The sequence below is a fragment of the Williamsia sp. D3 genome, assembly GCF_000506245.1.
GTDB classification, from domain to species: domain Bacteria; phylum Actinomycetota; class Actinomycetes; order Mycobacteriales; family Mycobacteriaceae; genus Williamsia; species Williamsia muralis.
In genome coordinates this window covers 115117-230459 of record NZ_AYTE01000047.1, presented here as the reverse complement: position 1 = coordinate 230459, position 115343 = coordinate 115117, and the positions used below count along the sequence as shown (strand labels likewise).

Annotated in this window: 103 protein-coding genes, 1 tRNA gene and 5 pseudogenes (2 of these 109 only partly in view); 41 read left to right on the top strand and 68 right to left on the bottom strand. The window is 65.2% G+C overall.

The features are described from left to right. On the bottom strand, window positions 1–1079 hold the 5' portion of the coding sequence (locus tag W823_RS54335) for an MFS transporter (protein ID WP_023962865.1). The gene continues 133 nt to the left of window position 1, outside the view; the window shows 1079 of its 1212 coding nt (coding positions 1–1079); its start codon is at window positions 1077–1079; the stop codon falls past the left edge of the window. Window positions 1080–1228: 149 nt separating this feature from the next. On the opposite strand from W823_RS54335, the gene W823_RS54330 reads away from it, so the two are divergent. Next, window positions 1229–2062, top strand: coding sequence for an oxygenase MpaB family protein (locus W823_RS54330; RefSeq protein WP_031333538.1), 834 nt, complete (start codon window positions 1229–1231; stop codon window positions 2060–2062). A 55-nt stretch (window positions 2063–2117) separates the two neighbouring features. Next, on the top strand, window positions 2118–4265 hold the full coding sequence (locus tag W823_RS54325; RefSeq protein WP_023962861.1) for a molybdopterin-dependent oxidoreductase: 2148 nt from the start codon (window positions 2118–2120) through the stop codon (window positions 4263–4265). A 13-nt stretch (window positions 4266–4278) separates the two neighbouring features. Here W823_RS54325 and W823_RS54320 read toward each other — a convergent pair whose 3' ends face one another. Beyond that, window positions 4279–5790, bottom strand: a complete 1512-nt coding sequence (locus tag W823_RS54320) for an MFS transporter (protein WP_031333537.1) — start codon at window positions 5788–5790, stop codon at window positions 4279–4281. Between the two features lie 68 nt (window positions 5791–5858). Between W823_RS54320 and W823_RS54315 the strand changes: the two genes are divergently transcribed. After that, entirely contained in the window at window positions 5859–6443 is a 585-nt protein-coding gene (locus W823_RS54315) for a TetR family transcriptional regulator (protein ID WP_023962857.1), read from the top strand. On the opposite strand, the gene W823_RS54310 is transcribed toward W823_RS54315, so the two are convergent. Together W823_RS54310 and soxR are read right to left on the bottom strand one after the other, a co-directional pair. Continuing rightward, complete coding sequence (locus W823_RS54310; protein WP_081729953.1) at window positions 6444–7448, bottom strand: TauD/TfdA family dioxygenase; 1005 nt, start codon at window positions 7446–7448, stop codon at window positions 6444–6446. A gap of 134 nt (window positions 7449–7582) precedes the next feature. After that, entirely contained in the window at window positions 7583–8059 is a 477-nt protein-coding gene (gene soxR, locus W823_RS54305; protein ID WP_031333534.1) for a redox-sensitive transcriptional activator SoxR, read from the bottom strand. 53 nt (window positions 8060–8112) lie between these two features. On the opposite strand from soxR, the gene W823_RS54300 reads away from it, so the two are divergent. Both W823_RS54300 and W823_RS54295 read left to right on the top strand, forming a co-directional pair. Beyond that, window positions 8113–8643, top strand: a complete 531-nt coding sequence (locus tag W823_RS54300) for an NADPH-dependent FMN reductase (protein ID WP_023962851.1) — start codon at window positions 8113–8115, stop codon at window positions 8641–8643. 2 nt (window positions 8644–8645) lie between these two features. Then, a pseudogene (locus tag W823_RS54295) lies at window positions 8646–10133 on the top strand (DHA2 family efflux MFS transporter permease subunit). Between the two features lie 6 nt (window positions 10134–10139). Here W823_RS54295 and W823_RS54290 read toward each other — a convergent pair. Continuing rightward, complete coding sequence (locus tag W823_RS54290) at window positions 10140–10592, bottom strand: hypothetical protein (RefSeq protein WP_200866416.1); 453 nt, start codon at window positions 10590–10592, stop codon at window positions 10140–10142. A gap of 181 nt (window positions 10593–10773) precedes the next feature. Further along, the gene (locus tag W823_RS54285; protein WP_031333533.1) at window positions 10774–11649 is read right to left on the bottom strand and encodes a universal stress protein; all 876 of its coding nucleotides are present in this window, start codon (window positions 11647–11649) and stop codon (window positions 10774–10776) included. Between the two features lie 501 nt (window positions 11650–12150). Here W823_RS54285 and W823_RS58280 point away from each other — a divergent pair. Together W823_RS58280 and W823_RS0130955 are read left to right on the top strand one after the other, a co-directional pair. Then, window positions 12151–12318 (top strand): hypothetical protein, encoded by a 168-nt coding sequence (locus W823_RS58280; protein WP_023962846.1) that lies wholly within the window; start codon window positions 12151–12153, stop codon window positions 12316–12318. A gap of 2 nt (window positions 12319–12320) precedes the next feature. Continuing rightward, entirely contained in the window at window positions 12321–12821 is a 501-nt protein-coding gene (locus W823_RS0130955; RefSeq protein WP_051721550.1) for a DUF5994 family protein, read from the top strand. A 17-nt stretch (window positions 12822–12838) separates the two neighbouring features. Here W823_RS0130955 and W823_RS54280 read toward each other — a convergent pair whose 3' ends face one another. Beyond that, complete coding sequence (locus tag W823_RS54280) at window positions 12839–14467, bottom strand: AMP-binding protein (RefSeq protein ID WP_023962844.1); 1629 nt, start codon at window positions 14465–14467, stop codon at window positions 12839–12841. 91 nt (window positions 14468–14558) lie between these two features. Here W823_RS54280 and W823_RS54275 point away from each other — a divergent pair, with 91 nt between their 5' ends. Then, window positions 14559–15416, top strand: a complete 858-nt coding sequence (locus tag W823_RS54275; RefSeq protein WP_023962842.1) for a LuxR C-terminal-related transcriptional regulator — start codon at window positions 14559–14561, stop codon at window positions 15414–15416. A gap of 3 nt (window positions 15417–15419) precedes the next feature. Here the strand turns inward: W823_RS54275 and W823_RS54270 are convergent, their stop codons facing one another. Beyond that, window positions 15420–17660, bottom strand: a complete 2241-nt coding sequence (locus tag W823_RS54270) for a bifunctional SulP family inorganic anion transporter/carbonic anhydrase (RefSeq protein WP_023962840.1) — start codon at window positions 17658–17660, stop codon at window positions 15420–15422. A 102-nt stretch (window positions 17661–17762) separates the two neighbouring features. Continuing rightward, window positions 17763–19574 carry an ABC transporter ATP-binding protein gene (locus W823_RS54265; protein WP_081729952.1) on the bottom strand — a complete coding sequence of 604 codons (1812 nt, stop codon included), beginning with the start codon at window positions 19572–19574 and terminating at the stop codon, window positions 17763–17765. A 98-nt stretch (window positions 19575–19672) separates the two neighbouring features. On the opposite strand from W823_RS54265, the gene W823_RS54260 reads away from it, so the two are divergent. Both W823_RS54260 and W823_RS54255 read left to right on the top strand, forming a co-directional pair. Beyond that, complete coding sequence (locus tag W823_RS54260) at window positions 19673–20248, top strand: TetR/AcrR family transcriptional regulator (RefSeq protein WP_023962836.1); 576 nt, start codon at window positions 19673–19675, stop codon at window positions 20246–20248. Between the two features lie 29 nt (window positions 20249–20277). Next, window positions 20278–21480: a PLP-dependent aspartate aminotransferase family protein gene (locus tag W823_RS54255; protein WP_023962834.1), complete on the top strand. Its 1203-nt coding sequence runs from the start codon at window positions 20278–20280 to the stop codon at window positions 21478–21480. A 6-nt stretch (window positions 21481–21486) separates the two neighbouring features. On the opposite strand, the gene W823_RS54250 is transcribed toward W823_RS54255, so the two are convergent. The 6 genes and pseudogenes from W823_RS54250 to W823_RS54225 form a co-directional block, all read right to left on the bottom strand. Next, window positions 21487–22716, bottom strand: a complete 1230-nt coding sequence (locus W823_RS54250) for an MFS transporter (protein WP_081729951.1) — start codon at window positions 22714–22716, stop codon at window positions 21487–21489. Window positions 22717–22821: 105 nt separating this feature from the next. Continuing rightward, a complete protein-coding gene (locus W823_RS54245) occupies window positions 22822–24072 on the bottom strand; it encodes an amidohydrolase family protein (RefSeq protein WP_023962830.1) in 1251 nt (416 codons plus the stop codon). A gap of 52 nt (window positions 24073–24124) precedes the next feature. Further along, window positions 24125–24768, bottom strand: a pseudogene (locus W823_RS54240) (GntR family transcriptional regulator). 14 nt (window positions 24769–24782) lie between these two features. After that, entirely contained in the window at window positions 24783–25838 is a 1056-nt protein-coding gene (locus W823_RS54235) for an isopenicillin N synthase family oxygenase (protein WP_031333525.1), read from the bottom strand. A gap of 53 nt (window positions 25839–25891) precedes the next feature. Continuing rightward, window positions 25892–26776, bottom strand: coding sequence for an ABC transporter permease (locus W823_RS54230; protein ID WP_023962826.1), 885 nt, complete (start codon window positions 26774–26776; stop codon window positions 25892–25894). Then, window positions 26773–27555, bottom strand: coding sequence for an ABC transporter ATP-binding protein (locus W823_RS54225; RefSeq protein WP_031333524.1), 783 nt, complete (start codon window positions 27553–27555; stop codon window positions 26773–26775). Before W823_RS54225 ends, W823_RS54230 begins: the two co-directional genes overlap by 4 nt. Window positions 27556–27874: 319 nt before the next feature. Here W823_RS54225 and W823_RS54220 point away from each other — a divergent pair, with 319 nt between their 5' ends. After that, window positions 27875–29041 (top strand): hypothetical protein, encoded by a 1167-nt coding sequence (locus W823_RS54220; RefSeq protein WP_023962820.1) that lies wholly within the window; start codon window positions 27875–27877, stop codon window positions 29039–29041. Between the two features lie 67 nt (window positions 29042–29108). Continuing rightward, window positions 29109–30077, top strand: coding sequence for an isopenicillin N synthase family oxygenase (locus W823_RS54215; RefSeq protein ID WP_023962818.1), 969 nt, complete (start codon window positions 29109–29111; stop codon window positions 30075–30077). Window positions 30078–30180: 103 nt separating this feature from the next. Here W823_RS54215 and W823_RS54210 read toward each other — a convergent pair whose 3' ends face one another. From W823_RS54210 to W823_RS54190, 5 genes are read right to left on the bottom strand one after another with little or no spacing between them, the layout of a single operon-like run. Continuing rightward, entirely contained in the window at window positions 30181–30507 is a 327-nt protein-coding gene (locus W823_RS54210; RefSeq protein WP_023962816.1) for a multidrug efflux SMR transporter, read from the bottom strand. Further along, window positions 30504–30884: a multidrug efflux SMR transporter gene (locus tag W823_RS54205; RefSeq protein WP_023962814.1), complete on the bottom strand. Its 381-nt coding sequence runs from the start codon at window positions 30882–30884 to the stop codon at window positions 30504–30506. Before W823_RS54205 ends, W823_RS54210 begins: the two co-directional genes overlap by 4 nt. Next, window positions 30881–32071, bottom strand: coding sequence for a lipase family protein (locus W823_RS54200; protein WP_023962812.1), 1191 nt, complete (start codon window positions 32069–32071; stop codon window positions 30881–30883). The genes W823_RS54205 and W823_RS54200 overlap by 4 nt, the downstream gene beginning before the upstream one ends. Before the next feature lie 56 nt (window positions 32072–32127). Next, on the bottom strand, window positions 32128–33663 hold the full coding sequence (locus W823_RS54195) for a bifunctional 3-(3-hydroxy-phenyl)propionate/3-hydroxycinnamic acid hydroxylase (protein WP_023962810.1): 1536 nt from the start codon (window positions 33661–33663) through the stop codon (window positions 32128–32130). Beyond that, on the bottom strand, window positions 33660–34952 hold the full coding sequence (locus W823_RS54190) for a glycosyltransferase (protein ID WP_038254618.1): 1293 nt from the start codon (window positions 34950–34952) through the stop codon (window positions 33660–33662). The genes W823_RS54195 and W823_RS54190 overlap by 4 nt, the downstream gene beginning before the upstream one ends. A gap of 267 nt (window positions 34953–35219) precedes the next feature. On the opposite strand from W823_RS54190, the gene W823_RS54185 reads away from it, so the two are divergent. After that, window positions 35220–36269, top strand: a complete 1050-nt coding sequence (locus W823_RS54185) for a type III polyketide synthase (protein ID WP_023962806.1) — start codon at window positions 35220–35222, stop codon at window positions 36267–36269. A 9-nt stretch (window positions 36270–36278) separates the two neighbouring features. On the opposite strand, the gene W823_RS54180 is transcribed toward W823_RS54185, so the two are convergent. Next, the gene (locus W823_RS54180) at window positions 36279–36824 is read right to left on the bottom strand and encodes a CGNR zinc finger domain-containing protein (protein WP_023962804.1); all 546 of its coding nucleotides are present in this window, start codon (window positions 36822–36824) and stop codon (window positions 36279–36281) included. Window positions 36825–36901: 77 nt separating this feature from the next. Between W823_RS54180 and W823_RS54175 the strand changes: the two genes are divergently transcribed. The 6 genes and pseudogenes from W823_RS54175 to W823_RS54150 all read left to right on the top strand — a co-directional run bounded on the left by W823_RS54175 (window position 36902) and on the right by W823_RS54150 (window position 42777). Then, window positions 36902–37876: a DMT family transporter gene (locus tag W823_RS54175; RefSeq protein WP_023962802.1), complete on the top strand. Its 975-nt coding sequence runs from the start codon at window positions 36902–36904 to the stop codon at window positions 37874–37876. Between the two features lie 78 nt (window positions 37877–37954). Beyond that, a complete protein-coding gene (locus W823_RS54170) occupies window positions 37955–38650 on the top strand; it encodes a type 1 glutamine amidotransferase domain-containing protein (protein WP_031333516.1) in 696 nt (231 codons plus the stop codon). 143 nt (window positions 38651–38793) lie between these two features. Beyond that, on the top strand, window positions 38794–39813 hold the full coding sequence (locus tag W823_RS54165) for an LLM class flavin-dependent oxidoreductase (protein WP_023962799.1): 1020 nt from the start codon (window positions 38794–38796) through the stop codon (window positions 39811–39813). A gap of 32 nt (window positions 39814–39845) precedes the next feature. After that, the gene (locus W823_RS54160; RefSeq protein ID WP_023962797.1) at window positions 39846–40319 is read left to right on the top strand and encodes a phosphoribosyltransferase; all 474 of its coding nucleotides are present in this window, start codon (window positions 39846–39848) and stop codon (window positions 40317–40319) included. 37 nt (window positions 40320–40356) lie between these two features. Further along, the gene (locus tag W823_RS54155) at window positions 40357–41256 is read left to right on the top strand and encodes a YihY/virulence factor BrkB family protein (RefSeq protein ID WP_023962796.1); all 900 of its coding nucleotides are present in this window, start codon (window positions 40357–40359) and stop codon (window positions 41254–41256) included. Next, window positions 41253–42777 (top strand): annotated as a pseudogene (locus tag W823_RS54150) (phytoene desaturase family protein). The gene W823_RS54155 and the pseudogene W823_RS54150 overlap by 4 nt, the downstream one beginning before the upstream one ends. Here W823_RS54150 and W823_RS54145 read toward each other — a convergent pair. Further along, window positions 42756–43457: a CDP-alcohol phosphatidyltransferase family protein gene (locus tag W823_RS54145; protein ID WP_023962795.1), complete on the bottom strand. Its 702-nt coding sequence runs from the start codon at window positions 43455–43457 to the stop codon at window positions 42756–42758. The pseudogene W823_RS54150 and the gene W823_RS54145 overlap by 22 nt on opposite strands. A 134-nt stretch (window positions 43458–43591) precedes the next feature. Between W823_RS54145 and W823_RS54140 the strand changes: the two genes are divergently transcribed. The 3 genes from W823_RS54140 to W823_RS54130 all read left to right on the top strand — a co-directional run bounded on the left by W823_RS54140 (window position 43592) and on the right by W823_RS54130 (window position 46339). Next, on the top strand, window positions 43592–44299 hold the full coding sequence (locus W823_RS54140) for an alpha/beta hydrolase (protein ID WP_023962794.1): 708 nt from the start codon (window positions 43592–43594) through the stop codon (window positions 44297–44299). Beyond that, window positions 44296–45081 (top strand): class I SAM-dependent methyltransferase, encoded by a 786-nt coding sequence (locus W823_RS54135; protein ID WP_023962793.1) that lies wholly within the window; start codon window positions 44296–44298, stop codon window positions 45079–45081. The genes W823_RS54140 and W823_RS54135 overlap by 4 nt, the downstream gene beginning before the upstream one ends. Window positions 45082–45223: 142 nt before the next feature. Beyond that, window positions 45224–46339, top strand: a complete 1116-nt coding sequence (locus W823_RS54130) for a polyprenyl synthetase family protein (RefSeq protein WP_023962792.1) — start codon at window positions 45224–45226, stop codon at window positions 46337–46339. 20 nt (window positions 46340–46359) lie between these two features. Here the strand turns inward: W823_RS54130 and crtI are convergent, their stop codons facing one another. From crtI to W823_RS54090, 8 genes are all read right to left on the bottom strand, one after another. After that, window positions 46360–47955, bottom strand: coding sequence for a phytoene desaturase family protein (gene crtI / locus W823_RS54125; RefSeq protein ID WP_023962791.1), 1596 nt, complete (start codon window positions 47953–47955; stop codon window positions 46360–46362). Continuing rightward, window positions 47952–48869, bottom strand: a complete 918-nt coding sequence (locus W823_RS54120) for a squalene/phytoene synthase family protein (RefSeq protein WP_031333508.1) — start codon at window positions 48867–48869, stop codon at window positions 47952–47954. The genes crtI and W823_RS54120 overlap by 4 nt, the downstream gene beginning before the upstream one ends. Before the next feature lie 38 nt (window positions 48870–48907). Further along, window positions 48908–49483, bottom strand: a complete 576-nt coding sequence (gene idi / locus W823_RS54115; protein WP_023962789.1) for an isopentenyl-diphosphate Delta-isomerase — start codon at window positions 49481–49483, stop codon at window positions 48908–48910. 284 nt (window positions 49484–49767) lie between these two features. Next, window positions 49768–49840 (bottom strand) — tRNA-Ala (locus tag W823_RS54110). A gap of 40 nt (window positions 49841–49880) precedes the next feature. Then, on the bottom strand, window positions 49881–51098 hold the full coding sequence (gene glpR / locus W823_RS54105) for a gephyrin-like molybdotransferase receptor GlpR (RefSeq protein WP_023962788.1): 1218 nt from the start codon (window positions 51096–51098) through the stop codon (window positions 49881–49883). Between the two features lie 222 nt (window positions 51099–51320). After that, window positions 51321–51974, bottom strand: coding sequence for a GNAT family N-acetyltransferase (locus W823_RS54100; RefSeq protein ID WP_023962787.1), 654 nt, complete (start codon window positions 51972–51974; stop codon window positions 51321–51323). Window positions 51975–51983: 9 nt separating this feature from the next. After that, the gene (glp, locus tag W823_RS54095; protein ID WP_023962786.1) at window positions 51984–53249 is read right to left on the bottom strand and encodes a gephyrin-like molybdotransferase Glp; all 1266 of its coding nucleotides are present in this window, start codon (window positions 53247–53249) and stop codon (window positions 51984–51986) included. A 186-nt stretch (window positions 53250–53435) separates the two neighbouring features. Continuing rightward, complete coding sequence (locus W823_RS54090) at window positions 53436–54386, bottom strand: UTP--glucose-1-phosphate uridylyltransferase (protein WP_023962785.1); 951 nt, start codon at window positions 54384–54386, stop codon at window positions 53436–53438. Window positions 54387–54555: 169 nt separating this feature from the next. Here W823_RS54090 and W823_RS54085 point away from each other — a divergent pair, with 169 nt between their 5' ends. The 4 genes from W823_RS54085 (at window position 54556) to mscL (ending at window position 57445) form a co-directional block, all read left to right on the top strand. Next, window positions 54556–55059, top strand: coding sequence for a 5-formyltetrahydrofolate cyclo-ligase (locus W823_RS54085; protein WP_023962784.1), 504 nt, complete (start codon window positions 54556–54558; stop codon window positions 55057–55059). 81 nt (window positions 55060–55140) lie between these two features. After that, complete coding sequence (locus W823_RS57560; protein ID WP_081729937.1) at window positions 55141–55458, top strand: FmdB family zinc ribbon protein; 318 nt, start codon at window positions 55141–55143, stop codon at window positions 55456–55458. A 93-nt stretch (window positions 55459–55551) separates the two neighbouring features. Further along, entirely contained in the window at window positions 55552–56223 is a 672-nt protein-coding gene (locus W823_RS54080; protein ID WP_023962778.1) for an RcpC/CpaB family pilus assembly protein, read from the top strand. A 91-nt stretch (window positions 56224–56314) separates the two neighbouring features. Beyond that, window positions 56315–57445, top strand: coding sequence for a large-conductance mechanosensitive channel protein MscL (mscL, locus tag W823_RS56955; protein WP_023962776.1), 1131 nt, complete (start codon window positions 56315–56317; stop codon window positions 57443–57445). Here the strand turns inward: mscL and W823_RS57555 are convergent. From W823_RS57555 to W823_RS59785, 14 genes are all read right to left on the bottom strand, one after another. Further along, entirely contained in the window at window positions 57359–57922 is a 564-nt protein-coding gene (locus W823_RS57555) for an HNH endonuclease signature motif containing protein (protein ID WP_023962774.1), read from the bottom strand. The two genes, mscL and W823_RS57555, sit on opposite strands and share 87 nt — an antisense overlap. An 8-nt stretch (window positions 57923–57930) precedes the next feature. Next, a complete protein-coding gene (locus W823_RS0130930; protein ID WP_023962772.1) occupies window positions 57931–59229 on the bottom strand; it encodes a DUF222 domain-containing protein in 1299 nt (432 codons plus the stop codon). A 445-nt stretch (window positions 59230–59674) separates the two neighbouring features. Continuing rightward, window positions 59675–59815, bottom strand: a complete 141-nt coding sequence (locus tag W823_RS59165; RefSeq protein ID WP_023962770.1) for a hypothetical protein — start codon at window positions 59813–59815, stop codon at window positions 59675–59677. Window positions 59816–60263: 448 nt separating this feature from the next. Further along, a complete protein-coding gene (locus W823_RS54065) occupies window positions 60264–60905 on the bottom strand; it encodes an MspA family porin (RefSeq protein WP_023962768.1) in 642 nt (213 codons plus the stop codon). A 72-nt stretch (window positions 60906–60977) separates the two neighbouring features. Further along, on the bottom strand, window positions 60978–61580 hold the full coding sequence (locus W823_RS54060) for an MspA family porin (RefSeq protein ID WP_023962766.1): 603 nt from the start codon (window positions 61578–61580) through the stop codon (window positions 60978–60980). Window positions 61581–62158: 578 nt separating this feature from the next. Then, complete coding sequence (locus tag W823_RS54055; RefSeq protein ID WP_023962762.1) at window positions 62159–62848, bottom strand: molybdenum cofactor biosynthesis protein B; 690 nt, start codon at window positions 62846–62848, stop codon at window positions 62159–62161. 3 nt (window positions 62849–62851) lie between these two features. Further along, window positions 62852–64459 (bottom strand): S1C family serine protease, encoded by a 1608-nt coding sequence (locus tag W823_RS54050; RefSeq protein WP_023962760.1) that lies wholly within the window; start codon window positions 64457–64459, stop codon window positions 62852–62854. A gap of 230 nt (window positions 64460–64689) precedes the next feature. Then, window positions 64690–66123: a HAMP domain-containing sensor histidine kinase gene (locus W823_RS54045; RefSeq protein ID WP_031333498.1), complete on the bottom strand. Its 1434-nt coding sequence runs from the start codon at window positions 66121–66123 to the stop codon at window positions 64690–64692. 84 nt (window positions 66124–66207) lie between these two features. After that, on the bottom strand, window positions 66208–66894 hold the full coding sequence (locus W823_RS54040; RefSeq protein ID WP_023962756.1) for a response regulator transcription factor: 687 nt from the start codon (window positions 66892–66894) through the stop codon (window positions 66208–66210). A 108-nt stretch (window positions 66895–67002) separates the two neighbouring features. Next, a complete protein-coding gene (locus W823_RS54035) occupies window positions 67003–67623 on the bottom strand; it encodes a trimeric intracellular cation channel family protein (protein WP_023962754.1) in 621 nt (206 codons plus the stop codon). Window positions 67624–67749: 126 nt separating this feature from the next. Next, window positions 67750–67923, bottom strand: coding sequence for a 50S ribosomal protein L32 (rpmF, locus tag W823_RS54030; RefSeq protein ID WP_023962752.1), 174 nt, complete (start codon window positions 67921–67923; stop codon window positions 67750–67752). Window positions 67924–67946: 23 nt separating this feature from the next. Beyond that, window positions 67947–68213: a type B 50S ribosomal protein L31 gene (locus tag W823_RS54025; RefSeq protein WP_023962750.1), complete on the bottom strand. Its 267-nt coding sequence runs from the start codon at window positions 68211–68213 to the stop codon at window positions 67947–67949. Beyond that, on the bottom strand, window positions 68210–68995 hold the full coding sequence (locus W823_RS59790; protein ID WP_369792678.1) for a GTP-binding protein: 786 nt from the start codon (window positions 68993–68995) through the stop codon (window positions 68210–68212). The genes W823_RS54025 and W823_RS59790 overlap by 4 nt, the downstream gene beginning before the upstream one ends. Beyond that, window positions 68976–69560: a GTP-binding protein gene (locus W823_RS59785; RefSeq protein WP_369792677.1), complete on the bottom strand. Its 585-nt coding sequence runs from the start codon at window positions 69558–69560 to the stop codon at window positions 68976–68978. The genes W823_RS59790 and W823_RS59785 overlap by 20 nt, the downstream gene beginning before the upstream one ends. Window positions 69561–69664: 104 nt before the next feature. On the opposite strand from W823_RS59785, the gene rpmB reads away from it, so the two are divergent. From rpmB to W823_RS53980, 8 genes are all read left to right on the top strand, one after another. Then, window positions 69665–69901, top strand: coding sequence for a 50S ribosomal protein L28 (gene rpmB / locus W823_RS54015; protein WP_023962748.1), 237 nt, complete (start codon window positions 69665–69667; stop codon window positions 69899–69901). Continuing rightward, the gene (gene rpmG / locus W823_RS54010; RefSeq protein ID WP_023962746.1) at window positions 69902–70066 is read left to right on the top strand and encodes a 50S ribosomal protein L33; all 165 of its coding nucleotides are present in this window, start codon (window positions 69902–69904) and stop codon (window positions 70064–70066) included. It begins immediately after the preceding gene. Beyond that, on the top strand, window positions 70066–70371 hold the full coding sequence (rpsN, locus tag W823_RS54005) for a 30S ribosomal protein S14 (RefSeq protein WP_023962744.1): 306 nt from the start codon (window positions 70066–70068) through the stop codon (window positions 70369–70371). The genes rpmG and rpsN overlap by 1 nt, the downstream gene beginning before the upstream one ends. A 29-nt stretch (window positions 70372–70400) precedes the next feature. Then, window positions 70401–70646 carry a 30S ribosomal protein S18 gene (rpsR, locus tag W823_RS54000; RefSeq protein WP_023962742.1) on the top strand — a complete coding sequence of 82 codons (246 nt, stop codon included), beginning with the start codon at window positions 70401–70403 and terminating at the stop codon, window positions 70644–70646. A 56-nt stretch (window positions 70647–70702) separates the two neighbouring features. After that, window positions 70703–71167, top strand: a complete 465-nt coding sequence (locus W823_RS53995) for a hypothetical protein (protein WP_023962740.1) — start codon at window positions 70703–70705, stop codon at window positions 71165–71167. Between the two features lie 13 nt (window positions 71168–71180). Beyond that, a complete protein-coding gene (locus W823_RS53990; RefSeq protein ID WP_023962738.1) occupies window positions 71181–71468 on the top strand; it encodes a transcriptional regulator in 288 nt (95 codons plus the stop codon). Window positions 71469–71544: 76 nt separating this feature from the next. Beyond that, the gene (locus tag W823_RS53985) at window positions 71545–72495 is read left to right on the top strand and encodes an AEC family transporter (RefSeq protein WP_023962734.1); all 951 of its coding nucleotides are present in this window, start codon (window positions 71545–71547) and stop codon (window positions 72493–72495) included. A gap of 96 nt (window positions 72496–72591) precedes the next feature. Then, window positions 72592–73224, top strand: coding sequence for a DUF1707 domain-containing protein (locus W823_RS53980; RefSeq protein WP_023962732.1), 633 nt, complete (start codon window positions 72592–72594; stop codon window positions 73222–73224). A gap of 87 nt (window positions 73225–73311) precedes the next feature. Here W823_RS53980 and W823_RS53975 read toward each other — a convergent pair. Beyond that, window positions 73312–75314, bottom strand: a pseudogene (locus W823_RS53975) (VWA domain-containing protein). A gap of 76 nt (window positions 75315–75390) precedes the next feature. Further along, a complete protein-coding gene (locus tag W823_RS53970) occupies window positions 75391–76806 on the bottom strand; it encodes a sigma 54-interacting transcriptional regulator (RefSeq protein ID WP_369792676.1) in 1416 nt (471 codons plus the stop codon). 120 nt (window positions 76807–76926) lie between these two features. Between W823_RS53970 and W823_RS53965 the strand changes: the two genes are divergently transcribed. After that, complete coding sequence (locus tag W823_RS53965) at window positions 76927–78192, top strand: CaiB/BaiF CoA-transferase family protein (protein ID WP_023962728.1); 1266 nt, start codon at window positions 76927–76929, stop codon at window positions 78190–78192. A 31-nt stretch (window positions 78193–78223) separates the two neighbouring features. On the opposite strand, the gene W823_RS53960 is transcribed toward W823_RS53965, so the two are convergent. Further along, window positions 78224–78952, bottom strand: coding sequence for a sulfite exporter TauE/SafE family protein (locus W823_RS53960; RefSeq protein ID WP_023962726.1), 729 nt, complete (start codon window positions 78950–78952; stop codon window positions 78224–78226). Between the two features lie 203 nt (window positions 78953–79155). Here W823_RS53960 and W823_RS53955 point away from each other — a divergent pair. From W823_RS53955 to W823_RS53945, 3 genes and pseudogenes are all read left to right on the top strand, one after another. Continuing rightward, a pseudogene (locus tag W823_RS53955) lies at window positions 79156–80159 on the top strand (methionine ABC transporter ATP-binding protein). Next, a complete protein-coding gene (locus W823_RS53950; RefSeq protein ID WP_023962724.1) occupies window positions 80156–80872 on the top strand; it encodes a methionine ABC transporter permease in 717 nt (238 codons plus the stop codon). Before W823_RS53955 ends, W823_RS53950 begins: the two are co-directional and overlap by 4 nt. Window positions 80873–81005: 133 nt before the next feature. Continuing rightward, window positions 81006–81917, top strand: a complete 912-nt coding sequence (locus W823_RS53945) for a MetQ/NlpA family ABC transporter substrate-binding protein (protein ID WP_081729950.1) — start codon at window positions 81006–81008, stop codon at window positions 81915–81917. 70 nt (window positions 81918–81987) lie between these two features. On the opposite strand, the gene purH is transcribed toward W823_RS53945, so the two are convergent. The 11 genes from purH to W823_RS53890 form a co-directional block, all read right to left on the bottom strand. Then, entirely contained in the window at window positions 81988–83553 is a 1566-nt protein-coding gene (purH, locus tag W823_RS53940) for a bifunctional phosphoribosylaminoimidazolecarboxamide formyltransferase/IMP cyclohydrolase (protein WP_023962720.1), read from the bottom strand. Next, entirely contained in the window at window positions 83550–84158 is a 609-nt protein-coding gene (gene purN / locus W823_RS53935) for a phosphoribosylglycinamide formyltransferase (protein ID WP_023962718.1), read from the bottom strand. The genes purH and purN overlap by 4 nt, the downstream gene beginning before the upstream one ends. A 114-nt stretch (window positions 84159–84272) precedes the next feature. Next, complete coding sequence (locus W823_RS53930; protein ID WP_023962716.1) at window positions 84273–85799, bottom strand: DUF6350 family protein; 1527 nt, start codon at window positions 85797–85799, stop codon at window positions 84273–84275. Window positions 85800–85974: 175 nt separating this feature from the next. Further along, a complete protein-coding gene (locus W823_RS53925; RefSeq protein WP_152538192.1) occupies window positions 85975–87267 on the bottom strand; it encodes a DUF5336 domain-containing protein in 1293 nt (430 codons plus the stop codon). Window positions 87268–87395: 128 nt separating this feature from the next. Next, a complete protein-coding gene (locus tag W823_RS53920; RefSeq protein WP_023962712.1) occupies window positions 87396–89345 on the bottom strand; it encodes an acetoacetate--CoA ligase in 1950 nt (649 codons plus the stop codon). 5 nt (window positions 89346–89350) lie between these two features. Beyond that, window positions 89351–90982 carry an AMP-binding protein gene (locus tag W823_RS53915; protein WP_023962710.1) on the bottom strand — a complete coding sequence of 544 codons (1632 nt, stop codon included), beginning with the start codon at window positions 90980–90982 and terminating at the stop codon, window positions 89351–89353. 10 nt (window positions 90983–90992) lie between these two features. Next, window positions 90993–91823 (bottom strand): CoA ester lyase, encoded by an 831-nt coding sequence (locus W823_RS53910; protein ID WP_023962708.1) that lies wholly within the window; start codon window positions 91821–91823, stop codon window positions 90993–90995. A gap of 41 nt (window positions 91824–91864) precedes the next feature. Continuing rightward, window positions 91865–92386 (bottom strand): MaoC family dehydratase, encoded by a 522-nt coding sequence (locus W823_RS53905; RefSeq protein ID WP_023962706.1) that lies wholly within the window; start codon window positions 92384–92386, stop codon window positions 91865–91867. Beyond that, the gene (locus W823_RS53900) at window positions 92383–93555 is read right to left on the bottom strand and encodes an acyl-CoA dehydrogenase family protein (protein WP_023962704.1); all 1173 of its coding nucleotides are present in this window, start codon (window positions 93553–93555) and stop codon (window positions 92383–92385) included. The genes W823_RS53905 and W823_RS53900 overlap by 4 nt, the downstream gene beginning before the upstream one ends. Beyond that, on the bottom strand, window positions 93552–95552 hold the full coding sequence (locus tag W823_RS53895; protein WP_023962702.1) for an acetyl/propionyl/methylcrotonyl-CoA carboxylase subunit alpha: 2001 nt from the start codon (window positions 95550–95552) through the stop codon (window positions 93552–93554). Before W823_RS53895 ends, W823_RS53900 begins: the two co-directional genes overlap by 4 nt. A gap of 7 nt (window positions 95553–95559) precedes the next feature. Further along, entirely contained in the window at window positions 95560–97143 is a 1584-nt protein-coding gene (locus W823_RS53890; protein ID WP_023962700.1) for a carboxyl transferase domain-containing protein, read from the bottom strand. 268 nt (window positions 97144–97411) lie between these two features. On the opposite strand from W823_RS53890, the gene W823_RS53885 reads away from it, so the two are divergent. Continuing rightward, a complete protein-coding gene (locus W823_RS53885) occupies window positions 97412–100978 on the top strand; it encodes an indolepyruvate ferredoxin oxidoreductase family protein (protein WP_023962697.1) in 3567 nt (1188 codons plus the stop codon). Window positions 100979–101042: 64 nt separating this feature from the next. Here the strand turns inward: W823_RS53885 and W823_RS53880 are convergent, their stop codons facing one another. The 8 genes from W823_RS53880 to sucC form a co-directional block, all read right to left on the bottom strand. Then, window positions 101043–101747 carry a TetR/AcrR family transcriptional regulator gene (locus W823_RS53880; protein WP_023962695.1) on the bottom strand — a complete coding sequence of 235 codons (705 nt, stop codon included), beginning with the start codon at window positions 101745–101747 and terminating at the stop codon, window positions 101043–101045. Window positions 101748–101814: 67 nt separating this feature from the next. Further along, complete coding sequence (locus W823_RS53875; protein ID WP_023962693.1) at window positions 101815–102486, bottom strand: methionine ABC transporter permease; 672 nt, start codon at window positions 102484–102486, stop codon at window positions 101815–101817. Between the two features lie 3 nt (window positions 102487–102489). Continuing rightward, a complete protein-coding gene (locus W823_RS53870; protein ID WP_023962691.1) occupies window positions 102490–103536 on the bottom strand; it encodes a methionine ABC transporter ATP-binding protein in 1047 nt (348 codons plus the stop codon). Next, complete coding sequence (locus W823_RS53865; protein WP_023962689.1) at window positions 103529–104398, bottom strand: MetQ/NlpA family ABC transporter substrate-binding protein; 870 nt, start codon at window positions 104396–104398, stop codon at window positions 103529–103531. Before W823_RS53865 ends, W823_RS53870 begins: the two co-directional genes overlap by 8 nt. 209 nt (window positions 104399–104607) lie before the next feature. Then, complete coding sequence (locus tag W823_RS53860; protein ID WP_023962687.1) at window positions 104608–105081, bottom strand: RDD family protein; 474 nt, start codon at window positions 105079–105081, stop codon at window positions 104608–104610. After that, window positions 105078–105863, bottom strand: a complete 786-nt coding sequence (locus W823_RS0130890; RefSeq protein WP_023962685.1) for a hypothetical protein — start codon at window positions 105861–105863, stop codon at window positions 105078–105080. The genes W823_RS53860 and W823_RS0130890 overlap by 4 nt, the downstream gene beginning before the upstream one ends. A gap of 186 nt (window positions 105864–106049) precedes the next feature. Then, window positions 106050–106940, bottom strand: coding sequence for a succinate--CoA ligase subunit alpha (sucD, locus tag W823_RS53855; RefSeq protein WP_023962683.1), 891 nt, complete (start codon window positions 106938–106940; stop codon window positions 106050–106052). A 13-nt stretch (window positions 106941–106953) separates the two neighbouring features. Further along, window positions 106954–108117: an ADP-forming succinate--CoA ligase subunit beta gene (gene sucC / locus W823_RS53850; RefSeq protein WP_023962681.1), complete on the bottom strand. Its 1164-nt coding sequence runs from the start codon at window positions 108115–108117 to the stop codon at window positions 106954–106956. A 366-nt stretch (window positions 108118–108483) separates the two neighbouring features. On the opposite strand from sucC, the gene W823_RS53845 reads away from it, so the two are divergent. Then, the gene (locus W823_RS53845; protein WP_038254589.1) at window positions 108484–109611 is read left to right on the top strand and encodes a M23 family metallopeptidase; all 1128 of its coding nucleotides are present in this window, start codon (window positions 108484–108486) and stop codon (window positions 109609–109611) included. Between the two features lie 326 nt (window positions 109612–109937). Here the strand turns inward: W823_RS53845 and W823_RS53840 are convergent, their stop codons facing one another. Next, window positions 109938–112460 (bottom strand): UvrD-helicase domain-containing protein, encoded by a 2523-nt coding sequence (locus W823_RS53840; protein ID WP_023962677.1) that lies wholly within the window; start codon window positions 112458–112460, stop codon window positions 109938–109940. A gap of 149 nt (window positions 112461–112609) precedes the next feature. Between W823_RS53840 and W823_RS53835 the strand changes: the two genes are divergently transcribed. Next, a complete protein-coding gene (locus tag W823_RS53835; RefSeq protein ID WP_152538191.1) occupies window positions 112610–114145 on the top strand; it encodes a hypothetical protein in 1536 nt (511 codons plus the stop codon). Window positions 114146–114177: 32 nt separating this feature from the next. Here W823_RS53835 and W823_RS53830 read toward each other — a convergent pair whose 3' ends face one another. Then, window positions 114178–115343 carry the 3' portion of a hypothetical protein gene (locus W823_RS53830; RefSeq protein WP_023962672.1) on the bottom strand. Its footprint extends 667 nt past the window's final position, so the window shows 1166 of its 1833 coding nt (coding positions 668–1833); the start codon falls outside the window, past its right edge; it ends in the stop codon at window positions 114178–114180.

The following is a 115343-nucleotide window of genomic DNA, read 5'->3' as shown; positions in this document are numbered from 1 at the left end:
CAGGTTTGGGCGATGGCCCCGGCGATGACCGGCCCACTGATGGATCCCAGATCGGTGGTCATCTGGAAGGTCGCCAACGCAGGCCCGCCCTGGCCCCTGCCTGCCAGCACGTCCGCGAGCGCGGCCTGATGGGTGGGCGCGAAGAGGCCGGAGCCGACGCCCGCGACAAAAGTGAGTCCGCCCACGATCCAGATGTTCCCGCTGTAGCCGAGCACCACGGTGGCCCCGCCCATCAGAGCCAGGCCCGGCAACATGATCGGCCGGCGACCCCATGAATCCGACAGCCTCCCGGCCACCATGATCGCGAGTACGTTGCCCGCCGAGTAGATGGCCAGCACCACACCGGACATCGCCGCCGATTCACCCAGCTCGTCGACGATGAGCAGGGGCACCAACGCCACCCGCACACCCATCGACGCCCACCCCTGCGTGAAACTGGACGCGAGAATCGCCCGGTAGGCCGAGTCGCGCAACGCTTCTCGCAACGGCATCGCCGCCTGGGCGGCCGCACCCGGCTGCGGTCGGCCGCCGACGCCGCGCAGCTGGGTGGCCACCACTGCAGAGGCGACGAGCAGCGCGATGGCGTAGACGACAAACGGCATCCGCAGCCCGAAGCCGATCAGCGCGCTCCCCACGAGAGGGCCGGTGATGTTGCCGACGAGGAATCCGGCACTGAAGTAGCCGGACACACGTCCGCGGATGTCGGGTGGCGCCAGCCGGATCATCAGTGCGGTCGCCGACACCGAGAACATGGTCGAGCCGATACCGCCGAGACCGCGGAAGACGAGTAGTTGCCAGTAGGTCTGCGCGAATGCACACGCGAGGGTGGACGCTGCGACGATCAGCAGGCCCGCCAGGTAGATCCGCCGCTCCCCCAGCACCCGCACCAACCGGCCGCTCACCGGGGCGAAGGCCAGACGCATGAATGCGAACGCCGAGATGATGATCGACGCAGCGGTGATGCCAACGTTGAAGCTGCGGGCGAATGTCGGCAGCGCCGGCGCGATGAGTCCGAAACCCAGAGCGATGACGAAGTTCGAGCTGAGCAGTACCCAGATCTCGCGGGGTATCTGCTTCACACCGCCCAAGTTACCGCCGACGCCTGACCGGACCCCAACCGCGCCCCGGCGAACGAGCCGGGCCCCGTTCTGCGCCGGCAGTCGGCCGAAAGGTCTACGATCTGATCACACGCGTAACCACAATGCCACAGCCCTGGAGCCACACCACGATGCACAAGAACCCAACCCGCACGGCCGATCTCATGACCACACTCGGCTCCACCATGGGCGTGGCGAACGTCATCATGCAGCTGTCGTTGCCAGGGGTCGGCTACGGGGTGCTCGAGAGCCGGGTGGACAGCGGCAGCACCTTCAAGCACCCGTTCAAACGAGCGCGCACGACCGGGCAGTACCTCGCGGTGGCCATCCAGGGCACCGACGACGATGCCGACTACGTCCGCACGGCGATCCAGGCGATCCATTCTCAGGTCACCTCCACACCGCAGAGCCCGGTCGGCTACAGCGCGAACAACCCCAACCTGCAGCTGTGGGTGGCCGCCTGCCTCTTCCGCTACTTCGTCGACCAGTACGAGTTCATGTACGGCAGGCTCAGCGACGAATCCGCCGACGCGATCTACGCCGATGCCGCCAGGCTCGGCACCACACTCAACGTGCGACCCGACATGTGGCCCGCCGACCGAGCCGCCTTCGAGGCCTACTGGGCCGAACAGATGCAGAAGATCTCCATCGACCCGCCGGTGCGGGAGATGCTTGCGTCACTGGCCGACCTCAGCTTTCTGCCGGGGCCCCTCGGACGGGCCGGAGTGGTGATGCAGCGGGCCCTCGGTCAACGCACCTTGTTCATGACCAAGGGCGCCCTGCCGCCCGAGTTCCGCGATGCGATGGGCTTCACCTGGACAGCGGACGACGACCGCCGCTACCGCAACGCCATCGCCATGCACCGCCGCTTCGACCGGGTCAATCCCGGCATGCTCAAGGGTTACAACCAACTGATGCTGGCGGGACTGCGCACGCGCCGGAAACTGGGCATCCGTGTCTTCTGACCGGTTGTCCCGAACGGAGCCGCGAGCCGGTGGTCGGGGGCTAGGCTCGGCACGCATGCTGCCCCTCACCACGCACGGCGTGTGCAACCTCTGCGAAGCCATCTGCGGCCTGCAGGTCACCGTCGAGGACAACCGTGTCACCGACATCCGCGGCGACCGTGACGATCCACTGTCGCGCGGGCACATCTGCCCCAAGGCGACAGCACTGACCGATCTGCACGCCGATCCCGACAGGCTCCGCACCCCGGTCCGCAAGACCGCCGACGGCGGGTGGGAGCCGATCAGCTGGAAAGAAGCGACAACGCTGGTGGCCGAACGCATCTCGGCAACACAACGTGACCACGGCCGCGATGCGGTGGGCCTCTACCTCGGCAATCCGAGTGTGCACAGCCTGGGATTCGCGACCCACGGCCTGTCTTTCCTCGGTGCCTTGGGTTCGAAGAACATGTTCTCTGCGACATCGGCCGACCAGCTGCCCATCCAGCTGGTGGCGCACCTGATGTACGGACATCAGCTCCAGATCCCCATTCCCGACCTCGACAACACCGATCATTTCTTGGTCTTCGGCGCAAACCCGGTGGTGTCCAACGGCTCGATGATGACCGCGCCCGACTTCCGGAACCGCATGCGCGACCTGCGCCGTCGCGGCGGTCGGCTGGTGGTGATCGACCCTCGCCGCACCGAGACCGCCGCGATCGCCGACGAGCACCACTTCGTCCGGCCCGGCACCGATGCGGCGCTGCTGCTGGCGATCCTGCATGTGCTGGTGCATGAGCGGGGCGTGGACAACGCACGCGTCGAACATCTCCCGCTGTCGGGCATGGATGGCGTGCGCGATGCGTGCGCCACCACCACACCGGAGTGGGCCGGACCGATCACCGGGATCGATCCTGGCGAGATCCGTCGCATCGCCGGTGATTTTGCCGAGGCAGATCGTGCCGTGGCGTACGGCCGGATGGGTGTGTCGACCCAGCAGTTCGGCACCGTGTGCCAGTGGGCGATCCAGGCGATCAACGCTGTCACCGGCAACCTCGACCGCGTGGGCGGGTCTCTTTTGACCGATCCCGAGATCGACCTCGTGGCCCGGAAGCTGAGCGGTCGTGGGCATTTCGACAAGTGGCGCAGCCGCGTCCGAGACCTGCCCGAGTTCGGCGGCGAACTGCCGGTGGCCACCCTCGCCGACGAGATACTCACCCCTGGCACCGGGCAGATCAAGACGCTCATCACCCTCGCCGGCAATCCGGTGTCATCCACCCCCGGCGGAAGCCGCCTCGACCACGCCCTCGAGAACCTCGACTTCATGGTCTCGCTGGACTTCTACGTCAACGAGACCACGCGGCATGCCGACATCATCCTGCCGCCGACGATGATCCTCGAACGAGACCACTACGACCTGGTGTTCCATCAGCTCGCGGTCCGCAACACCGCCCGATTCTCACCCGCGGTGGTCAAGAAGACTGCTGGCGCCAAGCATGATTGGGAGATCTTCCGTGACCTGACCCTGGCGCTCGGGCGGGCACGCACCACCAAGCGAAGCCTGCGTGAGCGGCTTCGTGCCGTCCCCGCCTCGGCCACATCGTCGGCTCGAATCCATGCGACCCCGAAGATGTTGATCGCGTTGCTGCTGCGAACCGGGCCCGGTGATCTCACGATGCGCGATCTCCTGAAGTCGCCGTCGGGTCGTGACCTCGGGCCGTTGCGTCCCGGCCTCCGACGCAAACTGGTGGCGAAGTCCAAAACGGTGAACGTCGCTCCTTCGCTGATCGTGGACGATCTCGAGCGGGTCCACAGCCACCTCGTGGGTACACACGACGGCGAGCTCCTGTTGATCGGACGGCGGCATCTCCGATCGAACAACTCCTGGATGCACAATTCCGAGAGACTGTCCAAAGGCCAAGAGCGTCATCATCTTCTGATGCACCCCAAAGACCTGGCGCACAGCGGACTGTGTGCCGGCGACAAGGCTGTGCTGCGCTCACGCGCCGGCAGCACCACGGTCACGGTCGCCGAGACCGAGGACATCATGCCGGGTGTGGTCAGCCTGCCCCACGGCTTCGGTCAGAACCGCAGCGGCGTCCAACTGGCGGTGGCCGGTCTCATCGACGCACCGAGCGCCAACGACGTGACCGACCCGCAGTTGCTGGATGCGGTCTCGGGCAACGCCGTACTCAATGGCGTGCCCGTGACCGTATCCGCCGTCTGACGCGGCCCGGGCGTCAGCCCATGTGGACCGCGCCCTGCGCAGGCAGGTCGTGCTTCTTGACCCGGGCCAGGATCAGCACCACCGGTGTCACCAGGACCAGCAGACCCGCTGCCCACGCGAACGCGGACGTGTAACCCGACACCTCGGCGGCGAGGAACGCTGTCGCGTCGGATGTGGCCGGATTCGACGGCAGTGCATCTGTTTTGGCCGAGGTGTACACCGTGGTCAGAAGGGCGGTACCCAGTGCCGCGCCGACCTGCAGACCCGCGCTCGAGAGTGCACTGGCGGCGCCGGCGTCATGATCACGTACACCGATCAGGGCCACGTTCTGCACCGGTACCATCAGCAATCCCATACCGAATCCGAAGACGGCCAGGGCCGGAAATACACCGGTCCAGTACGAACTGTCCACGTCGACCTGGGCGAGCAACAGCAGACCCGCGGCGGCGACCACCGGGCCGATGGCCATCGGGACCTTGGGCCCCACCGCCACAGCCAGTTTCGCGGCGATGCCCGACGCGAGCACGATGAACGCCGTGATCGGCAGACAGGCGACACCGGCGATCATCGGGCTGAAACCCAGAACCGCTTGCAGGTAGATGGCCAGATACAGCGTGCTCCCGACGAGCGCGACGCCGGCGAGTGCGATACCGATGAGTGCCGAACCACGGTTGCGGTGCCACGGAACCGACAGGGGCAGCAGCGGATTGGCCGACCGGTGTTCCACCACCGCGAACAACGCGAGCACAACGAGTCCGCCGACGATGAACCCGATGGCGTCGGGTTCCAGCCAACCATGCTCGGCGCGGGTGAAACCGTAGACGAGGGAACCCAGTCCCACGGCGACCAGGATCGCCCCGGGCAGGTCATAACTGGTGTCGCCGTGCGCCTTGGTCTCCTTGACCACCGGAACGGCGGCGGCAATCGCGACCACCGCGATCGGTATGTTCACCAGCAGGCACCAGCGCCAGTCGACATACTGGGTCAGAGCGCCACCCAGGAGCAGTCCGATTGCCGCACCACCTCCGGAGATCGCACCGTAGACAGCAAATGCCTTGGCGCGCTCTTCATCCCGGGTGAATGTGGTGGTGAGGATCGCAAGCGCGGCCGGTGCGACCAGCGCCGCGAACACACCTTGACCGGCGCGGGCGATGAACAGTTCGATGCCGTTCTGTGCGATGCCACCGACGCCGGACATCACCGCGAAGCCGACCATGCCCACGACAAACGAGCGCTTGCGCCCCCAGTAGTCGGCGATGCGACCGCCGAGTAGGAGCAACGCTCCGAAAGCCAGCGCGTACGAGGTGACCACCCACGCGCGGTCGCCGTCGGTGATGCCCAGATCGGCCTGGGCGTCCGGCAAGGCGATCGAGACGATCGTGCTGTCGAGGACCACCATGAGCTGGGCCAGGGCCACGATCGCCAGCACCAGCCAGCGGCGTTGGTGATTGGGATTGGCGGGTCCGGGGTCGATCGCGGCGGAACCGGATTCGGGCACGTTTGTGCCCACAGGGGATGTGGTCATGAGAAGCGACGGTAATCCTGTTTCTCCCCAAAATCAAACGAACTAGTTCGACTGACTATGCTTGATCGATGGCCCCCACCGATGTGACGGCGACAAAGCAGCGAATTCTCGACGCCGCGCGAGACGAGTTCGCGGTCCACGGACTGGCCGGCGCCAGAATCGATCGCATCGCCTCGAATGCCAGCGCCAGCAAAGAGCGTCTCTACGCGTACTTCGGCGACAAAGTGGCCTTGTTCCACGCGATCCTCGACGCCGATTTCGATCGCTTCCTCGAAGCGGTCCCGTTCGACGCCGAGGATGTGCCCGCCTATGTGGTGGCCCTTTTCGACGACCTCGTCGCCAGACCCCAGACCCAGCGATTGCTGTTGTGGGGCCAACTAGAGGGCCGCGCTCCGCGACTGCGTGAGCTCGCGACATCCGATCCGCGATGGCGCATCCGGATCGACGCCATCCGTGCCGCGCAACAAGCGGGGCAGATCGAGCCGCACTGGGATCCGGAAGAGGTGCTGACGATCATCTTCGGCCTCGTGTCGAGCTGGGTCACCACCCCGGGGTCAGACGGCCATGCCGATGTCTCCCCCGCTGTCGTCGATCACCGCAGATCGATCGTTCGCGAGTCCGCGCGCCGGATCTTCAGTCCGGCGCCGAGCTGATCAGCAACCCTCGATCTCGATGATCGGCGATCCCTCACGCCGAGCGAAGCGAGATGTCGCCAGGTTGCACAGCCCCTGAGTCCTGCACAGCCATCGATCGCCGCCGTCCCACTGTGCGGTGAATGCGCTGCGGCCGTGGATTGCTCGACTGTTGTCGAGGATGAAGAGTTCACCCGGATGCAGCACCACCTCACTGCGGTGGGCCATCCACACGTCCCGGACGGCCGCCAGCGCATTCCGATGTTCCGCACTGGCCGTCGACATCAGGTCCTCGTCGTACGTGAGCACCGGGTCGTCCCACGAACCACTCAGCACCGGGATGGGACCACGCACCTCGTCAGGGACGCCACCATCGATGAACGAGCTGTCGACGCGCGTGAGATAGACCGGATCGCGCAGTAGTCGCGAGGTCTCCGCGGGCAGTCTGCGCTGCAACTCTCGCGCGGAGAGCAGGTACGTCGAGGCGTTGGGGTCGCCGCGCAGGCAGCCCAACGCGATGAAGTCCGGGCGGGTGCGCAGGTTGTGACACTGCTCGGTGTGGCTCTCGAGGTCCACGGCACTCCCGGTGGACGTCTGCCGGCGCAGATGGCGACGCACCGGGACAAGCGTCTGGACCAGTTCTCCGCGACATTCCGGCCGGTAACCCACGAGATGCACGATGCTCGACAGCAGCAGGGCCGACTGCCTGGCCATCAGCGTGTGGCGTGTGTTCGCACCCACCGCGTTGTCGGGAGTCGGCGGAATCGGGCCGACCTCGAGCCCGCTGAGCAACAGCCCCCCGTCGCCGTCGACGAGGAAGTCGAACAGCAACTCCCTCAGTTCGGCCGGCAGCAGCGCCGTCGCGAGACGGCTCTGGCGTGCGAACGCGTGGGGGTCCTCCAGGGAGTCGGCGGTGATGTTCTGGGCAATCAACTCGACGACCTCGCGACTTCCGGCGACCGACTTGCGCCGGACGGTCGGCCACGGGATTCGAGGTGTCCAATCGGCGTGCGTTTGTGCACTCATCATGAGTCCGCCCTCCGGTCCATGCTCGTTGCGGTAACAACAGCGTAGTGCGCAACACCGCTGCGCACACCGCAACAAGGGACTGCGAGCCGTCCGAGCCGAACGCGCCCGGCGACGCCGGGGGCCGGCAGCCGTTAGTCGGTCGCCTCGAGTTTGCGTTCGCAGGAGTCGGTGATCAGCCGGTTGTTGCCCAACCCCTGTTGCGCATAGGCGTCTCCGGGATTGAGCAACATGCACGCCTTCATCGACAAGCAGCCGCACCCCACGCACGAGTCCATCAGGTCTCTCATACGTTGCAGCAGAGCAATTCGCTCGTCGAGGTCGTCGACCCATCGTTGTGACGCGCGGTGCCACATCGACTTGGTCGGCGACTCGTGCTCCCCGAGAGCTTCGAGTACCGAGCCGATGGTGGCGAGCGGAATGCCTGCCGCCTGCGATGCGCGGATGAACGCGACCCTGCGCAACATCGCCCGGTGGTAGCGGCGCTGATTACCTGTCGTGCGCCTGCTGAATATCAATCCGCGATCCTCGTAGTATCGAACCGCCGATGGCGCGACCCCTGCTCGGATGGCCAGCTCCCCGACCGTCATCTCCAATTTCTTCGGTGGCATGACCACATCGTAGCTTGACTTCAAGTTCACTTGAACTTGAATAGTCGTTTTCCATGACGCACACACAGCCAAAGTTCGTTCTCATCATCGGATCGGTACGCACGGGCCGGATCGGCCTCAAGGTCGCGGAGTGGTTCCTACAGCACATGCGTTCTCGTGACGCCGATTTCGAGGTGGTGGACCTCGCCCACCCCAGCGACACCCGGACGAGCGCCGTCTTGGCATCCGCCGACGGCTTCGTCGTGGTCACCCCCGAGTACAACCACTCCTACCCCGGCGAGCTCAAGATCCTCATCGATGCCCACCGCGAGGAGTGGAAGAAGAAGCCCGTCACTTTCGTGTCCTACGGCGGGATGTCGGGCGGTCTTCGTGCCGTGGAACATCTTCGCGCCGTGTTCGCCGAACTCTATTCGGTCGGCACCCGCAACGGCGTGGTGATCCATGCGCCGTGGGACCACCTGGTCGACGGAACGCTCGAACTCGACGATGCCGCCGTCACCTCCGCCGGGGCGGCGATGGACGAATTGACCTGGTGGGCCGAGTTGTTGAAATCGGCACGCGTGGCGGATCAAGGGGCGGCGTGATCATGGATGCTCGAGCAAAGAAGGTGGCAGCGATTCTCGCGCTGGGCACCCTGATGGTGATGCTGGACGTCACGGTGACCGTTGTCGCGATCCCCGGGCTCGCCGAATCCTTCGACACAAATCTCGCGACCGTGCAATGGGTGACCACCGCCTACGCTCTCGCACTTGTCGCCGTTATGCCGACAGCGGCATGGATGATCGGACGATTCGGTGCCGCACGCATGTACATCTGTGCACTGACCATCTTCGTGGCAGGATCGGCCCTGGCAGGTCTGGCCTAAAATGTGGAGAGCCTCATCGCCTTTCGGGCGGTTCAGGGATTCGGCGGAGGTTTCCTGCAACCGGTCGGCATGACGATAGCTCTTCAGCTCGTCGATGAACGGCACCGAGGGAAGATGATGGGCTGGCTCGGCCTCCCGTTGCTCATCGGGCCGGTCCTCGGCCCCACTGCGGGTGGGTTCCTCGTCGACAGCGTGGGCTGGCGATCGCTGTTCCTGATCAACGTTCCGATCGGGATCGCGGCAATCATCCTGGCCATCAAGGTGTTCCCGCGAACAAAGGGAACAGAGATACGCCCCCTCGACTGGGCGGGCCTGCTGATGCTGGCACCCGGTGGCGCACTGCTCGTGTTCGGCCTGGCCAAGGCCGGCGACCACGGGGACCCTCTCACGCTCGCTGTCATCGCCCCTGCCGGGGCCGGGGCACTGCTGCTGGCGCTTTTCGCGCGGAGAACACTGAACACCGAACGTCCCTTGCTCGACCTCCGGTTGCTTCGCGAGCGGTCGTTGTCGACGGGCGCGCTGACCATGCTGCTGGTGGCCGGGGCGTATTTCGGTTCGATGATGATTCTGCCCATCTACGTCCAGGCAGTTCGGGGAGACACCGCGACCACTGCCGGCCTACTGATGATCGGCCAGGCACTCACCACGGGCGTGGTGGTGCAGATCGCCACCCGTCTGGTCGATCGTGTGGACCCGCGAATGGTGGTGTGGTTCGGGATCTCGGCCACGGTGGTCGCAATGTCGTTGATGACAACGATCCTCGACGACAACACCTCGTACGTCGTGGTCGCCCTGATCGGCGTAGTGATGGGTATCGGCATCGGCTCCACGTTGATGCCCGTGATGACTGCCGCCCTACGTGGCGTCTCGGCCGAGCACATGCCCTCAGGTACAACGATATTGACGACCGGCAACCATTTCGCCGCAGCGATCGGCGCGGCGGCGGCCGCGACAGTGCTCACGGCTCACCTCAACAACCGGGTGCCCCTGCTCGACGACGGCGGTATGGCCGCGGCGCTCGGGCTCTCGGGAGCCGAACGATCGGACACAGGGCCGGCACTCGCCGACGCCGTAGCCGACACCTACCTGCTGACATTGGGCCTGCTCGTCGCGGCACTTGTGACGTCGTTCCTTCTCCCGCGGACAGCAGTCCCGCTCAGAACGGCCGAGCCCGCCGAACGAACCGAACTCGCCGCGGAAACGGGCTGAACACCGCTAGGCGACGACACGCCTCACACGACCGCGCTCGGGCCACGGCCAATCGAACTGCAGTTCGCCGCCGACGCCGAGCTGCCGCCAGCGGCGGGCCAGGCCATCAGCTTCGGTGAGGCAGTCATCGATTTGGCGCGCGGTGGCGCCGGCGATTTCGATCCGATCATCCAGCCGCGGTGGCACCAGATGTCCGTCATGACGCTGGTGCCACCGCACATGAATGACAAAAGCCAGCGACTCCGAACGCTGAACACCGTGTCCTGCGGTCACGTTCCTTTTCGAACTTCGCTTCGCCCATCGTTTGTCACGCTGGGCATCGAGGGGCACGAAGGTGTGCGCGTCGCCGCCTGCTGCCAATTGTCCGAAGATGCCGTCCTGGATCCGCCAATGACGTTCCACCAGAAGGTGGATGAGGTCATGGGGCAGATGGTCGTCGTAGCCGGGGGCCGGCTTCATCACTACATCGTCGGCGTGTTGACGACGCGCTTCCACGGCGTATTGCCGCTGACCTGTTCTACGGAAGATGACCTGCACAGCTGCATACGTTAGGCCCAGATCACCACATCTGCCACGGGTTTTCGCCACCGCGCGGCAAAGGGACGATGAACCTCGGAGTCCGGCTGTCCGGGTGAGAGGACTACTTTGTTCGCGCCGGCTTGACCACGAGCACCGGGCACGTGGCCTTGTGCAACACGGCCTGACTGGTCGAACCGAGCAGCAGCCCGCGGAACCCGCCTCGGCCGCGGCTACCCACCACGAGCAACTGAGCGTCGGTGGCATGTTCGATCAGTTGGTTGGCCGGGCCGTCCGGCACCACGACGCGTTCGATCTCGACGTCCGGGTAATCGCTGCCGAATCCGGCGATGCGCTCGGCGACGACTTCGTGGGCTTCGTCCGCGAGCCGCTGCAGCTGGTCCGCATCGAGTCCGTACCCGTTCAGTGCGTCCGATGCCAGGTCTGTCCAGGTGTGCACCACCTTGAGCTTCGTCCCGAGCTGAGATGCCTGCTCGAAGGCGGACGACAGCGCGGCTTCGCTCAACTCCGAACCGTCGATTCCGACAACCACCGGGCCGGCGCCACCAGGGCCCGCGTAGACCACAACCGGGCTCGCCGCGTGAGCTGCGACGTCGACGCCGACCGATCCGAGGAACAGGCCACGAACGCCGCCGAGTCCGCGGCTGCCCACGACCACCAGAGCCGCGTCATGCGAGGCATCGATCAACACAGGGCTGGGCCGGCCTTCGACGACCTTTCCGGTCACGTCGACGGACGGCGCCGTCTCTCGCGCCTTCGCTGCTGCCGTGTGTACGTTTTCTTCGGCTTCTTTGCGAATGATGTCGATGACGTCCTGCGGGATCACCAATGCCGGCGCGTAGGCCGCGGCCTGTGTCTCGTAGGCGGCCAGGATCGTCAACGACTTTCCCTGCCGCTCGGCAGCTTGTGCCGCCCACACCGCTGCCTCGAGGGCAGACTCCGATCCATCGATTCCGACAACAACTGTCGAGCTCACCATTGAACCTCCTTTTTCGCGTTCCCCGACCATCCTTCTCTCCTTTTGTTCATCGTCAACGCGCGGCGCGCGTCTACTGCGACACATGCAGGTGAACTGCGCGGGCCGACAGGCGGGCCCCACAACCGCGATTGTGGCCGGGGTACCCGTACACTAGAGACGTCGGACACATTACGAACGCTGTTCGTGCTCGAACATCCACCGGCCGCCGTCTCTCCCACCTGGCCTGAGAAGGCATCGGAATGGGCCATGAGCCCAGGTGAGCGGCATGAAATGGCTAGCGGCTACGAAAGGCCGATCCATACCGCTGCGGTGTCGGGTAGCAGACCTGAAACCGATACACCGCTCGTTCACTCCCTAGACCGCAGCCGGATGCCCGGCTCGTCTCGCAGATCGTGTTCATGCTTCACCGCCGACGGCGACCGCTGGATCCACTCCCCTCGCCGCGGCCCCACAAAACTCGAGCGCCACACAATCGGCACTCACACCAGAAAGAAGACAAACATGCAGGATCGAGACCTTTTCTCGCACCGCGAACTGAGCCATTCTGATGAGTCGCACAAAGCAGCCCCGTCGGGTGACATCCCTCAACCGGTGTTCTCCGACCTCGTGATCGACCCGAAGGCCAAACGCCAAGAAGCGCAATCCACATTCGTATCGGACCGTGGCTGACCATGAGTAAACCGATGTCGGCGCCGATCCGCTTCACGCTCGCCCGCGAGCGCGGCGCCAACATCGATGGAGCCTGGTGGCCCGAGACCGCCCGCGTCGGCAACGAACTGCCGTTGTTGGTCAGTGCCCTCAATCCGCTGCTCGGAGTGGTTCGGGATGTGTCGGTGAACTGGTCGCGTTCCGACTCGTTCCCGGATCTCGATGCCGTCGACTACGACGGCATCAGGAACTCGCTGATCCCGGTCGCCCAACGAATCATCTGCCTGACCGGTCTCAAACGCACCGCGACGTTGTTGGTCATCCCTTACCGGACATCGTCCGCATTGGCCGTGGCAATTCTCGGCGAGTCCGCAGGCATCGCCTCTGCGGGCAACGCATCGGCCAAGGCGCGGGTTTCGGCCAGACGGATCGTCCGCGAGGCGACCAAGCAGATTCACGGCGCCCTGCCGATCGCCAAGACACCCGCGGCCAAACCGCGCGGAGGAGCGCGCTCAGAGGCCTGATCGGCTCCGACTGTGTCTCACCGCTTCCGCAGCACGAATCGCTGGACCTTTCCGCTCGGAGTCTTGGGCAGAGCATCGATGAAATGAACCTTGCGCGGATAGGCGTGGGCCGCGAACTTCCTCTTCACCAGTTGCTGCAGGTCTGCCTCGAGCTCCGGCGAGGGTTCGGCCGAATCATGCAGCACCACATACGCTTCGAGTACCTCGCCGCGCAATTCGTCGGACTTGCCGACCACTGCCGCCTCCATGACCGCGTCATGCATGACAAGCACACTCTCCACATCGAACGGCCCGATCCGGTAACCGGCCATGATGATCACGTCGTCGTCGCGCGAGGAGAAGAAGTAGAAGCCGTCACCGTCCACCGCCCCCGAGTCCCCGGTCAGGTACCACCGGCCGTCGCCGGTGTAGCGGCTCGCCGTCTTCTCCGGCGCGTTCACATAGCCGTTGAACCAGAGCAACTGACTGGATGAGGTGTCGATCGACACCCGCCCGAGCGTTCCGGCGGGGGCCACGTCATCCGAATCCTCTTGCAGCACCGCACATGACCAGCCCGGCAGTGCCCGTCCCATCGAGCCGGCCGGTACATCGGTGCGCAGCGAATCGTGCCAGGCATTGACGATGAACATGCCATGCTCGGTCTGCCCGTAGTGATCTCGCACCGCCACACCCAGAGCATCGCTGGACCAACCGACGACGTCCGGGGTCAGCGGCTCACCGGCCGACGACGCCCGGCGCAGCGTGATCTTCTCCGGCGGCGCATCCCCCGCTCGCAGTGCGCGGTAGACGGTCGGCGCCGCGGCGAAGTTGGTCACCTCGAACTCTCGGAGCACCTGCCACGTCAAGGCAGGCGAGAATCCCGCGTGCAGCAGCAGGCTTCGGGTGCCCGAGGCCATCGGCCCGAGAAGTGCGTAGTACAGCCCGTAGGCCCAGCCCGGGTCGGCGGCGTTCCAGAACACGTCCTCCGGCCGCACGTCCAGGCCGAACTCCTGGTAGGCGTGGAACGACGCCAGTGCACGCACCGGAACCGGGACGCCCTTCGGTGTGCCGGTGGTGCCGCTGGTGAACAGTTCGACCAGCAGGCCGTCGCCGCCGACCGTCACCGCGGCCGCACCCGGTTCGTCAGACGTGTGCGCGTCGATCAGTGCAGACAGTTTCAGTCGGTCGTCGGAGGTGTTACCGGCGGCGATCACCTGCCACGGCGCGTCGGCCGGTATGTCCTCGCCGGGCGCGAGCTTGGTCAGTTGGTCGAGGTCGGAGATGACGATCTTGGCACCGCTGGACTGCAGTCGGTACGCGATGGCGGGGGGAGCAAAGGCCGTGAACAGCGGGACGTACACCGCTCCGCGACGCCAGATGCCCAGTGCCGCAACGATGAGATCGGCGGATTTCCCCATGAGCGTCGCGACCCGGTCCCCCGGCTCCACCCCGAGGTCGGCAAGAGCCGCCGCGAATCTCGAGGACTGTTCCCGAAGGTGGCCATAGGTGAGGTCCACCGACGTCACGTTTCCGGCGCCTGCGGAGTCGATGACGGTGAACGCGATCGCATCACCCGGGTGCCGATCACACAGCAGGTCGGCAGCACACGCCTGCGGATTGTCGTACTGGGCCAGCAACTCGGCCACTCGGTCATCGATGGCATTCATCTGCGGAGTCCTCTTCTCGCTTGCTCGTTCCACACACGAGTAGGATCCAGGTCACACTTGTCCGCCCGCTACCCCCGAAAAGGGGTGACACATGACCCACTCGTCCCCCGTACTCCGCCCACGCGACACCGACGCTCTACGCAGCGAGATGCGTCAGGTGGCGACGCGGTCGGAGACGCCGGTGCTGTTCGGCGGTGAGGTCCACGCGGGCACCCTGATCCTCAGCGAGTTCGTCGGCACCCGAACCAACGGGCTGCGGGGTCTGGCCGTGAGTTCGCCGTCGGGGCTGGGTGGCCGTGTGGTCGACCGACTGCGTCCGGCGTCGGTCTCGGACTACCGCAACGCCTCCGCCATCACCCACCACTACGACGGGCCCGTTCTGGGCGAAGGTCTGCGATCGGTGCTGGCCGTGCCCGTGGTGGTGGACAACCGTCCACGCGCCGTCCTGTACGCAGCTCGGCGTGACGCCGCACCCATTGGGGGGCGCACCGCGGACGCGGTGGTCGAGGCCTGTCGACGACTTGCGGCAGAGATCGCAATCCGCGACGAGGTGGACCGACGTGTGGCGATGATGACCGCGGTCGCCGCCATCCCGCAACACACCGATCCTGTTGCCACAGAGGAACTCCGGAGCATCCATGCCGAGTTGCGCCAGTTGGGCGCAACGCTCGACAACCGCGCGGGCACCCGGCTGCGAGACATGTCCGAACGCCTCGCCCGAATCATCAACTCTGACATGGACACCCCGGGCGATGTGGCACTCGCCCCCCGCGAGATCGACGTCCTCACCGCGATATCGCTCGGCGGTTCCAACATCGATGTGGCCAAGCGACTCTCGATACGCCCCGAGACGGTGAAGAGCTACCTGCGTAGTGCCATGCGCAAACTGGATGCCCACACCCGGCACGAAGCGGTGGTCGCGGCGCGACGGTTGAACCTACTTCCCTGAGCATCAGCTCGGGGTCGGAGTCTGCACCTGGGGAATCTCGACACCGGTGGTGGTGACCGTGACCACCCGCGCCGTGGCGATGTCGAAGAAGAGACCCGCAACCCGCAGCCGCCCCTCGGCGACCGCGCGCCCGACGAGTAGATGACGTTGAAGCGTCTGCACCTGCAACGCCACATTGACGATGGCCAATTGGTCGACGTCTCCGAAACCCGCTGCAGCCGCGCTCAACCCGGCCGGGTGCCCTGCCCTCCAAGCAGCAAGGCTCGGCTCAGCGTTCTTCAGCCACTCACCCACCGGGCCGCCCTCGCTTGCGCCGTCTGTCGAAAGCAGCGCCTTCATCGCACCGCATGACGAGTGCCCGCACACCACCGCCGAACTGACTCGCAGCTCGTCGATGGCGAACGCTATCGCCGCTTCTGCGGACACGTCCGCCTTGGGCGGAGCGGGGATCAGGTTGCCCACGTTACGAACGGTGAACAGGTCACCGGGACCGCTGGAGGTGATGACGTTGGGAACCACGCGCGAGTCGGCGCACGTGATGAAGAGCGTGTCCGGATCCTGCACGTCGGTGAGATCGACGAGGTATTCGAGGAGTTCGTCCGCACCGGTGCGGTGATACTCGTCGACGCCCTCCTTGATCGGTTGCAGCGCCCGGGGCGAGCCGGCGTCCGTCGTGGTGGTCGACTGCCACGACTTCCAAGGCACCAGACCCAGGCCGCGCCCCGAAGCAGTCTTCCGCCGAGGCGGTGCCGTGGGGGCGTCTTCCATCGTTGCCTTCCCGGTCTGCTGGATGTGCACTGATCCACCGTTCGCCTCGTGCGCGCGTTTCCAGTCCTCGATCATCTCGGCGGCAGCATGGTCGAGATAGTCGGTGTCGAGCTCCACACTCACGTGCGCATCCGCCGGCACCGATCCCAGTGTCTTGTTCAATCGCGGGAGCGCCAGGAAGCTGAGCGAACCGCGGATACTCACCCGCCACTGCCGGGCTCCTTCGGCCCCGAACGGCTCGGCAACCATCTCGGCGCGGATCACCCGCCAGATCAGGACAGCGATCGCCACGGCCAACCCGATTCCGACGCCTTCGAGCAGATTGAGGAACACGACAGAGGACATCGTGATGAGGTACACCCACAGATCACCGGTACGCCACGCCAACTTCATGTGGGCGAGCTTCACCAATTGGATTCCGATCACCACCAACAAACCGGCAAGAGCTGCCTGCGGAATCTGCTGGACCAGCGAGGTGAGCATCACCGAGAACACGAGGAGCCAGAAGCCGTGGAGAATGGTCGATGTCCGGGTCCGGGCGCCGGTCGTCACGTTGGTGGTGCTCCGCACGATCACACCCGTGATCGGAAGTCCACCGAGCCCACCCGACACGATGTTCGCGCTGCCCTGCCCCAACAACTCTCGATTGAAGTCGGTACGTGGCCCCGTGTGCATCTTGTCCACCGCGACCGCCGACAGCAACGACTCCACACTGGCGATCAGGGCGACCGTAAGGACTCCGAGCACAACACCACTCCAGTTGCCCGACGGCAACTCGGGGAGGGATATCGCATCAAAGAAGTTGCCGCCGAGATCGATCCGGTCGACGTCGATGGGCGCCAACGCGGCGACGAGGGTTGCCGCAACGATGGCAACCAAGGGGCCGGGAATCTTTCGAAGCCTTGCCGGGAGCATCGGCCAGCTCAGCATGATCACCACAACCAAGCCACCCACCAGCACCTCGGCGTGCTGCAGATCCAGAACCTGTCCCGGTAGAGCGGTCAGGTTCTCCCAGGCGTCGCTCTTGGATGAACCACCGAGCAAGACGTGAATCTGTTGCAGCGCAATGGTGATGCCGATTCCGGCCAGCATCGCGTGCACCACCACAGGAGCAATGGCCAACGCGGATTGTGCAACACGGCTCAGGCCGAACACGATCTGCAGTACACCGGCCGCCACGGTGATCGCACAGGTGACCCGCCAGCCGAAGGTGTTGACCAGTTCCGCGACCACCACGGTGAGGCCCGCGGCAGGCCCGCTGACCTGCAGGGGTGAGCCGCCGAGGAAACCGACCACGATGCCGCCGACCACACCGGCGATCAGCCCCGCCATCACGGGAGCACCGGACGCTATGGCGATACCAAGCGAAAGCGGCAGCGCCACAAGGAAAACCACAAGGGAGGCCGGTAGATCATATCGAATGTTGGCCTTGAAGTCGGTCCCCCGGAAATACGATGTTGAGATTTCTCTGAGCATTCGCATGCCCCACAAAGTAAAGAGAAAGTATTAACGGGGCCTTAGAGCGGTGTTACCTCCGGTGGTTTTGTGACCTATCCGACCCGTCATCGCGGACTCGGATCACGTCACTGCGGGACGGATCGGTTGCACGTCGTGCCTGAGTTCGAATCCCCCGGCTCGCACCATTCGCCCATACAGATCATCGGTTTTCATCAACACGTCGTGACTGCCCACCGCGCTCACCCGCCCCTCGTCCATGACGATGATCGTGTCGGCATGTCGCACCGTCGACAAGCGATGGGCGATGGTGATCACGGCGCCCGTGTGGGCGCGTCGTCTGATCGAGTCCACGATCACCGCCTCGGTGAGCGTGTCGACCTGTGATGTCGCCTCGTCGAGCAACAAGATGGGCGAGGGACGAATCATCGCGCGCGCCATCGCTATCCGCTGGCGTTGTCCGCCCGACAGGTCCGTGTCACGGATCGGCGTGTCCACACCCGCCGGCAGAGCGGCAATGGTCGAGTCGAGTTTGAGCAAGGTGAGCACCTCTGCGAGTTCGCTGTCATCGGCTTCGGGGTGGATGAACCTCAGGTTGTCACCCACCGTGCCCGGTACGAGCGGCGATTCCTGTTCGACGTAGGCGATCTGCTCTCGCACCTCTGCCACCGTCATCTCCGGATACCCGAAGCCCCCGAGTCGCAGAACGCCGCTGTCGGGTTCGATGAAGCGGAGGATCGCCGAGAAGAGCGAGGTCTTGCCTGCACCTGACGGTCCGACGATGGCAGTGTGCCCGATGGCGGGGATCTCGACCGACACCCGGTCGAGCGCGGGCAGCAGGTCGTCGCCGTACCGGAATGTCACGTCGTCGAACACGATTCCCCCGCTGCCTGCACCACCATGCTGGGGCAGTGCGACTTTCACGCCCGGAGCCGAGACCTCCGACTCCAGGCTCTCCATCTCCCGGATGCGTATTGCTGCGGCGATCCCGGACTGCAGCGCGGTGATGTTCTGCGTCAACTCCGACACGGGCCCCATCAAGGTGAAGGCGTACAACAGAAAAGCGATCAGTGTCGACACCTCCATCGAGCCGGCTTCCACGCGCCACGCCCCCAGTGCGAGGATTGCGATGATCGCGCCCTGTACACCGGTCCACCCGGCCGTCATGGCGCCGGCAGAGACACGCACCGCGGCCACCGCATGCGCGCGGGCACGAGCGGCGTTGTCGCCGATGACCGCGCCCACCCGGTCTTCCGCTCCGGCCGCCTTCACTGTTCGCACCGAGCGCAGACTGCCTTCCAGGACACCGCCGAGATGTCCGAGTGCTTCCTGAGTGCGCGCTTCCGCCTTGGCGATTCGTGGCATCAGCACCGTGAACACCGCCGCGACACAGACGATCGCGACCATGGTGACCCCGAGCAACACCAGGTCCAGCACACCCATCAGCACAATGGTCCCGACGGCGACGCAGGTCGCGTTGATGACCCCGACCACCGCGCTCGACGCCGCCTCGCGCAGTAACACCGTGTCGGAGGTGACGCGAGTGACCAACTCGCCCACCGGCCGGGCCTGGACCGACGGAACGGTGGATCCGAGCAACCGGCGTACCAGTGACGAACGAGCGTCGTAGACGATCGACTCCGCAGCGGTTCCCAGCACGATCCACTGCGCGCAGCCGAGTACCGCCCCGACCACCAGGAAGATCACGAGCACCAGGACCGGCGTGACGATCGACGAACCGTTCCCCAGCGAATCCAAAATCCACTTGGTCACCATCGGCGTCGCGAGGACGGTGACCGAACCGCTGAGCGCCAGCACGAGGCCCAGGACGATGGATCTGAGATGAGGACGCGCGAACCCGGCGAGAACCTTGATGTTCTTCAGGTCACCGGATGCCGCCGCGGGAGGGGTGTTCTCTGCGATCGAAGTGTCCATGCCCAAGTGGAACACACATGTTCCATTTTGGAAACCCACTTGTTCGTCGCGGTACGGCGACATTCCGTCGTTGAAGACAGCGCGACTATGCTCACGTCATGGTCGCGACCTCAACCGCCGAGGAGTCCGGAGCACGTGAGCGTACTCGCCGGGCAATTCTCGACGCGGCGGTGGCCGCACTCGCCAAGTCCCCCACTGCGCCGCTCGCGGAAATCGCAGATCGCGCGAGAGTCGGCCGCACCACGTTGCACCGCTATTATCCGGAACGTTCCGATCTGCTCGGTGCGGTTGCTCGGTTCGCCGAGCAGTCCGTCGCGGACGCCGGCGAGCGCGCCGACCTCGCACGGGGCACGGGTCTGGAAGCGATCTTGCGATTATGCGAGGAGTACTTCGAACTCACCGATGTGCTCGCCGTCTTGTTCTTCGCTTCCGGGGTGAATGATCAGGACATCGCCTTCACGGACGGCACAGTCATAGAAGCCGTCGAACGCGGACGATCCGACGGCTCGATCGATGCCGAACTCGAAACGGAATGGATCGTGAACATGATGTGGGCACTGCTCTACGCCAGCGTTGACCACGTCAATCGTGCATCCGGCACCCGCATGAAGGTTCAGACGATGACACTGCGGAGCCTACGCAAAGCCATTGCCGCGACATCGGTGCCCGCGTGACATCGGTGCCCGCGTCGTAATGTGAGCTGATGAGCCGCCCCGACAACGACGACCCGTCCACCCTGTCCTTCGACAGCCGCGCGGTGCACGCGGGCAACTCGGTGGACAAGGGCTCCGGCGCCGTACGCACGCCGATCGTGATGGCGAACTCATACGCCCTGCCCGACGACCCGTCCAACGTCAGCTGGTCCGGAACCGACATCCCGCTGTACACCCGCAACTCGGGCGCCAATCAGATTGCGCTGCAGAAGAAGTTGGCGGCGCTCGAAGAGGCGGAAGACGCAGTCGCCCTGGCCTCGGGGGTTGCCGCGCTGCACGCGGTCTTCTTCACGTATCTGAACACCGGCGACCATGTGGTGGTCGCCGACGTCACCTACGAGGCCACGTGGAAACTGTTCACCGAACTGCTCCCCGTCAAATACGGCATCGAGGCGACCTTCGTCGACGCATCCGATCCGCGAGCGGTCGAAGAGGCCATGCTCCCGACCACTCGTCTGGTGCATGTCGAGGCCATCGCGAACCCGACCACCAAGGTCACCGACATCGCCGCGGTCGCCGCCATCGCGCACGACGGCGGAGCGTTGCTCGTCGTCGACTCCACATTCACCCCGCCCCCGCTGTATCGGCCCCTCGCCGACGGGGCCGACCTGGTGGTGCATTCACTGACGAAGTACTACAACGGGCACGGGGACGCGATGGGCGGTGCCGTGGTGGGCGCACGCAGTCTGATCGATCCCATCAAATCTCATGCCATGGTCGATGTCGGAGGAGTGATCTCGCCGTTCAATGCGTGGTTGATCAGCCGCGGTTCGATCACGCTGCCGCTGAGGCTGTCCCGACATCTCACCTCGGCCGAGCAGGTGGCGCAGTTCCTCGAGGCCGACGATCGGGTGGCCTACGTCGCCTATCCGGGACTGGCCTCACATCCCCAGCACGAGTTGGCCTCTCGCCAATTCGGCGGTCGAGGTCACGGAGCGATGATGGCGTTTGCCGTCCGTGGGGACTCCGACACCCAGAACCGGTTTGTTGCGAACCTGAGGATGATCACCTCGGCGGTCTCGCTCGGACACGACGAATCACTCATCGTGCACGTCGGCACCGAAGGCGCGCGAGTCGCGAACTACCCGAGCGAGTTCCGCGAGTGGGGTCACCTGCGTTTCTCCATCGGGCTCGAGGATCCCGCCGACATCATCGCCGACCTGTCCGCGGCTCTGGACGACACGTTCAGCTGACGCCCGTCAGATCGCGTCACGCGGACGCATCAGCAGGGCGATCAGTCCGCCCACAGCCATCACGGTGATGACCGAGGCGAACACCACGCCGGCGGTGGTCAGCGTCCACGCCTGCGCGGCGAAGCCATCCGCGATGATCGGTACCGAGATGGCAAGGTAGGCAACAACAAAGTAGGCGGATGTGGCATCGGCCTTGCGCTCGGGCTCCACCCGGGCGGCGATGGCGGCGATCCCCTTGCTGAACAACAGGCCTTGACTCGCCCCGGAGATCACGGCGCCGACGATCAATCCCGCCAGCGACGCAGCCTCCAGACTGACGATCAACACGGCCATACCCACGGTGAGTGAGATGTATCCGGCGACAAGTGATGGGCGAACCGGTGCATTCGACAAGACGATCTGTGTGGCAGCCGAGGACGCGAAGAGGACAAAGACCACCAGTCCGGTGATCGTGGGCGACGAGATGTCCAGGACCTTGGTCATGAAGTTGGGGGCGACCGCGGTGAACAGACCACACACCGCAAACCCGGCTACCGCTCCGATCACCGCCTGCGGGAAGATCCCGCGCACCGAGGGCGGCACACTGATCCGCTGCAATGTCGGCCGAGCCCCTTTGCGCACCTTCACCGTCTCGGGAACGGTGAGGAGGCCGGCACCAGCGATCACGAGCAGGAGGGCATGCACAACAAAAACCGTCCGCGTCGGATACGGCGCGAACTCGGTGACCACGCCGGCGACCAGAGGACCCAGGCCCAAGCCGCCGATGTTGGCGGCGGTGGCGATCGCCGGTGCCATCCGGCGTCGAGCCGCAGGCGCAGCCTCGATGACCGCGACAGTTGCCGTGCTGGTGAAGATGCCCGCGGAGAATCCCGAGACCAGGCGCCCGACGAACAAGATCTCGACACTGCCACCGATCAGGAACAAGACCGCGCTGGCCAGTGACAAGGCCACGCCTGCGAAGAGCATCGGGCGGCGGCCGATCGTGTCCGAGAACTGTCCCACCCCGATGAGCGCGGCAATGACCCCGACCGCATACGTCGCGAAGATGACGGTGGTCATCAGGCTGCCGAAGCCGAACTCCCGCTGGTATTCGGGGTAGAGCGGGGTCGGCAACGTGGTGCCCATCATCACCACCGCGAACGCGTACACCGCCGCGGGGAAGGCGATCAGCCGTAGTCCTCGGCCTGGCGCCGGATGTCCGGTGTGGGTGTCGACTCCGGCACCGGCAGCAGTCATGGCAGAGCCTTTCGGTCGGTGAGTCTCGCTGGTGCGCACGGGCACCTCAACGTCAGCGACGCTCACGATCTTCCGCCGGGGCCGGATGAGCCCGGAATGTCCGAGTCAGTGTGCGGAAACTGCCATCTGGGTTCGGGTCTCACTCACCGACACCAGCTTGCCGTCGTGGATCACCACCCGATCGGCGGGGGCGTTGGCGATGACGTCGAGAACACTCGTTCCTCGGACCGCCAGGAACTCTGCGCGTGCCCCCACGCGTGGGCCTGCCTCGGGCAGCCCCATCACTGCCCGCGCGTCTTCGGTGACCATCGCCATGGCGATGTCCGGGTGTACGTGCGCTGCCGTGATGGCCAGCATCGCGGTCTCGAGTGCGTCGCTGCGCCCAACCGGGTTGAACGCGTCCCGCACGTTGTCGGCACCGGCCGCCACCCGGATGCCCGCTTCTCGGAGCGGTTCGATGGCGGTGATTCCCCGCGGAGTCGAGACCGGGTGACCTCTGCCCTGCAGATAGAGGTTGGTGATCGGGTTGGCCACCACCCCGATGCCGCTCGAGGCGATGACCGGCAACAGTCCTGCGAGTTCTGTTCTGCTCATCGTGCCGAGCCGGGTGCAGTGTCCGGCGGTGCGGATCCAGCCTGCCGGCCATGTCGCCACGCGTTCGGCGAATGCCCCGATGGTGTGGTGATCGCCCTCCAGGAACTCGTCGGTGTGCAGGTCCACGCCCACTCCCCTGGCCTCGGCGATCGCCAGCAGGCGATCCAGGTCGCCCAGCGGGTCCGGCGCACTGTGCGGTGAGCCGCCCACGAGGTCGGCGCCTGCGTCGAGTGCCTGATGCACCAGTTCGTCGGTGGCGTACACCTTGCTCAGCGCTACGATCTCGATGTCCATCACCCCCTCGAGTTCCCTTCGAACCCGGTCGATGGCCCGGATACCCCGGAGCGGGTCGGGGCCGAGCAGGATGTCGACATGCGACCGGACGGCGGTGGTGCCGTTGCGCAGCAAGGCCAGGGCGGCCGTTCGCGCGCGTGTCCGGAATGACTCCTCGTCGAGACCGGCGCTGCCTTCCTTCCAGTTCGCGATCGCATCGTGCAGGTCGCCGAGGGGCGGCCGCAACACATCCCAAGACAGTGCCTTGTCCAGATGCGCATGAGGCTCGGCAGGTGCGGTGAGCAGAACGTACCCACGCAGGTCGAGTACGTCGGCTCGGTCCGGAGCAACCGCGCGTTCGTCTGAGGGCCGCACGGCTTTCACAGCGGCGTGACCATCGACCCTCGAGATGTCGACGTCGACCACGGTTCCGTCGGCGAGCACGGCGCCGCGTAGCTGCGAGAGCGATTGCGGCAAAGAGAGATTCATTGTTCAACCTTCTGATCTGCACATGGGGCGAGAAGTGATGCGGGGGCGCCTGTCACACCCGCTGGGTACGCACGAACACCCCGGCCACATGGACGCACGCGGCGGTGCGGGCCCCCTCGGCGTCTCCTGCTTCGATCGCGGCGACGATCCGTTCGTGCTCGATCACCGCGAGACGGCGATTGAGGTCGGCGGTCCACACGTCGGACCGAAACAGGTGCGACTGGCCATCGAGCCGCGAAAGCGCTTCGCCCAGTGGACGATTGTTCGCCGTCTCACGGATGAGGGTATGGAACTGGAGGTCGAGGGTGGCGTCCCGCCGGGAGTCGGCCGGATCCTCGAGCAATTCACGCTGCACCTCGACCATCTTGCGCAGGTGGGCCACTGTCTCATGCGTGGCGGTGAGAGTGGCGTTGTACGCCGCCAGCCCGTCCAGAACCTCCCGGACCTCGAACACGGACCTGAGCGTCTGGGCATCGAGTGAGGCCACCCGGCGCCGGCGTTGCGCGTATGGGACGCAAGACCTTCGTAGATGAGCTGCTGCACCGCTTCTCGGACCGGAGTCCGACTCACCTTCAGCCGAGCGGCCAATGCGGGCACACTCAACGGGCTCCCCGACTCCAGTTCGCCGGAGAAGATCATCTCCTGCAGCGCGTCGTGCACCGAGTCGGTGAGCAGGGCACGCTCAGATGCCGTCACCTCTGCTCCCCTCCCTACTTCTCGGCCGCGGCAACGCGCGCGGCCTCGCGAAGTTGCGTCGCAGGTGCCACACCGGTGCGCAGGCCGGCAACCTTCATGGCGATGTTCTCGGCAATCGTAATCGGAGGGTAGCCCGTCTCGCCCTCTGCCAACGTCCCGGGAAGAGCTTCGATGACCGCGTCGTGATTGCCGTCGAAGAAGAATGCCGCCGAACGACGCCGCGCGATCTGACCGTCGACCACCGGAGGGTCGACGCGATGGATGGTCGACATCCAGCGGTCGTTGGTCCAGCGCGACATCGCATCTCCCAGATTGATCAGCAGCGCACCTTCGGCCGGCTGGACATCGTGCCAGCGTCCCTCGCGGTCGAGTACCTGGAGACCGGGAACGCGGTCGGCCCACAGAATGGTCAGGATCCCGAAGTCGGTGTGGGCCCCCATCCCCGTCAGGTCACCGGTGAACTCGGTGTCCCCTTCGGGCAGGGCGTAGTTGTTCATCTTCAGCGCTTCGATCGAATGGTCGATCATGTTCTCGAAGTACCCCGGCCGAAGACCCAGCGCATCGGTGAAGGCTTGCATGAGAATGCGCGAGAGTTTTTGTGCTGCGGCGAAATATGCCTGGATGGCGGGCGCGAACCCAGGCGCCGCCTCGGGCCAGTTGTTCGGTGCGTAGCTGGTCTCGGGCAGTTCGAGCGGCGCGAAGTCCGCTGCTTCGGTGCCCACCGTGTATGCCTCGTAGAAGTCGTTCATCTGTCCTGCTGTCGGGATGCCCAGGCTCATGCTGAGCGACTCCGACTTGGGCGGAGAGTAGCCACGATTGGTCGCCGGGTCCCGTCGGTACTGCTTCTTCACCGCCAGGGGCAGGGCAAAGAACTCATCGAGCGCGTCGGCGAGTCCCGCAATGGTGTGGGTGTCGATACCGTGACCGACGATCTGGACGAAACCGACGTCGCGGCAGGCACGGTCGAGGGCGGACACGACCTCTGCCCGCGCCGACGGATCCGAGCGGCGTTTGTCGTCGCGGTACGGACTGATGTCGATGGCGGGTACCTCAAACGGTGTGCCGGGCACGGAATGCTCCCTTGTCGATGATCGATTCTCGGTGGTCTCGGGATACGGATCGTTCACGAGTCACGCCCGGACTCGTGCCAGCTGCCGACTGCGAACTTCGACACGAGCCCCATGACACCGAACACTGCGACTCCGAAGATCGACGCGAGCACGATGGCTGCGATCAGGTCATCGGACTGCAGACGGCCGCGGTAGACGTCGAGCAGTGTGCCGATTCCCGGCTGTCCCTTGGCGAAGAACATGTCCCCGATGATCGCGCCCACCACGACCAGTCCCGACGCGGTGCGCACACCGGTGAGAATGGCCGGAAGTGCGGCCCGCAGTTCGAGTTTGACCAACCGGTCCCACCGTGACGCACGAGAGAGCGCAAAGAGCTCGTGCAGTCCGCGGTCGACCGACCTTATCCCGAAGTGGGTGTTGGTGATGATCGGGAAGGCGGCGATCAGCACACAGACCAGGGTGCGCGACATCATCCCGTATCCGAACCACAAACCGATGAGCGGAACGATGGCGAGGATGGGGATCACCTGGATCACCACGGCGTAGGGGTAGATGATGCGCTCGATCCACTTGGCCTGACTCATCAGCACTCCGGTGCCGACAGCCACCACAACCGCCACCAGGAATCCGACCATCGCGACCTGCGCCGTCACCGCCAGCGCTTCGAGCATGGGCCGCAGGTGCGTCCAGTCCATCAGGCTGTTCCTCAGCACATCACCCGGTGGCGGTAACAGGAATCTCCGCTCCGGCGACAGCACCCAGTAGCTGACCATCGACCACAACACCAGAACGCCGAGCAGCGACAGCAAGGGGCCGAGCACAACGGCTGTCGCCGTGCGGATCCGCCGCTTGGACAGACGACCGGCCGGCGCGCCCGGCCGTGCCGTCGCCGTATATGTCCTCCCTGGCCGGGCGAGCGTGGCATCGAGCTGGGTCATCGGTTGCTCCTGTGCAGGGTCGCCGAGATCTCGGAGACGTGGTCGGTGAAGCGGGTGTCGAATCGCAGCTCGGGGCTGCGCGGATAAGGAAAGTCGATGTCGAACTGAGCGGCTATGCGTCCCGGTCGTGCGGTCATCACCACCACCCGATTGGCGAGGTAGACGGCCTCGGACACCGAATGTGTGATGAACATGGCGGTGAATTGCCGTTCGACGTAGAGCCTTTGGAGTTCGACCTGCATGTCCAGCCGGGTCATCTCGTCGAGTGCGCCGAACGGTTCGTCGAGCAGCATCGTGGCCGGCGACAGCGTCAGCGCCCGCGCCAACGACACACGCATCTTCATGCCACCAGAAAGTGCTTTGGGTAGTTGATCCGCGAAGTGCTCCAAGCCCACCGCGGAGATCGACTCGGCGGCACGACGTTTGACGGCGGCACGATTCTCGCGACGCAACTCGGCCGACAACTCGACATTCGCGCGAACACTTCGCCACGGCAGCAACGTGGGTTCTTGGAAGATGAAGCCGACCGAATCGTCAGCCACTGCGACCGATCCCGCGGTCGGCTCCTCGAGACCGGCTGCCATCCGCAAAAGCGTGGACTTCCCGCACCCCGACGGCCCGACAACCGCCACAAAGTCCCCGCGGCGCACCTCGAGGTCGACTCCCTCCACGGCAACCGTCCCGGTGTCGAACTGCTTGCCGACATCGGCGAAGACGATCTGCGTGTTCTTCGTGAGCCTGCGCGCGTCTGCGTCCCGCACTGTGTCCGCGAGTCTCATCTCGACCTCCATACGATCGGCTTGTACATGTAACAGTGGGCTGTTCGTTCCTCATCATGGTGGATTACATGCATGACGACCGAGTTGCACGCAGTTACGTTCTCATGACATCGGTTCCCTTGCGGGCTGTCTAACTGGCTTTTTAAAGTGCCATCGGATGCTGCCTACGGTTTTAACAGGCGGTAACAACGTCGCAACAAGCTACTGATTGCATGTAATTGTTCCGGCGCACGAGGCGACCGGGCGGCGCGAGCACATGCTCGATCGCAATCCAGGTGAGCGTCCGCGACCACCCCCAACCATCTCTCGAGGAGAAACCATGACGTTCTCGCACCGCCGGCGTTTCGGCATCACTGCCGTAGCGCTCACCACGTTGACCTTGTCCGCCTGCGCATTCGGGTCCGACGACGCGGCAGAAACGGTCTCGATCGAACCGGCGGCAGCGGAGCAAAGTCTCGCCGATGTGTGTCCGGCAAACGTCGGCGTGCAGTTGCAGTGGCAGCCACAGTCCGACATGGGCGCTCTCTTTGCCATGCTCGGCCCGGGCTACCAGGTGAACACCGACGACAAATCGGTCACCGGCCCCCTGGTGGCGGGAGGCAAGGACACGGGAGTGGACATCACACTGAAGTCCGGCGGACCGGCGATCGGGTTCCAGTCCGTCACCTCGCAGCTGTATGTGGACGACTCGGCGATGCTCGGTGTGGTGCACGGAGATCAGCTGGTGTCGGCGGCCGCCGACCAACCTGTGGTCGGGGTGACCCCACTGCTCAAATACAGCCCGGCGATTCTGATGTGGGATCCGCAGACGCATCCCGAATGGAAATCCGTCAGCGATGTGGGCACCGGCGATGCCACCGTGGTGGTTTCCAAGGACCAGATCTTCCCGCAGTGGATGGTGGCGAAAGGTCTGTTGAAGCCGTCCCAGATCGACACCAGCTACGACGGCGCACCATCGAGGTTCGTCGGTGACCCGGCGATCGCCCAGCAGGGGTTCGCGAACTCGGAGCCGTACACGTACGAGGAGGAGACGCCCGCGTGGGACAAACCGGTGTCCTACGGCCTGATCAAGGATGCCGGCTACGACATCTACGCCTCAAATGTCTCTGTGCGAGCTGACAAACTCGCCGAGTTCTCGCCGTGCCTCGAGAAGCTGGTGCCCATCATCCAGCAAGCGGGCGTCGACTACATCACCTCGCCCGAGGCGACGAACAAGGTCATCGTCGACGTGGTGTCGCAAGACCAGACCTACTCGCCCTACAGCGAGGGCGAAGCCGCTTTCAGTGCTGATCTCCTGCAGGAGAAGGGTCTGCTCGCGAACGAGGACAACGGCGCGTTCGGTGTGTACGACGACACCCGCACCAGCCGCAACGTCGCAGAACTGACACCGGTACTGGCCGCGGGGGGAAATAGTGTGCCCGCGTCGATGACCGCGAAGCAGATGTTCACCAACCAGTTCATCGACCCCGCCATCGCCATTCCCTGACCAGCAGCAGCGCGAACTCAGCGTGTTCCTTCAGACCTCAGACCTCAGAACGGAAAGTCCTCAGCTCATGACTTACGACATGACCGAATTGCAGCGCGAACGCCGAATGGGCGCAATCGGCACCGAGAGCACACGCGAGGTGCGGCGTATCTCGCTGGCCGACCTCAGCACCAGACGCACCGAGATCGCCGATGAATTGTGGTCGGCAGCAACCGACATCGGGTTCTTTCAGGTGGTCGACCACGGTATCGACCTGACCGAGGTACGCCGGGCCTTCGCGATGGCAGAAGCATTCTTCGCACTGCCGGCCGAGGTCAAGGCCCGTTATCCGAAACGATTCAACTCCGGATGGGAGAGCATGACCCAGGTTCGGCCGTCGGTGGGAACCCCGGACCAGAAGGAGTCCTACCAGGTCACCCTCTCGAACATGGATGGACTCTGGCCGTCCGACGACGAACTCGTCGGGTTCACCGACACCATCAAGGCTTTCGAAGCCAAATGCTGGCGCCTGGCGATGGATCTGCTGTCGCTGTTCGCCGAGAAAATGGGTTTCCACCGTGACTTCTTCGCGGCGGCCCACGACCCGACATCGGCCACCTACCAGAGCACCCTGCGTCTGCTGCACTACTTCGCGGTCCCACAGGACGTCGAACCGACCGGGAAGTGGCGAGCGGGAGCGCACACCGATTTCGACTGCCTCACACTGCTTTTCCAGCGAAACGGTCAGGGCGGATTGCAGGTGTGCCCGGGCAAGGAGATGGATTCACAGGAATGGACGTCGGTCGAACCCTCCGACCACGCGATCACCTGCAACATCGGGGACATGCTGATGCGGTGGAGCGACGACGTACTACCGTCCAACTTCCATCGGGTGCGCAGCCCCGGGGCCGGGGACGACCGTGGTGCACGGTATTCCATCGCCTTCTTCGCCCAGGCCAACAGCGAGGTGGTCATCGAGGGACCCAGCGGTAAGTACCCGCCGATCACCGCGAAGGACTATCTGCACCAGCGGATCAGTGCGAACTTCGCGAAATAGTTCGAGCGCGTAGTTCCAGCGCGCGGTCACAGCGCGGCTCCGGGTTCGATGCCCGGGGCCGCGTCCTCGACGAAAGGCCCGGCGGCGCAAGGCCTGCGACCCGTCAGTGGCGCGAAGAACTCAGTTCGATGACCAGGACGCCACAGGCAATCAGGACGATGCCTGCACCCATCACCCAGGTCAGCGGGTCCTTGAAGACCAACCTCGCGACGACCGCGGTCAATGCGACGCCGCACGCGGCCCAGATCCCGTAGGCCACACCGACGGGCATGCCGCCGGCCAAGGTCAGCGACAGGGCGCCGAACGCAACCAGATAGCCGACTACGGTCGGAATCAGCCAGATCATCTTGCGGAAGCCGTCCGACGCTCGCAGTGAGAGCGTGCCCGCGACCTCGAAGACGATCGCGACCATCAGGTACGTCCATGTCATTCGGGCGCCTCGGGTTCGTCCGCAGTCTCATGGCTGCCGTGCGAGCCCAATTCGACCAGGAGGACTCCACCGATCACGATCGCGATACCCACTGCGATGCCCACGGTGAACGCATCACCGAAGATGATGGCGGCCAGCACCGCGGTGAGTGCGACCCCCACGGCCGCCCAGATCCCGTAGGCAACCCCCACCGGCATCCCGGCCCGCAGGACAAGCGCGAGGAAGGCGAACCCGCCGAGGTATCCGGCGACCACCAGACCCAGCCACCGCGCGTCGTCCACCGACGCCCGCAGGGCAAGGGTCGCACTGACCTCGCTGACGATGGCGCAGCCGAGGACAAGCCACTTGTTCGTCGCGATGTTCGAGAGGGTGGTCATCGACGACAATCATCGCGCACCGGCACGCCGGCGACTCGGTCGGCCAGGTACCGCGCGATGCCGCTCGTGTCCACATTGCCGTGCCCGGCCCCGGGGCTGTAGGTGATGGTGATCGGGCCACCGAGTTCGCACGCCTTCCGGATTCCGGCGGTGATCCACTCGGGGGCATTGAACCGGTCGGCGCCGCCGTACAAGACGTACAGCGGGGCCGACAACCGTGTGCGCGGCAACGCCATCGACTGCAGCAACGTGCGCAAGCGTTCGGCGGCGGCAGGACTCGACGGCGCGAACTCGGAGGCAGAGATCTGCCGTAGCGCCCGCTCGCGCGCGTTCGACCGCCCGCAGCCACTGAGATCGGTCCACCGCTCCGCAAGGCCACCCTGGCGGTAGTTGTTCAGGTCGAAATCGGCATGCCTGCGCGCCAACGACTCCTCCAGCCATTGGAGGATGCCCTGTTGTTCGAGGGTCAAGGTGCCGGCAGCGGCCAGATCCACCATCGGGGTCTTGTCCGTCGACGGAACCTGTGCGACAGCTCCGACAAGGCGGAGTTCCGGCGCATAGTCCGCCGCGAGCTCGTCGGCCGCCCAGCTGGCTGCTCCACCCTGAGAGATGCCGTAGGTCGCCCATGTCGAGGACATGCTGGGGAAGACGTGTCGGATGGCGCGTACGGAGTCGATCACCGTTCGGGCCGCCGCATACGGGTCGAGATAGGGGTGGGGTCCGCTCGGCGTGCCGAGCCCGGAGTAGTCGGCGAAGGTGACGGCCATCCCCGCACGCAGGTAGTTGCGGACCAATCGGAGCAGGCCGTACAGGTCCGGGGTGAGTGAAGGTGCGCAGTCGACGTTGATCCCGGTGGACCCATGGCCGATCGCAAGAATCGGCCAACCGCCCTGCGGCGCCTCCCCCGCCGGCACGAACACGGTTCCCGAGACAACGATTGGCCGGTTCTCGATGTCGGTGGATCGGTACAGGATCCGCTTGCCGGACACCTGCGTTGCCTCGGCGCCAACGGACACCCAGTTCGTCACCTCGACCACGTCACCTGGGCCCGGAAACGGTAGATGCGCCGGGTTGGTCCAGCTCGTCTCCTCGCCGTTCGATGTCGAGGTGGCCTCGCCGCCGCAGCCGGCGAGCACAAGGGCCACAACCAGTGCGGCGAGTGCAACCGCTCGCCTCGTCAGACCCACGGCAGGAACTTACCAGCGACACCCATGGGCGCAGTGCACGCCGCGGGCTGTGACATTCACGATGATGTCCCGAACGCGCATGTCCTGAACGCGGTGACCCGGCCGGACGTCGACTCCACGGCAGCGATCACCCGGTCCGGTCGAACGAGAACGGCGTTGAGCTGGCCGCTGCGAAGCCACTCGGCGAGTTGGGGTGCGGCCGGGCCGAATTCGCCGACCGCCACTCGGGGTGCGCCAACGGCATCCGCGTGGTCGGCCAGTTCGTCGGTGAACCGACCGTGGTGCACCAGCACCGGGCCGAGTCCCAGCACGTCGTCGGAGCCGGCCACCATCTCACCGTCGGGGCCGGAGCGCAGGACGAATTGAGGGAACAACGCGCCGAGTCGACCACTGCGCCGTCGGATGCGCTCCCGCGCGGGCAGGCCTCCTCTGCCGACCCGCGGATAGATCAGCCGCGGCCCGATGGTCGCGGCACCTGGCGCACCGCCGAGCCCACGCAACACCGCGTCCACGGCCGCTCTGCCCGGTACGGGCTCGACGGACATGGCCCGGCCGATCGCTGTTGCCGCGACCACCGACCGCAGGACATGCGGTGCGCGTTCGGTCTGGTAGCTGTCCAACAGACGGTCATCCGCGCGGCCGTCGAGTACGGCAGCGAGCTTCCAGGTGAGGTTCATCGCATCGCGTTGTCCTGCGCCGAGTCCCTGACCGATGAAGGGCGGGGTGAGATGTGCGGCATCGCCCAGGATGAACAGTGGGCCTGCGCGCCAACGCCGTGCCACCCGCGCGGCGTGCCGGTATCGCGCCGTCCGGACCACCTCGATGTCGCAGCTGTCGGGCAGTGACCTCCGTATCTCACCGAGTGCCCAGAGCGGGTCCGGCTCGAGGTCCAGATCGGTCGGGAGCCGGAACTCCCACCGGTACCGGTCAGCTCCGATTCGCATGAACGTCGATGCTCCAGACCCGGCGCAGACCTGGTGCACGCCCGGCCACATCGTCACCTCGTGGGAGGTACGGACATCGACGACCAGCCACTCCTGGGTGAATCGCAGGTCGCGCCATGCCCCTCCGATGGCCTGCGCCACCGCACTCGAAGCGCCATCGCAACCGAGGACATAGCGTGCGTGCAGCATGGCGTGGGCACCAGAGTCCCGTCGGATTCTCACCACCGCCCCGTCGGTTCCGGGTGTGATCGCCTCTACGACGGAACCTTCCATCACCTGGGTTCCCGAGTGTTCGGCCAGGGCGCAGCGCAGGGCCCGTTCCAGGTCCGGCTGATCGAACATCGTGGTCTCACGCCAGCCGCTGTGACCCACGGTGCGATCACGTGCGAACTCCATCAACACCCGCCCCCGCGGATTCACCAAGCGCAAACCGTGTGCGGCTCGCCCGCTGGGCGCGAACTCGTTTGCGGCACCGGCACTTTGCAGTATCCGGTAGACCTCGTCGTCGAGGTGGACAGCGCGAGGCAACGGATGCACGCCGCGCCGTCGTTCGACGATCACACAATCAACGCCGTGTGCGGCCAGCAGGCAGGCCGCGGTCAGACCCGTCGGTCCGGCCCCGACCACCACCACCGGCACCGTTGTCATCCGGCCGACCGCGCTTGTCCCCGAGGCGGCCGGGTGAGCGCCCGGCTGATGTTGGCCGGCCCGTCGAGCTGCGCGATCTCATCACCCAGTTCACGAGCACGCCGACGGCACCCCGGGTCGGAGAGCACCGTCTCGACCGCGTGACGAATCGCTCGCGGTCGCGCTGATCGGAGCCGAATCCCACACCCGGACCGGGCTATTCGGGCGGCGACCTCGTTCTTGTCCTCGGTTGTCCCGGCAACCACCATCGGAACGCCGTGCCTCAAGGCGTAGTGCACCCCGCCCCAGCCGCCGTTGGTGACCAGCACGTCTGCCTTCGGCAGCATGAGATCGAACGGAACGAACTCCGTGACGATCGAATTGGCCGTTCGAACCCGCACCGAGGATTGCGGCTTGCCACCTGTTGCAGCGACCACCACGGCATCCATGTCCGCCAGACCGGCCAGGGTCGGTTCCACCAGCTTGCTCAGGTCACCATTGTCGAGGGTGCCCTGCGTCACCACCACGACTCGCCTCGAGCCGGTCACCTCGGACCACCATTCTGGCGGATCATGCTGGCTGCCAACCGGATCGAGAACCGGTCCGACGAAATCGAGTCGGCCGGCCAGGTCTCGTCGCGGGTATTCAAACGATGGCGTGGTGAGCACGAAGATGTCGTCTGCCAGCAGTGGCCAATCCAGGATGAACGCGCCGGCACCGTGCCCGACGCACTCACGCACCGCGGTCTCGGCCAGGTGTTGCACCCGGCGCAGCACGAGGTGTTCGGCGCCCACGGTCAGCATTCGGTTGCGCATCATGCCCAGGCGTGTGGTCGACGGCGGGAACCCTGGCCCGAACGGACCCGTGTCCTGGCTGTTCACCATCAACGGCGACGTACAGACCGAACCGACTCTCGGCCGCCGGCCGGCCCGCCGGAGCAGTGGGAGAACACCGAGGAACAGGTTTTCGGCCAACACCACGTCGACGTCGGTCTCGTCCACGAGCGCCGCCAGCGCTCGGTATTGGTCGGGGATCTTTGCCGCGAACAGATGCTCGAGGTCAAAACGCGACCGCAGGACGCCGGGCATCCGGTGGCGGCGGGGAAAGACCCGGTCGAGGTCGCGGTCATCGAAGTCACACGATGCAGGAAGCGGGACGAGTGCCAGTCCCGCCTCTTCGATGCGGCGACGAAACCGGCTGCCGGTGAGAACCACAACGGTCCAGCCGTCCAGCCGGAGTTGTCGGCCGATGGCGATCATCGGCGCCACATGGCCTGTCAGCGGCGCACTGCACAACAAGACACCGGGCACCTGCGAACCTCGTCCTTCCAGCCCCACCGAACTCCCGATGTTGCCACAAGAGCACCATCGTCGACGTCGCCGCGACAGATCGGCAGCCCAAGGGTCGAGCGGCTGAACGACACGCCCTGAAGATCTCCTGAAAATCACGGTCGAACCGGTGCCTCACGGTTGCGGTGGCACCCGATCGGACCTACGTTTGCGTCAGTCACGACGTTCGCACGGATGCGAGAAAACGACTGCCCCAGTTCTTTTGAGACAAGATTCGGACTTCATCTCATGGCTACTGCCTTTGTCAACCAGATCAGCACCGCTGTACCCGACCTCGATGTCCACAACATCTTCGTCGACCACGCGCCCGAACTGATCGAGGAACGGCGCAAGATGCTGTTGTTCCGGCGGATGGCAGAGCGCGCCCAGATCTCTCATCGGTGGTCCGCGGTGGAGGACCCGATCACCTTCTACGGCGGAAACCCGAGCTCGGTCGACACCGAGACACGCATGGTCGAGTACGAGGACAAGGCCCCGAAACTGGCACGCAAGGCCGTCGAAGGCCTCGATCTCGGCGACGCGGCCGACGAGATCACCCATCTGGTGATCGTCACCTGTACCGGATTCTATTCTCCGGGAATCGATTACGACATCATCAAGACCTGTGGCATCAGCCCCAACGTCGACCGCACCCAGATCGGCTTCATGGGCTGTTTCGCCGGCATCACCGGACTCAAGACCGCCGACAACATCGTCCGCGCGAACCCACAGGCGAAAGTCCTGCTCGTGAGCGTCGAACTGTGCTCGGTCCACATGCAGCAGCCCAAGAGCCTGGAATCGATGTTGTCGTTCTTGATCTTCGGGGACGGGTGTGCCGCCGCCGTCATCTCGGCCGATCGATCTGGCATCGAGCTCGACTCGTTCAAACAGGTCATGGTTCCCGATACGCGGGAGCTGATCACCTGGCGCATCGGCAATGCCGGCTACGACATGGTTCTTTCCGGCAAGGTCCCCGGACAGTTGGGCCGCGCACTGAACCAGGAGAACCTCAAACTCATCCTCGCCGGGCGCACCCCCGGCGATATCGATCTCTGGGCGATCCACCCGGGAGGCCGCACCATTCTCGACGCAGTGGAGAACGCACTCGAACTCGAGCCCTCCGCCTTGGAGGTGTCGCGGTACGTGCTCGACAACTACGGCAACATGTCGTCGGCCACAGTGCTGTTCGTGTTGGCCGAGATGATGGAACGGGCAGCCGCAGGCGGTCCGACCGGGATGGGAAGTGCGATGGCATTCGGGCCGGGCCTGACTGCGGAGACGATGCTGTTCCGCCTCTGATCGGCCCGATCAGTCCTGTTCGGCCCGGCGCCTGCGGTATGCCGCGACGTGGGCCCTGTTGCCACATCCCCCATCACTGCAGAACCGGCGAGACCGGTTGCGGGACAAGTCGACGAAGACGAGCCGGCAGCCCTCTCCTGCACATGTCTTCAGTCGGCCCAGCTGATCGGTGCGGATCAGGTCGATCAAGGCCATCGCGTTCTCTGCGGCCATGCGGTCGGCCAGCGGCGCGCCGGGTTCGGTGACGTGGATGTGCCAGTCCCAGCCATCGTGGCGGGCCAGATATGGCCGGGCCTCCGACTCGCGGAGCATCACGTTGACCTCACGTGCGGCGTCGTCGACCTCCAGTTGCCAGAGCGCGTCGAGCCGGGTGCGCAGTGCTCGCACGGCATCGAGCTCGGCGGCGTCACCGTCACGACGGCCTGTGTAGACGAACTCCTCGACAAAGCCGCGGAGCTGATCTGTGGTCGCCAAGGTGTCCGTGTCGCCCCGTCCGGTGTTGATCAGAGCAGCTGTCGCCACCAGCGCAACATCGGTGTCATGAGCAAATAGCATTTGACTCCTTACCAGCGATCCGTTTAGCTGTCATGAGTGTAAGCAGTTTTACTCCTGTCACCCTCATCGGAGGAATCTTGAAGTTCGTTGATGCGCGCACCCTGCCCGGGTTCGGCTTGGTGATGGGCGTGACGTCGGCCGTGTCGTTCGGCACCTCGGGACCGCTCGCCAAGGGTCTGATCGACAGCGGCTGGTCCTCGGCCGCGGTGACGGCCGTACGGCTGGGCGCCGGTTCGCTCCTACTCCTCGTTCCGCTGATATTGCTGCGCCGCAACCTGTTTGCCCAGTGGGCCCGATCGCCGATGCTCGTGATCGCCTACGGCATCCTCGGCGTCGCCGTCGTCCAACTCAGCTTCTTCAACGCGGTCCGATACCTCGACGTGCCGGTTGCCCTGCTCATCGAATACTCGGGGCTGATCCTGGTCGTGGCGTACGACTGGCTCATCCGAGGACGCACGCCGACGACCTTGACCGGTATCGGCTGCGTCGTCGCACTTACCGGGCTTGTGATGGTCATCGTCGGCGGGGGCGACATCGGTGACATCGACCCCGTCGGGTTCGTGTGGGCCGTCATCGCCGGCGTCGGGCTCGCGGCCTATTTCATCCTGGCCACCGAGGATTTCGGCACATCGGGTCAGAGCGTGGAGCCATTGGCCTTGACCACCGGTGGATTGCTGCTCGGTACAGCGGTGATCGGCATCGCCGGGGCGCTGGGCCTGCTGCCCATGGCCGCGGGCACCGGGTCCACCGTGCTCGCCGACACCTCGGTGCCCTGGTGGTTGGTCGCGCTGGCGATAGCCGGGATCTCCACCAGCCTCGCGTACGTCACCGGCGTACATGCCGTTCGGCTCCTCGGCGCCACTCCCGCGTCGTTCGTGGCGCTCATCGAGGTGCTGTCGTCCGCGGTGGTGTCGTGGTGGCTGCTGGGCCAGACCATGACCGTCGCCCAACTCGCGGGCGCGGCTGTACTGCTGTCGGGGCTGGTGGCGGTCAACATGGGCGGGCGGCTCAAGAGCGATTCACAACTCGCGGCGCGGGTACCCGTGGAATAACCCGCCGGGGGTCCGGACTTGCACCACAAGGCCGATGAACAGACGGCTGAACCGGACAAGAGTGCAAAGGAGCATGTTGTGGCAAAGGTGTTGTTCGTGATGACCGCCGCCGATCATTGGACCCTGAAGGACGGAAGCAAGCATCCGACCGGTTTCTGGGCCGAGGAGTTCGTGGCGCCCTACGAGGAGTTCACGAACGCCGGCCACGAGGTGGTGGTGGCAACCCCAGGCGGCAAGGTGCCTGTGGTGGACCAGGGCAGTTTGGCCGCCGACGCCAACGGTGGGCAGGACAAGGCCGACGCGATCGCCGCGAAACTCGAGTCGAATGAAGAACTGAAGCATCCGATCTCTCTCGACGAGGTTGACCTGAGCCACTACGTGGCAGTTTTCTACCCCGGCGGTCATGGCCCCATGGAAGACCTCGCGGTCGACGAGGTGTCCGGTCGACTGCTGACCGAGGCCATCGATTCCGGGCGACCACTGGGCGTGGTGTGCCACGCCCCCGCAGCGTTGCTGGCCGCCACCCGCGATGACGGGTCGTTCACCTTCGCCGGCTACCAGGCCACCGGATTCTCCAATGCCGAGGAAACCCAGGCAGGCCTGGCCGACAAGGCCCTCTGGCTGCTCCAGGACCGGCTGATCGATCTCGGCGTCGACTACCAGGAGGGCGAGCCCTGGGCACCCAAGGTTGTCGTGGATCGCAACCTCTACACGGGCCAGAACCCAGCGTCATCCGCACCGCTTGCGCAGAGGATCCTCGCCGACCTCGGCTGACCACCATTGGTGCATGGGCGCCGGCAACAACGAGCGGTCGAAGAGACCGATCAGCCCCGTTGTTGCCGGCGTCTTGTTGTCGGCGTCTTCTTGACGGGGTCACGGCGCGGAATTAAACGGACCGTGGTTTCATTTACTTTGTCATGAAGAACATCGGATTCTTGTCGTTCGGGCACTGGTCGGATTCACCCGGTTCGCAGACCCGGTCAGCCGCGGACACTTTGCTGCAGTCGATCGATCTCGCGGTCGCGGCCGAGGAACTCGGCGCTGATGGCGCCTATTTCCGTGTGCATCACTTCGCTCGGCAGCTGGCGTCGCCATTTCCACTCCTAGCCGCAGTCGGGGCGCGGACCAGCCGCATCGAGATCGGGACCGGCGTCATCGACATGCGCTACGAGAACCCGATGTACATGGCCGAGGACGCCGGCTCTGCGGATCTCATCTCGGGCGGCCGACTGCAGCTCGGGATCAGCCGTGGTTCGCCCGAGCAGGTGATCGATGGCTACCGGTACTTCGGCTATGCGCCGAACGAGGACGCCTCGGACGCGGACATGGCCCGCCAGCACACCGATGTCTTCCTCAAGGTCATCGACAACGCCAAGTTCGCCCAACCGAACCCGTCGCCGATGTTCCCCAATCCTCCTGGCCTGCTGGGCATCGAGCCCCAATCGCCAGGCTTGCGAGACCGCATCTGGTGGGGCGCCGGCACACGGGCCACCGCGGAGTGGACAGCCGAGCAAGGGATGAACCTGATGAGTTCAACCCTGCTGACCGAAGACACCGGAGTGCCCTTTCATCAACTGCAGGCCGAACAGATCGAGCGTTTCCGCGAGACCTGGGAGTCGGCCGGACACGAGCGCGAGCCGCGAGTGTCCGTCAGCCGCAGCATCTTTGCCCTTGTCGACGATCGGGACCGCGCCTATTTCGGGCGTGGCGGACAAGATGCCGATCAGGTGGGCATCATCGACGGGACCACGGCGCGATTCGGCCGGAGCTATGCCGACGAACCAGACCGGTTGATCGAACAGCTCCGCGAGGACGAGGCTATCGCTGCAGCGGACACCCTTCTTCTCACCGTGCCGAACCAGCTCGGTGCCGACTACAACGCACACGTCATCGAATCGATCCTGACGCACGTCGCCCCCGCCCTCGGTTGGCGCTGACATCGTCCGCGCCTGCGTGCGACCATGTCTCGATGAGCGAACGCGAAGTACTCACCTGGGATCTGTTCGGGGCGGCGAGTCGTGACCTCGCTCAGACGGTCGCCGATTCCGGGTTCGCGCCCGACGTGGTGCTCGGTATCGCGCGCGGGGGCCTGGTACCTGCCGGGGCGCTGGCGTACGCGCTCGACTGCAAATCACTGTTCACGATGAACGTCGAGTTCTACACCGGTGTGGGCACCACGCTCGACGAGCCGGTGATACTCCCACCCATCCTCGACGCCACCGAACTGGACGGCTTGACCGTACTCGTCGTCGACGATGTCGCGGACAGTGGAAAGACACTGGAACTCGTACACACCTTCTGTCGCAACCACGCCTCCGAGGTACGGACGGCGGTGTTGTACGAGAAGCCCGCGTCGGTGATCAAGGCCGACTACACCTGGCGGTACACCGACCGCTGGATCAACTTCCCCTGGTCCACCGAGCCGCCCATCACGCCTCGCTGACCAGGGTGGATGTGCAGCCCTTCAGTCGAGCCGCGCAGTGGGCGCCGTGATCGATCTGCGCACACTGACCGGCGAGACCGCCGTTGTCCTCCGCGGAGCGAGACGACGTCTGGCCGGCGGCGACATCGCCGGTGCTGCTGCCACGCTGACCTACTTCGCAGCGATCGCGATCGTCCCCTGGTTCCTGCTCGCGGTGTGGAGCACCACGTGGTTCGAACCCGACCTGCAGGCCCGGCAGGAGCTGCTGGCGCTGCGGGTTCTCATCCCGCCTGACATGGGGGCACGACCGGCGTACGACGCACTGGTCGAGGCCGCGGTACAGATGGACCCACTCAAAGCACTTGTCCTGTTGTTCCCGGCATCGTTCTACGGCGAAGGTCTGCGGCGTGCGTGTCTCGCGATCTCGCCCGAACCCGACCGGTTCACCGGATGGAGAGCCCGGGCCCGCGTTTTGGCCTTGCTCATCGCGATACCGGTCTTCGGACTGGTGTTCCGGACCGTGGGCGAGCAGCTCGTCACCTTCGCACCCGAGGGCGGTGGCACAGGCAGCGCGGGCGACCTGATTTTCCGCACCTGGATCGGCTTCCTCGCCACGTGGCTGGTGCTCTCGGTGGCACTCGTCTGGGTATATCGCGCTGTGACACCGGGCAACCCGAGATGGTGGGTGGCAGCGGTGGGCGCAGTCACCACCGCGTCGTTCATGGCCGGATTCCTCCAGGGCTTCGCATTGTTCCTGTCGCTGCCCATCGACGTCGGGATCCCATACGCGGGTCTCGATGTCATCGGTGGTGTGGTCGCGGTCGGTTTGTGGCTCTGGATCCTGCATATGGTGGTGATCATGGGGTGGGCGGTGACACGATCCCTCGACACCGTGGTGGACGGCCGGCGTGGGGCCGAACCCGACCACACCAGCAATGACCCGGAGGAGAAGGCTTGAGCCACATCGTTGTTGTCGGAGCGGGTGTGGGCGGATTGGCCGCGGCAACACGTCTGGCGGCACAGGGGCACGCTGTCACCCTCGTCGAACAAGCCGCCACGGTCGGCGGCAAGCTCGGTGTGGAGAAGATCGACGACTTCGTGTTCGACACGGGCCCATCCCTGCTGACTCTCCCCCAGGTCCTCGACGATCTGTTCGCCGCGACCGGCGGCGGCTCGGCATCCGACGAACTCGGACTGCAACGCCTCGACATCGCCTGCCGGTACACCTTCCCCGACGGCGCCGTCCTCGATCTCCCCCGGCGACATGCGCGACATCCCCGCCGCGCTCGACGCGGCACTGGGCGATGGCCGAGGCGCACAGTGGAGTGCATTCTCCGAGCGTGCCCAACGGATCTGGGACGTCACCCGCATCCCGTTCCTGGAATCACCGATCGACGTCCGCACGATGCTCGGACTCTCCCGCCACCTCGATGAGCTCGCGGCGGTGGCACCGTGGCGCTCATTGCGCGGGATCGGCAAGTCGTACCTGTCCGATCCCCGCCTACGGATGTTGCTCGACCGATACGCGACGTACACCGGGTCTGATCCCCGCCGTGCCCCGGCCGCGCTGGCGAGCGTGCCGTACGCGGAGCAGGCTTTCGGTTCCTGGTACGTGGCCGGAGGTCTGGGGCGTATCGCTGCCGCGCTACTCGATCGCGCGCTGACCCTGGGCGTCGACGTGCGTCTTGGTACGAAGGTCACCGAGATCGTCTCGGACGCAACAGGTGTCACCGGTGTTCGGGTCGACGACGGCGGGGGCATCTCCGCGGAGGCGGTGGTGGCCAACGCCGATGCACACCAGGTCTACAACACGTTGCTCACGGCCCGCCGTTGGCCGATCCGGCAGGCGCGATGGCGCCTGCGTCGCACCACCCGTTCGCTGTCCGGCTTCGTGATCCTGCTGGCGTTGCAGAACGCCCCTGCCCGTCAGCCACACCACCATGTGATGTTTGCCGAAGACTACGACGACGAGTTCGACGCGGTCTTCGGCCGTCGTGGTCGGGCCCGTCCGGTTCCTCGTCCGACGATTTATGTCAGCGCTCCCCCCGACCCGGCGATCGTTCCGCACGAGGGCGCGGGTGCGTGGTTCGTTCTTGTCAACGCGCCTCCGCACGACCCCGAATCGGGTACCGATTGGGACGCCCCCGGGCTGGGCGACCGGTACGCCGACCAGATCTTGGACCTGATGGCCGACCGCGGGCTGGATGTGCGTGGCGAGGTCACGAACCGGGTGATCATCAGCCCGGCCGATCTGCAGCGACGGACGATGACACCGGGCGGCTCCATCTACGGCACTTCGTCCAACGGTGCGACGGCGGCTTTCTTGCGGCCGGCCAACAGATCGCCCGTTCCTGGCCTGTTCCTCGTCGGCGGCTCGGCCCATCCGGGCGGCGGCCTGCCTTTGGTGATGATGTCGGCCAAGATCGTCGCCGACATGATCGGGGACGCCGAGGGCAGTCAGTCCTCGAGTTCCGAGTGAACAGCGACCAGTAACTGGGCCAGGCCCGCAACGGCCAACACGGTTGCGATGATGGCGTAGATGGTCACGAGGGTGACGCCGTCGAGGGCGGGCAACACGTCGATCCCGGAGCGCCTGGCACCCCACTCGATGGCGCTGGTCGCGGTGGCGAAGGATGCGACGATCACCCGCGATGGACGCTCCCACCACGTCAGCACTCCGGGCCCCTCCATCCCTGTGGCCTGCGCGTGCGCACGTACGGACTCGAGCAGCAACGTGAGCAGGGCGAGCGAAATCCCGAGCCACGCAGGTGCACCGAGGACAACCAACGTGAGGATCAGCAACAGGTCTGAACAGCGGTCGGCGAACGGGTCGAGTACCCGGCCCCACCGCGACGCCTTGCCTGCGCGTACCGCGATCGCGCCGTCAACACCGTCGAGCACAGCGCCGACGAGGATCACGAGCATGGCCACCATGGGCCACGCGGCACCGGCCGAGGCGATCAGCGGAACGGCCGCCATGACCGCGACTCCCGCGACCGTGACCGTGCTGGGGCTGACACCTGCGCGCACCAACGGGGTCGCGCAAGTGTGAGCGATACGAACCCAGCCGCTGATCCACATCGAACTCCGGGGATCGATACCGCCATGCAGACGCGACCAACCGGCATACGCTTCTTCACGGGAAAACACGGGCCGCATGAGTACTGATACCTCCGATCTGCGACTCGCAAACCCGACCGCACCGTGGCGTACGCCGTGAACCGGCGACGTGGGTGCAGGGCCGGGACGTACTTCGATAGAGCAGAGGTTCGATCGAGCAGAGGAAGGAAGCCGTGGCCACCTTTGCGTTCATCTACGGGGCCGGGGATGTCGGCTGGTATTGGCACCTCGTGGAATCCGATCTACGCACACGGGGACACGACACCGTGGCACCTGATCTGCCCTGCGGAGACGACTTCGCCGGCGTCGCCGAGTATGCCGACACGATTGCCGCTGCGGTGAACGATCGGTCCGACATCGTTGTCGTCGCGCATTCGGCGGGCGGACTCACCGCTCCCCTCGTCTGTGAGCGGGTCGCCGTCGAGTTGCTCGTTCTGGTCGCGCCGATGATCCCGAGCGCCGGTGAGGCACCCGGCGATTACTTCACCAACACCCGCCTCGGCGACGAAAAACGCACGCACCACGACGATGTTGTCGCGCTGTTCTATCACGACGTGCCGCCGGAGTTGGCCGCGCAGGCCGTGGCAAAAGGTCGCGATGAGTCCGAGGCGCGGGCCGAGGAACCGACACCTCTGCGCGCCTGGCCTGATGTGCCCACCCGAGTGCTGATCTGCCGGGAGGACCGGGTGTTCCCTGCTGCCTACCTACGCCGGGTGGTCTCCGAGCGACTCGGCATCACCCCGGACGAGATGGACGGCGGACACACCCCCGCGCTCAGTCGACCACTCGACTTGGCAGACCGCCTCCACACCTACGCGGTGGAGCAGGGCCTGGCGCCTGCGAGCGTCGGGCAGGAGACCTACGGCCAGGTGCTGCCATGACAGACATCTACGACGGTTACGACGCTGAATTGTCGCGCTACGATGCACCACTGCATCGGGCCTGCGCGGTCAGAGCCGGCGAGCGCGTGCTCGACATCGGGTGTGGAACCGGACACTCCACGCGCCAGGCTGCGCGAACAGCAAACGCCGGCAATGCCTTCGGGATCGACATCTCCGAATCCGCCATCGAGCGAGCCCGCGAAATCGCTGATGCCGAGCAACTTTCAACCGTGACGTTCGAGGTCGCGGACGCGCAGACCCATCCGTTCACACCGGGCGGCTTCGATGTGGCGATCAGCCGCTTCGGAACCATGTTCTTCGGCGACCCGGTCGCAGCGTTCACCAACATCGGACGCGCGATACGGCCGGGCGGGCGACTGGCCATGCTCGTGTGGCAGGCACGCGAGCACAACGAATGGAGCTCGGCCATCGCCCGTGCCCTCGCCGCGACCGGCCCCTCGGGCCCCGGCCAGGTACCCGATGCGTTCTCACTCGCCGATCCATCAACCGTCACGGCGATCATGAGCGACGCCGGGTTTGTCGACGTCGTCGTCGACGGCGTCCATGAGCCGGTCTTCTACGGCCGAGATGTCCACGCCGCCCTCGACTGGGTCGGTGGCTTCGCGAACGTTGCCGGCACGATGGCACGGCTGAGTCCGCCCGAGGCGGAACAGGCGACGGGGCGTTTGCGCGACATGCTGGCGAGCCACCAACGTGCAGACGGTGTCTGGTTCGACGCGCGGGCCTGGCTCGTCACGGCCCGCGTGCCCGAAGCTCAGTGACCTGGTCGCCTGCGGGAGCGGTGCCCGTGCAGACCGGCCATCAGTCGATGCGCCGACCACCCATCCGATTCGTGTTCTGTTCCGAAGAAACCAATGCAACGACTCAACAGTTTGATCGCCGCTCGGGGACGGAGAACGCCACATGACGTCAGTAGATCACCACACCGAGGCGCCGATCTCGAACGATCTGCTCCAGGACCGAAGCCACGAGATCGTCACTGCTGTCAACGCCGTGCTCACCGCCCATGTCTCCGACCACTCGGCCGCGATGAGTGATCTGAGCGCGGAGGTCACGCCCCTGGCCACGGCGGTCACCGACAGCCTGGACCGCGGGAAACGGTTGCGCGCTCAGTTCTGCATGTGGGGTTCATACGGTGTGACCGGAGGCGAACTGGCTGCCGGCGTCGCCGAGATGGCAGCGGCGATCGAGCTCTTCCACTTCGCCGCACTTGTGCACGACGACCTGATGGACAACAGCGACACCAGGCGCGGCCTGCCCACGATGCACCGCCACTTCACGGCCGAACACGCGCGACAGCAACGACTCGGCGACGGTGACGAACACGGCTCGGCGGCTGCCATCCTGGTCGGCGACATGTGCCTGTCGTGGTCCGACGACTTGTCCGCGATGGCCACCGACGCTCTAGATCCGAGGTCACGCCGCGCGGTTCGGGCCATCTGGTCGCAGATGCGCGACGAGGCCTATGCGGGCCAATACCTCGACATGCTCAGCCAGACCGAGGCCGCCACCTCCCGCCGCCGCGCCGACCTCATCCTGCGATTGAAGAGCGCCAAGTACACGATCAGCCATCCGCTCCGACTCGGTGGCGCGATCGCCGGTGCCGATGACACGCTCCTGCACTTCTACGACCAGATCGGGCTGACCGCCGGCGAAGCCTTCCAGCTGCGTGACGATCTCCTGGGCGTGTTCGGCGACCCTCAGATCACCGGTAAACCAGCGATCGACGATGTCCGTGAAGGCAAGCGCACCCTGCTGATGGCGGTCGCCGAGTCGCGTGCCGACAACGCGCAGAAAGACATCCTCAGGCGCTCGCTGGGCAATCCCGAACTGACCGACGCCGACCTCGAGGCCGTGCGTTCGGTGCTCACCGAGACCCGCGCCGATCAGGCCATCGAAGCGCGGATCGGTGAACTCACCAGCGACGCAATGGAAATCGTCGACGCACTGCCGGTGGACACCGTCACCCGGCAGGCTTTGACCACCCTCATCGAGAAGTGTGTCTGGCGCCAAGCCTGAGCGCTCTTCGGCAAGGCGCGTCAGTGTGACGGACCGACCGTCCGGTCTCCTTTGAGGCGTTTGCGGATGAGCTCGGCGCTGATCAAACACATCGGCAGACCGATGCCGGGGCGGGTACTCGACCCGGCATAGAACAGGCCCTCCACCTTGCGGGAGCGGTTGGTGGCGCGCAGAAACGCACTCTGCCGCAATGTATGCGCCGGACCGAGTGCACCACCCGACCACGAGTTGACGTTGTCGACGAAGTCGGCCGGCCCCACCGACCGCCGGACGACGATCCGCTCGGCGAGGTCCGGGATGTTCGCCCACGAGGCGATCGTCGCAACAGCCTGGTCGACGACCTTCTCGATGTCGGGTGCGCCGGCACCGTCGATGCCCCCATGTCCCAGACCGGGATCCGGAGGCGAGGGCACCAAGATGAAGATGTTCTCGTGATCTACGGGCGCCACCGAGTCGTCCGTCGCGGACGGGCGGCACACGTACAGCGATGCGGGATCCGGCATGTGCGTCGGGGACTCGAAGATCGCGTCGAAGTTGGTTGTCCAGTCGTCGGTGAAGAACAGCGAATGATGAGCCAGTTCAGGAATACTCCCCTGTACACCCAGATACGCCAGGACAGCGCCGGGCCCCGAAGTCGCCTTGTCCCACCACCGTTGCGGGAACGTCTGCAGACGCTCCGGCAGCAGCCGGGTCTCCACGTGGTGCAGGTCCGCGGCGCCCACGACGATGTCGGCCGCGATATCCCGTTGGGTGCCATGGCCGTCGGCGACCCGCACCCCGACAACCTCGTCGCGACGTCGACCGATTACCCGGCGACCCCGCCTGCCGTCGGCCCGCGGCCGGGTGAGAATGGCGGTCGCTGCCGTACCGGTGTGCAATCGCACCCCGTTGTCGGCGGCCAGCCTGGACAGCGCCTCGACAAACGTGGTGAAACCCCCGTCGGGGTAACGGACCCCGTCAGCGAGATCGAGCCAGCTCATCAGGTGGTAGATGGCCGGGGTGCGTTCCGGAGAAGAACCGAGGAACACCGCCGGGTAGCCGAGAACCTGCTGCAGTCGTCGATCCGAGAATCGTTGCGAGACAAACGATTGCAAGGACCTGGTGAGCAGCTCGGCCAGCTTCGGCGCGTTGCGCAACACGTCTCGGCCGAGGAAGGCTCGCGGAGAATCGAAACTCGTGTAGAGGAAACGCTTGACGGCGATGTCGTAGGCATGCCGGGCGGAGTCGAGGTAATCGCCCAAGCCCGCTCCGGCACCTGGCTCGATGCTCTCGAACAGTGCCCGGTTACGTTCCTCGTCACCTTCGACATCGATCTTCTCGTCGGCGCCCTCGAAGAACACCCGATAGCCCGGTTCGAGACGAACCAGGTTGACCTGCTCTTCGGTGGACGTCCCGAGCAGATCGAAGAAGTGGTCGAACACCTCGGGCATCAGCCACCACGACGGTCCGGTGTCGAAACGGAATCCTTCGTGCTCCCAGGAGCCGGCACGGCCACCGAGATCATCGTTCTTCTCGACCAAGTCGACGTCGTGGCCGTCATGGGCCAACAGGGCAGCGGTGGCCAGCCCCGCAACACCGCCGCCGATGATGACTACTTTTTTCGATGGTGCGGTCACTTGAAGCTGTTCTCCGTATCGATGTCGTGAGGTCGCCCACGGTGCAGGGCTGCTCTGGCCGCGATGCGCGCCTTCTCCGGCGTGGGCACGCGCACCCTGGTCAGCCGAGCTTGCGCCGCCGTCGTCGCCCGCAGGCGCCGGGTCAGTTCGGCGAACAGGTCGTGTGCGGTACACACTGCCACGCGAGAGCCTCGCGGTAGCCGTGGAATGACCTCCGCGGCCGCAGCCAGGTCCATCTCGATGTCGTCCAGCCAGCTGCTCCAGATCTCTTCGTCGAGGTCGTCGGGTTGGAGGCCGACAAGATATTGCCGTCCGAGTCCGTCGCTGTCGTCGCCGAAGTCCCGGAGGAAGTTGATCTTCTGGAATGCGGCACCGAGGCGCTGGGCACCGGGCGCCAGCTCCGCGTAGCGACCGGAGGGGTTGGGTTCTCCGGCCACGAATGCGCACAGGCACATCAGGCCGATCACTTCAGCTGAGCCGTAGATGTAGCTTCCGAGGCTCGCGAAGTCGTGCTTTGTGCGCTGCAAGTCTGTGCGCATCGAATGGAAGAACGGGGCGACGAGTTCCTTGTCGATCCCGACTCGACGAGCGGTCCTCGCGAACGCATGAACAACAAGATTGGCACTCGATCCCGTTTCGATCGCCGCGAAAGTGTCCTGTTCGAGCTTGTCGAGCTCCACCAGCCGGTCGACGCCGTCCTGACCGGGCCGAGGGGCGTCCACCACTTCGTCTGCTATCCGTACCAATGCGTAGATGTTGCGGACGTCTTGCCGCACCTGCCCACCGAGCATTCGGGTCGCGAGCCCGAAAGACGAAGAGTAGCAACGGATCACCAACGCTGCACTGGCGTCGGCTGCCGCGTCGTACCGGAGATACGGCGCCATCGCATCCATGCGCCCACGTGTTTGCACCATTCGACTCGCCCTCGCTTTCGGTCCACCGGCTCGCAGGGTCATCGGTTGACCTCCATCTGCGCCCGCAGCCAGTTGGGATGTGCGTCGAGACCGTAGGGGTCGGGTGCGGGCATCGACCGGATCTGTTCGACGAGCCAGGGGCTCAGGGCCCACGGGGCACGTTCGACAACTGCCCACACATCGGAGATGTCGGACCACGCGTATTCGGCTACTTCGTCTGGATCCGGCCGCAGCGTCCCCACCGGGCTCGCGACGAACACCGGACAGATCTCGTTCTCCACCACGCCGCTGGAATCGACGGCCCGGTAGCGAAAGTCGGGTAGCACGCAACGCAGATCCTCGACATCGATGCCCAGCTCGCGTTGCGCGTAACGGTAGATCGCGTCCTCGACGGATTCACCGGGCCGCGGATGCCCACAGAAAGAATTGGTCCACACGCCGGGCCATGTTCGCTTGCTCAGTGCACGCCGGGTCATCAGCAGGCGGCCCTCGTCGACCACGTGGCACGAGAATGCAAAATGCAGGGGGGTGTGTGAGGTGTGCACGGTCGCACGGTCAGCCGTCCCACACGGACGTCCGTCAGCGCTTGCCAAAACCACCAAGTCGTCGGTCATGCATACCTCGTCTTTTCGGGTGTGTATGTTCCTCTCCTGGTATTCGGAACCGCTCACAGAGCGGACGACTTCGACCAGAAGAAGTTTTGGTCCCCTTCGCCACATGCGCACAACCGAGAAAACGCTGTCTGGACCGGCGCTGCTTGTCTTCGGATACCCCGAAAGAGCCCAGGTCACTCCTGCCAGCGGCTGATCCGCGTCAAACGCTCCACATACGCAGAAACGCTCCACCTGTAGGTGGAGCGTTTCGAGGTAACTGGCGCGTATTCGGCTCGGTGTTTCTGTGGAGCTAAGGGGAATCGAACCCCTGACCTTCTCGATGCGAACGAGACGCGCTACCAACTGCGCTATAGCCCCTTTGTCGCGCGAGCGACTCGACAAGATTAACAGGGCGGGACTACTGCCCCACCACCCGCCGGTACGAGGGTTCACGGACAACCTCTTCGCGGTGCTCGAACCGCGGCAGGTGGTCGAAGATCGGGTCCTCGTCGTCGATCTCCAGCACGATCGCGCCTGGTCGGCGCAGCCTGCGGGGCACCTCGGCCCGCGGATCGACCTCGGGATGTGCGCGGCGTTCTTCCTCTTGGCGCTTGGCCCGGGCGAGCCGCTGCATCCGCTGACGACGGATGCGCTGTTCGTTTCGCACCGCGCGGCGCAGGAAGGCAAGGTAACCGACCAGCGCGACAACCGTGACCGCGGCGATGATCCAGCCGGCCGAACCCAGGAAGAAGCCGGCCGCGATGCCGAGCAGCGCCAGCACCCCGAGCACGGCCATCACACGCTGGCGGAACCGGTAGCGCTTGCCGCTGCGCTCGCGATCGGCCTCGGGGTCGAAGCCTCCGCGACGTGCACGTCGGGCGACCTCGTCCTGCTCCGCCTGATCCGCAGCCTCGTCGGCGCTGATGTCTTCGTCGGTGAGGTCGTCGTCGTACTCGTCGTCGGCGTGGTCCGTGTCTTCGTAGTCGCCGTCGTCGTAGTCCGCGTCCTCGTGGTCGGCGTCCTCGTAATCTGCGTCGTTCTCCGCGTCATCATGGTCCGCGTCATCATGGTCCGCGTCGTCATGGTCCGCGTCATCGAGCTCTACATCAACGAGCTCAGCGTCCTCGACGCCCCGATCATCGCGATCTGCGTCTGCATCTTCGTCATCGCGCTCAGCAACGGCGTCGCGGTGGTCGGATGACTTGAGGTCGGCAGCTTCAGCCACAACCGTCTTGTCGACCGTGGTCGCGTCGGCATCACTGTCACTGGTGTCGACAGTCTTTGTCTGAGCCGCAGCTGCAACGGTTTTCACCGAGACCGATGCCGGCTTGGACTTGCCGGCCGCAACCTTGGTCGTCGTGGCGTCCTCGACGTCAACTGCATCTGTTGTCGCCGTTGCTTTTGTGGTCTTGCGGTACTCACGCACCGGGGGTTCCCAATCGGGATCGTGCGGATGACGGCCTGCAGCCATGCGACGGCGGGTCTTGGCGATGGCCCGGCCACCTCGATAGAGCACCCGTGTCGACATCGCGGCGTCGGTGGTCTTGCGCACGGTGGGACGCGACTTCACCACCATCGGCACCAGAACAAAGAGCCAGATCGCCACCAGACACACCCACAGCAACGAGTTCGGCATGGGCAGCTCCTTCCTGTCGGCAATCTCGCCCCGACCGGCCGGCCGAGTACGCGTCAGTCACACCTGTAACAGACGATAGGAATCAGGCTATGGCTCACCGCTGCCCAACCAGCGCCGACGCGCCGATGTCCCGGCCGATTCGTTCCATCTGTGGGTGATCACGCGGCGATCGGAGAGGAGCGGCCTCCCAGCGGGAGCCGAGAGGCATGTGGGCGCAGGGGTTCAGGCCGTGGCGTGGCCGCTGCGGATCAAGGTGTCCACGGCACTGCTGGTGAGATCTTCGGTGGTCAACGCGAGCAACAGGTGGTCCCGCCACGCGCTGTTGACGTCCATGTAGCGCTTGAGCAGGCCTTCGTCACGGAATCCCACCTTGTGCAGTACCGCCAGCGACGCCGCGTTGGCAGGCTGCACTGTGGCCTCGAGCCGGTGCAGACCCGCCGGTCCGAAACAGTGGTCGACGCCGAGTGCCAGTGCGCCCGTTGCCACTCCACGTCCGGCGACCGCGGCATCCACCCAATATCCGATCCATGCGTTGCGCAGCGCGCCACGCTGAATGTTGCCCACCGTCAGTTGCCCGCAGTATTCGCCGTCCAACTCGATGACAAACGGCAGCATGTTCCCCGCCTTTGCCTCGGCCCTCAGGACCGAATGCAAACCCGGCCAGGCCGCCGGGTTGTGCCGGGCCGACCACAAGCCGACGCCCGTCGGCTCCCACGGCAACAGCGAATTCTGGTTCTCGATGCGAAGCCTGCTCCACACCCTGGCGTCACGCAGCCGGACCGGCCGTACCGTAACCGCGCCTCCCGCAACGGATATCGGCCCGAGCTTGGCTGGCCATCCACGGCGACCGGTGTCACCCCTGCTCCAGGCGCGCACGGTGCACTCTCACCCCCGCTGAGCCAGGAATGCGACGTCCACCTCATCGCCGGCGCGCAATTCAACGTCTTCCGGCTCGATGATGACCAAGCAGTTCGCCTCGGCCAGCCCCGCCAGCAGATGTGATCCGCCGTCTGCGGCCGCTATCACCTGGGTGAGGTATTCGCCCGTCTGCTCATCGCGCATCAGCTGCCCACGCAGATATCCGCGCCTGCCCTCCACCGAGGTGATGGGGCTGACCGTGCGGGCACGTACCACTCGCCGCATCGGTTGGCGTTTGCCGAGCGCGATCCGGATCAGCGGTCGCACCATCACTTCAAAAGCCACCAACGCCGAGACCGGATTCGCCGGAAGAAGGAAGGTGGGCACCTCGTCGCGGCCCAGCTGGCCGAAACCCTGGACCGACGCCGGGTACATCGCGATGCGTTCGATCTCCAATTCGCCCAGCTCCGAGAGGGCTTCGCGAATCGACTCCGAGGCCGCCCCACCGACCGGGCCGGTGATCACGACGATCTCGGAACGAATCAGCTGTCCCTCGACCAGTTCACGGAGTTGCGACGGCTCGCTGTCTGCGATGCCGACCCTGTTGACGTCTGCGCCGGCATCACGAGCAGCCGCGGCGAGCGCGTAACTGTTGACGTCATACACCTGACCGCCACCGGCCGTCCGGTCGATGTCGACCAGTTCGCCGCCGATGGAGATGACGGAAAGTCGTGGCCGCGGATGCACCAGCACGCGGTCGCGACCGACTGCGGCGAGCAGACCGACCTGCGCGGGACCGATGATCGTTCCGGTTCGGACCGCGACGTCACCGGGCTGGACGTCATCGCCGACGTGCCGGACGTATTGCCCGCTGCGTACCGCATGACCGATTCGGACCTTGGGCAGTCCGCCGTCGGTCCACCGCTTGGGCACCACGGCGTCGGCAAGTGTCGGCAAGGGAGCTCCGGTCTCCACCCTGACCGCCTGCCTTGGCTGGAGCCGCGTGGGCGTCCGCGAACCCGCCTTCAACTCCCCCACCACCGGCAGGACGACGATCACCTGGTCTCCCGGCGACTCCGATTCCTCATCGGCGATGGTGCCCGCTTCGGCGACATCCACACTGCGAACGGCATATCCGTCGATGGCAGCCTGATCGAACCCGGGCAACGGCTTGTCGGCAACAACCTCTTCGGCACAGAGCAGGCCCTGTGACTCCGAGATCGCGACGCGCACCGGCCTGGGAGCCACTGCCGCGGCGGTCACTCGGCTCAGGTGATCTTCCACCGAACGCACCGATCGCCTCCTTCAATCGCCGTGGCGGCCCGATAGTGCTCGTTCGCCATGCCAACGGGTCGCCGTGTCGTAGTTCTGACGACTGACGTTAGCTGGTTTGCCGGCGATTTCCGTTCTCTCGCGTCCAGGGATCACCGCGCGCCATCGCATCAGCGCGTTGAATCGGGTGCTGTTGTGGGTCGGAGGTCAGTTGCACCCGAGGCGTTCGACCAGCCACTCGCGCAATTCGGGACCGTAATCCTCACGGTTGAGGGCGATGTCGACCGACGCCTTCAGGTACCCGCCCGGGTTCCCGAGGTCGTGGCGAGTTCCGCGGTGAACCACGACGTGAACCGGATGACCTTCGTCAATCAACAAAGCGATGGCATCGGTGAGCTGCAATTCGCCGCCTGCGCCGGGTTCAATTCGTCGCAATGCATCAAATATTGCGCGGTCGAGGATGTAACGTCCGGCCGCCGCATAATTCGAGGGTGCGTCTTTTGCCTCGGGCTTTTCGACCATTCCCTTGAGCTTCATCACATTGGGATTTGCAGCATCGGGAAGTTCTTCGACGTCGAATACGCCATACGCGCTGATCTTCTCGGTCGGGACCTCGATGGCGCAGAGCACCGTGCCGCCGCGCTTGGCGCGTGTTCGGGCCATCACCTCCAGGACGCCGTTGGGAAGCACCAGGTCGTCGGGCAACAGCACCGCGACAGCATCCTCGTCGTCGTCGAGTTTGGCCTCGACGCATCCGACCGCGTGGCCGAGGCCGAGGGGCTTCTCCTGGATGACCGACGCGACCTCGAGCAAAGATGGCGCGTTCCGCACCTTGGCCAACATGGTGTCTTTGCCGCGGGACTCGAGGGTGTGTTCAAGCACCAGGTCTTCGACGAAGTGCGCGACAACACCGTCTTTACCCGGCGACGTGATGATCAGCAGTCGCTCCGCGCCGGCCGACTTGGCCTCTTCGGCCACCAATTCGATACCGGGTGTATCCACCACGGGAAGAAGTTCTTTCGGCACGGTCTTGGTCGCCGGAAGAAAACGGGTGCCCAAGCCGGCGGCCGGCACAATTGCGGTTCGCGGAATGGGCGGTGTGCCCGGAACGGACTCGTATTCGACCTCGTTGGCCGGGCTGGTCTGCGCTTCAGTCATTTTCCCACCCTAGGTTGATCACACTGGTGTGTGAGTAAACCTATCGGCTGATCGCCAAACATGAGAGGGGCGTACCGATTTTCATCGACAAAGCAACCTGGAGAAAGCTCGCTCTCGAGCGTCGCGGCAGCCTGTCTCCCCAGGTTAAGGCGAGCTGGATGCCTCGATTGTGACGTGGATCGCGAACCTCCCCGAGGGCGGTCCGCGGGTGGAGTCGGGCGCCGTCATTGCGGCCTACGTCCCGATCGGGAGCGAACCGGGCACCACCGCGATGTTGGAGGTGTTGCGCGAGGGAGGCTTCCGGGTCTTGCTGCCGAAGGTGGCGGCGGGCCCGCCTGCCCCGCTGCGTTGGGCCTGGTACGACGGACCGGCGTCATTGCATGAAGGACGATTTGGACTGTTGGAGCCCAGTGGGGACGGCGCCTCACCTGACGCGCTCGGCGACGCTGCTCTGATGCTGGTCCCGGCGCTGTCGGTCGACCGCCACGGTATTCGACTCGGTCGCGGAGCCGGTTACTACGACCGGTCGATATCAGAGGTGGACACAGACAAACTGGTAGCCGTGGTGTTCGACGACGAGCTGGTGGACGAGCTGCCATCGGACCACTTCGACGTGCCGATGGGCTGGAGCCTGACACCGGGCGAGGGGTTCAGACGACTGGGAACAAGCTGACCTTGGCACTCGTTAACGAAGAGTGCCAGTTCGACGGTAGAATCCACAACGTTCTCGGCTTAACACCTTCGGAGGTCTTCGGTGCCCACATATTCGTACGCTTGCACACAGTGCGACAACCGCTTCGACATCGTGCAGTCTTTCAGCGACGACTCGCTCACCGAATGCCCGAAATGCGCCGGTAAGCTGCGCAAACTGTTCAACAGCGTGGGCATCGTGTTCAAGGGCAGTGGCTTCTACCGCAACGACAGCCGCTCCACCACCACGAGCAGCGAGTCGAGTTCGAGCGACTCGTCGAAGTCCGACTCCGGCAGCAAGGAATCCGCGCCTGCAGCGAAGTCGACGGATTCGGGCAGCAGCACGTCCAGCAGTTCGACCACTGCCAAGGCTGCTTCCTGACAACTGTCCACACACAGTGGACTGTGCACAGGCAACCTCGTATCGGTGCCTGACCAAGCGGACGATGGATGGCAATCGCCATAACCTTCGCCCATGGCCGCGCGCAATGCTCTGAACCCGACACTCTCCGACCGTGTCCGTCATGCCGTCAGGCCCGGATGGACACGGTCGCTGCTCCTCCGCCGCGCCTGTGCCATCGTGCTGCTGGCGGTCGCGCTCGTGGCCGCACTGACGGCGGGCCGCACCGAGGAACTGCGACCGGCGGTGATCGCGGCCCATGACATCAGCCCTGGGCAACCCCTCACGATCGGCGACCTGACCACGCGCGAGTTCCGTCCGGGCGACCTCCCGGCAGGCACAGTCGACGACGCAACCGACGTCCTGGACAAGACGGTGACCGGCCCGGTACGGGCGGGCGAGATCTTGACCGATTCCCGTGTGCTCACCAGTCGCCTGCCGGCTCAGATCATGCAGCGACCCGATGCGCGCCTGGTTCCGGTGAAGGTGGCCGACACAGCGGTGATCGATCTCCTCCGCGAAGGAGACGTGGTCGATGTGCTGAGCATCGACGATTCCGGTACCACTGAAGAGTCATCGGCGACAAAGGTTCTGGCCAAGGGAGCAGTGGTCGCACTCGTGTCGCAGGAGTCAGGTTCGCGGACGGGGTCAGATGCCCGACTTGCCGTTCTCGCCTTGCCGGAGCGCGACGCGCACGTGGTCGCGGCGGCTACCCTCACTGCTCCGATCACACTGGTTTTCCACTGACTGCATGTTGTGAACGGCAAATTCCGCGACCGCTGGTTAGGATCAGCGGACTGCAATTAGAGCTCGTTTCCCTCGTGGGAAGGGTCACTACATGTTCAAGGGCTTCAAAGATTTCCTCATGCGGGGAAACGTCATCGACCTCGCTGTCGCCGTGGTCGTCGGTGCCGCCTTCACCGCGATCGTCACAGCGTTCACCACCAACATCATCCAACCGTTGGTGAACTCGATCGGCGGCACCGATTCCGCGCAGGGTTTGGGATTCACCATCAGGTCCGGCAATCCGGAAACGTTTGTGGACATCGGTGCCCTCATCGCCGCCGCCATCAACTTTCTGATCGTTGCCGCGGTTGTCTACTTCCTGATCGTGATGCCGTACGAGAAGTTGAAGACGCTCGCAGCGCGCGACGGCGACGACGCCGCGGCCCAGACGGAGTCGGAGTTGCTCGCAGAGATCCGCGACATTCTCCAAGGCAAGGATCCCGCCGAGGAGAAGGCCAAGATCGCCGGCGCGACGAGCGAGAAGGATCAGGCTCTCATCGACCGGCGTGGCGACGACGGCCCGCAGTCCGGTCCGCTTTACTCGGGTCCGGCCGCCGCCGGCGCAGGCGCGTCTTCTGCCGGTACGCAGCAGTTCTCTTCGCAGCAGTCGGACCGGATCGGTGGCGCCAACGTCTATCCGACGCAGGGTCCGCCTACCGGTGGCTCAGGACCGGTCGGCCAGCCGCCGCAGGGACAGCCGCCCCAGGGCGGTCTGCCGCCGCGTAGCCAGCCGCCGCTGGGTGGACCGCCTCCCGGCTATCAGCAGCCGCCGGGCCCGCCGCCCGGGTACAACCCGACGCCGCCGCCCCGCCCGAACCCGTCGCAGCATGAGGGGCCAGATCAGGGTCAGGGTTACCGCCCCGATCCCTTGACCGGCCCGCCACCCGGTTACGACCCGCTCACCGGTCCACCACCGAACTACGGGCCCCCACCCGGACGCGCGACGACCACAACGGCGGCGGCAGGCACAGCAGCCCGTAAACATTTCGAGATCGACTTATCGCCCCGGCTCAGGCCGGGGCGATACTTTTTGTCGAGGGCCCAGCGATCTCGGATCGCTAGACGGCGTCCTTGCTGTTTTGCTGGCCCTCAAATTTCAGAGGAGATCCACGTTCTGCGAGGCACCTGGAGGGAGCCGGGCTTCAGGCGGAGGGTTGTTCTCCGACGGTCTGGTGGGTCGTGAATCTGGTGGTTGAGGACTGAGTTCTCGATTGCGTTGTTCGAGTTCGGCTTTGCGGCGGGCGAGCATGCTCTGACGGGCCTCGATGATGGCTTCGTCCGGGTGGTGGGCACGGTTGACCCGGGATTGTCGCTCCGGATCCAGCAGTGCCGGTGGGATCCAGGCACACCGCCCTGCGTCGGGCCCGTCGGTGATCATCACCGTCTGCCACTGATGCTCCCCCGGTCCGACGAGTTGGTGGTGCTGTGGGCATGCCGGAGCCAGATGAGTGATGTCGGTGAACCCGCCCTGCGCCCATTCGCGAACATGGTGCGCCTCGGCCCACAACGCCGGATTCGAACAACCCGGATGCGAACACCCCCTGTGCGCGGCAAACATCGCCAGACGTTGCGCCTCACTGGCCAACCGGCGTGCTCGGCCCAGAAACAACGGCTCATTCGAATGGTTCGCAAAAATGGCCAACGTCTTGTCGGAACGCACTGCAAGCCTCAACGCATCAGCGATCGGCAACACCGCACCGGTCGCCGTGTAGACCAGCCCCGACCCGTACGGTCGCGTCGGCCCACCAGTGACCGAAGGCAACCAGCTCGGATCCTCCCAGTGGGTCTCCCGGTACGGATGAACGACCTCCGATTCACGGTCTGGATCCCGCTCTGATGCCGGCTCTGGCGTGCCCTCCACCTCGCGGCTAGCTCCACCTCGTGGTCTGGCTCCGGCGTGCAGCCTGGCTCCGGTTCACGGCCTGGTTCTGCTGCTAACGCCGGCGCTCGACCGGGTTCGAACTCAGATCCCGAAACGTCCTCTCCGTCAACGCCTTCTGGCGGCACCTGCTCGAGCATGTACTGATCGAGCTGGTCTTTGGTCATGTTGATGATGACCTGCACGGGCAATCCGTGATGCGTCTTGCCCAGTTGCCCCGATTCAAGCAGGTACATCAGCATCGACTTCACCGCATCGTGATTGCGCTGCGCCGCACTACGGGTGTCGTTGTCTGCCGCAGCTTGCAAGAGGTCCTTGTCCACCGTCGGATCATCGGCCGCACCTGAGGGCGACAGCGGATCATCAGGATTGTTCATCCCCGGAGCGGCCCACACCGCGAGCATCACATCCAGCAAGGCCCGGGTCACCGGGTCCAGATGCCCAGCTACCGTCGACATGAGATCCGTGGCCGGTTTCCCCACGCTGAATCCACGCTTCCGGGCCCTGTCGGCGTCATCGGCCAACGTCCCGTCGGGATCCAAGTATTCGACGATGCGCTCACCGATCGCCTCGACCTGGCCAGGAGTGTGCTTGCGGCACAGATCAGCCAGCGCCATCTCTGTGTTTGCCCGCTTCTCCGCATCGACCTTGTGCGGAATCTTTGCCATCACCCTCGCCACCACCCCGGCGTGATCAAGTCCGATCACACCCTCGCGCAACGCTTCTGCGGTGTTCGGGAATCGAGCATCTACAACTTCACCGCTGGGAGTCATCGACGGCGTCAACGCGTCCATCGCTTCCACCCGAGCTCGGGCAGCACCTGGGCGTAGCCGTGCCAGCGAGGTCAACATCGCAGCTGGCGAGGAGCACCCAAGTTTCGAATACGCGCGACGCACAACCACTTCCCGCAACACCGGCAACCCCGCGGACTGCAACCGCCGCGACGCGACCTCCAACCGGTCGACCAGACGTACACAATCCTCGTCGGAAAGCGCCGTCAGATTCACCTCGGCGAGCTGATCGATCGCCGACTCCAGACCCGACACCGCGCCCACCACAGGCGAATCGATGACAGCACCGTCGGACATGATGACCCCCCAGTCAACCGAAAAGCGAACGCTGACAACAGATGCGGAGCCTCTGTTGTCAGGACGATTCCCTTGCTTCGATTGTAGACCAACTACCTCAATTTGTCGAACACATGTTCGAAGTTCGATTCACGGCCTCGGTGGCTCTGATGTACATGAACCCAGCTCGATAACAGCAGCAACCTCGGGGTCCGAGATGTCGCGGCCGTTCTCGGGCCGCCTTCTGACCGGCGGCAGAGGTTAAGGTCGAATTCCTCGCGCGTTAGTCAGCGCCAACAAGGCAGTGCCAGAATCTGACTCGACGCAAGGCCCGGATCCGACTGTTATGTCAGCGGGACCGAAATTGCAATCTGCGGCGACGCCGTTCCACAACCGGTGCTGCCGCTACAGGCAAGCAGGTAGACACCGGCAGACCGTTCGCCTTCATCGGTTCGATCGCCCGGCCTTACGGACGAATCTCCGATGCAACGATCCTGGTATGGCCCGAACCGATCTGCAATTCGTTCTTGAACCCGATGAGTCCGATCCGGTACCCCACCTCGACTCGATTCCAGCCGACGGCACGGCAGACCGAGATCGTTGACATTACAAGCGATTCGACCTGACGCTCGATTGAACTTGCATGCCGCGCAGGTGGCAGAACTGTGCGTCTCGGATCGCTCTCCCAGGACGACTCCGCGAGATTCTTGAGTCGAAGCCTGAAAGCGTCACATCAAAGCCGCGCGCGTGAGACGAAAAGTCTGAGCGCCGGGGCCATGCCGGCCGTCGTCTCAGTGTCCTGAGTTCTGGCGCGTGCACGTACAGCCTGCCGAACAGCGAGTCGATCCGGTTGATACGCAAGACGGTCACCATCGTCATGAACATTCCGTTTGCGAGCCGATGCCCCTGCGTTGCCATGATCCCTACTAGTCTCAGCGAACTCTATAAAAACTGCGGCCGCACGTGCAACGTGACCGTGAAACGCCGAAAGCCGGAACACCCTGCGGTGGTCCGGCTTTCGGTTGTTCAGTTGTCAAGCAGCAGGTGTGTTTCTATCAGCCGAGGCTGAACTTGGAGCCCCACAGGGTGACGATGCCGGTGACCGACGGGGTGTCGACGGTGACCTTGACGTACGCCTGCCCTTCGGCGTATCCGGCGCAGCCGTCGACCTTGACGGTTTCCTGGCTGTAAGCGATGCCGCCTGCGTTGCCCTCGAAGCTGAAGTCGGTGGCGTCGTCGGACGACAGGATCGGCACGTAGGTGGCCTCACCGGGTCCGAGGGTCAGACCGCCGCTGAGGCCGGCTTCGGGGGTGGTGAACGGGGTGCCGGGAGCCGAGAGATCCAGCGAGGTTCCGATACCGGCCTTGCCGCCGGCACCGAAGGTGAGCTGGCAGCCGACAACGTAACCGGCTTCGACGGTGGCGCCTTCGGCTTCGCCGTCGACGGTGACGAGCACCTTGCCCGACAGCCACACGTTGCGGCTGGTCGGAACCGCCACGGTCGACGGCTGGATGTTGACGAACTCGTCCTTGAGCGTGACGGTGACGTTGGAGCCGTCGATCAGCTTCTGGGTGGCGACGCCACCGGGCAGAGCGCCGGCAGCTGCGCCGCCGGCACCCATGGAGGACAGTGCGATGGCCGAGACACCGGCGATGCCGGCCACCGCGGCGAGACGACGCGAGAGTTTGTTGCGCATGATTCCCCTTCAGGAATATGAATCTGCTTGCGGCAGATGAGATTTCAGACTAGTTGATTTATCTGCCGACGATCAGTTCAGGCTGAACGGGGCGCCGTAGAGGGTCGACTTGATGACGTAGTTGCCCTCGGTCTGCACGGTGGTGAAGGCGCGAGCCTGGGCGTATCCGCCGCACTGCTGCACCTCGATGCCCTGACGCTTGTACTGGACGCTTGCAACGCCGCCCTCAAAGGTCTTGGTGCCGAGCGGGACGAAAACCGCTTCACCGGGTGCCAGCGGGAACGAGAGCGAGCCGTCGAGGCCCAGGCTCAAAGAAGAATCGATGGAGGCGTTCAGGCCACCTTCGAGACCGGTGATGTCGACCTGGCAGCCGACGATGTAGCCGGTGGTCAGGGTACCGCTGGCGCCACCGGCAGTGACCGTGACAAGGCCGGAAACCTCTGCGGCGCGGCCTGCGCCGTTGTTCGCCAAAGACGGTACCGGGTAAGCGGCTTCGCCGGTGCGGCTGATCTTGACGACGGTGCCGTCGACACCCTGGGTCACCTTGCTGCCGCTGGGCAGGGGTCCTGCGGCGGCGTTTCCTGCGCCCATGCTGGCCAGGCCAATGGCGGCAACCGCGGTAATCGCACCAACGCCGACAACGCGGCGCAGACCGAACATGTTGATCTTGCTCATTCGTTCCCTCTCACAGGATTGCTGTGTAATCCAAGCTCAACCAAATCGTGAGCTCGAAGTGACCAAAGGTTCCGCGGAATCTTCTACCGGGGCAGTTGACGGGCTTGCATGCCCGTAGTTTCCGGTAGCTAAATCTCAGCCGAACACCTTGCCCACACCGCGGTCGCCATTGGGGACGTCGCACGGGATACGCCCAACCCCCGCACTGGTACTGGCCGTATCGAGCGGAACGTTAGCCCCAGGAACAGGGGCGGGCAACACTTCGCAGCAGTCGTGTCTGGAAAAGGAACTTCACTCAAGCGAATGAATAATTATTGATATTGCAGCAAATTCAGTGAGTTATCAGGAAAAGTCCAGGAACCGGGCCGTGACCGAATCGCGATTCAGCCGTGATGTGGCGGGCGATTCTCGATAAACCATTCGTCCCCACGCATATCGGCGTTACTGTGACCTTCATCACTTCGACCGATCGGTCGCTCATCACTGCTGGTCAGAGGCAAATCCTCGCCAAAAACCTTCTCTAACTCGGCCCGAGTCTTGGTTCGCTTACCGTCTTTCGAGTCGCTCATCGGACCCGATCAGAAGTTGCTGATCGACGAGATCAGGTGTTTCGCCATCGGGGTGATGGTGGCCATGCCGTCACGAACAGCGGCCCGCGAATTGGCCAAGTTGACGACGATCGTCTGCCCCGAGACACCCGCAAGCCCGCGTGACAGCCCGGCATCCATCGCGCCGGCAGCCAATCCGGAACTGCGCAAGGCCTCTTCGATACCCGGCAGTTTGCGATCGAGTAGATCCGCGGTCGCCTCGGGAGTCACATCACGACCACCGACCCCCACGCCGCCGACCGAGATCACCAAGTCCACCCCGCCGATGACCGCGGTGTTGAGGGCGTTGCGGATCTCCACCTCGTCGGACTCCACCGCCACCACCGCGTCGACGTGAAAACCGGCTTCTTCGAGCAACTCCCCCACCAGAGGACCGATCAAGGCCTGGTCCTCACCATGGGCGGCCCGGTCATCGACGATCACCACCAGGGCCCGACCCAGATCCTCTTCGGCCAAGTTCAGTGACCTCATGCGCTGTCCTTCCGCTTTGATCTCCCCTGTGCGGACGGCGAGCTGTTCCGCCGCGGCGTCCGCGGCGACGACATCTGCCTCGCCGATACCCAGGACTGAGATAGCACCATCTCCGTCAGGAACTCTATCGGTCGGGATGGGGATGACTGCCCGCAGTCGGGTACCAATGTGATCGTCGATGTGTTTCACGTTCTAGCGTCCTCCGGTGTCCAGGGTGTCGAGGGTGACCTGCGCGGTCTTTGTCTGTCCGTTGGTGACGTACGTGATGGTCACATGGTCGCCCGGAGCGTGCGACCGCACCGCCGCGATCAGCGCGTCTCCGGAGGCGATCACACGATCGTCGACCTTGGTGACCAGCGCACCACTCGGGATGCCTGCCTTCGCGGCGGCTCCACCCGACGTCACCTCGTTGATCAGCGCGCCGGGGCTGTCAGCTGACGGCGCCCCCGACCGCACTGTGACGCCCAGCCCCGCCTGTGTCGCCTTACCGGTCTTCTCGAGCTCGTCCGCGATGCGCATCGCCTGGTCCACCGGGATGGCGAACCCGAGGCCGATGCTTCCGCCGGTCTCGCCCTGCGAGAGGCTGGCGATCGCGGTGTTGACGCCGATGAGGGCGCCGTTGGCGTTGACCAGCGCACCACCGGAGTTGCCCGGATTGATCGCCGCGTCGGTCTGGATGGCATCCATCACCGACGCCTGGCCACCCTGCTCACCCTGTGTGGACACCGGACGGTTGAGTGCGCTGATGATTCCCGTGGTGACCGTGCCGTTCAGCCCCAGCGGCGACCCGATCGCGATGACCCCCTGACCGACCACAAGATTGTCGGAGCGACCGACGGCGATCGGGGTGAGGCCGGACTTGTCGACCTTGATCACGGCGATGTCAGAGATCGGGTCGGCACCCACGATCTGCGCGGCTGCCGTGCTGCCGTCACTGAACGTGACGGTGAGGTCCGGATTGTTGCCCGCACCGGCGACCACGTGATTGTTGGTCATGATGGTGCCGTCCGCGGTGAGCACGATGCCGGAGCCGGACCCGGACGCCTGGCTGCCCTCCACCTCGATCGACACGACCGACGGCGTGACCTTCTCCGCGACTTCCTGCGTCGAGCCGGCGGGGGCCTGGACCGGTTGGCTGTTGTCGCGGTCGCCACCGAGCACACTCTCGCTGGTGGTTGATCTCGATCCCGATGAATCGTCGGCCACATTGGCTCCGACCACACCTCCGATGCCACCGCCGACGAGCACCAAAGCGATTGCCGCAGCCGCCAATCCGGCTTTGGCTCCGCCCGAACGTCCGGTACGTGCGGGCGGCGGGGAGCCGAACTGCTGTGGCGAGCTCCCGTACGGGTTCTGGCCGGCCCCAGGAGCCGGGATCTGACTGGTGGGGTTGGTACCCGTCCCCCCGCCGTGGGAGTAGGCCCCATACGGGTTCGGCTGCGCGAATCGCCCGGACTGAGCATACGGATCAGGTTGAGCGCCATAGCCGTAACCACCCGGACCGCGACTTGCGGATGCACCCTCCGACGACTGCCCGAAGGGGCCGGAAGGTCCGGAAGGTCCGTTCATGCCGGAGGTACCGAACTGTGCCGTCTGCTCACCCGAGGAATCCTGCTGCCGGGGCTCGAACGCCGAGGTTCGCCCATAGGGGTTGTCCTGCGGTCCGGCGTTGCTCGGCCCGTCCGGCCGATCAGCGGACCCGCTGGGATGCGATTGTCCCGGTGATTGCGAGATGCCCTCTCCCGGAAAGGAACTGGTGTCGCGGTTTGTCCCGCGCTCGTCATCGTTGCTGCCGACCATGTCGATTTTTGCTTTCTGCCAGGCGCACCCTGCGCTCCCCGATGCCGCAACATTTACCGGCACTGAGGAATACCTTGCTGTGTCGGCCTGAGACGGGGCTGAGACAGTGCTGTTTGTTTCCCCTTCATTGTTCCCCGCAGGGACTTCGCCAAACAAAGCCGCCGATCGACGGACAGAGGAGTCAGACCCTTCGAACGACCGCCGAACGCTCGACACCGCTCGATCAGAACCTATTGCTGGACCACCTGGGGCGCGATCTCGGCCGGTACCGGCGACCCGGGAAGGCTGATCGTCACCAGGGCGCCTCCGAGTTCGGACTGACCGGCGGTCACCGTGCCGCCATGGCGGTCCACCACCTGACGGACTATCGCCAGCCCCAGCCCCGAGCCGGGCATGGATCGGGACGCGGTGGACCGGTAGAACCTCTCGAAGACCAGTTGCCGGTCTTCGGGAGGGATACCGGGGCCGGCGTCAGCAACGGTCAGAATCGCGCGATCAGGCTCGATCTGAGCCAGCCGGACCTCCACGGGCCGGCCGGGCGGACTCCACTTCGCTGCGTTGTCGAGCACGTTGAGCACGGCCCGCGACAACCCGGCACTCTCACCGAAGACAAACCAGGGCGTGACGTGCACTTCGAAGTCGACGTCGCTGCGCCGGCGGCGGACACGCTCGAGAGAGCGGTCCACCACCTCGGAGAGGTCGACCTCTTCGTGCACCACCTCGGGCGCATCCTCGCGCGCGAGATCGACGAGATCGCCCACGAGCGTGGAGAGTTCTTCGATCTGGGCCATCACGTCCGTTCGCAGCTCGGCCATGTCCGATTCAGGCACCGCCCGCGCACCCGGCTGGCTCGACGCGATCATCAACTCCAGATTCGTGCGCAATGACGTCAGCGGCGTGCGCAATTCGTGGCCGGCGTCCGCGACGAGCCGGCTCTGCCGGTCTCGCGACTCGGCAAGCGCCCGCAGCATCAGGTTGAAACTCTCGGTGAGCCTGGCCAATTCGTCGTTGCCGATGACCGGGATGGGCGTGAGGTCGTCGGTGCGCGCCACTCGCTCGGCGGCCCGGGTCAACCGCGCGACCGGCCGCAGGCCGGCACGCGCCACGGTCGTTCCGGCGACCGCGGCCAGGATGATCCCGCAGCCACCGATCACCCCCAGCACCCAGGCCAATCGGTGCAGCACGTCGTCGGTGTCGCGAAGGCTCTGCGAGATGATCAGGGTGTTGCCGTCGTTGAGCTTGCGGGCCAGTACCCGCTGGTTCTTCGCGGTCCGTAGCGACGATTCCGCTTTCCCGTCCACCACATCGCGTTCGGACTCGCCGTAGGGAACGCCGCCGATCTGGAATCCGCGGCCCCCGGGCATCACCAGTGCCACCGACATGTCTGTGGAGAACACCGTGCCGGCCACCAGCGATTCGGGCGAGTCGTCGAGGACCCCGATCCGGGCCAGTTCGGTCATCCCGTTGGCCCGGTTGGTGAGCTGCGAATCGACGTCGGCGTACATGGCCCGGTAGACGACCGCAAAAGCCGCGGCAGCCATCACGGCAACCGCGATGCCCACCACCGTGGCGGAGAGGATCGTGATGCGCCAACGCAGCGAGATGGTCCGGGTCAGCGGCGTCGGCTTACGCATCTGCCGGGGCAGATCCGGGGCCGAAGCCATCTGTGTGGGCCGCTGTGCGGTCACCACGCCTACCGGCGGGGCTTCGCCGGGAACCGGCGGGTGACGGTGATAGAAGCTCACGATTTACGGAGGGGTCTCCCGCAGGACGTATCCCACGCCCCGCACGGTGTGGATGAGGCGCGACTCGCCTTCGGCCTCGGTCTTGCGCCTGAGGTATCCCACGTACACCTCGAGTGCGTTGCCCGACGTCGGGAAGTCGTATCCCCAGACCTCCTCGAGGATGCGACTGCGGGTGAGCACACGGCGCGGATTGGCCATCAGCATCTCCAGCAGGGCGAACTCGGTGCGGGTCAGGCTGATCGGGCGCTCGCCTCTGGTGACGTCGCGCGTGACCGGATCCATCGTCAGGTCCTCGAAGGTCATCGCCTCCGAGTCCGGTAGCGGTTCGGCTGTCGCGCGGCGCATCAGGGCCCGCAGACGTGCGAGCAGCTCTTCGAGCGCAAAGGGTTTGGGCAGGTAGTCATCGGCCCCCGCATCGAGTCCGGCGACCCGCTCGGACACCGAGTCGCGAGCGGTGAGGACAAGGATGGGGAGATCGTCGCCGGTGCTGCGGAGGCGACGGCACACCTCGAGCCCGTCGAGGCGCGGCATCATGACGTCCAGCACCACCGCCTCGGGACGGTCGGAATTGATCTTTTCGAGGGCTTCGACGCCATCCCCCGCCGTGAGCACCGTGTACCCGTTGAACGTCAGGGACCGGCGCAGAGACTCGCGAACGGCACGATCGTCGTCCACAACCAGTATGCGCATGACAACAGTCTTACTTCCACGACTGAGAGCGCGCTAAGTAATCCCCTGCGACGCGCCAGTTTTCTTGTTCTGAAGCCGTCGCACGCGGACTTCGTACCCGTCGCGGACTCATCCCCCGACCCGTCGCGTCGGGGCCATCGGCAGCCGCCATCGGAATCGCAGGCTTCCCACACGCAACAGAAAGGCCAGGGTCGCCCCCGCCACCAGACCGGTCCAAATCGGCAGACCTGTGCCGTCGGCGATCACCACGGCCAGAGCTCCGCACATCGCGGGGACGGCGTAGAGGTCGGCGGGTCGGAGCAACAGGGGGACCTCACCGGCGAGCACGTCGCGGATCACGCCACCACCCACCGCGGTGGTGATCCCGATGAGCACCGCAGCCATCGAACTCGAGTCTCGTTCGAGTGCCAACAACGCACCCGACACCGCGAACACACCCATCCCGACCGCGTCAAGCATCAGGACTGCCGGTAACAACGCCCGGAACGCCGGATGGAAGAAGAAAGTGATCAGACCGGCGACCAGGGCGATGGTGAGGTTGGGCCAGTGTTGTACCGAGGTCGGCGGGGTGATCCCGAGGAGGAGATCGCGCACGATCCCGCCGCCGACACCCGTGGCCGCACCCATCGACAGAATGCCCCACAGATCAAAGTCCTTGCGGACGCCGACCAGTGCGCCTGAGCAGGCGAACACCGCAACGCCGGCGTAGTTCAGGACGTCCTGCAGCATCGCGGACTCCCAGTTCTCGATTTGTGCGGCCCCGACGAGTCACCACGCTCTCCGGGGCACCTTCCGGACACAACAAAGGACTGACCGTCGATCGACGGCCAGTCCCTGTTGTCGGCTGTGTGGCTGTTAGCGCTTGTCGAGGTCGACGATGCCCAGCTTGACCGCCTTGACAAGGCGACGGGGCACGCGATGAGCGACGCCACCGACCTTCACCTCTTGCAAGGCGGGGTTGTCCGCTTTCCACTGCGAACGGCGGCTACGAGTATTCGACCGCGACATCCGGCGCTTCGGTACAGCCATGATTCAGCCCTTCATTTCTTCGTTTAAGTTCCCTGGTTCGCGCGAGTCCGGCGACCGTATCGGCGTTCGAACTTCTGCACACGTCCTGCGGTGTCCATCACGCGCTGCGCACCAGTCCAGAACGGGTGCGAGTCGGACGTGACATCGACAACCACTAGAGGATACCGGTTACCGTCCTCCCATTCCAAAGTGACGTCGGACGTCAGTGTGGAACGGGTCAGGAACGCCTTGCCTGTCGACGAGTCCTTGAAGATCACCGGATGGTAGTCGGGGTGGATGTTCGCCTTCATGATTTGTCCTTCCGTTCCGGGTTCGTCTGCTGTCCAGCCGAGCCCTCTGCCTGCTTGAACCATTCGATGGGTGGGTCTGTTCCCGCCAGCAGAGCGCGCTCGTCGAGCACGTCCTGGCAAGGGTCGGCGTGGGCTACACCAAACGGATCGGTGAACCGATCCCAGCCCTGCTGACCCTCCGACAGCTCGTCGTCGGTCAGCAGTGCGCTGCTCAGCGCCCAGCGGATTCGCGCGGGTTCGGCGCGGTACGAGATCGCGACGATCGAGCTGCTGCGGTCGCCGTAGAGGGGATGCCAGCGTAGTGACGCCATCGCTACGCGCTCTGGGTCGGCGACAGCGGCCTCGTCGTCGGACATCGCCGCGAGCCATGTGCCACCGGTCGCGATGCGCAGGCCGCCGCCCGCACTCTCGAGCCACAGCGCCTCATCGGGCTGGGTGGCCAGCCACAGCCGGCCACGGGAGGCGACAACACCGTCGAGCAGTATGTCGATCGCGTCGTGCAGGCGTTCCGGATGGAACGGCCGATCGGCATGGAACTCGACCACGGCGACTCCGCAGTCGGAATCGAGGGGCGGCTGCCCGCGCAGCAGCGGGTCGTGCGGCCCGGTGATCCGGCCGCGGCGCGCGCCGGGCGGGATGGCCGAGATCAGGTTGCGCATGATCGAGGCGGTCAGTGGACGCCTCGGCAGTTCCATGATGATGGGCGCTGTCGGGTTGAGCCGCTTGAGAACGGCGAAGAGCTGCGCCCCGGCCCATCCGTTGTCAGCCTGTCCGTGGACCACCAGGCGTCGGCGAAGTGACGTGCCCGACCGCGAGCTGGGCGATGGTCCGCTCGTCGTCGGCGGTCTGGAACCGATCGTCCTCGTCGAGGGTCTCGTCGCCGGTTGCGTCGCGCAGCCACTCACCTTCGTTGACGCACCCGATGACCGCCTCGATCTCCACGTCGAGACCGGCCGGACCGTCGACCTGACCGGGGACGCCGGACACCACCGTGCCGGCAATTGCAAAAGCCATGGGTTCGGGTTCGATGGCCGGGTCGAGGGCCAGAACGATCCGGTCGACGTTGGAGCGGCGGTGCAGGGCCCGCAGCAAGGGCAGCACGTCTTTGCGGAGGGCGCACGACAGACATCCGTGATCGAGTGCAATTTGCGTTGTGCGCGAGGTCTTCTCACCGTTGAAGTCGATCGAGGTGACCGTTCTGACGATGGTTCCGGCGTCCACCAGGCCCAGATCGTGGTGCACCACAGTCGTCCCCGGCAGGCCGAGCGCCTCCGCACTGCGCACCGTCGCCTCGCGGTCGAAGCCGGTCACGATCACCAGCGGGGTCTTGTTGACCAGGCGGGTCACAGGCAGCTCCTATCGGGAATGGTTTTCATTTGGTCGAGGTTGAATGTACAGTCCGATTCGCACGTTGTCGACAATCATTCCCATTAGAGACAGGAGGCGCGCCCATGTCCATGCACTGCCAGGTCACCGGCCGCAAACCAGGTTTCGGCAAACAGGTGTCGCATTCACATGTGCGCACCAATCGCCGCTGGAATCCGAACATCCAGCGTCGGCGCTACTTCCTGCCGAGCGAACACCGCACCGTCACGCTGACCGTGTCCGCCAAAGGCATCAAGACCATCGATCGAATCGGAATCGAGGCGACAGTCGCCCAGATCCGAGCACGAGGACAACGAATCTGAATGGCACGCAATGAGATACGGCCCATCATCAAACTGAAGTCGACGGCCGGGACCGGATACACCTACGTCACGCGCAAGAATCGCCGCAACGACCCCGACCGCATGGTGATGCGCAAATACGACCCACGGGTCCGGCGTCACGTCGACTTCCGAGAGGAACGCTGATGGCAAAGAAATCGAAGATCGAGCGCAACGAACAGCGCAAGGTGATCGTCGCCCGCTACGCCGAACGCCGTGCGGCGCTCAAGGACATCATCCGGCGTCCGTCGTCCACCGACCAGGAACGAGCGGACGCACAACTGGCCCTGCAGCGCCTTCCCCGCGACTCCAGCGCCACCCGGGTCCGCAATCGCGACGCCGTCGACGGCCGTCCCCGCGGCTACATCGGCAAAGTCGGCCTCTCGCGCATCCGGCTGCGTCAGATGGCGCACAACGGGGAACTGCCCGGTATCACCAAATCCAGCTGGTGACAATCACTCTCACGACAAGGACCTGCTCGATGGCACGACGCCCCGCAAAAACCGACCTCCCGGCCAAACGCAAACGCAACATGTTGCTGGCCGCTGGTGTGACCACGGTCGATTACAAAGACACCGCATTGCTGCGCCAGTTCCTGTCCGACCGGGGCAAGATCCGGAGCCGGTCCATCACCGGACTCGACCCCCAGCAGCAACGTCAGGTGGCCACCGCCATCCGCAACGCACGCGAGATGGCGCTGCTCCCCTATCCCGGTTCGTCCCGATAGTCCGACGGATCGCTTTCCACTTGCACAAGTGGAAAGCGATTCATAAACTTTCCATCATGGAAAGTGAAGAGGCACGCGAGCTGCTGCGGGTGGCCGAGCGAGCAGAGGCCGCCCCTTATCTCGACTATCCCCCGACGCCCTGGTGGTACTACCCGGCGATCGGCGCCTGGGCGGCGGGAATGATCGGTGCCTTCGCCTGGTGGCGCGAGAGCATTCCGCTCTTCGTCGGGACACTGGCAATCCTGATCGTCCTCGAAATCGTATTCATCAACTGGATGCAACGCCGTCACGGGTCTCTGCCGCAGCCCGGCCGCGGACGACCGCCTGCGGAGATCGGCGTCGTCTGGCGCGGGTACTTCATGGCGCTGCCTGCGGTTGCGGCGCTGGTCGCGGCGTCGTGGTGGCTTGGTGGTGTCGCGACGGCTGCCGCAGTGGCTTTTGTGCTGGTGACCGGCGGATTGGTGATGTACGAAAAACGATACGAGCTCGCCGCGGAGGCGACCCGAGCCCGGCTCTCATGATGGCCCGGCACTCATGATCGAAGGTCTCGATCCGGTCATCCACGCCCCGAAACGACTGGCGGCCATGGCGATTCTCGTCAACAGCTCGTCGACATCGTTCCGATTCCTCAAGGAACATCTGGGCCTCTCTGATTCTGATCTCTCGAAACAGATGTCGGCACTGGAGTCGGCCGGGTACGTCCGCGCGTCGAAAGAAGGCCTCGGACGAGGCAGCAGCACCACCTACCAGGTCAGCACCACGGGACGGCGGGCGTACGAGGCACACTCGAAAGCCCTCCGCACCCTGCTCGATCCCCGATAGTGTGCCCTTCTGGCGACACTAAACCCTGGTGACCCCCACCAAAAGGGCACATCTTCGGGGTCCATAGACTGCCCGGATGTCCGGCGTCATCCAAGGGTTCACGGTGATCTTCATCGTGGTCGCCGTCGGATATGTCCTCGGCCGTACCGAGGCGCTCGGCCCTGGCGCGGTAATGGTGTTGTCGCGCTTGGTGTTCTTCGTCTGCACGCCGGCACTGCTGTTCTCGTCGCTCGCGAAGGCCGACCTCGCCGACGTGTTCTCCACCACCCTTGTGGTCGCCGGTGGCAGCGCATTTGTGGTGGGCGCCATCTACTTCGCCCTGGCGCGACTGCTTCTGCGTCGCGCGATACCCGAAGCCGTGATCGGCGCGTTGTCTGCTTCCTACGTCAACAGCGCGAATCTCGGGATACCGATCGCCATCTTTGTGCTGGACGACGCATCGTTTGTGGCGCCGCTGCTGCTCTTTCAGATCATGGTGTACTCACCGCTGGCCTTGACCACACTCGACCTGACCGCGTTGCGCGACTCCGACGAATCAGGTCAGTCACGACGAATCTCACTGCGCGACACCGTGGTCACGCCTTTCACGAACCCCATCGTGCTCGGCGGTGCGGCCGGTCTCGTCGTGTCACTGATCGGTGTGACACTGCCCGAGGCGGTGATGGAACCGTTCGACATGCTCGGGGACGCGTCGGTTCCTGGCGCACTCCTGGTGTTCGGTCTCTCACTGACCGGGGTCTCGGTGTTGCAGAAGGGCGAGAGCCCACGCCGCGACGTCGCGCTGGCATCGGTGCTCAAGATGGTGGTGCAACCGGTGCTGGTGTACCTGGTCGCCCGCTACACCTTCCACGCCACCGGGCACGAGCTCTTCGCGCTGGTGGTGATCGCCGCACTGCCCACCGCACAAAACGTTCTGGTGTACGCCAACCGCTACCAACGGGGCGTGGTGCTCGCACGCGATTCCGCCCTGGTGACCACCCTCCTCTCGATTCCGGCGATCATGCTCATCGCGCTTCTGCTCGCCTGAACCGGTCCATGGTCACGGGCGCCGGACCAGCCCTTCGCACGACGAACCATCCTGTGGCGGTTGGCCACAGCCACCGGTGGGACTAACCTCGTAGCGGTGAGTGATCTGGTACCGAATGATGATGAGCGCGAAGGCCGCAGTCGCCTCCGGGCCAGCGACGCCGACCGAAACTTCGTTCATGACATCTTGTCATCTGCAATGAGTTCCGGTCATCTCAGTCCCGTCGAGTACGAGGAGCGGGCCGCCAAGGCGGTTGCCGCCAAGACATTCGGAGAGCTCGACGAGCTCACCGACGATCTGCCGGTCAACCAGCTGACCACCGCTGGGGTCGCGACCAGCCGGCGAGTCGCTACCCCGTCGGCAGGTGTGGAGGTGATCACCAGCCGCATCGCCATCATGAGCGGTTCAGAACTCAAGGGTCCGGTTGCGGTCGGGGAACACCTCAACGCGTTCGCCCTGATGGGCGGTGTCGAGATCGACCTGCGCGACGCGGAGTTCACGGCCGACCACCTGACCATCCGCGCCAACACCATCATGGGCGGGATCGAGATCGTGGTTCCGCACGACGCGACCGTCCGGATCACCGGGATGGGCATCATGGGCGGGTTCGGAGGCAGTCGCAACGCCGAGGGCAAAGGCATTCCGGGCGGCCCGATCATCACCGTCAGCGGCCTGGCCATCATGGGTGGGGTGGAAGTGGTGCGGCGCCGTCCACACGACGCGACCTGACTTCGACCTGCATGATCCAAAAATGAGGACGCCCCGGCCACAGCCAGGGCGTCCTCATCTCATCGGTATCTCATCGGTGCGACAGAATCAGCGACGCCCGCGACGCCGTTTGGTGCCCAGGTAGTCGCCGACCACGGCGGCGCCGAGACCATCGAGATCCGGGGCCACCACCCGACCCGATGCCCGTCGTGCCATCTGGTCCACAAAATGCACCAGTCCGGGGTCGTCACCGAGCCGGAAGAAGCTCACCTGGGCACCCATCCTCGCGACGTTGTCCAACTCTCGCACCGTCGCCGACAACGTCGCCGGGTGCGGCGGGTAGTAGAAGAACGGTTCGCCACCGGGCAGCAGATGTGCTGTCGGCTCGCCGTCGGTGACGATCAAAACCACCGGCTGCGCGTTGGGGTGGCGACGAAAGTGCCGCTGTGCCAGGAGCAATGCGTGGTGCAGGTTGGTCCCCTGCTGCCGCATCCCGTCGAGCCCGATCAATTCGGACATCTCCAGCGTCTTGGCGTAGTGACCGAAGGAGATCAGCTGCAGTTCATCACTGCGAAAGCGTGTGGAGATCAAGTGGTTGAGCGCCATCGCTGTGCGCTTCATCGGCGTCCACCGGTTCTCTAACCACATCGAGAACGATGTGTCGACCAACAGGGCGACTGCGGCCTGACTGCGGGCCTCGGTCTCACCGACCTCCACGTCGCGGACGTCGATGCGGACGCGTCCCGGAGCATCGCGTTGCCTGCGTGCAGCTTGTCGCGATCTTCGGACATGGTGCGCAACACCGCGTTCGACACCGTGCGGGTGACGTCCCAGGGTTCGGTGTCACCGAACTCCCATTCCCGGCTGGAGCCGGTGGGTTCGCCCGCCAATCCCGAACGCCGGGTCTGGCGGTCGCCACCTCGACCCGACAGCTGTTCGGCGACATCCCGGAAGATCGACTGGCCCAGCTGACGCATGGCCTTGGGAGACAGCCGGAGTTGACCGTCGTTGCCGCGTTCGAGCAGACCCTGTTCTTTGAGTGCCTTCTCGAGTTCGGCAAGTGTCCGGGCGTCGACAGCGGCATCGTCGCCGAGCTGACGGGCCAGTGCGTCGAGGTCCACATCGTCGAGGTGGGCGCCCGAATACTGTTGCGCCAGTTGCTCCGACAGTGACTCGAGCTCGGCGAGGTCTTGAAGCGCGCCGGCACCCTCGCCCATCCCCATGCCCTGCTGACCCTCGAAGCTCTGACCTTCGTCCCAGCCCATCCCGGGCCGGGCGGCTCGCAATTGCGAATCCATCTGCGAGAGCTGGTCCATCAGGTCGGGCGAACCGAATGCCTGCTGCGCCAGCTGATCGAGTTCGGCGCGCTGTTCCTCCGACAGCGAGTTGTAGAACTGCTGGGCTGCAGCACTGCGAGCGGCCAGCGAGTCGATCAACTCGTCTGTGTTGCGGGGGTTCTCGGGAAAGAACTCGCCGTGCTTGTCCATGAACTCACCGAACTGCTCGGTGGTGTCCTCGCCGTTGTTGTGCGCAGCGAGGAGCTTGTTCAGGTCCTTGAGCATGTCAGCGATACGTTGCCGGTCCTCTTCGGTGGCGCCCTCGAGCGCCTCTTTCATGCCCGAGAATCGCTGATCGAGGAGTTCACGACCGAGCAGGTCTTTGATCTTCTCGTAGTTCTCTTTGGCCGCCGGACTGCGCCAGTCGTAATTGGCCAGGTCCTGCACCGCCTGTGCGGTGGACGGAGGCAGGTTCTCGATCTGCATCTCGGCGAACCGGGCGTCGTCGTCGAGGTCGCGGGCGAGCTGCTTGCGCTCCTCGAGAACTGCGGAGTCGAGCAGCTCACGGATTTCTTCGAAGGTGCCGTTGAGGTTGCGCGATTTGAGCAGTTCTTCACGACGCTTGTTCACCATCTCGCGGAGTTCGTCGAGGCCGCGCATGTTGTCGTTGCCGCGCCGCAGGAACTCGCGCATCGCCGACTGAGGTGACCCACCGGCCATCACGTCGTCGCCGATGGCATCGAGTGCCTCACGCAGGTCCACCGGCGGCGCCAGGGGGTCCGGCCCTCCGGAGTAGCGGAGATACCGAGCGCGATGGAAATTATTGCGGGCCATGCTTTTTCCCGTCCAATATGTCTGAATAACCGACCGACACCGGTTCCGCGGAACGGCCGCGGAACCCGATGTCGGCCTAGCCGTATACGGTCCGGCCTGCCTCGTCGGCTTCTTTGCCGATCCGGCGGGCCAAGAACAATCCCTCCAGGGCGAGCTCCAGCGCGCTGGCCCGTTCACCGTCGTCCGTCGCCTCGAGGCGCTCGGCGATCTTTGTCACGACGGGGTCGGTGCCCTCGGGCATCGAGGTCAGCAGTTCCTTCGCCGACACCCGGTCACCGGTGATGATCGGGTCACTGGCTTCCAGCGCGGTGACGAGCGTGGCCAGGTCGACACCACCGAGATGCGCACGCACGGTGTCGGCCGTCGACTTGCGCAGCAGGTGTTCGAGGATCTCGATCTCGCGGCCCTCTTCACCCGACTCGAACTCGACCTTGCCGCGGAGCACCTCGATCACCGAGGACAGGTCCACGACGCGCGCGACCGCGAGGTCCTCGCCCAGGATGGTGGCGCGGTGCAGAGCGGCGGCGGCGACCGTTTCGGCACCCGCGATGGCGAACCGCGCGGAGACGCCGGAGCGCTGATCGATGGACGGGTGGTCGCGCACGTACCGCGTGAAGCGGGCGATGATCTCGACGATGAAAGTGGGTACCGACGCGGTGAGATCGGCTTCCTGCTCGATCACCGCGATCTCGTCGACCAACTCGATCGGGTAGTGGGTGCGGATCTCGGCGCCGAAACGGTCCTTGAGAGGCGTGATGATGCGGCCGCGGTTGGTGTAGTCCTCGGGGTTGGCACTGGCCATCAGCACCACATCGAGCGGCAGCCGGAGGCTGTACCCGCGGACCTGGATGTCGCGTTCTTCCATCACGTTGAGCATGGCGACCTGAATGCGCTCGGCGAGGTCGGGCAGCTCGTTGATCGCCACGATGCCGCGGTGTGCGCGCGGGATCAATCCGAAGTGGATGGTCTCGGGATCACCGAGACTGCGGCCCTCGGCGACCTTCATAGGATCGACGTCGCCGACGAGGTCGCCCACCGAGGTATCAGGGGTGGCGAGCTTCTCGCTGTAGCGCTCGCTGCGGTGGAGCCACCCGATGGGCAGGTCTTCCTGCAGGTTCGCGGCCTTGCGGATGGAACCGGGAGTGATGGGCTCGTACGGATGCTCGGCGAGCTCAGAGCCTTCGATGACCGGCGTCCACTCGTCGAGCAGGCCCACGATCGTGCGCAGCAGACGCGTCTTGCCCTGGCCGCGTTCACCGAGCATCACCACGTCGTGGCCGGCGATCAGCGCACGCTCGAGCTGGGGCAGGACGGTGGTCTCGAACCCGAGGATCCCGGGCCATGGATCGGTGCCCGACCGGAGTGCGGACAGCAGGTTGTTGCGTATCTCGTCTTTGACGCTGCGCTGTACGTGGCCGGAGGCACGCAACTCCCCCAGGGTCCGTGGAGAGGGGTGGGCAGAGCGGGTGTTCGTGGTGTGGGGTGTGCTCACCATGTCCACGCTACGAGCCTCGTCGCCGGAGTGCACTTGTTTACGCCCGCAGAGGAACACGGGGCGGCCTCGGCGCACCCCATTGGGTGTGGGTTCGTGGCCATTGGCGACACTTGACCGATGACGCCACCCACACCGTCGGAACCGGCCGAAGAGTCGAGCACATCCCCCAGCGGTGGTACCCCGCCCGCCGGCGCTCTCGACGGTATCCGGGTGCTCGAACTCGGTTCCCTCATCGCGGGGCCGTTCGGCGCCCGCCTGATGGGTGACCTCGGCGCCGACGTCATCAAGATCGAGGCGCCTGGCTTGCCCGATCCGCTGCGCGGATGGGGTCAGGCTGAACGCGATGGTCACCGATTTCTGTGGACGGTGTACGCGCGCAACAAACGTGCGATCACCCTCGACCTCCGCAGCGAACGCGGACGTGAACTGTTCCTCGAACTGGTCGACCAGTCCGACATCATCGTGGAGAACTTTCGTCCGGGCACCCTGGAGAAGCTCGACCTCGGCTACGACGTCCTCCGCGAGCGCAATCGGGGGATCATCCTCGTGCGGGTGTCGGGCTACGGCCAGACCGGACCGGACGCAGGACGGGCCGGGTACGCGTCCGTGGCCGAAGCGGTGAGCGGCCTCCGCCATCTCAACGGATATCCCGATCAGCCTCCGCCACGGATCGCGCTGTCACTGGGCGACACCCTGGCAGGGATGTTCGCCGTGCACGGGGCTCTCGCAGCGCTGTACCGCCGCACCGTCACAGGGGAGGGCCAGATCGTCGACACGGCTCTGAACGAGGCATGCCTGGCGATCCAGGAATCGACGATCCCCGATTACGACCAGGGTGGCGTGGTCCGTGGGCCCTCGGGCACCCGGCTGGCCGGCATCGCGCCGTCGAACATCTATCCCACCGGAGACGGCTCGCTTGTTGTCATCGGCGCGAATCAGGACACCGTGTTCGCCCGGCTGTGCACGGCGATGGGCCGGCCAGAACTCAGCACCGACCCCCGTTTCGCCACACACGGTGCGCGTGGCGAGAACCAGGACGAGCTCGACGAGCTGATCGCCCAGTGGACTGCCGAGCAGCCGCGCGACGCGCTGATCCAACTCCTCACCGCCGCGGGAGTGGTTGTGGGGCCGATCAATACGGTCGCCGAGGTGATCCGTGATCCGCAACTCATCGCCAGGGGCATGATCGCAGAGCACTTCGACGAGCGCATCAACGACACCGTGCTGGGTCCCGGTATCGTGCCGCACCTGACGGGCACCCCCGGCAGCATCCGTAACGCCGGCGCTCCCGTTCCCGGCTACCACAACAGCGAAGTCCTCGGCGCCCTACTGGGTTTGAGCCCGGACGCGGTGGCGGCCTTGCATGACGAGGGCGTTGTCTGAGTCGCCACTCACCCGCCGAGTTCGGCGCTCGTCAACGTAGTCCGAGCCAGGCAGCCAGTCCGAAACCCGCCAGCGCGATGGCAACCCGGAGCACCGCGACGGGCAGCCGGTTCACGACGGGTGGGCCGACCCAACCGCCGGCAAGACAACCGAGCCCCATCGCCGCTGCCGACGACCAGTCCACGTCGCCGAAGATGGCAAAGCCCAATGCGGCAACAGCATTCGATGCACACAACAACACCGACTTGATCAATGTCGCCTGGCCGAGGGGCTGCGCGGTGAGGATGAGGGCGAGTGCGGTGAAGATGATGCCAGCGCCGGCCCCGAAGTAGCCGCCGTAGACGCCGATCACCACGATGCCCGCCATGAAAACCCGGGGCGCGTCGCGATGGCCGGCGATCCGCCGGATCAGCGGCTGGCCGAGTACTGCCAGGGCCGCGGTGGCCACCAGGTACGGGACGATCGCCTCGAACGCCCCCGCCGGGGTCAACAGGAGCAGAACCGATCCCAGCACTCCCCCGAGCGCGGCGGCAACACACCAGAGGCCTAGACGCCTGTCGAAGGTCAACGAGTTCCGCGCCTGAGCAGTGCTCCCGACCCCGACGGGGATCAACGCGACCGTGTTGGTCATGTTCGCGGTCAGCGGGGGCAGTCCGGCAATCAGCAATGCGGGATAGCTGACGAGTGAGGCGATCCCCGTCACGTAACCCACCACACCGGACAGGAAACCGGCGGCGATCAGGAATGCCAGTTCTGCCACAGCGGCAATCTACTCCGCCTTGCCCTTGCGGGTACCGGCCAGCACCCGGCACATCGGACTGTCCGTAGTCCACTTGGAGTCACGATGATCGCAAAGCTGTGCCAAACACGCACCCTTGCGCACCATTTCCGTCATACCCGACGTCCCCGGCGCATCCAGTGTGCCGGGGACGCCCGTCCCTGTCTCCTGGAAAGAACCACCTCGTGATCGAAGTAGAAAAGCTCGGGAAGATCTACGGCACCGGGCCGACGGCCGCGACTGTGCTGGACGACGTCAGTTTCACCGTCGACCCCGGCGAGATCTTTGCCATCGTCGGACCGAGCGGCGCCGGCAAGAGCACCCTCGCCCACTGCCTCAACCTGCTCGAACGGCCCACGTCGGGCAAGGTCGTCGTGAACAACCAGAACCTGACCGAGTTGAGCACCCGGGCCCTGCGCGATGCCCGCCGGCGCATCGGCACCGTCTTCCAGTCGTCCAGCCTGCTCTCACGGCGAACGGCAGCCGAAAACGTGGCGCTGCCATTGGAATTCCTCGGCGTCACCAAGGGACAGACGCGCGACCGCGTGGCCGAGCTCCTCGACCGGGTCGGCCTCACCGACGCGCGGACCTGTATCCCCACCAGTTGTCCGGAGGGCAACGACAGCGTGTGGGCATCGCCCGTGCCCTGGCCCTGCGACCCTCGGTGCTGCTGTCCGACGAGGCGACGTCGGGCCTTGATCCGCAGACAACCGACTCCTTCCTCGAACTGCTGCGCGAGGTGCGCGAAGAACTCAACCTGGCGGTGGTGTTCATCACCCACGAGATGGACACCATCGTGAAGGTCGCCGACAGCGTCGGCCGCCTGGATGCGGGCCGGATCGTCGAAAAGGGTTCGCTGGTGGACCTTCTCACCGACTCCACCTCCGTCCTCGGGCGATCGCTGCGTCCTCGGGGGACCTCTGCCGATCCCGAGCCGGGCCAACGCTCGTTCGAACTCACCTACAACTCGGCATCGGTGCCTGCCGACTGGATCAGCCGCATCGGATCCGAGCTGTCCGTGCCGATCTCGGTCCTCGGGGCCGCCGTACAGGTGGTCGACGGTGTGTCCGTCGGCGAGATCACGGTGTCGGTGCCGGACGAACTCGCCGGAGCATTCCTGGAAAGCGCAGCCCGCCATGGGCTCTCGACGAGCCTGCCCGCCAAGCCCGCGGTCGAGGTAGCGGCATGAGCGACATCACGCACCTCGCGGCGATCACCGTTCCCACCGACGAGATCCCGGATCTGCTGATCCCGGCGTTCGTCGACACCCTCACGATGGTGTCGATCGTGATGGTGATCGTGCTGCTTGTGGGTGTGCCACTGGGCGCGACGATCCACAACCTGGCGCCTGGCGGCCTGTTCGAGAACAAGGTCTTCCACTCACCGCTGTCGTGGGTGATCAGTATCGGCCGCTCGTTGCCGTTTCTCGTCCTGATGACGTCGATCATCCCGCTCACCCGCTTGATCACCGGCACCAACATCGGCATACCCGCAGCCGTTGTCCCGATGTCATTGGCGGGCATCGCCTTCTTCACCCGAATTGTGGAGAACTCGCTGCGGTCGGTGCCACCGGCGGTGATCGATGTGGCCCGCGCGTCGGGCGCATCCAACGGTCAGGTGATCTGGAAGACGCAAGTACCCGAAGCACTTCCGAACATCGTCGGCGGCCTCACCATCAACACCATCGCGATGATCGAATACTCGGCCATCGCGGGAACGATCGGCGCCGGCGGTCTCGGCTACATCGCCGTCACCTATGGCTATCAGCGATTCGATCACGGCGTGATGATCGCGACCATCGTGACCTTGGTGATCACGGTGGCACTCATCCAGATCGTCGGCGATGCGCTGGTCCGTCACCTCACGCCGGGACAGACCATCCGCGCCCGGTCACACGCCTGACCCCGTACCCGCTCGACCACCGCGACCACCGCGACGCGGGAAACAACACCACTGCACGCACCGCCGTGCCGTTTTCATCTGCACACCCACTGATTTCGCCCACCCCTGATTTTGCACCGATGAGGAGATGACCATGACGTCCACAACTGAGCGCCCCACCGGAAGCGGTGATCCCGGCGGCTTCGACATCAAGTCCCGCAGGCGACTTCCGCTGTACATCGCGATCGGCGTTGTCGTCGCGGTGGTACTCGCGTTCGTCGGATGGCGATTCTGGGGTGGGTCGGATTCGAAGTCGCCCAACGAAACCGCCGGTGCGACACTCGAGATCGCCACAGCCGAAGGCAATGCCGCCGAAGAGGCGCTCGTCGACTTCATCGCCGAGGAGGTCGCCCCGAAGTACGACCTGAAGATCAAGTTCAAGGGGCTGGCCGACAGCACCACCATCAACCGAGCGGTGAGCGACGGCGAGGTCGCCGGAACCATCTACCAGCACAAGCTGTGGCTGGGTCAGGTACTGGAAGCCAACCCCGACTTCAAGGAAGAAGCCGCAACCCCGGTCTTCCGTTGGGGATTCGGCATCTGGTCGGACAAGTACACCGACCCCGCGCAGCTGCCCGATGGCGCCACCGTGTCGTTGTACTCCGATCCTGCCAATGAGGCGCAGGGCCTGTGGCTGCTCGAGCGTGCCGGTCTGATCGAGCTGAACCCGGCGGCAGACAAGTGGAAGGCCACCCAGAAGGACATCGTCTCCAACCCGAAGAACCTGCAGTTCACACTGCTCGACTTCGCGGCGCAGTCGCGCGCACTGCCCGACATCGATGCCGCCGTCGGCTACACCGAGTACTACCTCGCCGCCGACATCGACATCAAGAAGCAGATCTTCGCGCCGCCGGCACCCGACGAGTTCGCCGGCCAGCTGACCATCGGCACCAAGTGGAAGGACACCGAGAACATCAAGAAGCTGGTGCAGGTGTTCAAAGACCCTGCGGTACAGGAGTACCTGGCCACCGACCCTCAGGTGAAGAACATCCTGCTGCCCATCTGATCACGCCGATGCGGCGTCCTCGTGGCGGTCCCGATCTGGGAGCACCGCCACGAGGGCGCCGCGTCGTTCGTCAGTGGGCGAAGTGCCGCGCACCTGTCAGGTACAGCGTGATGCCGGCATCGTGTGCGGCACTGATGACCTCGTTGTCGCGGATCGAACCACCGGGCTGCACAACGGCTTTCACTCCTCCGTCGATCAGCACCTGAAGACCGTCCGGGAAGGGGAAGAAGGCGTCGGACGCGCCTACGCTGTTCATCGCTCGTTCGCCGGCTCGCTTGACCGCCAAGTGTGCCGAATCCACCCGGTTCACCTGGCCCATCCCGACACCGACCGACGCCTGGTCACTGGCCAGCAGGATTGCATTCGACTTGACGGCGCGGCATGCGCGCCAGGCGAACACCAGATCGGCGAGGGTCGCGTCATCGGCCGGGTCACCGGCAACCAGCTGCCAGTTCTCGGGCGAATCGCCACTCGCGTCGAGGATGTCGCGCTGTTGCACGAGCAACCCGCCCGACACGGGGCGCAGTTCCAGGCCCGCGCGTTGCGGGGGCTGCGCGAGAAGTACACGTACGTTCTTCTTGCGGGTCAGCACCGAGAGTGCGCCGTCCTCGAAACCGGGCGCCACCACCACCTCGGTGAAGATCTCGGCGACCTGCTCGGCCATCTCCATGCTCACCGGGCGGTTGGCGGCGATCACGCCGCCGTATGCACTCACCGGGTCACAGGCATGGGCCTTGCGGTGCGCCGCCGCGATGTCGTCGTCGACCGCGATGCCACAAGGGTTGGCGTGCTTGATGATCGCGACCGCAGGTTCACCGAAGTCGTACGCGGCCCGCCACGCAGCGTCGGCGTCGGTGTAGTTGTTGTAACTCATCTCTTTGCCGTGCAACTGTTCGGCCTGCGCCAGCCCGGGGGCTTCGGAGCCACCGACGAACAACGCCGCGGACTGGTGCGGATTCTCGCCGTACCGCAACACCGACGACCGTTCCCAGCTCTTGCCGATCCACGTCGGCAACGAGCCCTCGGGTTCGGGCGCGACAACCGAACTCATCCACGAGGCCACGGCCACGTCGTAGTCGGCGGTGTGCCGAAATGCCTTCGCCGCGAGCGCTTGCCGATCGGTCAACGTGAAGCCGCCGTCAGCGACCGCGGTCAGGACGGTCGCGTAGTCCCCTGGATCCACCACCACGGCCACCGATGGGTGATTCTTTGCGGCACCGCGCACCATCGACGGACCGCCGATGTCGATCTGCTCGACGCATTCATCCGGACTAGCGCCCGATGCCACCGTCTCGGTGAACGGGTACAGGTTCACCACCACGAGCTCGAAGGCCTCGATGCCGAGTTCCTCGAGCTGGTCGAGGTGGTCGGGTTTGCGGGTGTCGGCGAGGACGCCCGCGTGCACCCGGGGATGCAACGTCTTGACCCGGCCCTCGAGGCATTCCGGGAAGCCCGTCAGTTCGGAGACCTCGAGCACCGGTACACCGGACTCGGCGATCTTCTTCGCGGTCGAACCGGTCGACACGATCTCTACGCCGGCGGCGTGCAGCCCCTCGGCAAGCTCCGCGAGCCCGGTCTTGTCGTACACGCTGACCAGTGCACGTCGAAACGGTTTGCGCTGCAAGTCACTACTCACGGAATGTGGGCCTTTCGTCCTTCGATGACAACACCTTTGGTGGCAATCGAACGCACAACCGCTACCAGCAGCACTCGCTCGACCATCTTGATTCGTTCGTGCAACGTGATCTCGTCGTCGCCTGGGCTGATCGCGACGGGCGCCTGGGCGAGAATCGGGCCGGTGTCCACCCCGCCGTCCACAAGGTGGATCGTGGAACCGGTGACCTTGACGCCGTGCTCCAACGCGGCGGCCACAGCATGCGCGCCCGGGAACGAGGGCAGCAGTGCCGGATGCGCGTTGATCGTCCGGCCGCCGAAACGTTCGAGGAAGTGCGTGCCCAGGATCTTCATGAACCCGGCGGACACCACCAGATCGGGAGCGTAGCCCGCGACCGTGTCGGTGAGTCGACGGTCCCATTCGGTGCGGTCGCCCTCCAGGGGCACCACTGCGGTGGGGGTACCTCGCCGACGCGCGGATTGCTCAGCAGGACAGTCACGGTCGCAGATGACAGCCGCGACGTTCGCTGGGTACTCGTCGTCCTCTGCGGCGTCGAGCAGGGCCGATGCCAGGCTGCCGGCGCCCGACGCGAGGATCACGACGGTCACCGGTGTGGCTGACGGCATGGCGTCCAGGGTGACTCTCCTCGAACTCGGTGGGGCGTAGCCGGGTCCGCCATCTGAAAACAGGACCTCGGGCGGGCGGCTGCGTCGCTCGGACCGAGCCTAATGGCCGCCGATTCAGCGGGTGCGCCGGGTACCGAAGTCGTCGGTCGACACCAGTTCTTCGCCTTCGGCGGCATCGATCGGCTCGTCGACCACCACACTGCCGGTGTCGTCCCACACCTCGTCCAGGGCCCAGTCCTCCGGGTCCCAGCCGTCCACGATCACCTCGGGCCGGCCCGGCTCCGGCGACAACTCGTGGTCGTCGTCGAGCGAGGTCTGCTCGTCGACGGGGACGAATTCGATAGCTGCTTCGTCGACCACCGGAATCGACTCGACGCCCTCGTCGTCGGTGTCCGAACGACTTTCTTCGCCACGGCCGTCGTCGTAGTAGTCATCGTCGATGATGTTCGACCGGGCACGGCGTCTGCTCGGCAACGCGCTGTACACCAGGGCCGTCACCGATCCGATCACGGCGATCCACCCGAACATGAACACCCCGGCCACCGGCAGGTTGGCGCCGACCTTGCCCAGAACGCCCAACTCGCCACCAGCCAGCACGCTGGCGATCACCAGGAAGAGCGATGAGGTCGCGGCCGCGACCACTACCATCCGGATGTTGCGCAGCAGCGATTCGTCCAGACAGAGCCGGCCCACGAAGAGCGCTGTGCCCGCGATCCCGATCAGCAGCAGCGCTGTCCAATGCCCGGCTCCACCATCGGGAAGCGCGGCGAGTACCGGCAGCGGCGGAACCTGACCGCCCTGTGATCCGAACAGGTCGACGGTTGCCCCGCCGACGGCCACCGGCGCCCCGACCAAGGCGCCCGCCGCACCGATCACCATGTTCGGCAGGTACAGGATGGAGAGCAACGTCAGTCCGAGACCACCGACCCAGCCGTTCCCGGACGCGAGCAGGTCGCCGGCGACCGACCAGTTGATCACCAGCCGAACTGCCACCACCATCGCGCCGAGCGTCATGAGTGCGGTCACCGCAACGACTCCACAGCGAAGTCCTTTGAGGACCCAGTCGGCAACTCCTGCGCGCACGACCAGGGTGGACCACCATTTGAGGCCCACGCCGATTCCGGCGCCGACTGCGTGCACTGCGAACGTGCAGGCGAAGGCCAGCAACGCATCCGGGCTCTGGATGGTCATCACGGTGGATGCGTCCATCACCACCGCCAGGGACAGGATGGTGGCGAGAAGGGGCCCGCCGATGGCCGAGAGGATCACGGCCGTCACCTCGCTGTGAGGGCGGTCGACATCTGTCACCCGCGTCGTGGCCCGCGCCACCGCAGCCACCATCAGCAGGGTCGGGGCCAACGGCAGGACCCCGATGGTGACCTCGCCGATGGTGAGTGGGATCTGATGTATGCCCAGCCACATGGAGGCAACGGTGGCAGGCAGACTGCCGAGCCCGTCACCGACCGCAACTAAGGTCAGCGCGGCGATGACAACCAGGATCGCGAGGGTGATCGCAGTGGTCCCGAACGCCAGGCGAACCAGTGCCCGTGCCGAGTCCGCGGCGCCCACCTCGTCGGCGCGGCGGGTCCGGCGCATCTCACGCAGACGCGCGGCGAGATTTTCCGCTGTAGAGCTGGCCACCCTTGTCAGGGTGTCATTTGCCCGGCGAACAGATGGTCAGGCGCGCCGAGCGGTCGGCAAGACGAGCGCCCTCCCCTACAACCGTGCGGTGGCAGACGTCACGGACACACGAAAAAGCCGGCCACCACACATCGTGTGATGGCCGGCTCCTTCTGACCTGGACCGAAGTGCTTGCTCAGCGCTCCGGCGACTTGAACTGCGTGGTCTGGTCGCCGTAGGGGTTCTGCTGCTCACCCGACGGCGTCGATGGGGCCTCGTACGGCGCGGAAGCACCGGGCTGAGCGCCGAAGCTGCTCGTTCCCGGAGCCGACGACGGCGTGCTCGGCTGACCTGGAGCCGTGGACGGCGACGACGGGCTCGACGGGACCACCGTGGTGGCGTCCGACGATCCGGCAGGCCCGGAATCGGACTTGCCCAGTCCGGTCGAACCCGAGTCGGTGCCCTGCTGCCCGTAACCCGACTGTGCGTAGGGATTGCTCTGACCGGGCGCGGCCTGGTGACCACCGGAATGCTGGTCACCTGAGCCGGCAGCCGTGGCTCCGCTGCTCTGGCCGTAGGAGGAGGCCGCGCCGTATCCGCCTGCCTGGCCGTATCCGGTGCTCTGGTCGCCTGCCTGGCCGTAGCTGGTGCCCTGGTCGCCGGTCAGGCTGCTGTTCGAATGCTGGCCCGTGCTGGTCGACGCGGTGTCCGCGCTGGCGTTCGAGGCGCCAGAACCAGCGGTCTTGATGATCCCGGCCTCCGTGAGGAGCCACGCGATGGCGACGGCAGCCTGGAGGACTGCGAAGACGATCGCGAGGATGAAGCCGATCCCGGCGTCGATGTCACCCTTGGTGAAGAACTGGAACAGCAACACCAGTGCGCCGATGACCGACAGCGCCGCAACAATTCCGCTGAGCTTGGCGTTCTGCCGGAGGAGCGCCGTGGTGAGCGCGATGAGACCGGCTGCCCCGAGGAGCGCGATGGCCGTGGGGAGTCTGAGGAACAGATTGTTCTGGTCGACGTCGAAGCCTTCGGCGTCGAACGCGGGCGCGAAGCCGAGGAAGAAGTTGATCAGGCCCAATGCGCCGACGGCATAGGCAAGGTACTTCGCCAGATCGGCGGGCAGACCCTTGGGCCCCTGCGACTGGCCGTAACCCTGTTGTCCGTAACCCTGCTGTCCATAGCCCTGCTGGGCGTATCCCTGGGCCGGCTGCTGGCCGTAACCCTGCTGACCGTATGGCTGCGACGGTTGTCCGTAGCCCTGCTGACCGGAGGGCTGCTGACCGGAGGGCTGCTGGCCGTAACCCTGTGCGGGCTGACCGTAGCCCTGGCCGTAACCGGGATTCTGCGCCTGCTCGCCACCGGGCTGCTGGCCATAGCCGGGGTTGTACGACGGCTGTCCTGATTCGTGCTGCCCCGCGCCGGGGTACTGCGAGCCCTGGTACGGCTGCTGCGAACCGTAGCCGGACCCACCGGGTTGATAGCTCATGTTCACTCCTGCTGTTGAGGGTGTTCGTCCCGCGTGCTGCTCGGCGGATTTATATGTCGCGCCTTACGCTAGTACATCCACTGGCGACGACAACCGTTGATTTCGACTGCGACAACAAACGGACTACGTCACTTCCAGCTGTGTTCGCGGCCCTGCTGTCGATACCAATCGAGCAATTCCGGTGCGTCCACCGACCGCGGGTCCACCGCGACATCGGCGCGACCAGCCAAGATCGCGGTCACCGGTACCTCCAGCTTCTTGCCGGTCCGGGTGTGTGGGATGCCCGGTGCCACGATCACCTCGTCGGGGACGTGCCGCGGCGACAGCCTGCGCCGGATGTCCGAACGCACCTGCGCGACGAGCGATTCGTCAAGGGATGCGCCCGGGGTGAGGGTGACGAACAACGGCATCCAGTACGCGCCGCCGGGGCCGTCGACCCCCACCACGAATCCCTCGGCGATCTGGTCGATGCCCTCTACCACCTCGTAGATCTCGGCCGAGCCCATCCTGATCCCGTTGCGGTTCAACGTCGCGTCACTACGACCGTGGATGATGATCGATCCGCGTTCGGTGACGGTGACCCAATCGCCGTGTCGCCACACATGTGGACGGGGGCCGGCGGCCCACTGGTGGTCGAAATACGCCTTCCGATAACGCTCCCCATCAGGGTCATTCCAGAACCCCACGGGCATGGACGGCATGGCGGTGGTGATCACCATCTCTCCGACCTCGCCGATCAGCGGTTCGCAGTGCGCACTCCAACTGGCCAGTTGGACACCGAGATACCGCACCGACAGCTCGCCCGGCACTACCGGGACGCCTGGCGAGCCGCCTGCGAAGGCGGTCACCACATCGGTCCCCCCGCTGATCGAGGACACCGGAATACCCTCTCTCACATGCTGATCCACCCAGATGAACAGATCTGCCGCGAGCGTGGAACCGGTGCTCCCGATGGTGCGTAACGCGCTGAGGTCGTGATCCGTGCCGGGATGGAGCCCGGCCTTGCGTGAGGCCAGCAGCTGCCCGGGACTGGTACCGAAGTAGGTGACCCTCTCCGATTCGACCAAGCCCCACAGCCTGTCGGCATCCGGATTGAGCGGGTGGCCGCTGTAGCAGATGATCCTGGCCCCCACCAGCAGACCGGCGACCTGGTAGTTCCACATCATCCAGCTCAGTGCCGTCTGCCAGAAGAACACGTCGTCGCGGTTCATTGCACCATGCAGGCCAACGGCTTTGAGGTGTTCGAGCACCACACCACCGTGGCCGTGCATGATGCCTTTGGGCTTTCCGGTGGTGCCGGAGCTGAACAGCACCCAGAGCGGATGGTCGAAGGGTACCGGTTCAGGCTTCAGGTCTGCCGAACGGCGTGCGGCGACGGAGAACTCGACAGCTCCGTCGGCCGAATCCGCATCTTCCGGGTCGGATTCGGCGGTACGCACGACCAGCTGCCCAGTCAGCGTTGGGAGCATTCCAGCCAGCTCCGCACTGTCGCCGCGTTTGTCGATCCACTTGCCGCCGTAGTGATAGCCGTCGGCCCAGATCATCACCAGCGGGTCCAGTTGGGCAAAGCGGCCGGCAGCACCGGCCGGCGCGTAGTCCTGGCCACAGCCCGAGAACACCGCTCCAAGCGAAGCGGTGGCCAGGAACGCGATCACAGCCTCGGGCACGTGCGGCAGGTAGGCCACCACCCTGTCGCCTCGCCCGACGCCCATCTCACGCAATGTCGCTGCAACACCGGCGATCTGCTTTGGCAGTTCACCCCACGTGATCTCGGTACGGCGACCGTTCTCGCTCAGCCCTACGACGGCGACACCGTCCTGGTCGGTGTGCGACAGGATCTGGTCGACATAGTTGAGCGAGACGTCCGGGAACCACCGTGCACCCGGCATCTCGGGATCGCGCAGTACATCGGAGTCGGCGTCGCCGAGCGTGCTACCGCCGGTCGCTCGCACGCCGAAGTGGTCCCACACCTCGCGCCAGAACTGTTCGGGCCGGTCCACCGACCACTGCCACAGATCGTCGTACCCGTCGAACGTCAGTCCGCGGGCAGCACCGACCGCCTCGGCGAACTCGTCCATTCGACTCATCGGCCGATTCCGAGGATGTCCAGCGCACTCTCCCGCATCTGGACCTTGCGGATCTTGCCCGTGACCGTCATCGGGAACGCTTCGACCACGTGGACATATCTGGGAATCTTGTGTCGGGCAATCTTTCCGTCGGCGAACGCGCGGAGATCGTCGACGGTGAAATCGCTGACGCCGTCACGCAATTGCACCCATGCCATCAACTCCTCGCCGTATTTCTCATCCGGCACCCCGATGACCTGGGCGTCGAGGATGTCGGGATGGGTGTAGAGGAACTCCTCGATCTCGCGGGGGTAGATGTTCTCACCGCCGCGGATCACCATGTCTTTGATGCGGCCGGTGATCTGGACATAACCGTCCTCATCCATGACGGCCAGATCGCCGGTGTGCATCCAGCCGTCGCCGTCGATGGCCTCGGCCGTCTTGTCGGGCTGGTTCCAGTATCCGATCATGACGCTGTAACCACGGGTGCAGAACTCGCCGACGTCGCCGCGGGGCACGGTGTCCCCCGAGACCGGGTCGACGACCTTGATCTCCAGGTGTGGTGCAACCCGGCCGACGGTGCCCACACGCCGGTCGAACGTATCGTCGGAGCGCGTTTGCGTCGACACGGGCGACGTCTCGGTCATGCCGTAACAGATGGACACCTCCGACATGTGCATCTTGTCGATCACCTGCCGCATCACCTCCGCCGGGCACGGCGATCCGGCCATGATCCCCGTGCGCAGGGAGCTCAGGTCATAGGTGTCGAAATCGGCCAGCGCGAGCTCGGCGATGAACATCGTCGGAACGCCGTACAAGCTCGTGCAGCGTTCGCCCGCAACAGCATCGAGCGTCTTGGCGGCGTCGAACCCTGGTGCCGGAATCACCATCGCCGAGCCGTGGGTGGTGGCCGCCAGGTTTCCCATCACCATGCCGAAACAGTGGTAGAACGGCACAGGGATGCAGATCCGGTCCTGGTCGGTGTAATTGCACAGCTCCCCCACCAGATAGCCGTTGTTGAGGATGTTCCGGTGGGACAGGGTGGCACCCTTGGGATTACCTGTTGTGCCGGAGGTGTACTGGATGTTGATCGGGTCGTCGGGTGTCAGCGTCGACGCGATGTCGTCGAGTGCGGACAACTCTGATTGTGTTGCGGTCGAGAGCAGTTCGGACCATTCATCGGAACCGAGTAGCACCACCGATGCGAGGTCGGGACAGTTGTCGATGGCGGTGGTGAGCATCCCGGCGTAGTCGGCGTCGCGGAACTGCCGTGCAGCGATCACGGTGCGCGTTCCCGACTGTTGCAACGCGAACTCGATCTCGGTCTGGCGGTAGGCCGGATTCAGGTTGACGAGGATCAGACCCGACTCCGCCGCCGCGTACTGAGTCAGCACCCATTCCGCACAGTTGGGGGCCCACAACCCGATTCGGTCGCCAGGCACCAGGCCACTGCGTGCCAGGCCGGCAGCCAACGCACGCACCTGGTCACGGAACTCGCGATAGGTCCATCGACGACCGGTCGGAACGTCGACCAGGGCCTCGTTGTCACCGAATCTCTCGGCGGTCTGTCGCAACGACTCCCCGATCGTGACGGTGAGCAGCGGCGGTTGCGGCAGCCCCTCTGCGTGCGAGGGCTCAGGTGTTGCCATGAAAGCGCTCCTAGTGTGATTCGGCGCGGCGCATGATCGCCTCCGCCTGTCCCAACAGGGGTGAGTCGATCATCTGGCCGCCGACCTGGAAGACCCCGCCGGTGTTGTCTTTGTCGGCACCCAGAATTTGTTCCGCCCAACGGATCTCGTCGTCAGTGGGCCGGTAGGCCGCTCGAACGATATCCACCTGCGAAGGGTGGATACACGCGGTGGCCTCGTAGCCCAGGTTCACCGCGTCGAGCGCCTCTGCGTGCAGACCGTCGGTGTCGGCGATGTCGATGTGTACCGAGTCGACGGCGAAGCGCCCGTGGGCTGCGCAGGCCAACCGAACCATTCCGCGAACCTGCCTGACCACGTCTCGATAACGTCCGGCGTTGGCTTCGCCGGTGCTGAACCGGCTCGACCGCCCGCCCATGGCGGCGACGAGGTCTTCGGCGCCCCACATCAGCCCGATGCAGTTCGGCGACGAGGCGATCTGCTCCACGGCCAGGGCACCGGCGGGGGTCTCGATCAAGGCGATCACCTGGTACCCGACCTGTGACAGATCCTCGGCGGTCTCACTCTTGGACAGCATGACAACGCGGTACGCCGTCTGCGCGAGGGCTTTGAGGTCGCGGTAGTGGTCACCGGTGCCGGCGGCGTTGATCCGCACGATGGTGATGTTCGGGTCGATCGGGTTGTTGATCAGTGCTTCGCGAGCGGCCTCGCGCGCCTCCGGGCGCACCGCATCCTCGAGGTCGATGATGACCGCGTCGGCGCGCTCTGCAGCTTTGGCATACCGCTCGGGACGATCTGCGGGGCAGAACAGAATGGCCGGGCCGGGCGGACTCCAGTTGGTCACCGGTGCTCCTCCTATGTCTCGGTGCGCCACCTGTCTGGACCTCACGTGACGCGCTTGCGCACGAGCGTGGACCGCTGAGCTACAGCAACCACGTCGCCGTGCTGGTTTCTTCCGATGTGACGCAATGACACCACGCCCTCGCCGGGTCTGGATTTGCTTTCCCGTTTTCCCGTGCATTCGGTCTCGGCATACAGCGTGTCACCGTGGAAGAGCGGTGCGGGGAACGCGATCTCCGAGAAACCGAGATTGGCCACCAGGGTTCCCTGCGTCAATTGACTCACCGACAATCCGACGATCGTCGAGAGGGTGAACATCGAGTTCACCAGGCGCTCCCCACCGAAACCCGGTTGTTCGGCGGCGTACGCCGCGTCGAGATGCAGTGCCTGGGTGTTCATGGTCAGGGTGGTGAACAAGACGTTGTCGGCCTCGGTGACCGTCCGCCCTGGCCGGTGCTCGTACACCGTGTCCACCTCGAACTCGTCAAACCACAAGCCGCGCTGGGTGACCCGACGTGGTTGCGGCGAGCCCTCGCTCTGGCGGTCCGTCTCGTTCTCGCCGGTCATGCGAAGCCCAGCTCGCGCGCGATCAGCATCAACTGCACCTCGGTGGTGCCCTCGCCGATCTCCAGGATCTTCGAATCCCGGTAATGGCGTGCCACCGGATATTCGTTCATGAAGCCGTAGCCGCCGTGGATCTGCGTGGCCATGCGTGCGTTGTCCATGGCGGCCTCGCTCGAGACCAGCTTGGCGATCGCCGCCTCCTTCTTGAACGGTTTGCCGGCGAGCATCTTCGATGCCGCGTGGTAGTACGCGGTGCGCGCGGTGTGTGCGCGAGCCTCCATCCGGGCGATGGCAAACGACACCGATTGGTATTCGCCGATGGCCTTGCCGAATGAGTGACGTTCCTTGGCGTACTTCACACTCTCGTCCACGCAGCCCTGCGCCACCCCGGTCGCCAACGCCGCGATCGCGATTCGTCCCTCGTCGAGGATGGACAGGAAGTTGGCGTAGCCGCGGCCGCGTTCACCGAGCAGATTCTCCGCGGGCACCCGCGCGTCACTGAAACTGAGCGGGTGGGTGTCCGACGCGTTCCACCCCACCTTGTTGTATGCGGGCTCGGCGGTGAAACCCTCTGTGTCGCTGGGCACGATGATCGTCGAGATCTCCTTGCGGGCCGACCCGTCCGGCCCCGGTGACCGCGCTCCGGTGACGGCCGTGACGGTGACCAGCGAGGTGATGTCGGTGCCGGAGTTGGTGATGAATTGTTTGGCCCCGTTGATGATCCACTCGTCGCCGTCCTGCTTGGCCGTGGTGGCGGTGGCACCCGCATCCGAGCCCGCGCCCGGCTCGGTGAGCCCGAACCCTGCCAACGCGCGGCCGGCGATCAGGTCCGGCAGCCACTTCTGCTTCTGCTCTTCGGTACCGAACCGGTAGATCGGCATGGCGCCGAGGCCCACACCGGCTTCGAGGGTGATGGCCACCGACTGGTCCACCTTGCCCAGTTCCTCGAGCGCCAGCGACAGCGCGAAGTAGTCCCCTCCCATCCCGCCGTATTCCTCACCGAACGGCAGACCGAACAGGCCCATCTCCCCCATCTGGCGCACCACCTCGTACGGGAAGGTGTGTTCGGCATCGTGTTTGGCCGATACCGGGGCAACCACCGACTGTGCGAAGTCGGCCACTGTCCTGCGCAGTTCGTCGTACTCGACCGTCAGGTCGTCGGTGATGGTCATGTGGGATTTCCTTCCGAGTGGTCGATGATTGTTGCCAGCCGCTGGCCGCTGGTGACCTTGTCGCCGACAGCGACCACCACCGACAGGTCACCGGCACGTGGAGCGGTCAGCGTGTGTTCCATCTTCATCGCCTCGACCACCAGTACGGGCGTACCGGCCTCCACCGACTCGCCTCCTGGATGCAGCACGGCGACAACGGTTCCCGGCATGGGACTGGTGATCTCCCCGAGTTCCTCGGCATCGGTGGACGACCGCAGGATCTTCGACTCGGCAATTTCCCAGGTACCGGCCGGGCCGCTGACCCAGTAATGCCCCGGACTGTCGGTCCGATGGCCTGCGGCCGGCTTCGGTGGTGCCTGCACGATCAGCCATCTCGACGTCATGCCGTCGAGGGTGAGTCGCTCGCCGGACACCGACGCTGTGGCTGTACGGTCACCGATGGTGACGCGGGCGTCGGTCTCCGGTCCGGTCACCGCGACCGTCACCACATCGTCCCCGACCTGCAGTCGTGTCCTTGTAGGTGCTGGTCCACCGACGCGCCAGCCAACCTGCGAGGTCCACGGTGTCTCACCGCTGCGACCGGTTCGCACCCGGTGAAGCCCGACCAATGCCAGCGCCTCGAAAGGGGGCGGGGGTTCGCGGTAGTCGACGACGAGGCGGTCGAGCAGCTCGGTGTCGAGCTCTGCGGCCCGAACGTCGGGCTGGTCGAGTACGTGGCGGCAGAACCCGATGTTGGTGCGAACGCCGAGCACGTGGGTGCGCGCCAACGCCGCATCCAGACGGGCGATGGCATCGGCACGATCATCGCCGTGGACGATGACCTTCGCGAGCATGGGGTCGTAGTCGCTGCCCACCACGTCTCCGGTGACGATGCCCGAGTCGACCCGGACACCAGGGCCTGCGGGTTCGTTCACGAGGAGCAGGGACCCACCGGTGGGAAGGAATCCGGCAGCAGGGTCTTCGGCGTACACCCGGGCTTCGATTGCGTGGCCGGTCATCGTCACGTCGTCCTGGGCGAAATCCAGTTTGTCCCCCCGGGCCACCCGCAGCTGCCAGTCGACGAGGTCGACGCCGGTGACCATCTCGGTGACCGGGTGTTCCACCTGCAGACGGGTGTTCATCTCCATGAAGAAGAACTCGTCGGGTTTGTGTGCCGAGACGATGAACTCCACCGTTCCGGCGCCGGTGTAGCCGACCGACCGCGCCGCGTCGCAGGCCGCCGCGCCGATGCGGGCACGCGTGGCGGTGTCAAGCAGCGCCGAGGGCGCCTCCTCGATGACCTTCTGGTGCCGTCGCTGGAGGGAACATTCGCGCTCACCGAGATGCACCACGTTGCCGTGGGTATCTGCGAGTACCTGGACCTCGATATGACGCGGGGTGTCCACGAACCGTTCGAGAAACAGCGTGTCATCGCCGAATGCCGCCTTGGCCTCGCGCCGGGCGGTCCGCAGCGCCGCAGGCAGGTCGGCCGGATCGGCAACGCGGTGCATCCCTTTGCCGCCACCGCCCGCGCTCGGTTTGATGAGCACGGGGAACCCGATGTCGGACGCTGCCGCGATCAGGTCGTCGTCAGTGAGCCCGGGCCGGGAGATGCCGGGAACCACGGGGACGGCGCGGGCCGACACAGCCTCCCGCGCGGCGATCTTGTCGCCCATGATCTCTATCGCCGCTGCCGGCGGGCCGAGGAAGACGATCGACGCCTCCGCCAGTGCACGTGCGAATGCCGCGTTCTCCGAGAGGAATCCGTATCCGGGATGTACCGCATCGGCGCCGACACTCTGTGCGGCAGCGATCACTGCGTCGATCTTCAGGTAGCTCTCGGTGGCCGCAGCCGGGCCGAGTCGGACGGCCTCGTCGGCCATGGCCACGTGCAGCGAATCAGAATCTGCGTCCGAGTACACCGCAACGCTGCGGACTCCCGCTTGCCGCAGAGTGCGGATCACCCGGCAGGCGATCTCCCCGCGGTTGGCGACCAGTACCGTGTCTATCTGTTTCATCGCCACATCACATCCGAAAGACGCCGTAGGACACCGGCGCGAGCGGTGCGTTGCGCGCGGCGGCCAATGCCAGCCCGAGCACGGTGCGGGTGTCGGCGGGATCGATCACGCCGTCATCCCATAGCCGTGCGGTGGAGTAATAGGCGTCCGATTGTGTTTCGAACTGCTCGCGAATCGGCGACTTGAACTGTTCCTCGTCCTCCGCAGACCACTCCTGACCGCCACGCTCGATCTGGTTGCGCCGCACGGTCGCCAAGGTGTCGGCAGCCTGCGGTCCACCCATCACCGAGATGCGTGCATTGGGCCACATCCACAGAAACCGTGGCGAGTAGGCACGCCCACACATCGAATAGTTGCCGGCACCGAACGATCCACCGATCATCACGGTGAACTTGGGCACCCGAGCGCAAGCCACCGCGGTGACCATCTTGGCGCCGTTCTTGGCGATCCCGCCCTGCTCGTATTCCCGTCCCACCATGAACCCGGTGATGTTCTGCAGGAACACCAGAGGAATCTTGCGTTTGTCGCACAGTTCGATGAAATGCGCTCCCTTGAGCGCACTTTCACTGAACAACACGCCATTGTTGGCGATGATGCCGACAGGGTGGCCATGGATGTGGGCGAATGCGGTGACCAGCGACGTCCCGTATCCCGCCTTGAACTCATCGTATTGACCGGCGTCGCAGATGATCTCGATCACCGCACGAACGTCGTACGGGGTACGAGCATCGGTGGGGACCACGTCGTAGAGATCGGTCTGCGCCGCAACAGGTTCGCGAACCGGCTGCACGTCCCATTGCGGGGGGTCGGCCGGCCCGAGCGTGGCGACGATCCGCCGTACCCGTTCGAGCGCGTCCTCGTCGTTGTCCGCGAGGTGGTCGGTCACCCCGGACACGGTCGAGTGCATCAGTCCGCCACCGAGGTCCTCGGCGCTGACATCTTCTCCGGTTGCGGCCTTCACCAGTGGCGGTCCGGCGAGGAAGATGGTGCCCTGATCGCGCACGATCACCGTCTCGTCACTCATGGCCGGCACGTAGGCACCACCGGCTGTGGACGACCCGAGCACAGCCGAGATCTGCGGGATACCTGCCGCACTCATGTTGGCCTGATTGAAGAAGATGCGCCCGAAATGGTCGCGGTCGGGAAAGACCTCGTCCTGCTGCAGCAACATCGCGCCGCCGGAGTCGACCAGGTAGATACACGGCAACCGGTTCGCCGCCGCCACCTCCTGGGCTCGCAGATGCTTCTTCACGGTCACCGGGTAGTAGGTGCCGCCCGACACCGTCGCGTCGTTGGCGATCACCACGCACTCACGTCCGGCCACCCGCCCGATGCCGGCGATCACCCCCGCCGCGGGCGCCTTGCCGCCGTACATGTCCTCGGCCGCCAGCGGCGCAATCTCCAAGAACGGACTCCCGGCATCGAGAAGCGTGTCGACCCGGTCACGAGGCAGCAGTTTCCCGCGGTCCAGGTGCCTGGCCCGCGCCTTCTCGCCGCCACCCTGGGCCACGCGATCCAGTCGGGCACGCAGAGCCGCCACGTTGGCTTCATGCGTTGCACGCCACCGGGGTGCGGTTGCGGTCGTGGACACCGGCGTCCACCGCCTTTCAGTTAGGAACGATTAACTGAAGTCACTGTAAGTGCTGGCAGACCCATTGTCACGCGATTGGCGACATCGCGGCCGAAGTTTCGCCGATCCCGCCCACGCCCGCACACATCGCCTGCCCCCGATATCCGCGCACGCCGATATCCGTCGTGACCCGCATCACAGGTTGAAGTACGATCGCGGTACCGAAGAACAAGCTCCGACCCACCACCCCCGGGTCGGCACAACACAATAGAGAGCCGGGTAAACAGCCATGACCCTCGTTACGCAGAACCACCACGACGGCGACCACGACCGCAATCCACTGGGCGGAGCAGCCGCTTCCGTCGAGTCCTTCTCACTGGACGACCGCTACACCCGCGAGTCCGGGACCGTCTACCTCACCGGCATCCAGGCATTGGTCCGGATGGTTCGTGACCGGGCCCGTCTCGACCGCCGGCAGAATCTGCGCACCGCGTCCTTCATCTCCGGCTACGAGGGTTCTCCGCTCGCCGGGTACGACCTCGAGATCGCCCGTCGCGCCAAGTACCTCGACCCCTTCGACGTGGTGCACCGCCCGGGACTCAACGAAGAGATCGCCGCGACGTCGGTGATGGGTTCGCAGGTGGCAGCCCAGGTCGGGACACTGTCGAACCGCGGAGAGAACAGTGCGCTCGACGGCGTCGTCGGCTACTGGTACGGCAAGGCTCCAGGCCTCGACCGGGCCACCGACGCCCTCCGGCACGCCAACATCATCGGCACCCACCCCACCGGCGGTGCCGTCGCCCTGGTCGGCGATGATCCGGGTGCCAAGAGTTCCACCGTCCCCTGCGCCTCCGAGATGGCGCTGGCAGACCTGTACATGCCGATTCTCTATCCCGCCGACTCCCAGGACATCCTCGATCTCGGAGTCCACGCCGCGATCATGTCGAGGGTGTCCGGCCTGTGGACGTCGATGAAGATCTCCGCCCATGTCGCCGACGGGGCATCCACCGCTGACGTGCACCCCGACCGCATCCTCCCCATCTACGGCGATCTCGGCACCAGTCCGCATGTCCCCAGCGGAAAGCTGTTGGGCGCCAACCTCATGGAGCTCGAACAGAACCAGCTGACGATCCGTCTGCCCCGCGCGATGGAATACGCACGCATCAACAGGCTCAACCGGATCGTCTCGCGCACCCCGGACGACAGGATCGGCATCGTCGCGGCGGGCAAGACCTACCTCGATGTCCGCGAAGGGCTGCGGCTGATGGGGATCACCGACGCCGACCTGGGCCGCCTGGGCATCCGGATCCTGAAGATGGGCATGGTGTACCCGTTCGAGCGCGAGATCATGACCGAGTTCATCGCCGGGCTCGACGAGGTCATCGTGGTCGAAGAGAAACGAGACTTTCTCGAAACGATGATGCGCGACATCCTGTTCCGCCGCCCGGATGTGCCGAACATCGTCGGCAAGTCCAACGAAGACGGATCCACCCTGTTCTCGCGGTTCGGTGAACTCGACATCGACTCGGTCACCCGCGGTCTCGCGAACCGACTCTCCCGTCACCACGAGATCCCTGAAGCCACGAACTGGCTCGAGACCAGCGGTCGCAGTCGGGGCCGCATCGAACTACCGCTGGCAGTGCGCAGCCCGTACTTCTGCTCGGGATGTCCGCACAACAGCTCCACCAAGGTCGCCGACGGAACATTGGTGGGCGCCGGGATCGGTTGCCACGCCATGGTCTTGCTCATGGACCCCGACCAGGTCGGTGACATCGCCGGAGTCACACAGATGGGCGGCGAGGGTGCGCAGTGGCTGGGAATCTCCCCGTTTGTCGACGAGAAACACTTCGTGCAGAACATCGGCGACGGAACCTTCATGCACTCGGGATCGCTGGCGTTGCGTTCGGCGGTCGCCGCCGGATCGAACATCACCTACAAGCTGCTGTTCAACGGCACGGTCGCGATGACGGGCGGACAGAACCCGGTCGGTCAGATGGACCTGCCGCAGATCACCAAACTACTTCTCGCCGAGAGGGTTCGGCGTGTGGTGGTCACCTCGGACGATCCGATTCGCACCCGCTCCCTGCAGCTACCGCCCGGGGTCGAGGTGCGCAGTCGAGACGACATGATGCAGATCCAGCAGGAGCTCGCGGCCATCGAGGGTGTCACTGTGCTCATCCACGATCAGCATTGCGCTGCAGAGAAGCGGCGCAAGCGCAAGCGCGGTGAGCAACCGACTCCCACCACGCGCGTGATGATCAACGAGCGGATCTGCGAGGGGTGCGGAGACTGCGGCGAGAAGTCCAATTGCCTGTCGGTGCATCCGGTGTCGACGGAGTTCGGTCGCAAGACCCGGATCGATCAGAGTTCGTGCAATCTCGACTTCTCGTGCCTCAAAGGCGATTGCCCGTCGTTTGTCACGATCACCCCCGGCGAGGCCGCTCGGGTTCGCCACACGGTGCCGAACATCGACGCCGACGTGTTGCCGACGCCCACCGCCACCAAACGGATCGACGACGGATTCACCCTCCGGGTCACGGGTATCGGCGGCACCGGGGTTGTCACGGTGTCCCAGGTGATCGCCACCGCAGCCGTTCTCGACGGGCACGTGGCACGCACGGTCGACATGACCGGGCTGGCGCAAAAGGGGGGCGCAGTGGTGAGCGACGTCAAGGTCAGCTCGGGCGTGGTGGAACAGGCGGCGAAAGTCGCGTCGGGTGACTGCGATCTCTACCTGTCGTGCGACGGACTCGTCGGCGTGGACCCGGCGAACCTGAAGGTGGCCTCGCCCCTCAAGACCACCGCCATCGTCTCCACCACCAAGATCCCGACAGGCGCAATGGTCATCGACACCTCGGTGTCCTACCCCAGCGATGCACAGATCGCGTCGTCCATCGACCGGTCGGTGCAACGAGGCATCTACCTCGACGCCGGCGAACTCACGCTCGAACTCTTCGGGGACGAGCAGTACGCCAACATGCTCCTGGTGGGTGCGGCATTCCAGTCGGGAGCCATGCCGATCACGGCCGAATCGATCGAGCGTGCCATCGAGCTCAACGGCGTTGCCGTCGAACGCAATCTGCAGGCGTTTCGCCGTGGCCGGCAGATCGTCGCCGATCGCGAGGCGGTCAGATCTGCTGTTGCGGCCGCACACCCGGCGCCCCCGCCGTGGCAGCCCAGCACCCGGGCCATCACCCTCACGCGGTCGCTGGACAGTGTGAGCACCGAGGTGCTGGGCACGGTGCGCCGCCGGGTCGATGAACTGATCGACTACCAGAGCGTCTCCTACGCAACCGATTACGTCCGGTTCGTCGGTGACGTCGCACGAGCCGAAGGCCGGCCCGAGGTGGGCGGCCTCACCGACGCCGTGGCGCGCAACTTGTTCAAACTCATGGCCTACAAGGACGAGTACGAAGTGGCACGTCTCACGCAGGACCACCAGTTCGCAGCCGAGGTCGCCGGCCAGTTCGGTGAAGACGCAAAAGTTGCGGTGCGCCTGCATCCGCCGACTCTCCGGTCGCTGGGCATGCGCAAGAAGATCGCCATCGGGGCCTGGGGCACGCCTGCGCTGAAGTCACTGGCGAAGGCCAAGCGCCTGCGTGGCACCAAGCTCGATCCGTTTGCGCGTGCCGAGGTCCGCGAGACCGAGCGGACACTGATCGTCGAGTACCGCGAACTCATCACCCGGTTGCTGGAGGCTTTTGCGGACGGCCGGCTGACCGCCGACGACATGCCTTCGGCTGTTGCGGTGGCCGAGCTGCCCGACATGGTGCGCGGATACGAAGACATCAAGATGCGCAACGTGGCCCGGTACCGCGAAGCAGTGGCCGAACACACTGCGGCACTGAATATCTGAACCACCGGCACCCCACGCAGTACGCGAGGACGCTCCAGGAGCACGTGGGCGTCCTCGCGTTCTGTCACCTCTGGTCAGCGGTGTCGCACCACCGGGGTCCCGAACTCAGCAGAGCCGCGTGAGCCATCCGAGCGAGGATCACGTGCAGACGCCGGGCATCCAGATCCGGGAGTCGCGGCGAGGAGTTGATCAGTCCGAACACGGCCTGAACCCGCGTCCGCGCTTCCTGCCGGGGTATCGAGCCATCGAGCTGGATCAGCGTGTCGGCCCACAGTTCGACGTACTGCCGCTGCAGACGTCTGACCGTGCGACTGGCTTCGGAGGCGAGTGACGAGAAATCTCGATCCTGCACGCGGATCAGCTCGGGCTCGCTGGTCGCGAACCGTACGTGGAAGTCGATCAGACCGTCCAGTGCTTCGTCGGGTCCGTCGGTGGAGGCGACCACCGATTGGCCGCCGTCGAAGAGCCGTTCCGAGATGCTGATGAGCATCTCGGCCAGGACTGCGTCCTTGCCCGTGAAGTGCCGGTACATCGCCGGACCGCTGACACCCACCGCGGCGCCGATGTCTTCGAGACGGACCCCCGCAAATCCTCGCTCGGCCATCAGACGTGCCGCTGCGGCCAGCAACTCCCGCCGCCGCGCAGCTTTCGCCAGACCCCTGCGTGTGACCGGAGCGGGTCCGGACGGGGTTTCTGCCGACGACTCGTGGACGTCATCATCCGCGGGCTCTGCGGGCCCGTCAGGAGTTCCGGCTGATGCAGTGGTCATCGCCTGCTGAGGTTACCCGCCCGACCCATGGGTCGGGAACGGGTTCGCCCAGCCGTCACACCGCACGTCAACGATGCAACGCGCGCCTGGCCAGCCGGTTCCCGAGCCACTGACCCAGTTGCACCAACACGATGAGCATCGCGATGACCACCACGGTGAGCTTCCAGTTGAATTGCTGATAGCCGTATTGCTGGGCGAAGTCGCCCAACCCCCCGCCACCGACGTATCCCGCCATCGCGGACATGTCCACAATCGCGACGAAGATGAATGTGTAGCCGAGCACAAGCGGCGCAAGACCTTCCGGGATCACCACCGTCAGCAACGTGCGAAGTCGGCTTGTACCCATCGCGCGCGCCGCCTCCACCACACCCGGGTCGACGGCCACGAGATTCTGCTCCACCACGCGCCCGATCACGAACACAGCCATCACCGTCATCGGGAATATCGCTGCCTCGGTACCGATCCTGGTGCCCATCACCTCTTTGGTGAGCGGTGCCATGGCCGTGATGAAGATGATGAACGGGATCGGCCGGACGATGTTGACCGCCACGTTGAGAAGGTTGTAGACAACCGTGTTGGCAAGCAGATTGGTCGGGCGGGTGGCGTAGAGCAGGGCACCGAGACCCAGCCCGATGACGCCGCCGATCACCAGCGTGAAACCGACGAGCTGGAAAGTCTGGATGACCGCGTCCCACAGGATCGGCCGCAGCTCTGGAGTGATGATGTCGCCGAGGAACACGGGCTACACCTCCTCTTTCACCGGATGTTCGGTGACGTCGGTCAGTTCGCGGAGGTCTGCAAGCGCCGCGTCGATCTCCCTGTCGCCACCCTGCAATGCAAATGTCAACGAACCGAACGGGCGCCGGGACAGTTCGATGATCCCGCCGTAGACCACCGTGGCCCGGACGCCGGGCCGCGCCAGGGCTCCGGTGACATCGACCGTGCCGGAATCGGTTTCCCGTACCGCAACGGTCACGAATCGACCGCTGTGGCGGGAGCGCAACCGGGCGAGCGTGTCCCCCGATGGCGCATCACCGACCGCCGAACGCACCAGGCGTCGCGTGATCGGCGACGCGGGCCCGGAGAACACGTCGTACACCAGACCCTGCTCGGCGAGACGCCCCGAATCGAGGACGGCCACCCGGTCACAGATGTCACGCACCACGTCCATCTCGTGGGTGATGACCACGATGGTGGTGCCCAGCTCGCGGTTTACCCGTTTGAGCAACCCGAGGATCTCCGCTGTCGTGTCCGGGTCGAGCGCACTGGTGGCCTCATCGGCCAGCAGGATCTTCGGTGACGTCGCCAGTGCCCGTGCGATTCCCACCCGCTGCTTCTGTCCACCGGACAGCTGCTGCGGGTACTGACGGGCCTTGTCACCGATGCCCACGAAGTCGAGGAGCTCGGTGACGCGAGCGGCACGCGCAGATCGCGTCATGCCCGAAACCTTCAATGGGAACTCGACATTGCCGGCGACGGTTCGCGACGAGAACAGGTTGAACTGCTGGAAGATCATGCCGATGTCCCCGCGCACGCGGCGCAACTGGCGTTCACGGGCCCGGCTGATGTCCTCGCCGTCGATCAGGATCTGCCCCTCGTCGGGGGTTTCCAGACCATTGATCAGCCGAACCAGGGTGCTCTTACCAGCACCTGAATATCCGATCACCCCGGTGATGTCGCCGCGGGCGATGTCCAGGTCCACCCCGTCCACCGCGACGAGCTGTTTGCCTCCTTTGCCGCGAAACCGCTTGGTGGCGCCCCGGAACGAGATGGCGGGTTCCTCAGGCACCGCTCGACTTCACCTGCTCCTGGAGTTCGACGGTGAGCTGCTGCAGTTCGGACGCGGGGTTCGTCTTGAAGACCCCACTTGCGCCCAGGTCCTTCTTCGCCGCCGCTTCCACCTCGGGGTCGTGGTAGAGCGCGGCCAACTTCAGGTAGTCGGCGTTGTCCTTGTCTTCGTCGCGTGCGACGAAAGCGTTGATGTACGGCTTGGCGATATCGCTGTTGGGGTCGTCTTGAGCGATCACCTTGTCCGCGCCGAGATTTGCCGACGTCGCATAATTGTTGTTGACGATCGCGGCATCCACCGAATCAAGGCTCTGGGCGGTCTGGCCGGCGTCGACTGCGGTCACCTTCACCTTTGACGCACCCTCGTTGATGTCGGCCAGGGTCGAGAACGCGGACCCGCCGTTCTTCAGGGAGATCAGGCCGGCCTGCTGCAACACCAATAGGCCGCGGGCCTGGTTGGTCGGGTCGTTCGGGATCACCACGCTGCCGCCCTGCGGGATCTCGTCCAAAGACGCGTGTTTGGTCGAGTACAGCGGCAAAGGATAGACGGCCGTTGCACCGATGGGCACAAGGTTCTGATTGTTCTTCGCGTTGTAAGTGGCGAGGTACAGCAAATGCTGGAACTCGTTGAGCTGGAGTTCTCCCTCGGCCAGCGCGGGATTGGGCTGGTTGTAGTCGGTGAAGTTCACCAGCTCGACGTCGATGCCCTCATCGGAAGCCTTCTGCTTGAACACATTCCAGTAGCTTTCACTGGCGTCGGCGACACCGATCTTCACCGTGTCCGAGTCGTCGCTGCCGCACGCGGCCATCCCCAGGGCCAGCAGGGGCAGAACCAGTAGCAGGGCAAGCCTTCTCAAACGCATGACAACCCGTTCCCTTTCGTCTCACGGCCGAGGCGGCCGAGCACATGAGCGACCGACCGGCGGTCGCGCGTAGTGACTGTAACGACGGGAGACAACACGAGCAGGAAGCGCCGAGGCGACACCGGGCAGACGAAAGTCGTTGACCTGCTCTATTTCCGGGCCAGGAGTTAAAATCCGGCAGATTTTATGGATCACGCCAATCGAGTGGCTCACCATGCGTAGATGACCCGACTACGCAGCACGATGTCCTGCACCGAACGGCGCCGTCTGTCCACGGCAACCCACAGCAGGCCGATCGGGAAGGTGGTGTAGAACATGGCACGTAACAAAGCGCGAACCGGACCGAGCCGGCCACCCCTGCGGTTGACCACCTCGAGGCCCATCGCAACCGAACCCACTGTGCGGCCCGACACCGTCCAGCAACCTGCGAGGTAGGCAACCGCGACCACATACGTCGCCACTCCGGAGAACAGCACGTTCGGGTTTGGTGTCTCAAAGTTCCCGCTGGTGAACAACAGTCCGAGCAGCAGTGCCCCCAGGTACAAGATTCCGAGGATCGCGGCGACTGTCGCGACATCGAGGACCGCGGCCACACCACGACTGACGATGCCGGCGATCCTGCTCTCGAACTCGTCCCTGCCCGTGTGGTGGGGTTCGGCGACCTCACGCGACTTCTCGGTCATCCCCTGTCCGCCGGGACGTCGGTGGCGGTGCCGGACCGCTCGCCAGGCTTGTCGGGGACACGTCGGTGCACCTCGATGATCACCTCGGCCGAGGGCGGTGTTCCGTTCAGGGAGCCGGCGTCGGGATGCCGGCCGTTCCGGGCCGGCGGCTCGACCGGGCGGGCAGCGCGCTTGCCATCGTGACGTCCGAGCAGTCGTCCGACAACCCCTGCCACCACGTCGTCGGCGCGTGCCCCCTGTGTCCGGACGTCTTCGAGCACACCGGTTGTCAACGTGGTGGTCGAGTCACGAACGATCGCTTGGAGATCGACCCCGTCGATGATCTGATTCGCCAGTTCGATGAGATCGAGACGCCCGATGATCGCGTCGACGTCGATCTTCGCGGCGACCGCGTCGATGTCCACGCCGGCAACGGCACGGTCGAGGTCGACGGTTTCGATGATCCTGTCGATGTCCACGCGGTCGAGAATCGCGTCGATGTCGATCCGGGCCGCGATGCGATCCACGTCGATCCCCACGGCGATCCGATTGAGGTCCACGTGGCCACGCACCAGTTCGGTGAGGTCAATCTCGACGACCAGGGCATCGATCACCTCACGGATGATCACCTTGAGCGACGAACGCGCGACCACGATGGCCGCAGCGAGCGCGCGTTCACCCAGCGCGACAACATCTTCGGTGCGCCTTTGCAGCACACCGCCGACCACCGGGACACGCACCGCAAGGGAGTAGGCCGAGCCCGCCGTTCTCAGCAATCCGTCCAGCAGTGGTCCACCGGTCATGCGCGCGCTTCTTTCACTCGCCGTGACTGAGAACACTACTCGCCGGGCACGCCGCCGAACCCCCGAACTTATGGGGTTGTTCGCGTGCCCTCCTGGATGGTCGTCGACCGGCCGCACCGGATGGGAGTGCAAACAGCACAAAGCGCCGGCCCCCTTTCGAGGACCGGCGCTTCGTGTTCTGTCTGCTTACAGGCTCTTGTAGAGCTCGCGTGCGAGTTCGGCGGTTTCGGACGGCGTCTTGCCGACCTTCACCCCGGCCGCCTCGAGTGCGTCCTGCTTGGCCTGAGCGGTTCCCGAGCTGCCGGAGACGATGGCGCCGGCATGGCCCATGGTCTTGCCTTCGGGAGCGGTGAAGCCCGCGACGTACCCGACGACAGGCTTGGAGACGTTGGCCTTGATGTAATCGGCCGCCCGCTCCTCCGCGTCGCCGCCGATCTCACCGATCATCACGATGACCTTGGTGTCGGGGTCCTTCTCGAACGCCTCGATGGCGTCGATGTGCGTGGTGCCGATGACCGGGTCACCGCCGATGCCGATTGCGGTGGAGAAGCCGATGTCACGCAACTCGTACATCATCTGGTAGGTCAGCGTTCCGGACTTGGAGACCAGACCGATGGGCCCGGTGCCCGCGATGTTCGCCGGGGTGATGCCCACGAGCGACTCGCCGGGGGTGATGATGCCGGGGCAGTTCGGACCGATGATCCGGGTCTTGTTGCCCTTCTCCACGTTGTAGGCCCACGCGTATGCGCTGTCCTGCACCGGGATGCCCTCGGTGATGACCACGAGCAGAGGGATCTCCGCATCGATGGCCTCGATGATCGCGTCCTTGGCGAACTTCGGCGGCACGAAAGCGATCGACACGTCGGCGCCGGTCTTCTCGATGGCCTCGGACACGGTGCCGAACACGGGCAGCTCCACGCCCCCGTCATGGCTGACGGTGGTGCCGGCCTTGCGGGCGTTGACGCCACCGACGACCTTGGTGCCTGCTTTGAGCATCAGAGCGGTGTGCTTGGTGCCCTCACCACCGGTGATGCCCTGAACGATGACCTTGGAATCTTTGTTCAGAAAAATCGACATTGATCTGCTGCTCCTACTTGCTCGCCAGTTCGGCGGCCTTGTCGGCGCCACTGTCCATGGTCTCGGCGAGCGTCACCAGAGGATGATTGGCGTCGGCGAGGATCTTGCGGCCTTCTTCGACCTTGTTGCCGTCGAGACGCACAACCAGAGGCTTGTTGGCATCATCGCCGAGCTTCTTCAGCGCACCGACGATGCCGTTGGCGACCGCGTCACACGCGGTGATGCCACCGAATACGTTCACGAAAACACTCTTGACCTGCTCGTCGCCCAAGATGACGTCGAGTCCGGCGGCCATCACCTCGGCCGAGGCGCCGCCACCGATGTCGAGGAAGTTCGCCGGCTTGACGCCGTTGTGCTTCTCTCCGGCGTATGCGACCACGTCGAGCGTGGACATGACCAGTCCGGCACCGTTGCCGATGATGCCGACCTGTCCGTCGAGCTTGACGTAGTTGAGGTCGTTCTCTTTTGCCTTGAGTTCGAGCGGGTCGGTCGCGTCCTTGTCTTCGAACGCCTCGTGGCCGGGCTGGCGGAAATCAGCGTTGGCGTCGAGGGTGACCTTGCCGTCGAGAGCGAGGATCTGATCGTCAGGCGTACGGACGAGCGGGTTGACCTCCACCAGGAGAGCGTCCTCGTTGATGAAGACCTCCCACAGCTTCTGGATCGTCACGGCTGCTGCGTCGAGCACCTCGGCGGGCAGCTTGCCTGCCTCGGCGATGCTGCGCGCGAACGCGAGGTCGACACCCTTGACGGCGTCGACGGGGATCTTGGCGAGTGCGTCGGGGTTCTCCTCGGCGGTCACCTCGATCTCGACGCCACCTTCGACCGAGCACATCGCCAGGTAGGTGCGGTTGGTGCGGTCGAGCAGGAAGGAGATGTAGTACTCCTCGGCGATGTCGCTGGCCTCGGCGACCAGCAACTTCTTGACGACGTGGCCCTTGATGTCGAGGCCGAGAATCGATTCGGCATTCGCGACGGCCTCATCGACGTTTGCCGAGTACTTGACGCCGCCGGCCTTGCCGCGGCCACCGACCTTCACCTGTGCCTTGACCATCACGGGCTTGCCGATTTCTTCGGCAATCTGACGCGCGCCGTCGACCGTGTCGGTTACACGGCCGGCCGAGGTCGGCACCTCGTGCTTGGCGAAGAGCTCCTTCGCCTGGTATTCGAAGAGATCCATTCAGCTCACCATCTCGTAGGTTTGTCCGCTGTTGGTGTTGCGAACACAGCGACCTTAGCGCCGCGCCGAACAGCCACGATCACTACTCCCTACAGCATGTGCCACAGATCACTCGGGGTGCTACCTGTTACCGCTCACCGGTCGCCGATCGCGCCGACCTGCGACGCAGCCGTGAACAGCACCTAAACGCATCTGTGATGCGCCTCACAACATCACAGCAATTCTCGCGTCCGGTTGCGGTCGTCGCAATCATTTCGTTACCGTTCCTGAGGTCAGAAGGTCACGGATCCGTCACATCGAGTTTCCGTACCGCCTGCGCGGATCACATTCATCGGCGCGGGCCAGTTGTCAGAAAGGCTCAAGCTGTTGGTAGTTCGCGATTCGATCACCGGCGATGTTGCGCATTCGCGCACTTCGGCTCGGACCATCGACGGCGAACGACCCGGCGACCCGCACGACAACTCCATCACGTCGATCATTCCCATCGATGACTTCGGTCTCGAGGAGTACGCCGACGGACCGCTGACCCAGTGGCGCAACGCCAGCGTTGACGGCGGCCGTGGCCGGGCCGGTGCCCGCCGATTCGACCGCGATGCCTATGACGCCCCGCGCCCGGCCGAGATCACGCAAGACATCATCGTCGCCGAGGTCGAACTCGACGAGATTCTCCATGATCATCCTTTCGAGGTCCATGGCGCCGAGTTCGATGATTTTGCACCCGCAGCCGATGAGACGTCGTGGTCGCCGCAGAAACAGACTTCCCCGCGCCGCAGTGGCGGTAAACACCGCATCGCCGCGCCGCCGCAGGCCCTCAAGGGACGTGCAGCGCTGATGGCTGTTGCAGCCGGTGCTGCCGTCGCCGCCGCCACAGGTCAGTTCGCACAGCCTGCTGCCGAGCCCACCAAGTCCGCAGCTCCTACGCCCGTGGTGAACCCGATCAGCACAGACGAGAGTCTTGCCGCCGGAATCGCCGCCGCGCCCGCACCGGCCAACATGGACACCTTCACCGAGCAGCTGGCTGTCGGCCAGGAACTCGCTGAAGCAGCGCATGCGCAGGACGAAGCCGCGCGCATCCCCCTGTTCGCTGCCCCCATCCCGGCTGGCGCGTACACCTTCACCTCGACGTACGCGAACCGCTGGGGTTCGTTCCACGGTGGCATCGACCTCGCCGCGCCCCTGGGCACTCCCATCCACGCCGTCACCGACGGCGTCGTGATCGAGGCCGGGCCCGCTTCCGGGTACGGCAACTGGGTACAGATCCAGGCGGAAGACGGCACGGTCACCATGTATGGGCACATGTCCGCAGGCGGCGTGCTCGTCAAGAAGGGCGACAAGATCATCGCCGGCCAGAAGATCGCCGAAGTCGGCAGCGAAGGCTTCTCCACCGGCCCCCACCTCCACTTCGAGGTGTGGAAGAACGGAACCATGAAGATCGACCCAGCTCCATGGCTCGCGGCCCACGGCATCAGCCTGGCCTCCTACACCGGAAGCTGAGCTTCTCTCCCTGTTACGTCGGAGCGCAAGTGTGCGCTCAAACCCGTCGATGCGGTGTCTGTAGACCGAGCGTGGGCCAGTAACCCGAGCGCCCGCGCAACCCCGCTCGGGAAACTCGTAGACGCGGTATCTGTAGACCGAGCAGGCACAAGTATTGCGAGCGCTCCCCGAGCCCGCTCGCGAAACTCGTCAAAGCGATGCCCGTAGACCGAGCGTGGGCCAGTAACCCGAGCGCTCACCAACCCCCCGGCACCGTACCCACAGCTCCCGTGAACGATTGCGCCACAACAGCTTTCGACGTAACCGCCGACCGAGTACCTACTCGGTTACAGCTTTTCGACGGGCAGACCACCCAGTGACATGAGGGTGATCCGTCCGGCGCTGCCGAAGTCGAAGGTGACGCGCTCGGTGGGGCCGGCTCCTTCTTTGCCCACCACCTTGCCCATCCCGTACTTGGGATGGGTCACCCGGTCGCCAACGGTCACGTGAACCTGCTTGTTGCGACCACGGGTCGGCGAGCCGAACGACTCCTGGCGCCGCGAACCCGGCCCGAATGAACGGCCACCGAATCCACGACCCTCACCGAAACCGCGGCCGTTGTCGCCGTAGTCCCGGCCACCGTCGCTGGTCATGCGCCCCATCCCACGCCGCGGCTCGGTGCGTCGCCAATCGATGAGATGCTGCGGGATCTCTTGCAGGAAGCGCGATTCGGGGTTCTGCATCGGCGATCCCCACGCCGAGCGGACCATCGCCCGGCTCAGGTACAGCCGTTTGCGGGCGCGGGTGATGCCGACGTATGCAAGCCTGCGTTCTTCCGACAACTCGGCTGGGTCACCGAGAGCCCGCATGTGCGGGAACTGACCGTCTTCCCAACCGGTGACGAAAACGACGGGGAACTCCAGACCCTTCGCCGTGTGCAACGTCATCAACGTCACCACGCCGTCCTCGTCATCGGGCACCTGGTCGGCGTCAGCCACAAGAGCCACACGTTCGAGGAAGGCCGCCAACGACCCCGGCTCCGGCTCACCGTCGTCGGGTGTCAGACCGTCGTCGTCGCCGTTGTCCAGTTGCGTCTCCGGCGGTTCGGCAGCCGCGGCTTCTGCACTGAACTCCCTTGCCACCGAGATCAATTCGTTGATGTTGTCGAGTCGGGCGCCGTCTTGCGGATCCGATGAGCCCTCGAGCTCGTCCCGATATCCGGTGCGTTCGACGATCGCCTCGACCAGTTCGCCGATGTCGCCGGCCTCGCTACCCGCATCGACTGCCGCCACGTCGGCGCCGTCGGACCCGGCCGCGCCGAAACTCGCGAGGAAGTCGTTCCGCAGGCCCTCGATGAGTTCGATGAACCCGGAGATCTGTTTGGTGGCACGGGTGTTGAGCAACGGCACCTTGCCTTCGGCCCCATCGATCAGCGCCTGGTAAAAACTGATGCCGGCGTTCTCCGAGTGGACGGCCACGCAGGCTTCCGCGCGGTCCCCGATGCCACGACGGGGAGTGTTCAGGATGCGACGCAGACTGACCTGGTCGTCCGGATTGGCGACCACCCGTAGGTACGCCACGACGTCCCGGACTTCTTTGCGCTCATAGAACCGGACCCCACCGACCACCTTGTAGGGGATCCCGAGCCGGATGAACACTTCTTCCAGCGCACGCGAGGCGGTGTTGGTGCGATAGAAGGCCGCGACGTCCGAGTACCGGAACTCGCCCGTGTCGGTGAGGGCGTCGATCTCCCGGGCGATGAACTGGGCCTCGTCGTGCTCGTTGTCGGCGACGTAGCCGACGATCAGTTCGCCGTCACCGGAATCGGTCCACAACTTCTTCTCGCGTCGGCCCGCGTTGCGGGAGATCACCGCGTTGGCGGCCGACAGGATGGTCTGTGTGGATCGGTAATTCTGTTCCAGCAGAATGGTTTCGGTGTCCGGGAAGTCGCGCTCGAACTCTTCGATGTTGCGGATGGTGGCACCGCGGAAGGCATAAATCGATTGATCGGCATCACCCACCACACACAATTCCGAAGGGCTCACGTTTCCGACGCTTCCCGTTCCGACCATCTCCCGCACCAGCACGTACTGCGCATGGTTGGTGTCCTGGTATTCGTCGACCAAGACGTGCCGGAATCGGCGCCGGTAGTACTCCGCGACCTCCGGATGAGCCTGCAGCACACCGACCGTCTCACCGATCAGATCGTCGAAGTCGAAAGCGTTCGCGGCGCGCAGGCGCTGCTGGTACTGCCGGTAGATCTGGGCGATCGTCTGCGCGGCCGGCTCCCCGCTCTCCTCGGCGGCCGCGGCCGCACCGTCCGGATCCACCAGTTCGTTCTTGAAGTTGGATATCGCGATCCCGACCCCTCGGGGGCTGAACTTCTTGGGGTCGAGGTCCAGGTCGCGCACGATCATGCCGAGCAACCGGCGCGAGTCGTCCGCGTCGTAGATCGAGAAGTTGGAGTTCATCCCGGTCAGCAGGGACGCCTGGGCGCGCAGGATTCGCACGCAGGTGGAGTGAAAAGTGCTGACCCACATCCGCAGAGCCCGGGGACCGACCAGATCGACCACTCGTTCGCGCATCTCGGCGGCGGCTTTGTTGGTGAAGGTGATCGCGAGTACCTGGCCGGGACTGACGTCGCGCTCGGCGAGCAGGTACGCGATCCGGCGGGTGAGCACCGCGGTCTTGCCCGACCCGGCGCCGGCGACGATCAGCAGCGGTGACCCCGCATGGAGCACCGCAGCCCTCTGTTGGGGGTTGAGCCCATCGAGCAGCTCAACAGCACGCCGCGAGGGCGTACGGGTGTTTTCCTGCAGGTTTCCAGTGGCCAGACCCGGCAGCGACGGATTGGGAGCAGCGCTTTTCATCGTCTTACAAAGTTACCCGCTCGCCCCGACAACTCACGCCACCGAACCACCTGTCGGCCCGCCTGGGTAGCATCGCCTCGACTGATGGTCAGTGGTCGCGGGCGTCTCGATGGGAGGCCACCCGCGGCGGGGGTTTCGGGCGGGGGCTCATGCGTAGCAGAACTGTGGCCGGTGCGGCTTTGGCGGCGGCTCTCTTGGGGCTGGTGGTGGTCCTGGTGGCGATCTTTCTACCCCGGACCACCGATGGCTCCGCGTCGGCACCTGCTCCGATAGTCGTGCAGAAGAGCCTCACCGAGGCTGCCGGCCGATTCGCAGCCCACCCTGGCGCGAAATACACCGGGTCGGTGTCCTCCGACCGCGACAAGATCAATCTCGACGAGGTCGTGGTGTCGGCCGCGGGCGACCTGTCCGGGCGGATCAAGGTCGGCGGCGAGGCCGCCGAGATCATCGGCGTGAACGGCCAGACCTTCGCCAAGGGTTCCGCCGGGTTCTGGAAAGGCCAACTCGAAGACACCCCGAAGATCAATTACGAAGGAGTCGCGACCGGGTGGGCGCAGCTCGACCCGGCCGTGTTCCCCGATCTGGGCCGTCTGCTGGCACCGCCGAACCTGGCCGGTGCCGTGGCGGGCGACGACAAACTCTTCGACCTCACGGCGCATGGTCCTGCGAACGGACTGATCGGAACACCTGACGTCCGGTACCGGCCGGCGGGGCTGCCTGCGGTGGTCGCCGAGAGCGACTCGGTCGTGCTGGCCGGGGACTCGCTCCGCATCACCACGCAGGATGACGGCGGCATCTCGTCGGTCAGCGGCCCGCTCCCGGCCGGCGGCGGCAACGTGTTCGACGTCGACCTGCAGGCCCAGAAAGCCGGACCCAACGAGGTCGGCCGGGTGTACGACACCATCGGCGAGCAGACCGCCGCCCTGACTCATGTGCCGGCCCCCTACATCCGTCCCGATTTCGCCGCCAGCGGCTTCCGGCTGTCCGTCTCGCCGTGCAGCCCGCCTGTCTGCGAATACATCGTCACCTACGTGGCTTCCACCCCGTCGCCCACCGGTCCAGGGTCGGCCACTGTCGTCGGCAACATGACGCTCACCCTCAACGGCCGTCCCGTCGGCGGGACCTGCGCCCATACCGTCACCGTTCCACTCAACGGCCGTACCGAGTCGCGCTGCCCGTTCACTGTCCCGAACGAGGACGGCACGCTCAAAGGCGACGTCACCTATGTGTTCACCACCTTCCTGGATCAGGATCGTGGTGCGTTCGAGAACGCGCTCAGCGCCAACAAGAAGGCGGCGACCACCGGCGCTGTGGGCACATGGAAACCAGCGGGATTCAAGGAGACTCGGCAGGCGCGTGACCACAGCAGGCAGGTCACCGGCGTCCCGTCCACATTCGTCTACGAGGTGAACGAGTACGCGTTCGATGGCCGGGCGTCCGACGGCACCCTGTTGATGACATTCGGCCCGGGCTACGCCGACAACATCGGCGGCGACGGACTTCTCGGCTCCGATTGGGAAGGCACCGAGGTGCTCCTCGAGAATGCGGATCAGCAGCTCGAGGCAGCGGGTTCGACACCTGTCCGCTGGGTGTTCGCCGAACCGGAGGCCGCCGAGGCCGTCGGGAAAACCCTCCAGTCACAAGGGGTTCGAGGTATCACGACCGTCGCGGTGCAGACGGGCTGACGGATTGACGGGCTGACTGCGTACGAACCCGATCAGGGCGCACGCACGAGTTCGCCGACGCGGCCTTGGCCCACATGCAGTTGCAGGCCCGGCGTCACGGGACGCAACTGAACCTCAAAACCAGACCCCTCGACCTGAACGAACACGGTGTGCAGACCTGCCTTCACGGGCACCTCGAGCGACGAGTCCTCGGCCAGACCGATCCGCACGGTTCCGTCGGTGTTGGCGCAGTAAGGAAGCGCCACCACCCAGGTCCAGTCGAGCAGCGGACCGTTCAGGGGGATCGATGACGGCCCGGTGATCTCGGGTCGATCGCATGCCCCGGCGCCTTCGCCGAAGGTTCTCGCGGCAGTCACGTCGCCCGCCACGAGGTGGCCCTGGTCGTCGAGGACCTGCAGTTTGTCGGTCCACGGGCCGAAAGTGGGTCGCTGGTCGAGCGCAGCAAAGACCTTGCCCACCTGATTGTCGGGGTAGGTCACCGGCAGGATCACCAGCAGTGGGAGGGCATGGTCCAACATTCGTGTTCCGGCCGCTTGCGCCAGCGACGCTCGCGCGTTGGCCATGTACTCCTCGGTCGGGCTCGAGTTCCATTCGTCGGCGAATTCGGCGGTCGAGACCAACGAGCTACCGATGTAGGCGACACCGACCACGGCGGCGGCAATTGTCGCTGACCGGGCCGGAAGGGCAGTGCTGCGCCGAGAGTGATCAGCTGCACCGGCCGAGGAGCGTCGACGTCGAGGAGCCGACACCAGCAGCGCCATCGCGACCGTGATCACCAAGGCGGTGTCCGGCAGATACCGCAGTGTCTGCGCCAACTCGAGGGAGGTGAACTCGCTTGTCCGGCTCCAGAACAGCGGGATCTGCAACACGACGACGTAAGCGAACACCGCAACCAGGACCAGGGCCGCGCCGCGCCTGGCCCAGAGGACATAGGCGACCGCCGCGATCAGGACCACCCAGCCGGCCGCGATCATCCAGTCCTGAGGTTGGGCCATCGGCGGACTCGGCAACCAGCGGGTCCAGAACCACGGCCCTCCCACTCCGGCGGGCACCAGGCCCCGGTTGATCGACCGCCACGTGAGCGACATCGCCTGGCCGATCGAATGCCCGTCGGCGATGGACGTGGAGGCGAAGTACACGACCGTCCATGCGGCGGCGACTGCTGCCATCGCGATCCACAATTCGCGAGCCGCAGTCC

What these genes read in the sequence shown, in the direction of transcription:
- W823_RS54330 (WP_031333538.1), top strand. Translation starts at nt 1,229, where the DNA reads ATGCACAAGAACCCAACCCGCACGGCCGATCTCATGACCACACTCGGC.
- W823_RS54325 (WP_023962861.1), top strand. Translation starts at nt 2,118, where the DNA reads ATGCTGCCCCTCACCACGCACGGCGTGTGCAACCTCTGCGAAGCCATC.
- W823_RS54320 (WP_031333537.1), bottom strand. Translation starts at nt 5,790, where the DNA reads ATGACCACATCCCCTGTGGGCACAAACGTGCCCGAATCCGGTTCCGCC.
- W823_RS54315 (WP_023962857.1), top strand. Translation starts at nt 5,859, where the DNA reads ATGGCCCCCACCGATGTGACGGCGACAAAGCAGCGAATTCTCGACGCC.
- W823_RS54310 (WP_081729953.1), bottom strand. Translation starts at nt 7,448, where the DNA reads ATGAGTGCACAAACGCACGCCGATTGGACACCTCGAATCCCGTGGCCG.
- soxR (WP_031333534.1), bottom strand. Translation starts at nt 8,059, where the DNA reads ATGCCACCGAAGAAATTGGAGATGACGGTCGGGGAGCTGGCCATCCGA.
- W823_RS54300 (WP_023962851.1), top strand. Translation starts at nt 8,113, where the DNA reads ATGACGCACACACAGCCAAAGTTCGTTCTCATCATCGGATCGGTACGC.
- W823_RS54290 (WP_200866416.1), bottom strand. Translation starts at nt 10,592, where the DNA reads ATGAAGCCGGCCCCCGGCTACGACGACCATCTGCCCCATGACCTCATC.
- W823_RS54285 (WP_031333533.1), bottom strand. Translation starts at nt 11,649, where the DNA reads ATGGTGAGCTCGACAGTTGTTGTCGGAATCGATGGATCGGAGTCTGCC.
- W823_RS58280 (WP_023962846.1), top strand. Translation starts at nt 12,151, where the DNA reads ATGCAGGATCGAGACCTTTTCTCGCACCGCGAACTGAGCCATTCTGAT.
- W823_RS0130955 (WP_051721550.1), top strand. Translation starts at nt 12,321, where the DNA reads ATGAGTAAACCGATGTCGGCGCCGATCCGCTTCACGCTCGCCCGCGAG.
- W823_RS54280 (WP_023962844.1), bottom strand. Translation starts at nt 14,467, where the DNA reads ATGAATGCCATCGATGACCGAGTGGCCGAGTTGCTGGCCCAGTACGAC.
- W823_RS54275 (WP_023962842.1), top strand. Translation starts at nt 14,559, where the DNA reads ATGACCCACTCGTCCCCCGTACTCCGCCCACGCGACACCGACGCTCTA.
- W823_RS54270 (WP_023962840.1), bottom strand. Translation starts at nt 17,660, where the DNA reads ATGCTCAGAGAAATCTCAACATCGTATTTCCGGGGGACCGACTTCAAG.
- W823_RS54265 (WP_081729952.1), bottom strand. Translation starts at nt 19,574, where the DNA reads ATGGACACTTCGATCGCAGAGAACACCCCTCCCGCGGCGGCATCCGGT.
- W823_RS54260 (WP_023962836.1), top strand. Translation starts at nt 19,673, where the DNA reads ATGGTCGCGACCTCAACCGCCGAGGAGTCCGGAGCACGTGAGCGTACT.
- W823_RS54255 (WP_023962834.1), top strand. Translation starts at nt 20,278, where the DNA reads ATGAGCCGCCCCGACAACGACGACCCGTCCACCCTGTCCTTCGACAGC.
- W823_RS54250 (WP_081729951.1), bottom strand. Translation starts at nt 22,716, where the DNA reads ATGACTGCTGCCGGTGCCGGAGTCGACACCCACACCGGACATCCGGCG.
- W823_RS54245 (WP_023962830.1), bottom strand. Translation starts at nt 24,072, where the DNA reads ATGAATCTCTCTTTGCCGCAATCGCTCTCGCAGCTACGCGGCGCCGTG.
- W823_RS54230 (WP_023962826.1), bottom strand. Translation starts at nt 26,776, where the DNA reads ATGACCCAGCTCGATGCCACGCTCGCCCGGCCAGGGAGGACATATACG.
- W823_RS54225 (WP_031333524.1), bottom strand. Translation starts at nt 27,555, where the DNA reads ATGAGACTCGCGGACACAGTGCGGGACGCAGACGCGCGCAGGCTCACG.
- W823_RS54220 (WP_023962820.1), top strand. Translation starts at nt 27,875, where the DNA reads ATGACGTTCTCGCACCGCCGGCGTTTCGGCATCACTGCCGTAGCGCTC.
- W823_RS54215 (WP_023962818.1), top strand. Translation starts at nt 29,109, where the DNA reads ATGACTTACGACATGACCGAATTGCAGCGCGAACGCCGAATGGGCGCA.
- W823_RS54210 (WP_023962816.1), bottom strand. Translation starts at nt 30,507, where the DNA reads ATGACATGGACGTACCTGATGGTCGCGATCGTCTTCGAGGTCGCGGGC.
- W823_RS54205 (WP_023962814.1), bottom strand. Translation starts at nt 30,884, where the DNA reads ATGACCACCCTCTCGAACATCGCGACGAACAAGTGGCTTGTCCTCGGC.
- W823_RS54195 (WP_023962810.1), bottom strand. Translation starts at nt 33,663, where the DNA reads ATGACAACGGTGCCGGTGGTGGTGGTCGGGGCCGGACCGACGGGTCTG.
- W823_RS54185 (WP_023962806.1), top strand. Translation starts at nt 35,220, where the DNA reads ATGGCTACTGCCTTTGTCAACCAGATCAGCACCGCTGTACCCGACCTC.
- W823_RS54180 (WP_023962804.1), bottom strand. Translation starts at nt 36,824, where the DNA reads ATGCTATTTGCTCATGACACCGATGTTGCGCTGGTGGCGACAGCTGCT.
- W823_RS54165 (WP_023962799.1), top strand. Translation starts at nt 38,794, where the DNA reads ATGAAGAACATCGGATTCTTGTCGTTCGGGCACTGGTCGGATTCACCC.
- W823_RS54160 (WP_023962797.1), top strand. Translation starts at nt 39,846, where the DNA reads ATGAGCGAACGCGAAGTACTCACCTGGGATCTGTTCGGGGCGGCGAGT.
- W823_RS54145 (WP_023962795.1), bottom strand. Translation starts at nt 43,457, where the DNA reads ATGCGGCCCGTGTTTTCCCGTGAAGAAGCGTATGCCGGTTGGTCGCGT.
- W823_RS54135 (WP_023962793.1), top strand. Translation starts at nt 44,296, where the DNA reads ATGACAGACATCTACGACGGTTACGACGCTGAATTGTCGCGCTACGAT.
- W823_RS54130 (WP_023962792.1), top strand. Translation starts at nt 45,224, where the DNA reads ATGACGTCAGTAGATCACCACACCGAGGCGCCGATCTCGAACGATCTG.
- W823_RS54120 (WP_031333508.1), bottom strand. Translation starts at nt 48,869, where the DNA reads ATGGTGCAAACACGTGGGCGCATGGATGCGATGGCGCCGTATCTCCGG.
- idi (WP_023962789.1), bottom strand. Translation starts at nt 49,483, where the DNA reads ATGACCGACGACTTGGTGGTTTTGGCAAGCGCTGACGGACGTCCGTGT.
- glpR (WP_023962788.1), bottom strand. Translation starts at nt 51,098, where the DNA reads ATGCCGAACTCGTTGCTGTGGGTGTGTCTGGTGGCGATCTGGCTCTTT.
- W823_RS54090 (WP_023962785.1), bottom strand. Translation starts at nt 54,386, where the DNA reads ATGACTGAAGCGCAGACCAGCCCGGCCAACGAGGTCGAATACGAGTCC.
- W823_RS54080 (WP_023962778.1), top strand. Translation starts at nt 55,552, where the DNA reads ATGGCCGCGCGCAATGCTCTGAACCCGACACTCTCCGACCGTGTCCGT.
- mscL (WP_023962776.1), top strand. Translation starts at nt 56,315, where the DNA reads ATGTTCAAGGGCTTCAAAGATTTCCTCATGCGGGGAAACGTCATCGAC.
- W823_RS0130930 (WP_023962772.1), bottom strand. Translation starts at nt 59,229, where the DNA reads ATGTCCGACGGTGCTGTCATCGATTCGCCTGTGGTGGGCGCGGTGTCG.
- W823_RS59165 (WP_023962770.1), bottom strand. Translation starts at nt 59,815, where the DNA reads ATGTCAACGATCTCGGTCTGCCGTGCCGTCGGCTGGAATCGAGTCGAG.
- W823_RS54065 (WP_023962768.1), bottom strand. Translation starts at nt 60,905, where the DNA reads ATGCGCAACAAACTCTCGCGTCGTCTCGCCGCGGTGGCCGGCATCGCC.
- W823_RS54060 (WP_023962766.1), bottom strand. Translation starts at nt 61,580, where the DNA reads ATGAGCAAGATCAACATGTTCGGTCTGCGCCGCGTTGTCGGCGTTGGT.
- W823_RS54050 (WP_023962760.1), bottom strand. Translation starts at nt 64,459, where the DNA reads ATGGTCGGCAGCAACGATGACGAGCGCGGGACAAACCGCGACACCAGT.
- W823_RS54045 (WP_031333498.1), bottom strand. Translation starts at nt 66,123, where the DNA reads ATGGCTTCGGCCCCGGATCTGCCCCGGCAGATGCGTAAGCCGACGCCG.
- W823_RS54040 (WP_023962756.1), bottom strand. Translation starts at nt 66,894, where the DNA reads ATGCGCATACTGGTTGTGGACGACGATCGTGCCGTTCGCGAGTCTCTG.
- W823_RS54035 (WP_023962754.1), bottom strand. Translation starts at nt 67,623, where the DNA reads ATGCTGCAGGACGTCCTGAACTACGCCGGCGTTGCGGTGTTCGCCTGC.
- rpmF (WP_023962752.1), bottom strand. Translation starts at nt 67,923, where the DNA reads ATGGCTGTACCGAAGCGCCGGATGTCGCGGTCGAATACTCGTAGCCGC.
- W823_RS54025 (WP_023962750.1), bottom strand. Translation starts at nt 68,213, where the DNA reads ATGAAGGCGAACATCCACCCCGACTACCATCCGGTGATCTTCAAGGAC.
- rpmB (WP_023962748.1), top strand. Translation starts at nt 69,665, where the DNA reads ATGTCCATGCACTGCCAGGTCACCGGCCGCAAACCAGGTTTCGGCAAA.
- rpmG (WP_023962746.1), top strand. Translation starts at nt 69,902, where the DNA reads ATGGCACGCAATGAGATACGGCCCATCATCAAACTGAAGTCGACGGCC.
- rpsN (WP_023962744.1), top strand. Translation starts at nt 70,066, where the DNA reads ATGGCAAAGAAATCGAAGATCGAGCGCAACGAACAGCGCAAGGTGATC.
- rpsR (WP_023962742.1), top strand. Translation starts at nt 70,401, where the DNA reads ATGGCACGACGCCCCGCAAAAACCGACCTCCCGGCCAAACGCAAACGC.
- W823_RS53995 (WP_023962740.1), top strand. Translation starts at nt 70,703, where the DNA reads ATGGAAAGTGAAGAGGCACGCGAGCTGCTGCGGGTGGCCGAGCGAGCA.
- W823_RS53990 (WP_023962738.1), top strand. Translation starts at nt 71,181, where the DNA reads ATGATCGAAGGTCTCGATCCGGTCATCCACGCCCCGAAACGACTGGCG.
- W823_RS53985 (WP_023962734.1), top strand. Translation starts at nt 71,545, where the DNA reads ATGTCCGGCGTCATCCAAGGGTTCACGGTGATCTTCATCGTGGTCGCC.
- W823_RS53965 (WP_023962728.1), top strand. Translation starts at nt 76,927, where the DNA reads ATGACGCCACCCACACCGTCGGAACCGGCCGAAGAGTCGAGCACATCC.
- W823_RS53950 (WP_023962724.1), top strand. Translation starts at nt 80,156, where the DNA reads ATGAGCGACATCACGCACCTCGCGGCGATCACCGTTCCCACCGACGAG.
- W823_RS53945 (WP_081729950.1), top strand. Translation starts at nt 81,006, where the DNA reads ATGACGTCCACAACTGAGCGCCCCACCGGAAGCGGTGATCCCGGCGGC.
- purN (WP_023962718.1), bottom strand. Translation starts at nt 84,158, where the DNA reads ATGCCGTCAGCCACACCGGTGACCGTCGTGATCCTCGCGTCGGGCGCC.
- W823_RS53925 (WP_152538192.1), bottom strand. Translation starts at nt 87,267, where the DNA reads ATGAGCTATCAACCCGGTGGGTCCGGCTACGGTTCGCAGCAGCCGTAC.
- W823_RS53920 (WP_023962712.1), bottom strand. Translation starts at nt 89,345, where the DNA reads ATGGACGAGTTCGCCGAGGCGGTCGGTGCTGCCCGCGGACTGACGTTC.
- W823_RS53915 (WP_023962710.1), bottom strand. Translation starts at nt 90,982, where the DNA reads ATGGCAACACCTGAGCCCTCGCACGCAGAGGGGCTGCCGCAACCGCCG.
- W823_RS53905 (WP_023962706.1), bottom strand. Translation starts at nt 92,386, where the DNA reads ATGACCGGCGAGAACGAGACGGACCGCCAGAGCGAGGGCTCGCCGCAA.
- W823_RS53900 (WP_023962704.1), bottom strand. Translation starts at nt 93,555, where the DNA reads ATGACCATCACCGACGACCTGACGGTCGAGTACGACGAACTGCGCAGG.
- W823_RS53895 (WP_023962702.1), bottom strand. Translation starts at nt 95,552, where the DNA reads ATGAAACAGATAGACACGGTACTGGTCGCCAACCGCGGGGAGATCGCC.
- W823_RS53885 (WP_023962697.1), top strand. Translation starts at nt 97,412, where the DNA reads ATGACCCTCGTTACGCAGAACCACCACGACGGCGACCACGACCGCAAT.
- W823_RS53880 (WP_023962695.1), bottom strand. Translation starts at nt 101,747, where the DNA reads ATGACCACTGCATCAGCCGGAACTCCTGACGGGCCCGCAGAGCCCGCG.
- W823_RS53865 (WP_023962689.1), bottom strand. Translation starts at nt 104,398, where the DNA reads ATGCGTTTGAGAAGGCTTGCCCTGCTACTGGTTCTGCCCCTGCTGGCC.
- W823_RS53860 (WP_023962687.1), bottom strand. Translation starts at nt 105,081, where the DNA reads ATGACCGAGAAGTCGCGTGAGGTCGCCGAACCCCACCACACGGGCAGG.
- W823_RS0130890 (WP_023962685.1), bottom strand. Translation starts at nt 105,863, where the DNA reads ATGACCGGTGGACCACTGCTGGACGGATTGCTGAGAACGGCGGGCTCG.
- sucD (WP_023962683.1), bottom strand. Translation starts at nt 106,940, where the DNA reads ATGTCGATTTTTCTGAACAAAGATTCCAAGGTCATCGTTCAGGGCATC.
- sucC (WP_023962681.1), bottom strand. Translation starts at nt 108,117, where the DNA reads ATGGATCTCTTCGAATACCAGGCGAAGGAGCTCTTCGCCAAGCACGAG.
- W823_RS53840 (WP_023962677.1), bottom strand. Translation starts at nt 112,460, where the DNA reads ATGAAAAGCGCTGCTCCCAATCCGTCGCTGCCGGGTCTGGCCACTGGA.
- W823_RS53835 (WP_152538191.1), top strand. Translation starts at nt 112,610, where the DNA reads ATGCGTAGCAGAACTGTGGCCGGTGCGGCTTTGGCGGCGGCTCTCTTG.